This is a genomic window from Streptomyces cyslabdanicus (genome assembly GCF_052663305.1).
In genome coordinates this window covers 1-108,794 of the sequence record NZ_JBQRUW010000036.1, presented here as the reverse complement: position 1 = coordinate 108,794, position 108,794 = coordinate 1, and the positions used below count along the sequence as shown (strand labels likewise).

Below are 108,794 nucleotides of genomic sequence, written 5' to 3'. Positions count from 1 at the left end.
TGACGTTTTCTCAGCGGTGGTCATTTCCAGATTCTGTTGAGGGTGAGGGCGGCGCGGGCGATGTCGCCGATCCGGCTGGGGCTGAGGGTGATGTACTGCAGGGTGCGCCAGCGCTGCTTGAGTTCGGCTGCGGCACGTTCACCGAGAGCTCGGACGCCTCTGATCAGGCTGTTCGTGGTGCGCGTATCGGCGTCCAGGGCCCGTTCGGACCGGCCCTTCGGGCGGCGGACGGGGACGAGGATGCCGATGCCGGCGCCGATGTAGCCCTTGTCGGCCAGGGTGGGCAGGCCGTCGGCCGCCGCCTTGTACAGCGCGGGGAGCGCGTGGATGCGGGCGGCGGTGATATCGGGGGTGGAGCCGGGCTCCACCTCGGAGACCCACAACGGGGCGCCGTCCGGGGCGGACAGGAACTGTACGTTCCCGCCGAATGCCCTGTGCTTCTGGCTGAACCACAGGTCGTTGCCGTTGTCGCGGACGCCGGCGAGGCGGTCCGTTTCGATGAGCGTGCCGTCGAGGATCACGTGGGTCATGCCCTCTTGTTGGCAGCGGTCCAGGACCTCGTGCAGGTCGGGGGCCTGGGCGGCGAGGACGTCGATGCCTTCGTGCAGGTAGCGGTAGCCGGTGGCCTGGGAGATGCCAGCGTCGCGGGCCAGGCAGTGGACGCAGCCGCGTTCGCGGAACCAGCGCAGGACCAGCACGGCCTGGCGGAACGAGCCGAGCGCGCGGCTGCCGCGCGGGGTGCCGATTCGGCGGCGGTGGGCAGCGAGCAGACGCGAGAGGTGGTCCACGACGTGGCGCGGGACATCGAGCGTGGCAACATAGGTGACCAACGTGAAGCCTCTGGTGGTTACGGACATGATCTTGTGGTGAGACCTGTCCTACCAGGGGCTTTACGTCTGTCCACGGCCGGGCCCAGCTCGTCCGGCCTGCTCACGTATCGAGTGGTTCATGACGCTTCGCGTAGATCATTTCGCTGAGAAAACGTCACTGATCGCGACCAACCCGGCTGTCAAATGACAACTGCATGGTCCGGCGTTGTGGCGTGCGCCAGCCTCATGTGGGCAGGGGGCCAGCCAGTTGTCGCTTGGTCGGTCCATCCAGTCCGAAGTCCCATGTCGAGGATTTGGGCACGGTCGTGAGACTGAACGGCTGGACACGAGCATGAGACTCCACAAAAGCCGCAGTTCGGAGTCCCTTCGTAGGACGTGAGCCGCGAGATCCTACATGAATCCAGCCCATCTGTCATCGAATCCAGCCGCCCGCCGCAAAGTTGGGCCCGCAGCTGGCCGAGGCCCGGCGTGACACGGGTGATCTTGGTCCAGAACCCGTCCAGCAGGAGCTTCATCGCTGCGCAGACAGCCCAGCCGCGGTCACAAAAGCCTGGTCGGGAGGGCTCAATGCAGTTCCTGCGCGCGAATGTCCCGTTGGCAGTGGTCACACAGGAGCTGCGCGGCCTCGTGCTCGGGGTAAGGCCAGGGAACACCGCAGCCATTGCAGGTGCCCAGGGTGCCGGCTGGGAAGCGGGCCGCACACTCCAGGCAGTAGTGCAATTCGGCGATCTCAGGGGACACGAAGTCCACCAGATCAGCAAGCGTCCATGCTCCGCAGGCGGGGCACTCGCACTGCTCGGTATCCAAAGCGGACTGAAAATGCTCGGCCAAGGCGCCCGAGGACCAGTCCGTGCTGCAGAAGTGACAACGGCCCCCGCCCGCGGCGAGGATGAGGGCGAGTTGCCCGCAGGAGGGGCAGGAGGTAGTCGAACGCTCCTGGCCCTTCAGTGCGTTACTGCGTAGCCGGTGCATCCGCTTCGCTACGAAGGACCGGATGGTAGTCAGGCCCCCACGGGTTCTGTCCATGTCCTGTGCGATCTCCCGGATTTCCTCGTCGGCAAGGTGCGGGAGAAGTTCCTCGTCGAGGAAGCGGACCAGGAAGTCGAGGACGACGACGGCGCGAGCTTCAACCGCGCGCGCGTTGTGGGTAAGGCCGAAGTGCTGGAGTGCATTGCGGTCATCGGCGAGGGCCTTGAGCGCTTTGACGTCCTGATCGCTGACAGATATTCGAGCGATGTTGCGCAGCCGTTCCACTGCGGCGATGGTGGTGCAGCTTTCGAAGGAATGGTCGGCGAGAGTCTTGGTCGTGGCCTTGCCGGGATCCTTGAACACCAGGCTCCAGTGCTCCCGGAAGAGGCGGGCCTTGAGTAGGACCTCGGCCGCGGCCTGCAGGTGCAGGACGGCGTACTTGATGTCGCGGGGCTCGACCCCGGTCGCCTCGTCCAAGTGGTCAACGACGCTGCGCAGGTAGTCCACACCGTTGGGGATGGGCGGAAAGTCCAGGTCGCCCTGTCCCAGGCTTTGGCGCCGATTGGCCGGCATGGCGTCCTGGAGACGGGGGCGCGCGCCCGAAGTGTCCTTCTCCGACGCTCCTACGCGAACGTCTCCGTTCTGGTGGGAGCTTGAGAGTGCGTCGGCTATCACGTCGTGAGGCTACCGGAGAACCGTAAATGTCCTGTACCCGAGCTGAAGTTCGTGGGGGCGATGCCTCTTGCGAAAGCCGGACTCAAGTCCTGGGCATACAAGGCATACCAAGGCGCCGGCCGCCATGTCCGTGTTCCGTTCCGGAATCGTCGGCTCAAGCAGTGGCAGCGACGACACGGATCCGCAGTGTCGGCGAGCAGGCTATAGCCCCTCTGAAGGGCCAACATCGTGAAGGCTGTCCTCGTCCTTCACCACGCGTCAGCATGAAGTTGGAAACGGCTCGCTGTCCCCGGCCCCGCCCCAACGACAGGGTTTGGTGACAAGCGGGCTGGATTCGTTGGCAACGGACACGAACTGCCCGAACATCACCTCGTGTAGGGTCTCGCGGCTGATGTCGTAATCTCACGAGCCGTGTTGTACCGACTAGCGCGTGGGTGCTGCTGCTCAGCGCCTCGTGTCCTGTCGCACTGAAGCCGGCGGATTCTCACTCGGTCTCAACCGTGTTGTCGGATTCTCACTGCTTCACCCGCCGCGCTGGTGTTCCTGGTGTCCCGTCTGGCTGAGCTTGGAGGAGTCTCACTGATCTGAGCGGGGCGGCTTCGCTGGCTCCTCGGGGAGGAACAACACAACCTCATGCGACTGCCCGAGGTCCTGCGGGCCAACCGCCGGCACCAGCGGATCGTCCGCCGCGGCACCCACCCCTCCACCGCGCTGGCCTACGTTGATGCCCGCGACCGCCTGGTCAAGTGGTTCACCAACGAGATCAGCAGCCCGCCGCTTCGACAGCGTTGGAACCACCGCCTCGACGTGCTGGGCGAGGACCCGTTCGGTGATCCCCACCGCCCCTCCGAGGCCCGGATCGAGCTGGTCACCTATCCCGAAGCCGTCGTTCTCACCGGCCTGCTCGCCTCACCGCACTGGCGAAACCACCCCCAGTGGCCGACCGAGGCGGCGCAACGCTTCGGCATCGCTTCCCGGCAACTTCCACCGGGCCTTGCCCCTGAACAGGACCAACAGGAAGAAGGGCCGCCCCGTGAATGATCTCCAGGAGTTCCTGGCATGATCACGGCGTGACCAGTGAGCTTGTGCAGCCCGGCCCCAGGAAGTGCGTCCTCTTCGATGTCGACGGCACATTGATCGACGCCGTGGACAACCAGCGCCGGGTCTGGGCAACGTGGGCGGGGCGATACGGGCTGGATGCGGCTGAGGTCTATCGGGTGGCCCTGCGGACGCGGCCGATGGAGACCTTCGCGAAGGTGGCTCCGGACCAGGATCCAAGGGAGTGCCTGGCTGCGCTGCACGAACTGGAGGACGAGGATGTCCGGTCCGGCGTCTATGCGGCCTTCGACGGCGCGTCGCAGCTGCTGGGCACCCTGCCGTCGGGGGCGTGGGCGCTCGTGACCTCCAACTACGAGCACCGGGTGCGCGGGCGATTTGCTCGGACGGGCCTGCCGGTCCCGCGTGTCATCGTGGACGCCGCCGCAGTGGAAGAAGGCAAACCCTCGCCCGTGCCCTACCTGTTGGCCGCCGAGCAGCTCGGTGCCCGGCCTGAGGACTGCCTGGTCATTGAGGACGCCCCGTCCGGAGTCGAAGCTGGGCTGCGGGCCGGCATGACGGTGTGGGGAGTCAACACCGCGGCTGCGGTGGCCGGAGTGCACCGTCACTTCGGGAGCCTGCGCGAAGCAATCCCCGACATCCTCGCCTTCGCGTCCGGGACCCGTCCGGACGGATCGATCGCAGTGGGATGATCATGGTGCGACTGGTATCGAAGTCAGCCGCTGAACGCATCATCGACCACCTCGGGGCGAAACTCGCGCTTGAGCGCCGCAAGCGGTTCGGAAGGGGCACCGTGCTGGGCCTGGCCCGGAAACTGCCACCTTCACTGCGAATTCTGGAAGCTGGCGTCTCAGCGTCCTGACGAGGCCCAGCTCAATAAGCACCGCCCTCGCCATGATCGATGAGATGCGTGCTCGACACTGGCCGCACCTCGTCCAGGACGCATTGTCTCGCCCGTCGTAAGTCGCAGCTCAACCTGTCACCCCACAGGTCAACGGCCCCATCTCTGCAAGATCTAATGAGACGGGACACCTGGCCTGTCTCAGCGGGGTCTGATCAATCTCACCAGCGCGTGAGTGGCACCTCCTCTACCGTGTCGCACCATGACCATCCTGATCATCGGCGGCAGTGGATTCCTGGGCACCGAGCTGGTCCGCCAGGCAGCAGTAGCGGGCCATGCGACGGCTGCGACCTTCGCCACCCGGCCGGCAGCACTCCCGGAGGTCTCCTGGCACGCCCTCGACCTACGCGACTTTGACCGCATCGAGGCAGTCATGGCCAAGGTGGAACCTCGCGTGGTCGTCAACGCCACGAGCGGCGGACCCGATTGGACGGTCACGGCCGAGGGACCGGTCCGCCTGGCGATGACCGCGGCGAAGCACGGCAGCCGCTTGGTCCATGTATCCAGCGACGCCGTGTTCTCCGGCGTCCGCGTTCACTACGACGAATCCTGCCTCCCCGACCCGCTCACCCCCCACGGCGCCGCGAAGGCCGCGGCGGAGACCGGCGTCCGCCTCGTGAACCCGGGCGCCGTCGTCGCACGAACCTCCCTGATCATCGGCGACCAGCGATCGGAACACGTACGCGCGGTGCACGACCTCGCGGCCGGCACCCGTACCGGCGTCCTGTTCACCGACGACATCCGCTGCCCCGTACACGTCGCCGACCTGGCCGCCGCCCTCCTGGAACTCGCGTCCAGCGACCGGTCCGGCGTCCACCACCTGGCAGGAACCGACGCCGTGAGCCGCCACGAACTCGGCACCCTCATCGCCCGGCGTGACGGGCTCGACGCCTCCCAGCTCCCTACCGGCCTGCGGGCCGACAGCGCACTTCCCGGAGCACTCGACGTCCGGCTCGACAGCCGTGCCACCCAGGACCGGCTCCGGACCAGGCTCCGCGGCGCCCGCCAGTTCCTCGCCCTGGGGACGTGAGCTCCTCTTCCCAAGCGATGCGATCGCCCACGCTCAGACTCCGGCGAGACTGCGCAGACCTCGATGAGACGGGACAGCTCCGGAGCTCTGGCCCCTCCCCGCCACGTGAGCCCCGGTTCCGCGAGAGCCAACTCGGCTGAGAACATCGTCCGAGCCAGTTCCCACACCACCTGGCAGCCCCGCAGGTCACAGCCCCACCCGCTGCCAACTGCAATGAGACGGGACACCTCGTCTCGTACCTGGTCAGGACCACGCCGCCGGGAAACGTCCGCGTCTCCACCAGGTTCAGGTTCACCCAGCTGTCCAGCGCGGTGAAGAACGGCGTGCCGCCGCCCACCAGGACCGGATAGGCGGCGATCGCGTACTCGTCGATCAGCCCGGCGCGCATGGCCGCCCCGGCGAGCGTTGCGCCGCCGATGTTCATTGGGCCGCCGTCCTCGGCCTTGAGCCGGGTGATCTCGGCGATCGCGTCGCCGGTGACCAGGCGGGTGTTCCAGTCGACCTTGTCGATCGTCGAGGAGAACACCACCTTCGGCGTGTCCCGCCAGTTCCGCGCGAACTCGATCTCCGCCGGGGTGGCGCCCGGCTGCTGGTCGCCGGTCGGCCAGTAGGAACTCATCGTCTCCCACAGCTTGCGCCCATACAGCGACAGGCCACTCGCCCGCTCGTGGTCGAGCCACCACTGGAACAGCTCGTCGCTCGGCGGTCCGCTCCAGCCGATGTCGTCGCCGGCCGCGGCGATGTAGCCGTCCAGGGTCAGGTTCATGCCGTAGACCAGTTTCCGCATGTCTCAGCCCCCCGTCCGTGGGCGTCCGGCGTATAGACCAGCGCGGCACGGGAAACTCATCGGTGCGCGATCTGGGCTCGCCGGTAGCCCTCGTGCTCGGGGCTCAGCGTGGTGTACTCGGCCGACTCGGACAAGCCGCCTGATCTCGACCTCGCCCTCGCCCTCGCCCTCGCCCTCGCCCTCGCGAGGGAATGCCACGGATTTGAGACTGATCATGGGTGACAAGGCCGTGAGACAGCCAAGAACGCCCAGGTCACGCAAGATCGACATGTCACGAGCGGCGAGACTCTACACCTCGGACGAGCGTCTTAACGACGGCCGGATCACCCCCGTCACAGCCCCGCAGACGGCTCGGTACCCAGCGCCGGGAGCGGTCCGGGGCCGTGCCAGAGTGATCCGCATGATCCCCGCACACGTTCCCGACGAGCCGCCGTTGGCCTACGCCGACAGCTTCGACATACCGGTCCTGTTCCGTAGCGGGCCCGCGAAGAAACCCCGGCGGCAGTGGCGGACGGCCAAGCACAAGGCGTGGACCGGATCGGACGGATTCCCGGCCGCCGACGGCTGGTACGCGCCGACCACCACGTGGCGGGAGATCATCAAGGCCGCCACCGAAGTCGGCCGCGACGTCACCCCGCACCTGCAGAACCAACCGCGGTACGCCCACGGGGAACTCGTCGCCCGGGTCTCCCCGCTGTACGCCTACCTCGGCGCGCACCCCGTGACGCCCCGGCATCCCGTGCCGGGGGCCAAAGGCCGGCGCCTGACCTGGAACCCGGTATACGCGCACGGCACCGAGCGCAGCGCCAAGATCGCCGCCGGCTACCGGCTGGGCATGACGATGACCGAGTGGGCCTGCCGCTCACTGCTGGGCCTCGGCCAGACCGAGCACCTCGAACTCGGCGGCCCCATCCCCGCCCTGCTCAAGACGTTCAAGGACCCGAAGAAGAAGCTGCCCGACCTGTGGGGGCGTCACGAGGTGGAGCAGTTGTACTGGCTGATTGAGGCCAAGGGCGGCGACGTGGGGCTCAAGAAACTCCGCGAGGGGTGGGAACAGCTGGCGGCCGGCAGCAAGGCCCTCGGCGCGTACGGGCACCGCACCGTCCTGGTCGGAGCATCCGTACGGCCCGACGACGACCTCTTCCTCACGATCGACCACGACCTGCACCCCGGCCAGCCGCCACTCGCCCCTGCCGGATCCGATGCCGACGACGAAGCAGCGGGCCCGGGAAACCTGGAAGACCGCCTCGGCGACAGCGACGACGCGCTCATCGGCGCTGCCCGCGCCCAGATGCTCGCCTACCTGGCACTGCGCTCGGCTCCCGCCTCGCAGCTGCGCACCGTACCCGTTGCCGCCGACCGCGCCTCCCGCCGCCGGCGCTCCGGGCTGACCACTCCCCTGGAAGACGACAGCCTCACTCTCGCCATGCGAGCCGACGCCCGCGGAGCAGCGACCGGCACAGAACAGCACGCCTTGCGCGCCGGAATCCGTTCCATGGGCCTCGACGACTTCCTGAGCTGCCGCATGCCCGGCACGGAGGTCCACCTCGGCATGTCCCGGAAGCTGTTCGCCGCCTGCGAGCGCCTCCACGAGGAAGACCTCGCCATCGCCCGGCGCACCCCAGGACTGCGCGCCGAGGACCAGCCGCCCGCCGACCTGGAACTCAGCGACGAAGCCCAGGAAGAACAGCGACTCACCCAGCGGCGCATCTTCCGCGAACAACAGGAGGAAGCCCGCCCACGGCTGCGTCCTCTGCTCCGCGACGCCTACGAGCGAGGTGCAGCGACCGACTGGAGCGACCTTCTCCGTCGTGCCCAGGAGCCGGAACTCGACCTGGGGGGCGACGAGAGCCTCCTCGAAGCAGCGACGCCGGAAACCTACGTAGCCGTCAGTCGGTACGACCTGCCCCCCGCACGCGTCTAGCTTTCCCCGCACGACGACCGTAGCGATGGGTTACCTCGTCTAGCAGCTCACCTGCAAGGATGCGGCATAAATCGAACACATGATGCAATAGCTGGTATGCGTTGCTCTGCTATCCCCGAGGACCTGGTCGCCGCGCAGTGCGCCTGGGAACGGACCTATCGGAGCCTTGCCGATCCGGCCAACCGGCAGCGGACGACGGCCCTCCGCCGCCGCCTGCTGCGGCTATCGGTCCAGGTGTGGTGGCATCCCTACTGGCAGCAGGCCGGCACCGGGCAGCAGGCAGCGCTGCGCTCCTCGGCGCGGGAGCTGGAACCAGGGGCCCGCTAGGTCACCAGCCCGCGCGGTGACCGGCGACCGGCCGGATCCCCTCCGGCCGACATATCGCTCACGCTGCCGGACGGACAAACCGTGCGGGTCCGGCTCCACGCACGCCAGAAGGTCGCCGGCCCCCATCCATGGCGTTACCTCGTAGGCGTCCCCTCCTGGATCGCGCGTCCGAACGGGGTCGAGGCGGCTGAGTACACCGTCTGGGTGACCGACCGGCAGCTGACGCCCATCGAAGGAGTGGATCTGTCCGGCGTGCCGACCCGGCGTCTGCCCGGCCCTCCACCACAGCCGGCCCCCGGCTGGGTAGTACGTCCCGCGCCCGAGCGCCGGGGGCGGACGGTCGTGCACGACGCCGCATGCCGCCACGCCTCGGGCGGCGGGACAGAGCTGGGCACGCAGGAAGCCGTGGACGCCCTGATGCGAGACGGCGTTCGAGCTTGCACCGACTGTGACGCGGCGGCGGTACTGGTCCCGGCGCTCGAACTCGGCCAAGGGCACGGATAGCGCAGCGACGGTCGCTACCCTCTGCCTGCTATGGAGATCCCGGAGCCTGCCGGCCCGCCATACCTCGATCCCGACCGAGGGGATCCGCAGCGGCCGGTCTGCGGAATCTGCCCGGCCACCCGTTACCCACGAGAGCAGTTCGTCGTCTACAGCAGGCCCTCCTGGGCGTGCCCCTTCAACCCGGCGGACGGGCACCGCTACACCCTCGACGAGGGAGTTCCCGCCTGCGTGCACCCGGACAAGATCAACCTGGAGCCCGGCAGGATCGCGCCGCCTCCGAAGACACCGCTGGACCAGGAGGAGGCACCGGCTCGCCCTCGGGGGTGGCGGCCTCCCTGGTGCGCTCGCCTCACGCGTCGGCAAGGCCGGTCATGAGGCACCGGTCCGCCAGGACGCGCCAAGATCGGCAAGGTGCCTGCGGAGTGCGCCGCGCTGCTCCTCCAGGTCCTGCGAGGCGGGCGACAGTAGATAGACGTTGTCCCGGTAGGGGCGGAAGCCCAGGCGCTCCCACCCCTGGGCGATCCTGGCGTTCACGCGGTCCCATTCGGCCTTGTCCGTCAGCCGGCGGCTGTTGAGGTCGGTGATGCCGGGCGAGCAGGCGACGGCCCGGCAGCCGGACATGAGCCGGGTGATCGCCTCACACGCGAGTACGGCCGCCAGGCCGTGCCCGCGCCACGGGGGATCCAGCGTCACTCGATCCATGACGAGCAACGCTGAGCCGACGTACTCCAGCCGTTCGCTGACTTCGTCGGTGAAGGAGCCCGTCTCGGGATCGAGGAGGACCTGGGCGGTCTCGTACAGTTCCTCGGACTCCTCCTCCATGGCCCAGAAGGCGTTGCGGCCTCGGTCGAGGTGCACCCGGAAAAACGTCATGGACCCGACGGGGGCGTCCTCGACCGTGCGGAGCTGGGCATCGGGGGCCGCGTACCCGCTGGGGCCGGCTGGCTCGTGCCCCGCGGCGCGGGTGCGTCGGCGGTGTAGGACGGCCACGTTCCAGCGCTCCAGCGTGTCGGCCTGCGGGGTGTCCCAGAGTTCGTCGTCGTAGGAGATGCGCAGGTGCAGCTCGGAGGGATCGCCGGGGAGCGAAGAGGGGTCGATCACTGCGGCAGCGTAACGAGGGCCGCGCGCGTGCGTGGACGACAGAGCCCCCGGATTCCAGGCTGTGGAATCCGGGGGCTCGGAGTCGTGAAGAGAGTGGAGTGCGGGTTACCTAGCTAGCTCTCGGTGGAGTCGTCGGTGGGGCTGTCCGTGCGGTTGCGGCGTGCCAGGAGGAGAGCGCCTCCGCCTGCTGCGATCAGCACGGCGGCGCCGCCGATCAGCCACGGTGTGGCGTCGGCTCCGGTGTGGGCGAGGGAGCCCGTCGGCGCCTTCGGCGTGGAGTCTCCGATCGGGGTCGCAGCCACAGGTGAGGAGTCGGGCTCCGGCGTGTCGCTGTCCGAGGCGAAGGGCGTGGTGCCTCCGGTTCCGCTACTCGGCTTGCCGGGACTTGACGGGGAGTGGGTGGGCTTGTGCGTCGGCTTGGCTGAGGGGTCGGGCTTCGGGTCGGTGGCCGTCTTGGCGTTCGTGACGGTCACCGTCACCGGGGCGCCGGGACCCGCGGTGAACGTCTTCGTCGGCTTGTAGAGGTCGTAGCCGGCGGGGGCCTTGATCTCCTTGACCCAGAACTGCGTACTGCGGCTCGACACGGGCAGTTCACCGAAGGCCGTGCCCTTGGCGCCGGTAGTCAAGGTGAGCAGCTTGGAGGCACCGGTGCCGATGTTCACGGTAGCCCCGGGCAGGAGCTTTCCGGTCTTGTCGTCCTTGGCCTGCAGGAGGACCTTGGCGGCCTTGAACGGGTCGTTGATCGTCAGCCGGGTGGTCGCGCCCGGGGTGACGATGACGTCCTGGTCGGCGACGACCTCGTGGAACGGGCTGCCGGACGCCGTCTGCTTGAGCCGGTAGACGCCCGGTGCGAGGTCGGGAAAGGTCAGCTTCCCCTGGGCGTCGCTCTGACCGCGTCCGGCTTCCTGGCCGGTGGAGTCGAGCAGCAGGAACGCGGCGCCGGGCAGGGAGTCTCCGGTCGTGTCCTTCGTGGTGATCTCGACGCTGCCCGCGTCCGGAGCCGGGGTCTCGGCGGGAGCGGCGGAGGCCGAGGTGGTCGGTTCGGAGGGCTCGGCGCTGGCGACCGGCGCCCAGGTCAGGGTGCCGGCCGCCGCGACGGCGACGGCAGCAGCGGATCGAACGAATCGTGCGTGCACGAGGAAGAGGACTCCTTAGGACAGGGGACGAGGAAGGTCATCGGGTGTGGCCAGAGGCCGGGCGGGAGGTGGCGGGGCGACGGGTGTGTTGCCGTTCAGTTGCTTGCCTGTCGGGGTGGCGAGGTAGAGGGCGCGGCGGGTCTGGGTGGGGACGTCCTGGACGGTGCGCCGCAGTGGTTCGGTGGAGATGAGCGAGGCGGTGAAGGCCGCGACAAGTGTGGTGGGCGTACCGAACGAGAAGCGCGCCGTCCAGTGCGGCTCACTGGGATACCCACCCCAAGCCCGCCAGGCCAGCTCGCTGGAACCGCCGGTGGCGTAGCGGTGGCGTACACCGCCGAGTCCCTCCGGGGTGAGGAAGGTCTGGGTGCCGTCGGTCTTGGCGGCGTGGCTCCAGCCGCGGCTGAGCAGCGGCGCGTACGCCTCGTACGGTGCCGTCGCGTCTTGGAACAGCCGGTCCTGGTCGCTGTGCCTGTCTTCGAGATAGAGGTCGAGCAGCTCGCTGTGGACGTCGTGCAGCATTTCGGCGGGGGTGGTGGCGTCGAAGGTGATCTGCCAGGCCGGCGGGGTGAACGGGGCCCGGTGCGCGTTGATGGTCCACCTGCCCTTGCCAGGCTTGTCGGGCTGGGGGTCGAAGGTGGTCTGCAGGCGTAGGCACGGGCTGAACGCGGCGGCCGTGCCTGCTTCGGTCTGGGCGAACGGCCAGCCCTCCTCGAAGGGGAAGGCCCACACAGCGCGGGGGTCGACGGCTCCGGGGCCTGCGAGGTGACGAGGCAGGACCTGCACTTTCTGGGCCGGGTCGAGGTTCTCAAAGGGGTGGGTGAGCACGGGCAGGGCTCCTGCGGAGAAAGAACGGGCTGCCGGGTTGGAAGGGTGCGGCTCAGCGAGTGCGAGCGCCGCCGCGCGCGGTTGGCGGGGTGGAAGCCGTGTGCGCGCTCCTGCCGGCGGCGCGGTTCGGCGCGGACGCCGCCCATGCCCCCGGGAACCAGACAGCGGTGTATTGCTCGATGGCGTCGCGAAGTCCGGTGAACTCAGCTCTCTCCCAGGGTGGTTGACCGGCGCGGTGGTACTTGTTGAAGGTGCCGTGAGTGGAATTGTTCAGGGGCCTGTTGCTGGCCACGTCGCGGCGGTGGAAGGTGCCGTGGTCCAGGAAGCTGAGGGTGACCGCATCGATCTCGCCGCGGTCCGGGTGGACGACCGCAAGGCGTAGACCGCCATAAGTGTCCGCGTAGATGGTGCGGGTGAAGTCGATTCGGAGCCGAAGGTGCGTGCCTGGAGTCGGCGCGGCGAGGTAGGTGTTGCCAACGACGGTGCTGTCGTGAAAGGGGAGGCGGAGTTCGGCGTAGAACTCAGGGGCTTGCAGGGACAAGGAGGATCTCCGGTCGGGTCAGGAGCGTGCTACCGGCGCGGGCCGGGCAGCGCCGGTCGGCTGGTGGTGCTCCAGCGCGGGACGCTGGCCGCGGGCAGCGCAGCCGGACGGCGGGTGGAGACGGCTCGCTGCACGTCGAGCGGAGTGGGAGCCGGCGGGCCGGGCGGGAGGATCGGGGTGAGCTGGGCCATCCCCTTGATGTAGCTGGAGGTCACGTCGCGCCATCGGGGCAGTGGAGCCGGATCGGCAATGCACTCGGTGACGGCGGTGAGCAGGGCGACGGGGGTGTCCGTGCTGGCCGTGGCGTACCAGACGGGCCGGTCGATGGACTTGCCCGCCCACAGCTGCCAGCGGGCCTCGCGCGTGGTGAGTTCGGCTTCCGGATCGAGGTCGCCGGTGGTGAACTCCATGCCGGCGAGCCTGTCCGGGGCCTGGACCGCGAAGACGCCCCAGCGCGGACGGTCGATCTCCCAGCCCTGCTTCAAAAGCGGGGCGACCGCGAGGAAGGGATCGTGTTCGTCGATGCCGGAGATCGGCCGGGCGAGGTAGGCGTCCGGTCCATGCTCGTACGCCGCGGCGAGGACGGTGGTGAACGCGGTCACGAACTCGGTGGGGACACGGTCGTTGAAACAGACGCCCCACGCGGGCGGTCCGAAGGAGTCCTTGTAGGCGTTGATGCGCCAGAGTCCGTCGTCCTCGCCTTCGGGCAGGTAGCCCAGGCGCACGCGCCGGTCGGGGGCGCTCACGTACGCGTTGGAGTCCTCGTCGTGCCGGAGGTCCCAGCCGAGGTCGAGCAGCGGTGCGAGGGCGGGGTCACCGGTTCCGGTGGTGGAGGCGAGGTGGCGCGGGGAGACGTAGACGTCGCCGTCGATGTCGTGGCGCGGATCGAGCTGCCGGGTCATCGGTCCGACCTCGTGGTGATGGTGATCTCGTCGGCGGCGGTGTCTAGGCGTTCGGTGACCTCGGCGGTGGTGCGGCCGGTGACGATGTAGAACCCGGCCCGGGCGGTGAACAGGTCGCCGTCAGGCGGCAGGACGAGCTGGTCGCCGATCTCGCGGATCCACTGCACCTGGCGCAGCCAGGGGGTGTGGGCGGCGAAGGGCTGGTTGATGTGTCGTGCGGTGAGGGTGCCGGAGGCGGTCGGGTAGAGCATGCGGATGCCCGCGGCTCCGCTGCGGTTCGGGGTGAGGTCCGGTGCCCGGCCGCAGGCGAGGTCGGCGGCGGCCTTGGGCAGGTCGATGCCGGTGGCGAGGCGGACGAGGTGGCCGATCATGTCGCCGCCGATGCGTGCGTTGACCTCGATCAGCCGGGGCCGGCCGCCGACGAGGCGCATCTCGACGTGCTGCACGCCGTCGGTGATGCCCAGGGCCTTGACCGCGGCAGCGGCGGCCGGTGCGACCTGGGCCAGGAGCGGGTCGGTGGCATCGACGGTGTGTCCGGTCTCGTCGAAGTAGGGCGGCGGCCCCAGGTGCTTGCGGGTCACGGCGACCGCGCTGGTCTGGCCGTGGTGGGTGATGCACTCGACGGAGACTTCGGGGCCGTCGAGGTACTCCTCGACCAGGACGCCGGTGTCCTCGCGGCTGCGGCTCGCGCCGGCCGAGGCGTACGCGAACGCGGCGGGTAGTTCTTCGGGGCGGTCGACGCGGATCACGCCGATGCTGCCGGCGAAGGCGGCGGGCTTGATGACCGCCGGCAGGCCAAGAGTCATCATCGCCAAGCCGGCCTCCAGCAGGGTGTGCGCCTTCATCGAGGCGGCCGAGGGCACGCTGTGGCGGGCGAAGAGGGTGCGGGCGGTGGCCTTGTTACGGCAGGCCCGCATTACTTCGACGGAGGGCGAGGACAGGCCGAGCGCGCGGGCAAGGCGGGCGGTGGGGACGAGGTTCCACTCGTCCCAGGTGACCACGCCGGTGAGGTTGTGGCGTGCGGCCAGAGCCCGGCCTGCGGCGAGCAGGGCTGCGGGGTCGCTCAGGTCGACGACGGCGTGGTCGACGATGAACGGCTTCTCCCACGACGGCGCCGCGCCGGTAAGCAGGGCGACGTCGTACGCGGCGGCCACCTGCTCCAGGCAGTAGCCGCGATAGGTCTCGTCGCCGGGGGAAACGACGAGTACGAGGGGGCGAGCGGACAAGAAGGGTTCTCCGTATCGGTGGACGGCGGGACGAAGGAAGAGTGGAGGGGTGTCTCAGGCGGCACGGCGGCGACGCAGCTCGAACGCCGACGCCCAGTGCGGGTGTTCGTTGATCAGGCGGCGGGCGTAGAGGGCGGTGAAGTTGTTGTTCAGCCCGACGACGCCAAACGGAAGTTGGCGGCGCAGGTCCTCGAAGAGGTCCTTCACACCGACGCGCGTGGCGCCGGCGGCCAGGCGGCCGGCGGCCAGGCGGCGGGCGGCGAGGCGTTCCAGAGCGCGGTAGACGTGCGGGTTGCGCGCGTCGAAGGCGTGGAACCGCTCGGTGATGGTGCGACCGCTCGCGCGGGTCGCCCCTGGGAAGGCAAGAGGCATGAGGAAGTTCTCCACGGGCCGGGGCGCGACAGGGTCAGGTGCGCAGGGCGGGATCGGTGCGCAAGCGGGTGAAGGCGTAGAACAGGCCGAGGGCCTGCAGGGCGGCGCAGGCGGTGATGGCCTGGCTTAGTGCGTCGGGTGGGGTGAGCGCGGTGAGTACGCCGGCGACGGGGAAGGGCAGCAGGAGGATGAGGATGGTCGCCGACAGGGTGCTGCCGAACTTCTCCGGTGGGATCAGGCGGGAGCGCAGGGTGCGCAGGACGACCGTCATGCCGCCTTCGGCCGCCATGAGGACCGCGACCAGGACCAGGTAGGACAGGTAGTCGGGGGCTTGGGCGGCGGCGAGACAGGCGAGTGAGGCGAGGGCCGCGCAGGCGGCGCCGACCGGCCACAGGCCCAGGCGGTCGATCGCGAACCGGCAGAACGTGACGCTGAGGAGCGTCGCTGCGGCAGCGGCGGACCAGACCAGGCCGACGGCAGTGGTGGACTGCCCGAAGTGCTTGACGACGATCACCGGGCCGGCCGCTTGGAGGAGACCCGTGGCCAGGTTAGAGAGCGTCAGCCCGGTCACAAGCCAGCCGAGCGCGGGAAGAGAGCGGATGGTGCGCCACCCGCTGAGGAGACTGGCGCCGGGCCGCCCCTTCGGTGTCCGGGCCGGCGCGAGGGGCGAGGGGGGTGTGCGCAGGGCGAGCAGCGCGGCGAAAAGCGAGAGCACGGTGATCACCGTGAGCATGGGCGGCGGTCCGGCGAGCAAAAGCACTCCGGCGAGTGCTGGGCCGGCCAGGGTTGCGGTCTGGTCGATGCCGAGCAGGACGGCCTGGACTCGGTGGGCCCGCCTTCCTGCTCGGCGGCCGGCGGCGGCGCCCGCGGTCTCGGCCGCGATGTAGCTGAACTCGGTGAGCACGCCGGTGGTGGCCGCGAGCGCCATCACGGTCGCGCTCGCCACGGTGCCGGACGGGTGGAGGTGGAGAAGGATCGCGCCGGCGGCGAGGGCCAGCGCGCGTCCCAGGGAGGCGAGGTGGAAGACGGCGGCCGCTCCGCGCCGGTCGACGATTGCACCGGCCCACCCGAACGCGGCCAGCCGCGGGATCCATTCCAGGGCGAACGCCAGCCCCGTCATGGCGGCGGAGTGTGTGGTGGCCAGGACGAGCAGCGGGATGCCGTAGGTGGACATGGCGGACGCGAGGGCGTCCGCCATGCGCGGCAGGTAGACGCTGCGCAGCAGTCCAGTGGTGCGGCACGCCTGCCGGGAAGTATTCGCTGCGTTCACGTGCCCCGCTCGGCATCGGACACGCGGGTGACCTGCGGATTGTCGGCCAGCCACTGGAGCAGGAGGGTATGGGGACGGGCCAGGCCCTTCTCGGCCTCGGCGCTGGGCAGGCCCGCGACGGAGGGCCGCGCGAGGCTGTCGGTGCTCTCGGCCGCGAACGAGGCTGTCAGCAGGTCGAGGACGTGGCGGATGCGGTTGCTGAACTCGCAGACCGGAGCCGGGTATGCGTGGCGTCGGGCCCAGCGCGCGGTCGCATCGTACAGGTCTGCCAACTCCGACCCGCTGTCTGTGAGTTCCAGGCCGGCGCCGGGCACGGTCCGGACAAGACCGTGAGCGCGGGCGGTTTCGGTCGCACTGCGCAGTTGGTGCGAGGAGAGGTCGGGGAGGGTGGCGGCCAGCCGTCGCGGCGGTATCGCCCCGTTGTCGTCGATCTCGGTGACCAGGCGGATCAAAGGGCGCGAGGCCAGCAGCTCGACCGCGTTGCGTACCTCGGCCGTGGTGAAGCGGGTGGTCATCGGCGCGGGCCTCCCGCCGGGACGGCCGCCTTCGGGCGGGCGGTCGTGGCATCGGAGAAGAGATCTCGGTTCTGCCAGGCCGGAGCGGACCCGACCGTCCGAGCGGGTGGGAGCGCTGGGGCCGGCCGGGACGGGCTGCTGACCCACGGCCTCGGCGTGGCCTTCATCTGCGGGTGCCCCCAGACCGGGTGGTGGGCCGCCTGGTCGAGGGGCTGCCCGGCGGACCACGCGGACAGCGCGCCGAGTACGGGACCCAGGCCCTCGCCCGCCGCGGACAGCCGGTAGGGCCGGCCGGTGCCCTCGGTGTCGGCCAAGCCGTCGGCCACGAGCTGGCGCAGCGGCGGGTAGACGTTGGTCCAGTCGCTGCTGGGCATCACGATCCGGGCCAGGGCCCGCCCGCTGACCTCCTTACGGGACTTGAGCACCCACAGAATCGCTGCGGCGTGCCGCCGGGTGAGCAGGGTGAGACTGTCCTCGATCTGCTCGATCGCGGGCAGCGGACGGTCCGCCTTCTCCAGGTGCTCCTCGGCCCAGGTGACGATCACCGGCAGGACCGGCAGCAGGGCAACGCCACGTTCCGTGTGGCCGTAGGTCACGTGCCGTGCGGTGTGTTCAGTGCGCTGGACGAGTCCGGCGTCGCACAGCGCCTTGAGCTTGGGGTGGAGCTGGCCGTTCTGCAGCCAGGACACCTTGGCCGCCAGCTCGCTGTAGCGCAGCGGCGGGCCGGAGAGTGCCAGGAGAATCCTCGCGTTCCAGCGTGGAGTGATCATGGCGAGGGCCTCGGTGACCCGAGCGATGTCGGCATCGGTGTCAGGAGGCAGAGCGGTAATGGCCAAGGGAGAAACTCCTGGGTGAATAAGGGGGGATCGCCTGCGGGTCAGCGGCTGTGCGCCGCGCTCTGCGCTGGGAGGGGCGGAGCCGGTAGCGGCGGGGACGGCTCTGGGGCCGGAACGCGGGCCAGGCTCTGCAGAACAGCGGCGACCGACTTGGCCTGGACCTCGCGGACGGCGACGGCTTCAGCGAGTCGGCGTGCGCCGTCGAAGAGGTGGGAGACCTCGTGCCGGCCGATCTGCCGCTCGGGGTGGACGAGCCGGGCGAGGTGATCGCGGTGGAAGTCGATACTCCGCTCGGCGAGGGCGAGGTCGCCGTGCATGCCGAGCAGGGCGGAGAGCATGCCGGGCGGCTGATCCTGAGCGTGGGCGGTGAGGTCGGCGAGCGGCGCGCCGTACAGGTCCTCGATCCGTCCGGCTATCTCGGTGGACGTGAGGTGGGGCAATCGGGGGCTTTCACGGTCGGTGGGCCCGGGCCGCCCCGGCACGTTGAGGTGCCGGGGCCGCGGACGGGGGCAGGGGTGCGGTGGCCTTGAGCTGCGTCATGCGGACGGACGGGGCCTGCTGGTCGGGCGGGGGCATCGTGCGCAGCAGCTCGCCGAGGGCGGCGCGGTAGCCGTCGCGGGCATCGAGCGCCGCCTCCAGCCACTGCGCGTCGAAGCGGAGCTTGTCCGCCGACAGCTCGCCCATGTCGCGCTCCGGGTCCATGTCGGCGTGCACGCGGTCGCGGACGCGGGCGACCTGCTCCTCGGCCAGGGCGAGGAACGAGCGCAGTTCCAGGGCGCGGGCGAGGGCCGGAGAGGCATCGTGGCCGGCAGCCGCCTCGTACAGCTCGGAGACCGGGCTGCCGAAGACCTGCTGCAGGTCGGCGTCCATGGTGCTGGCCGCATCCCGGCTCATCGGACGCCCCTTGCCGACCGCCACGCCGACGCCGGTGCGGCTGTACCCGCGGGCTCGTGGGGAGCGCTGGTCTGCACCGCAGGCCCGGTTCGGGGCCGAAGGCAGGCGAGGCGCCCTGCGGCGAGGTCCTTCTTCCCCGGAGCGTCCGGGTCGAGGAGCCATCGGACGACCATGGCCCGACCGTCGCGCGCGGTGACGGCCGCATTCACCCGGTGGGCGAGGCCCATCGTCGGGTCGTCGACCTCGCTGCGCTGTGTTTCCAGCGCGGTGAGGAGGTCGTCCTGCGCGCGGTCGAGCACGGTCTGGGCCTCGGCGAGAAGGCCGTGCCACTTGACGACATCGGTGGCGCCAGGATTCGCCAGTGGAGCTGCTGCGACTGCGGCCTTCAACTGGTTGATGTCCATGCCGAAGCGCGCTTCGATCCGTTCGGTGAGCACGCCCACGACATCCTCAGGCTCATCGGATATGCCGTCGGACAAAAGGAAAACTCCCGTTCTGGAAAGGCCGATGCTGGGGGAATGTGAGGGGGCGTCCGTGCACGGCGACTCAGCCGCTTTCGGGCACCTGCTGGGGGCCTGTCAGTCGAGGCACATTCGGACGTCGCGGTAGACGTACGTGCCGGAGACCCAGCCCTTGACGCCGGTCGTCTTGTCGGTGATGTAGAGCCCGTTGCCGCTCTTCTTGGACACGGTGAACTTGTGACTCTTGTAGAGCACGCCGAGCGCGGTGGACGTCGAGCTGGCCTTGGACCGGATGATCACGGCCGTGGCGTGCACTTCGTATGGCAGCGGCGGCAGGGACGAGCAGCTGCTCGCCGGGGCCGCAGAGAGGGCGGCGGGTGCCGCGCTGGCGGTGGTGGCGGAGAGCACCGGCAGGGCGAGCGCTCCGAGCATCGCCGCGGAAATGGCAATTCGGGTGGAGCGCATGCGGAAGGAACCTCCGTAAAGGCATAGGGATTGCGTGGAAGGGCGCCGCGGGAGTTGTTCCGGCGGCTGTATAAGAGTCCGGAGAATCGCCGGTTTGGCTAACCGGCGATCGTCGGCTATGTTTCGCCAGCCGCGGTCGGGCGTGGGGCTCAGCGCAAACGGCCGGGCGGGCGCGGGGCAGGGGCCTTTGGCACACAGGCCACGCGGCTGGCTGCGGCTGGGGGGCGGACCGGCGGGAGAGGACCGGCCTCGCCGGTGAGGCGGTCATCGCACCACTGCAGGGCCTCGCCCACCGTGTCGAAGCCGCCTTCGCGCAGGGTGTGCGTCCAGGCGTCGGTGTCGACCTCCTCGACCACGACACGGAACGGGCTGGGGGCTCGCTCGTCCAGGGCGCGCAGTGCCACGACGGTGACCATGTCGTCCGGGTCGTCGCAGGTGTAGGAGTAGCCCATGGCGTAGTGGTCGCCGTCGCCCGCGAGGCGTCGCTCCAGCGCCCGAGTCGCCTTGTCCGCCGGCGGCGGTGACCCCAGCTCCGGGTTGAGGCCGATGGCGTCGTGCGGGCAGCCGCGGTGGATGAGCCAGGACTGCGCCATAGCGGGCAGCGGCAGCAGTGCCTGCTCGAAGTCGAACGTCTCCTCCTCTCGGTCCCGTTTCAAATGGACGGCGACGTATTGCGGCATGCCCGGGTGCCCGTAGGTAGCGGTGCGGTCGAACAGGACGTAGTAGCTGTGCGTGCCGTCGTGGTGTTCGGCGAGGGGGACGAGCATGTCCTCGTGGGCGGCGACCTTGCGGTAGAAGTCGAGGTACCTCTCTTCGTCGGCGTCGAAGTCGTCCAGCTCGAAGTCGACTTGGGGGATGGACTTCCGGGCTGGCGCCGGTTCGGTGGGAGACAACAAGGGCCTTTCGGTGGAGTTCAGCGTCGCTGCGTCGGGGCGGATGGCGATGTGCCGGGGCGGGCCGGGAGCTTGGGTGCCTGGGTCGTGGGCGTGCGACGGACGGTGAGCAGTGCGGCGCGTCCGGCGTCGGTGAGGGCGACCGGCCGGCCGGCGTGTACGGGGTGGTCGGTGTCCCGGACGACCAGGCCGGCGTCCTCCAGCCACTGCAACTTGGCGTGAGGGATACGGGTGCCGGAGGCGGCTGTGACGGATATCCGGCCCCAGATGTTCGTAGAGCTTGGCGCCGCCAGCGATGGCGAGCAGCGCGGCCTGGTCGTCCGTCGAGAACTGCTGCGCGTCGGGCGCCGAGGCCAACGCGGCGGCCTCGATCGGCTCCAGTGCGGCGCGCACCTTCCTAGCGGCGGCGTCCCGCTCGGCGGCGGCCTCTCCCAGCTGGTCCACGGTGCGGTCGATGCGCGTGAACAAGGCGCCATCGACGTCGAACTCGCCACTGGACAGACGGTTGAGGAGTCTGAGGTAGAAGGTGACGCCGGTCTGGGTCTCGGCCAGCTCGCGATGCCGGTCGACGAGGTGGGTGTGGGGCTCGTCGAGGACGCCGCGGTCGCGGTAGGACCACAGGGTGTCGATGTCGTGACCGGTGACGGCTTCGATGCGGTGGTCGAGCGGGGAGAGCGCACGCCGGGCGGGTGTCGGCGCGGGTTCAGGAGGCATAGGCGACGCTCCGTGCGTTCAGCGGGAGTGATGGTGTGCGGGACGGGGCAGAGCCGGCAGCGCGGTGGGCGGCGGACCGAGCCGGGGCGCGGGAGTGCGGGTGGTCAGCTGCGGGGAACGGGAGCGGGCCGCATGGGTGCGGGCGCTCAGCGGCCGGCGGGTCATCCCCAGGCGGCGACCGACCTCGTCGTAAACGTCGTTGCCCGCACGCGGCCGGACCGCGACGACGTGGATCTCCTTCGGGTGCGTGGACTCCGCAGGCGCCGGGCGGACGCCGTAGACGACGCGCCAGTCCTTACGCGAGTCCACGAACAGCTTCCGGAATCCCTCCAGGTCGCCGTCGAGACGCAGCCCAAAACGCTGCGCGTTCACGACTTCCTGCAGGTAGGCGAGGGTGAGGTCGCGGATATCGCTGGGGGCCTGGAGGAGATCGGTCAGCGCGCGGGGGTCGAAGCTCAATCCGAAGGCGGGCTGTCCCTGTCCCGCGTTCATGACGTCGGCTCGTCCGGCTCCGCGGCTTCCTCCGTGGCCACCGTCTCCGTGCGCACGGACGGCGGCGGGCCGGGCAGAAGACGGTGCGCGGGCCGGTCGGGAGAGGTCATGCAGGCCGAGAACGGGCCGCCCGGTGCGCGGATCGCCGCGACGGCGTGGGTGAGGAAGTCCCGGTGCCACACGAACAGGCCGCTCAATCCGACTTCGGGGTCCTTGTGCTGCTGATAGGCGAGCCACAAGGCATGGAGCCAGGCCACGACGTCGTCGTGTTCCTGCCACTGCAGGCACCAGGGCGCCGCGGTGGTGACCTCTGCCCCGTAGACCGGGAGGAAGAAGTCGTCGACCCAGTCCGACAAGGCGTCGAGTTCGTCTTCCCGTTCCTCCCCGTCGAGTTCCAGGATCGGGCGGGGCTCCGGTGGAGCAGCGGCCGGCGGCCCGCCAAGTCCCGGCATGCCGAACGCGGCGAACGGCGATCCGGCCGGCGACGGGGCGGACGCGAGGTGGTCGAGCTGCTGAGCCTGTTGCGTCGACTGCTCCATGAGCCGCCGCACGCTCGCCTCGATTCCCTCCAGCTGCGGATCCGGAATGCGAACCGGCTCCAACTCTCCATCGTCGGGCGGCTTTGTGGATTCGGGCATGAAAAGTTCGGCCTCCTATGAGACGCGGGATGAGAGAAGCGCGGAAGCGGCGACGTGCGGCCCGGTCAGCGAGTTACACGTCCGCTCCGGCGGTATTCCGCCGACGGATACGTCTGGGAGCCGGTCGCCTTGCCGGCAGGCAAGGACGTGGCTCAGACGGTGAGAACCACGTCGTCGTGCGTGAGGGTTGCGCGGATCGTCTCGGTGAGCCGGTCGGCCGCAATCGATGCGTAGTGCTCGGTCTTCTCCACACCGATGAAATCCCGGCCTTCCAGCAGAGCGGCCACGCCCGTGGAGCCGGAGCCGGCGCAGAAGTCGAGGACCGTGCCGCCCTCGGGGCTGATCTTGACCAGCTCGCGCATCACCTCGACGGGCTTCTGCGTGATGTGCTGGCGCTTCGCCCCCGACGGCTGCGAGGCACTGTAGAGACCGGGCAGGTAGACCGGATTGCGGGAGCCGTCAATCGGCCCCTTGGACGCCCAGACGATGAATTCACAGTTCTGGGTGAACCGGCCCTTCTGGGGCCTGGCCTGTGGCTTGTGCCAGGCCAGCACACCGCGCCACAGCCATCCGGCCGCCTGGATCGCGTCCGTCGTGATGGGAAGCTGGCGCCAGTCGGTGAACAGCAACGCGGTCCCGCCGGTCTTCGTCAGACGGTGCGCTTCGGTCATGATCTGCGTCAGCCAGAACCCGTAGGACCTCTGGTCCATGTTTTCGCCGGTGAAGTCCGGCAGGGCATGCTGGGCGTCGGCGGAGGTGTACTTCTGCTTCGCGGAGCGGCTGGTGCGCTCCTTCGCGGTCCTACCGCCTGAGTTGTACGGCGGGTCGGTGATGACGGAGTCGACGCAGCCGTCCGGAAGGCCGGATAGAACGGCCAGGGCGTCGCCCTGGTGAAGGGAAAAAGGCAAAGAGAAACCCCTATTCGGGTGCGGAATCGCGGAGGGAACTAGCCGCCTCGCGCAGGAGTCCTCGCGAGCCGGAAGTGGGCATGCGGAAGCCCGGGGCCGCAGACTGAGGAGGGCGAGGGAGTCCAAAAACTGTAGAGGTGAATCCGCCGACAGCCAAGAAGTGCCGTGCCGGGGTGCCGGATTCCGGCACCTCACGCCGGCTTTTTGGTCAACCGCCGATCCGCGCCTACTGTTTTTGAACCGCCCGGCGCACACCGCCGCTGGCTACCCCCTGCCACACCTCACGGAGGTATCCCCTGCCCCGGCACACCTAGAGCTCACGGCCCAGCCTGGTGGGGCGAGCGGCAACTCGCCCACACCGGCCCGCTCTTGATCGCCCACCCCGGCCGCCGCGCCCTTCCACCACGCCTCGCGCACGCGGCTCGCCGGACACCGCACCCCGAAGGACACGTTCATGACGTCTCGTTACCCACCCCTGCCCGACATCGCTGGCCGGCGAGCGGTCCGCTCGGGTTGAAGGGGCTCGCCGCCGGCGTCGGCGTCGTCTTCCTCTCCCCGATCCTGATCGCCTGCACCGGCATGATGCTGGCCTCCTCCGCCGACGCCGTGCAGAGCAACGGCTCCTTCAGCAGCTGCCTGACGGACATCGACACGGACAAGGTCGCCGAGCAGGTAACCAAGATCCTCGACGGCGCGTCCGGCAAGAACGTGCACATCAAGGGTCTGGACGTGCCCGCCGAGCAGGTCCCCAACGCGGCGACGATCGTGGCCGCCGGCCTCTCGCTCGACGTCCCCAAGAAGGGGCAGATCATCGCGCTCGCCACGGCGATGCAGGAGAGCCGACTACGCAACCTCGGCTCTGGAGACCGCGACTCGCTCGGCTTGTTCCAGCAGCGTCCGTCCCAGGGATGGGGCAGCGCCCAGCAGATCCAAGACCCTGTCTACGCCTCCGAACAGTTCTACAAGCACTTGCTCAAGGTCGACGGCTGGCAGCAGATGACTGTCACCCAGGCCGCCCAAGCCGTGCAGAAGTCCGGCCTGCCAAACGCGTACGCGCAGTGGGAGAACCTGGCCACCGCGCTGCGGGCCGCCATCGCCAAGACCCTCCCCGGCGGCGGCAAGGATCCGGACCAGGGCAAGCAGCCGTCGACCAGTATGTCCGGCTGCACTCCTGGCGAGGACGGTTCCGGCTTCGGCCGCATCCCCGAGGGAAGCGTCCCCAAGGGCTACGCGATCCCCAAGGACGCCGACCCGAAGGCGCGCATGGCCATCGCATGGGCGATGCAACAGCTCGGCACGCTGTACCAGTGGGGCGGCACCTGCACAAACTCGCACGGCCCCGACCCCATGGGCCGCTGCGACTGCTCCAGCCTGATGCAGCAGGCGTACGCGCATGCCGGCGTCACGCTCACCCGCACCACGTACACGCAGGTCAACGAGGGCAAGGCGGTCTCGCCCACCCAGCTCAAGCCCGGTGACCTGATCTTCAGCCGCGGTACCGCCGCCCGGCCCGAACACGTCGGCATGTACATGGGCGAGGGCCTCGTGATCGAGGCGCCGCGCACATCAAAGCCGGTCCGGATCACTCCGATCAAGGACTGGGCGATTCTCGCCGCCCGCCGCGTCCTCTGACGCCGCCCCGCCCGGCACCGCCCGGGCGCACCGCTGCCGCGGCCATTTCTGCGCCCGAGCGCACCTGTCTCCCCGCTTTCCTCTTCCCGTCGGCCTCGCCTGGCCCACGTATGCAAGGAGCCCCGCCGCCTCTATGTCCGCCCCTCTCGCAGACCGTGTCATCCAGCTCGCCTACGACCCAGGTATCTCGCCCAAGGGCGGCGGGCTACCGGGCCTGAGCGTGCTGAAGAACGTTGTCAACTCGATCAACCTGTTCGGGATCATCGCCGTCGTCGGCGCCCTCGCCGTCTCGCTCGGCGTATGGGCCTGGGGTCACCACACCGGTGGCCACCAGGCCGAGGCCAACGGCAAGAAGGGCGCGGTCGTCGCCGCGGGCGCCGCCCTCGGCCTGGGCGCCGCGAACGGAATCGTGGCCTTCTTCTCCGGCCTGGGGTCGCAGGTCCACTGATGCAGAATCGACTCCCCTTCCTCTCGCTCTCCTCGTATGGCGCGAGCTGGTCGGCCAACCGGCGCATCGCGATCGTCACCTGCGTCGTCGCCGTCCTGCTCGGCATCGCCGGGATCGTGGCCGTGCTGACCGGCGGCGGGAACAGCCACCAGGCCCCTGTCACCGCCGCGCCCACCCGCGCGAACAGCCCGTCCTCAACGGAGGCTGCCCCAAAGCCTTCCTCCGGGTCCGGGTCGGTGCCCAAGCCTCCGCAGATCGCCGAGCCGGTCGCCTACGCCAAGGCGGCGGCCCAGATGCTGTGGTCGTACGACACCCGCGACACCAGCCGCGACCAGCAGCTCGCTGGCATGCGCGCCTGGATAACGAAGGAGACCAAGTACGCCGACTGGGTCTCGGTCTCCGGCCAGGTTCCCGACCCGGTGCTGTGGTCGCGTATGGCCGACCAGGACCAGCACGCCACCGGCACAGTCACCGAAGGCCACTACCCCGGCGCGTTCAAACAGGCCCTCGCCGAGGATCCCACGGCGATCACTGAGGCTTACATCTACGTCGTCACCGTCAACGGCAAGCAGCAGATTGCCTGGAAGGAGGGCGGCGGCGGAGCCGAGGAGCGCGCTGTGACCCTCGCCGTGCAGTGCCGTCCCGACCACGACTGCACCCTGGCCGCCATCGCACCGAGCGTCACGCAGTGACCCGCGCCTGACACAAGAAAGGAGGAGTGGCTCCCCGTGGGTTTCTGTGATTACCCCCTGGCGGACAAGTTGTGCGCCGTCGGTGATGCGGTCGACTTTGTCTCGGACCCCGGCAAGGCCATCGGTGACTGGCTGGCGAAGTCCGCAGGTGAACTGGCAGCCGCAGCAGCCGACCTGGCGGCCAAGGCGGTCGACAGCACCACAAAGGTGGATCTGAACGCCGGATGGTTCCGCGACAACTACGAGATGCTGTTGCCTCTTGGCCTGGTCCTGCTAGTCGCCACGTTCAGCGCACAGCTGGTCCGGGCCGCCATCCGGCGCGACGGACAAGCCCTGACACAAGCATTCACCGGCACCATGAGCGGCGTCCTGTTCGCGTTCTGCGCCATCGCCCTGACCACGGTCGCCGTCGAAGTGGTCGACGCCGTCTCCGACGGCCTGTTCAAGACCGCCCACCTGAACATCGAGTCGGCCGTGCGCCGCATCGTGAAGGTCAACCAGATCGGGGCCCTGTCCACCCTGGGCTGGCTCGTCCCGGTCGTCGCCGGCCTCGGCGCCGCCATCGGGGCCTTCCTCTATTGGTGCGTGATGATGGTCCGCAAGGTCGGCATCCTCGTTCTGGTCACGCTGGCCATCTTCGCCTCAGCCGGCGGCGGCTGGGAGGTCGCCCGGCGCTGGCGCAAGGGCTGGATCGAAGCCACGGCCACCCTTGTGGTCTCCAAGCTGCTGATGACGGTGATCTTCGTGCTCGGCATCGCCGCAATGGGCAGGACCGAGGCCGAGAACGGCATCGCCGCTCTCGCCGACGTCATGTCCGGCATCGTGATCATGGTCCTGGTGCTGCTGTGCCCGTACGCGGTCTTCAAGTTCGTCCACTGGGCCGCCGACGGGACCGACAGCGAGTCCATCCACCGTGCCGGCGGCGCCGGAGCGCAAATCGCCAGGGCGCATGCCGAGAAGGCCGCCCGCAAGGCCGCCGCAGCGGCGGCCACCGCCGGAACCGGTGGCGCGGCAGCCGGAGCAGGCGCCGCACCGCAGGGCCCCGATGCCAGCGGCGGAGGCGGCTTCCCCGGCGACGTCGCCGCCAACCCGACCGGCGGAGGCGGAGAGGGCAAGGAAGGTTCGCAGGGCAGCGGAACGAGTGCCTCGTCCGGCGGCAGTGCCGTCAAGTCCGGTCTAGAGAAGGCTGTTCAGCCCGCGCCGACGAGCATGTCCGACGACACCAGCGGCCAAGTGGGCGGCAGCCCGAGGCCGGGCGGATCCGGCGCCAGCGCCACGTCCGGCCAGGGCAGCGGATGGAAGTCCACACCGCCGACGACGACCCCGCCGCCGCAGGGCCCACCTCCGTCCTCCCGCTCACAGAACGCCACGTCCAGCGGGGCGAGCGGACCACCGCCTCGGACCGGCCTCTGATCTCCTGACCGAATCCCGGGGGCGGGACGTGCGCTGCGCCTCCCGCCCCCGGACCACCCGCGCCTCCAGGACCCTCCCCTTGACTGATCTCTCCGTCGCCCCGGTCACGGTGAAGTTCCCGCACCGGTCCCGCCGCGGCATCCTCCTCGGACTCTCCCTGCCCCAACTCATCCTCGTTTCCTGCACGCTGGCGCTGCTGCTGATGACGGTGATCTCCAGCGGACTACTCGGTGCCGTCGCCCTGGCCCCGCTGTGGGCCACGTCCGGTGCGCTCGTCGCGATCCGCCGGCACGGCCGCTCCCTGATCGACTGGGCACCGATCGTCGCCCGCTACGCGTACCGCCGCCGTACCGGCCAAACCCTCTGGCTCGCCCGGCCCGTCACCCGGCCCCGGCAAGACGGCATCCTCCACCTTCCCGGCACCGCAGCCTCCCTCAAGGTCGTCACCCCCGGCGACTCCGCCAACCAGGCTGCGGCCGTCCACGACCCTCACCACCAGACCCTGACAGCCATCGCTCGCGTCACCAGCCGCGCCTTCGCCCTCCTCGACCCCGCCACCCAGAACCACAACGTCAGCAGCTGGGGACGCGCACTCGCGGGCATCGCCCGCACCGGGCACATCGCCACCGTCCAGGTACTGGAGCGCACCGTCCCCGACAGCGGCGACACCCTCACCCGGCACTGGGCCCAGAACGGGCAGCCCCAGGCGCCGGTGGCCGGACAGATCTACTCCGAGCTGGTCGCCTCGGCAGGCCCCGCCGCTGCCCCGCACGAGACCTACCTCGCCATCTCCCTCGACCTCAAGGCAGCCCGGCGCCTGATCTCGCAGGCCGGCGGAGGGCTGCCCGGTGCGTTCACCGTCATGGAGCAGACCACCGCCTCCATCGCGCAGGCCGCCCGCAACGCAGGTCTCCAGGTCACCGGCTGGCTGAGCGCGCGGGAGATCGCCGCCGTCATCCGCACCGCCTACGACCCCAACGCGCTCGCAGCCCTCCAGCAGTGGTCCGAGACCGGCCGTGCCGAGGCCGATCCCGCAGCTGCCGGGCCCGTCGTCCAGTTCGAGGAGTACGACCGCCTCGCCACCGACAGCGCGCGGCACGCGACGTACTGGGTGGAGAACTGGCCGAGGACCGAGATGGGTGCCGGGTTCCTGCACGGGATCATGTTCACGGCCGGCGTGCGCCGCAGCCTCTCCCTTATATACGTGCCGCAGGGGCTCGAGTCCGCACTGCGGGACGTCCAGCGCAAGAAGGCCGCGATCATCGCCGACGCCAACGAGAGGGCGCGCCGCGGCCAGGTCGATTCCGAAGAGGATTCCGTTGAATACGCCGCCGTCAAGCAGCGTGAGCGTCAGCTCATCGCCGGGCACGCAGACGTGGCCCTGACCGGCCTGGTCACTGTCACCGCCGAGACCGACGCCCTCCTGGACGCCGCCTGCGCACAGATCGAGACCCACGCCGTCACCTCCGGCGTCGACCTGCGTCGACTCAACTACCAGCAGCCGGAAGCCTTCACCCTCACCGCGCTCCCGCTCGCCCGGACCGCGCTGTGAACCAGCCGCGCCCGTGCGCGCCCTGACCCACCGCACTCCGGTTCACCCGCGACGGGACGCCCCTCACTGCCCTGCCTACCGGCAGGAAGGACCGCCACCTTTGACCTCTCCTACGCGCTCCGATGACGCGCACCCCTACCTCCGCGCCGCGAGCGCCGGGATCCGCCACCACGCACGGGCCCTGGCGCCGTCGGACGCGGATCCGCCCAGGCCCGGAGATCGTCTGCACCTTGACGTGCTGCACGCCCACCTCACCGCTCTGCTTCAGCTTCTGGACCGGCTCGCCGACAACACCCGGCCCCCGCACCCGGCCGCCGGACGTCACCTGGCCACCGCCCACACCAGGCTCTGGCAGGCCACCAGCGAAGTCCACGCCGCCTTCCACCTGCTGCCCGGTACGCCCCAGGCCGACGTCGAGACAAGCGTCTGCCATCCAGAAGGGCTCCCCGAGGGCCCGCCCGTTCTGACGATCTGCCAGCGGCACCTCGCTGCCGGGCACGTCATCCGCCGCAAGACCACCCCCACGGACCTTGGCCCGCACACCACGGCCTGCGTGCGATGAGCACCACCCGCAGAATCGAGGGCCCCCGATGAGCCACCGGCCCGCCCGTCGCGCCCGCCGCGCGTCCGCCAGTCCGCTGTTCACCCCGCACGGCACCGACCGCGCCAGCCGCAAGGCCGCCCGCCGCCAGCTCGCCGAGGCCACCGCCAAAGCCCGCGCCGAAGCCAGCGCCCACCAGAGCGACAGCACACCCGCCGAGTACCAGACGCCCGCCCCGCTCCACCCGCCGAGCGGACGCCCCGGGCCCGCCTCCGCTCGCGGGAACCGGCTGAAGCTGCCCGCCCACCGCATGACCACCGCGGTCGCGGCCGGCGCCTATCCCTTCCTCGCCGAAGGCGGACTCGGCGCCGAGGGCATCTACATCGGCCGCGACGTCCACGCCGAAGCCTCCTTCGTCTTCGACCCGTTCGCGCTGTACGGCAAGGTCGAGGGGTTCACCAACCCGAACCTCCTGCTCGCCGGCGTGATCGGCCAAGGCAAAAGCGCCCTCGCCAAGAGCTTCGCCCTGCGCTCGGTGGCCTTCGGATACCGCGTCTACGTGCCCTGCGACCCGAAGGGCGAGTGGACACCGGTGGCGAACGCCCTCGGCGGCCGGTCCGTCGCCCTCGGTCCCGGGCTGCCAGGTCGCCTGAACCCCCTGGACGCGGCCCCGCGCCCGCGAAGCGTGGCGGAGGCCGACTGGGTCGGCGAGATCCGCAAACGACGCCTGCTCCTGCTCGGCTCCCTCGCCCGCACCGTCCTGGGCCGGGACCTGATGCCCATGGAGCACACCGCCCTGGACGTCGCCCTGGACGCCGTCGTGACCCGCGCCGCTGCCACCGGCCGTACCCCGCTCCTCGGCGACGTCGCCACCAGCCTCAACAACCCAAGCGCGCTCGACGAGGCCGCCGGGATGATGTCGGGCCAACTCGGCGACGCCGCCCGCGACCTGGCCCACGCCATGCGGCGCCTGGTCCACGGCGACCTGGCCGGCATGTTCGACGCCCCCTCCACCGTGAGCTTCGACCCGAACGCGCCGATGCTCACCATCGACCTGTCCCGCCTCGGCGGCAGCGGGGACGACACCGCCCTCGTCCTCGCCATGACCTGCGCGAGCGCCTGGATGGAATCCGCCCTCTCCGACCCCGGCGGCGGGCGACGTTGGATCGTCTACGACGAGGCGTGGCGCCTGATGCGGCACGTCGGCCTGCTCCAGCGGATGCAGGCCCAGTGGAAGCTCTCCCGCGGTCTCGGCATCGCCAACCTGATAGTGATCCATCGGCTCAGCGATCTGCTCACCGCCGGCGATGCCGGATCACAGGGCCGCGCCCTGGCCGAAGGACTTCTCGCCGACTGCAGCACCCGGATCATCTACCGCCAGGAGACCGACCAGCTCCACGCTGCGGCCTCCCTGCTCGGCCTGACCTCCGTCGAGATGGACGCCATCGCACACCTCAACCGAGGGCGCGGCCTGTGGAAAGTCGCCGGACGATCTTTCATCGTGCAGCACCTCCTGCACAGCCACGAGCTGGCGCTCTTCGACACCGACGCCCGTATGCACTGAGGACCAAGAGGCCCGTGAAACCCGACTTCCAACGCGACCTGATACCGCGCGACGACGCCCTCCACCTTATCGGCACGCTGAACGCGATGAAGGACAAACTGCACGACGCCGCCCAGCAGTGGGAGCTGCTCGACGAGAACGGACACGTACCGGCCACGCCCTCCTACACCGCGCTGCTCCAGCACGCCACCGACGCACAGGACCTCTCCCGCGACGTCCTCCACCTGACTGCTGACTTCGCCCGGAGCCCACACCACACCACCCGCGCCGGCAGCACCGTTCTGAAGCATCTCGGCACGGCGGCGACCATGTCCAGCCACGCAGCACCGCACTTCACCGAGGCTGCGGAGTGTGCCCTGGCCCTGCCCCGATCTGCCAACCCGACCGACCGGCGCTACCTCGCGAACCGCATGGTCATCGACCACGCCTCAGCCCGCGCCTTCCTGCGGCGCACCTCGGAATCCCTTCGTGACGCGGCCAAGGAACTCGACGACCACCTCGGCTTCCAACGCTTCCTCGTGACGCTCACCCGTCAGAAAGGCCAGCCGGCACCTCCGTCACCCAGGCCGGGCGGTCGCCACCGCTGACCGCGCCTGCCCCGAAGCCCGATCCACCCACATCCCCAAGGAATGCTCTGAACCGCCCCGCTCATTTCAGCGACGCCGACTGGGCCGAATACCAGCAGTGCCAGGCCGAGCACGACGACCTCATGGCGCAAGTCGCCGACCGTGAAGCCCAGCTGGAACACGACCTGATCGCCGCCTACGACGAGTACGAACTCGACTTCAGCCCAGTTCCGAAGCCGGAAGCCAACCTCGCTCGCCGAACGCCTCCGGCACACCGACCGGCGTCCCACAGGAGAAGCCGTGGCCGCTGACGAGGCGAACGCCACGGACGCCCGCGTGGCTCCGATCGCGCCGCTTCCCGACCACCGCGACGTGAACATGCCGTGGTGGCAGGAGCTGTGGCGTCGCCACGCGCACATCACCACGCCGCTGCGAGAGCGCGGGCTGGAGTGCGACATCGAGTTCGGCCTCAGCGCCTACATCGTGCGCGTGGCTCTCCCTGACGACAGTTACCTGATCATCAGTCCGCCGCAGGAGCCGTCCTCCGAGCGCCCGCCGGGAAACCCGGAGGGCTGGATCGCGACCCGTGAGCACCCCGACGACCAGTCGCTGTTCGAGGTCCTCTACGACTCGGCTCCCTCCGACACCCCCGGTGCCGCTCAGCGGCCCGAGGCCCGCCACGGCGGCAGCGCCCAGCCCCTGATCGAGGCGATCGACCATCGCCTCGGCCAGCTCGGACTGCTGCCACATCCCGTCTCGCCCTCCGCAACCCCGCACCCGCTCCCGGCTACGCCGACGCTCCAGGCGCCCGAGGCCCCTGTCGTCTGCGACACCGCAGACCACGCCCCCGTCTACGGCGACGCGCTGCGCGATCTGACCGACCGGCTCAACGGAGCCGAGTCGCACGCGGATGCCGCCGCCCTGCTGCACCAGATCCTGGAACCCACCGACGGCCTGCTGGCGCAGCTGCCAAGGAAGCTGAGGAGGACGACGGCTTCGACCTGTCCTACGACCTCGCCGACGCCGCCGCCGAGATCCGCAGCCTCGGAGAAGTCCTGCACGTGGCCGAGGACCGGATGCGGGCGCTGACCCCGCTCGTGCCCGCGCCGCGGCCCCCGTCCGCTCCGGCCCGACCGCCGTCCCCTCCCCCGCTCGTCCTCCCGCCGGCACAGCCGCGGCACACGCGCTGACGCCGGACCACCACCTCCCTCCAGGAACACATGGCCTCACCCCGCACCGACCTGTCCGCCTTCGCCGTCGGCCTCGCCGCACGCCTGCCCGGCACCTGGACCAGCGAGTACCAGCGCTACGCGCAGTACGCGGACCAGCTCCCCCGCACCGTGAAGCTCTGGGACAACGGCCACGTCGACTACATCGTCAGCCAGTACGTCCTCACCCACGACGCCGTACTCCACGGCCCGGCCGACCAGCAGCTGTACGTGGCCGACCGGCCCCGCTACCCGCACCAATTCGTCGTCGCCCCGCTCACCCCCGCCAGCACGCACATCAAGCCCCACCACTTCGCCGGAGTCGCGGAACCCAACGGCATCACCGTTCCCAAGGACCCCGCACGGGCCGCAGCAGAAGTCACCCGGCGGGTGCTGCCCCGCTACGAACAAGCCCTGCACACCGTGCTCGACAACGCGGTACACCAGCCCGAGCCTCCCCACCGGCCGGCACCGCCACAGGTCGACCAGGTCCTCACCCTGACCCTGTACGGCGACGGAGCCCTCGGCGCGCCATACGAGAGCGTGCCGGTGGAAGCCCGCATGACGCTGTACGCCCATGGCTTCCAGTACCACCCGCATCAAGCAGCGTTCCTCCTGCCCACCGCCTACGGGAACACCCGTCGCGCGCTTGTCGTCCACGGCGTGGTCCAGCAGCTCACGGCCAAGGGCATCGGCGTGAACCTCCGCCACTCGGCGCCCACCATCAACGCCGCCCTTCCGCCGACGTCACCGAAGACCGCACCTTCGACCAGCCGCACCCGCTGATCCCCCCTTCCACGAATCCTTGGAGCCTCCATCCGCATCGCCCGCCCCGCCCTGCCGCTGTTCGTCGGCGCCGCCTGCCTCGCTCTGCCCCTCACCGGCTACGCAAGCGAAGACGGCCCCGTCCAGGCCCGACACACGCCCAGCGCCAGCACCATCCCGAAGCCCGCGCCCGCTCTCAGCGCTGCCCAGGCCCGCGACGTCATCACCCGCTATTCGAAGATCAACAACGAAGCCAACACCGACCGCGACCGGCGCCTGCTCGACACGATCGAGGACGGCCCGCTGTACGCGATGTCCGTCTCGGACTACACCGAGATAGAGGGGCTCCCCGCGGGAGACCGCAAGCCGTACAAGCCGTGGTCCTACGACTCCGCGAACGCCACGCTGTACATCCCGCGCCTGGGAGCCGGGCAGGACCGCTGGTTCGCCGCCGCGCTCTCCGGTCAGAAGGGCAAGGCACCCTCGCGTCTGGGCGTGTTCGCCGAACGCTCCCAGCACAAGAGGTGGGAGATGGTCTCCGTCGTCGACCTCGACAGCCCGAAGCTGCCGGACATCGCCCTCGACCGCGACGGGTACGCGACGGCCGTCGCCGCCGATGGCAACAAGCACCTCGCGGCCGACGCCGACCTGCTGCGCGCCGCGGTCCTCGACAACTTCGCCACCGGAGGCACGAACACCGGGACGAAGGTCTTCGCCCCGACCAAGGCGAGCAAGCGGCAGATCGAGGTCCACGACAAGACCGGCGCCCGCTACGGCACCCAGGGCACCACTGTCTTCGTCGGCGCCGCCAACCGCTACACGGACGCCTACGCCCTCAAGACCACCGACGGCGGCGCGCTGATCCTCTTCTCCCACACGCACACCCAGACCGACGCTGTCGCGCACTCCGGCCTGCAGATCAACCCCGGCAAGGACGACCGGGCCTGGCTCCACGACGTGCCCCGCACCTCCATCACCTACACGTTCGTGTGCAACGACGCCGCCACCGTCCCCGCAAAGGCCGAACCCTCCCGCCTGATCGGCTACACCTGCGCCCGCACCGACGCCTCCGGCCCGCCCGTGCCGTCCTGGTCGGACCGCGCGTAGACGCACCACCCCTGACACGCCGCGCGCCACCTTGATGGCCGCCCAACCTCCCCGATCCCTTGCTCGATCCGGAGAAATCCCTGTCCACACGTTCCTTCATCGCCCGCCCCACCACCGGCACGGGGTACAGCGGCATCCACGTCCAGCTCGACGGCGTACCCAGCCACCACCTCCCCCTGCTCCTGGCCGCCTACCAGTACAAGTTCGGGCGCAACGTCGAGGCCATGTGCCGGCACCTCATCGACGATGTCGCCGTCGGCTGGGACGAACTCGGCACCGATCTCCTCGACGATGCCCCGCCCGCACTCGTGACCGCGCTGAGCGGCGGCGAGCACTGGCCCAGCCGAACCCTCGACCACCTGATCACCCCGGACGGCTCGCCGCCGGTACGCATGTCGGTCACCGACACGACCGCCGACGAGCAGGACATGCAGTGGGGCTACGTTCTGCACAAGGAAGGCGTCGAGGTGATCAGCCTCCTGCACGAGGACATCGGCCCGGTCGTGGACTGGGCCACCGACCCGCGCACCGTTTTCAACGACCACCCGGCGGCCTGGTCCTCCCTCCACACCGCGCCAACCATCCGGGCATCGCGCGGCACGCAGCCCCAGAGCGCTCCTGCCACAGTCCCGGCGAAAGCCGACACCCCACGCCCCGCCGCCCGCCGCTAGTTCCCCTCGTCTTCCCGAAGCCTTTCCTGCTCCCGCACGCCACGCCCCTGATCACCGTCGTCATCGCCAGCCGCCTGCGCGAAGACCGGCTGGACTACCTGACCGCCATGCAGGCCAGCCTCACCCGGCAGTCGGTGCCGTGGGAGGCCGTGATCGCCCTCGACGGTGCTTCGCCCGACCGTCTGCCGGCCCCCTCACCGCGGCCCGGCCCGTGCACCGCAGCCACTGACAGTTCCACCCCGACCACGCGAGGAGAATCCCGCCCCCTTGCAACCCGGCACCCACTTCGCCTTCGGCGACCACGACACGCACGGCTTCGTCGCCTCCTTCACCGCCTCCATGCCAGCGAACCTCGCCCACTGGTACCTGGAGCGCGAGCAGTTCGAGCCCGTCCCCGGAGAACCAGGGCTGTTCCGGCTCATCGAGCCCGAGCGCGACGGCCCTCGCCGCACCCGCCAGGCCGTCCACGATCTTCGGCGCCAGGGCTACACCGTTCAGGCCGACATCCGCCTCGACCCGTCCCTCTCCGCCAGCCCACCACGCCCCGTCCGGCCCAACGGACTCCAGGAGCGCCGCAGCCGTCTCGCCCAGACCGCCGCCAGCCGAACGACGCAGCGCTCCACACCGCCCACCACCTCCCCGCCGTCGGCCCGGCCGATCCCGCCGAAGCCCACCTACGCACCGACCGTCCGCCTGACGGCCGCGGCCGTCAGGCGGTCCCGATGACGTTCCCACGCAGTCAGTCCCCCGACGGCCCTCTGCCGACAGCGCCCGAGCTCTCCAACAGGGCACGCGACTTCCGGCTGCGGATGGCGGTCATCGACCGCGAGACCGAAACCGCGCTCGACCTGACACGCGACCGCTACGGCCGCACCGTCCACGCGGGCGCCGCGGCAGCCGCACGAGCCCACCGCGACACCGCGGCGGTGGAGGCGTACACCACCCACCTCGCCCCACACGCCGAGGCTCCCCTCGATGCCGCCCGCCTCGTGCTCGACGAGCTGCCACCCGCCCGGCACCTGGCCGTACTGGACGGCCTGGCCGCCTCCGCCGCCGAGATCCACCGGACCCTCGACCGGCCGGCCACCCCCGGCTCTCCGGCCGAACGCGCTCAGCACGCGGCCCTGTGGCCGCACCTGGCCGCCTGGGCGGACCACAGCTCCATCGCCAGCAACCTCGCCGACCAGCGCGATGGCCAGCACCACAAGGCCCCGCTGACCGACGAGGAACAACTGATGTGGACCGAGATGGCCCAGGCCGCGCAGCAGCGAGGCGAGCTGGAGCTGACCGAGTCGTGGTACGCCGCCGACGGGCAGCCGATCACCCTCGCCCACCTGATCCAGGACGACGACTCGACGGTGGTCGCGCTACGAGGCGACCCGGACGCACCGGGCTGGCAGGTGATCGGGCACTACGCCCACGAATACGAGGCAGGCAAGGTACTGCCCGCCCCGGTCCCGCCCGGCGTGCTGCGCGCGGACGTCTCCCGGTTCAACCGCCCCGCGCCGGCCCCGGAGGTGTCCCTGCTGGAACTCATCCGCGACATCGTCGAAGGCCAGACCGCAGGAGACGCCGCAGAAGCTCTCCTCGGCGCCGTCCAGCGCGGCCGTGAGGCGGGGCCGATGGTCCGTCTCCAGGAACTCCTCGAAACGAGCGGCCAGTTCGCCAGCGCACTGGAGACCGTGCAGGGCCGTCAGATCGCCGCCCGCCTCTCAGCGCTGGGCCGGCAACTCGAGTTCCTCACCCGCGAAGTCGAAGAAGCGGCCGAGGACCTCGGCGCGACTGTCGCCGTCCTGCCCCCGCACCGCACCCCCGTGCTGCGCGCCCGCCCGCGCCCGGCCGTGGACACCACGCCGCCGCGCGCCAGCACGACCGCCCGCCACCGCTGAGCACCGGGAATGCCCCAGTTGTTCCTCACCTGCCGCCTCTCCGGCGGCAGCCTCCTAAGGCCTGTCCGGTCGATCTTGAAACTCCACGACAGCACGCGCTGGCCCTGCGGCTACGGCAGCCTGGTAGCGCTCATCCACCAGGTGAACGAACGCGCGGTCGCGGCGATCACCAGCCTCCATGGTGCTGCGCCAACCAGGCCCTTCACGTTCCCACTGTTCGCGTGCGATCTCGCCGCGGAAGTGCCCGTCGAGCTTTACGGCGAGTTTTTCGACGGATAGGTGGCCGCTGCGGAAACGCTGCAGCAACTCGCCGAGGGCGAGCGACGTAATCAGATGCTGCTGATGCCGCTTCAAGGTGACCGGCGCAACGGGCGGTGACCATGCCTGAAGTAGATCCGGGTCGCTCAGCGCGAGTGTCGCAAGCTGGAGATGGCTGTCCCTGATGGCCTGCTCGTTGCTGGTGCGAGTCTGACGTACTTGGTAGAGCAGCGAGACGGCGACGCCAGCCAGAGCAATGGCCGAGAGCACGACGGACACGGCCCCGTACGCCTGGCTGATGTCACTGAGCTTGCCCCAGTCGGTGTTCGAGGGAGCCACGGCGGCCAACACGAACGGTGTGGAGGTGATCAGACCCAGCAGTCCGAGTCCGAGCAAGCCGTACGCCAGGGCCATCCGTACTATCCGCGTGCGTTGTGCCCCGTCTCTTCCGGTTGTCACATGCCCCCCTAGAAGCCCGAACGTCGATTCGCTGACCAGGATGAAGCTGGTGCTAACACCCGACAAGGGGGCGCTGAATCCAAACGACCACCGCCCGACGGCTTCTCCACACGCCAGGATGCCCGCCGCGGACGGACAGAGGCCGCCGACCCACGCCCTCATCAGTGACCCGCGCAAGGAGCAGTTACATGATCGACTGGACACTCCCTAGGGGCCTCCACTATGGGCGCCGCGCCTCGACCGAACCCACCACCGGCCAGCTGATCATCGCCGGATGCTCCCGCTGGTAACTCTGCCAGGGCCCTTCGCCGCCATCGTCGTGGTTGCCGTGCCCGGTGTGCTCCTGACCGTCGTGATCGCCTGGGCCGACGTGACCACGGACGCTCTCCCACATGCCGCACGCCGATGGCTCCGCCCCGCCGGGCAGCTGCCGTGCGGCCGATAGCCCCTACTCCGAGGCCGGCACAAGACGCCCTGGTCAGGGCGCAATCCCATCACTTTCCCACCCTTTTTGAGGAGACCCATTTATGGCTGTGCGTACGCAGTGGACCGTGGAGCATGCCTGCTCCCACCATGTGGTTCATGACCTGTCCAATCGCCCTGCCGACAAGCGGGCAGGCTTCGCCCACTGGCTCGCAGCCAAGGACTGCACCGACTGCTGGAAGGAGGCGCGCGACGCCGACTCCACGTCCAAGGAGGAGTGGCTCGCGGCGAAGCGCGCCGAGGAGCAGGAGGCAGCCGTCGTGTGGGCCAAGCAGTTCGACATGCCGCAGCTGGAAGGCCCGGAGAAGGCCCTGGACTGGGGTGAGCGATCCCGCCACCAGCTGATGACGGCCGCGCACACCGCGCTCGTCGTCGAAGGGAGTTGGGATGAGCCGGACTGGGCGGAGCTGGAGGAGAAGGCCCGCACGGTCACACGCGCCGGTTGGTGGATCGACCAGAGGGACGCCGAAGGCGCTGACCTGCTCGAACTCCTCGACGCAGCCACCGAGGCGGACCGCGGTACGGAGAACCCGTTCCGCTGACGGCTGGGGAACATAGCCGGGAAACGCCGGTTAGCCAAACCGGCGTTCCTCTGGACCATTGTTCCTCCCACCCCGCCAGCGATTGCGTGGAAGGAACCCATGTCCCAGCCCCCGCCCACGTCGGCCTTCGCGCCGACGCCCGACCCGCTCACTCCCGACCGGGACATCACCCACGCCCACTTCCAGGCCGGTGACACCGTCGTCGTCCTCAAGGGGGTGGCCGGCGGGGAACTGTGGGGGGACGCGATGCGCGTCGTGGCGCCGTCCTGGCACACCCCGACCGACGAGGACGGCTGGCGGCTGCGGGACGCGACCGGCGGCGCCCAGTCCTACGTCACCGGCCACCCCCGCTACCTCGTGCATCTCTCGCGCCGCTGCCCGGACTGCCTGATCCATCTTCGGGCCATGGAGGATGCCCTCCTTGCGCGGTTCGCCGGCCGCGACGAGCTGATCGACTGCGGCTGGTACACCACCACCGTCCTCAATCAGTTGGTGCACATCGCCGACATCCGGAGCGGCCGGTGATCCCCCGCCTGCACGAGCGGACCCACCGGCCGCACGACCCGCTCGCCGAGGCACTGGGGCGGCCGGTCTCACCGAACGAGGGCCTGACGGAGTACACGGTCGTCGCCCACTGGCCGGGCCTGGATTGCTTCACCCTGGACGACGAGCGGAAGACCTGGACGTCCGTCCAGTGGGCCGAGCACCTCGAAGGCCCCTATCTGGAGCACCCGTTCGCTGCCGGCCCGGACGATGACCGGCGGGCGATCCTCCACCTCGACATCCGGCTCCACCCGAACGACCGGGAGCTCACCGGCCCCGAGTGGGCTGAAACCGCCCACCGGCTCGCCCGGGCCGCCGGTATCGAGATACCCGGCGCCGCGGAGCACGGTTGGCGGTGGATCGCCGTCCGGGCCCAGCCCGGACGCCTGGATCTGATCGCCAACCTGATCCACATTGACGGAACATGGCGCACCCCGCCCGCGGACATCCTGCGACATCTCTCGGACGAGGCGCGTCGCATCGAGCAGGACCTCCACCTGATCGCCGAACGCACCGGAGCCACTCCGCGACCCGCCATCCGCACAATGCCCACAGCAGTGGCCCAGCTCGCGAGCGTCCTCACGCAGCTCGCCGACGAGCAGGCTGGCCCGCTGGCCGCGGTCCGCGGACTTGTCGAGCACACCGCGCACCGGATCGCCTGCCAGCCGGGAGCCGCCGGCACCGATACGGCGCACCGCCTGGATCTGATCGCCCGCCGCCTCCACGCCATCCAGCAGGACCTGGACACCGCCGCAGCCCACCTCGTCCAGCCCTCTGCCGCCGCCGTCCCGGCGGCCGTCCGGCACACCGCCCACCGATCGCCGTAGGAGAAACGTCTCCTTGCCCCGTACCGACCGCTTCCTGGACATCCGCCGCGACCCGCACTCCGGCGAACTCCTCGCCCGCGGCGGCGACTCCGAGGCGCACAGCGTCCTGCAGCGCGCCGGTCTCGTCGCCGTCGTCCGCGTCCACGAGACCTACCACCGCGCCCCCACCGGCCTGGCCGCGGATGACGAGTCCCGTCTCGCCACCGACGCCGTCGCCCGCCTCCGAGCCGCCGGATATAACGTCGACTGCGACGCAGACTTCGACACCGACGCCCGCCCGGCCGGTTACCTGCCGCTCGGCGCTTCTGTCGCCCACCTCGCCGAGCGGGTCCGCGGGGCCACCACCACGGACAAGGCCGCCGACGCGCTCACGGAGCTGACCGCCGCCCACGACGGCATCCTCGCCGCGCTGGACGAAGTCCTCACCGCCACCGTCGGCTTGCATGACGAGCTTGGTGGCCCGTCCGACAAGTACATCGCCCAGCGGCTCCGCCATATCGCTGACGAGCATCTCCGCGTCATCCACGGCGACCTCTCCTACCTCCGCAACAAGCTCGCCGACCGGCACGCCCCGCACCCCGGCCGCAGCACCTGCACCGAGGAAGTCCCGTCAACCGAACAAGAGCGCTCCGCCGTGTGCGCCTGCCCGCCCCCGCCGCGCACGTTCCCGGCCCCACCGCCCCCGATGGCCGCCGGACTGCGCCGCTGACCCCCACTTCCCCCAAGGACACCATGCACGACCACGACACCTCCGAGCGCCTTGCCTCGTACGCCGACGTCCTCGCCGGCGAACTCCCCGGCACCTGGACCAGCTCCCACCTGCAGCCGGACGCCAAAGACGATCTCGCCGAACTCGCCGACCACATCTGGGACCTGGACCTGGTCGCCGCCTCGCTCGCCGAGCACCCGCTGAAGCAGGCCGCCGTCCTGAGCCGCCCGGACGGCGCGCAGCTCGTCCTTCTGGACCGGCACGACGAGCGCGACGGCTTCCTCATCGCCGCCGTCGCCCCGCATGCCCTGCCCGACGAGGCATACCGTGCCCTCCCCGAGCCCAACGGCATCGCCCTGGCCGACGACCCGTTCCTGAGCGCCGAGCAGATCGCCGGCGACCTGCTCGCCCGCTACGACAGCGCGCTCGCCCAGGTCCGTCACAACGCCCTGGGCGGCATCCAGCCCTCTCAGCCGGACCGGGTCGTCCTGACCTGGCAGCCGGACGGCAGCATCGCCACCGCCCCCGCCGACAACCGCGCCGGCGCCGTCCTCGCGGCCCACGGCTTCGTCCAGGACCCGCAGAGCGGCATCTACCGCTTGGAAGGAGACGACACCCGGGCGCAGGCCCGCGCTCTGCGCGAGATCGGCCCGCAACTCGACGCGCTCGGCATCGGCATCGCACTGCAGCATCCCGCAGCCCGGACCGTGCCCACCTCCGCCCCCGCGTCCATGCCGCCGGTACCGGCCGGCCCCCGTACGCCGGCCACCAGGACTCGATGAAGCAGGCGGAGCCCGACTTCTGGGTGCTGGAATACGTCACCATCACCAAGGACCCCCGCACCGGCCTGGTCGTCGCCATCGGCGGCACCGACAAGGCCGCGGACATCCTCCAGCGGACCGGTGGCTTCCTCTGCGCCGCCGGGCCTCGCGGGGACTACCACCGGCTTCCGCACGGCCTCCCCGTCGCGCAGCAGCGTCTCAAGGCGACCACCGCCTCGCACGCCCTGCTGGCCGCCGGCCACAGCGTCCACCTCGACCCCGCCCTGAACATGCTCGTCACACCGGACGGCGAACGCGAGGCGGCCCTGCGCTACCTGGCTGGCCTCGCCGAACGGGTCGCTGCCGCCGAGACCACCAGTGAAGTGGCCGACGTACTGACCGAGGTCGCTGCCCCCGTCCACGGGCTGCTGCCTCTCACCAGGGAAGTGATCGTCCGCGCCTGGATCGCCACCGGTGACCTCCAAGGGGCCGCGCCCGACGAGGAACCCGAGCCGATCGCACGGCTCGGGGACACAGCGAGATCCCTGAGCGAGGCCGCCCGCGCCATCCTCCGCGCACGCAACCACGCCGCACGCCCAACGCAACGGCCGGGCACCACGCCGCCGCCGAGCCGCGCCCAGCCCTCGGTATCCCGCCGCCGTTGAACCCGGAGAAACCCGTAGCAACCCGCACTCCCCCACCGATCAGCAACCGGCTCAATCCCCGACTCGCCACGGCCCTCTTCCGCCACTATCTGCGCGCCTGTATCCCGACCGGCCCTGACCGCGCCTCCCCACTGACCGCCGCCCACCCGGAGGCCGACCTCGCCGAGACGCAGCGCGTCGGCCCCCGTCACCACCACTGACCGTCCACCGACCCGGAGGAGCATGTCCCACCCCGCCCCCTACCTGGTGAGACTCGCCGACGAGATCACCCGCCAGCTCGGCCAGCTCTCCGACCACCTCTCTCAACTTCCCCCGCCGCAGGCCGCTCAGGTCATCGCCCACGTTCTCGATCCGGACAACGGAGTCCTCGGCGGCGTCACCCACCTCGTGGCCACCGGCAGCGTGTTCGCCAAGGAGCAGGCAGAGCGCGGCGCGCTCCCCGCGGCGGTGTGGCTCGCTCTGGGCCGTGCCTCGAACGAACTCGGCGACATCACCCTCGACCTGGACGAGCACAAAGACACCCTGCAGCGCGTCGGCGCCCAGCCCGCCACGGCGGCGGCGAAGCCCCCGGCACCCGCACCGCTCGTCGTCCGGCGCCGCTGGTGAAGAAGAAGCAGGGGCAGGGCTGGGGATCCGGCGAGCAGGCCGAGCAGCACTACCTCGTCCAGCCCCGCGCGCTGGCCGGCGGCGGCGATGTCCGGCACGTCTCGGAGTTCCTGCGCGCCTCCGGCTGGCGGGACAAGTCCAAGACGGGCGGCCCCCTGCGCATGGAGAGCCCGGACCGCACCGTCCGTATCGCCTACGACCCCTACGTCCTTCCCGGCGGATGGACCATCCACGGCAGGGCAGACGGGGCGAACGGCGAGTGGTCCGCCCGCCTGGGCCGGCAGACGCCGGTGGAGATCGTCGCCGGCCTGACCGACGCCCTCACACGCCCCCGCTCCGCCCACGCCCCCAACGTCTGGGCCCCGCTGCAGGAGCAGAACTGGCACACGCGTTTCGAGGGCCAGGACTACGTGGCGACCAGTCCAGACGGCGGCGCGTGGATGCAGTACCGGCAGAGCCCCGACGGGGCGGCGATGTGGTGGACCGGAGCGCAGGACAAGCAGGGCAACGGCTGGACGGCCAACTTCACTCCGAACACCCCGATGCACCTGGTGCAAGCCTTCTCCACCGAACTCGCCAGCCCGGACCCCGTGATGCGACCGCGCGGACGCGTGCCGATGAGCGCGCAGATCCGTACCTGGTCGGTGTCCGTGAAGCCCTCCCAGCTCAGTGCCTGGCAGCAGGCCCGCATCACGGCCGCCCGCGCCGCCGCCTGGGCCCGCAACAGCGCCCGCAGCACCAGGCCGCGCACCAGCGCCCGTCCCTACACCCCGGCCGGCGGCGCACGCACCCGCCGCTGACCGCAACAGCCCCGCCCCGAGGAGCCAGATGCCCGCACTCACCCCGGACACCATCCGTACCCTGACCGAAACGCTCGCGGACCTAACCGACTACCTGCGCGAGAACCCCGACCCCGTACAAGCCCTCGCCCTCGTCGAGCCCCTCCTCGACGAGTACACGGGTCTGCCCGTCCAGTTTGCCGACACGCTGCGCGCCCTCGCCCGCGCCGTACAGGAGAACCCGGACACGCCGCGCACGGCGCAGGGCAACCTGCTGATCACCGAGCTGCGCACGGCCGCGTGGGAACTGGCCGAACAGCACGCCCTCCACTACGTGCTGGACGATCTCCGCGATCTGTACGAAAGTTCGCCGACGAGCGAGCAGGGGTGCTGCTGGTGCCGCTGAGCGAACGGCAGCTCGCCGCTTTCGCCGACAAGCACGCCGTGCAGATCCCGTACGACACCAGCCCCCGCCACCTCGCCGGCCCCGGAGACGCCCGTCACGTCACACACGGTCTGGCCGCCGCCGGATGGAACACGGTCTCCGACCCCCTGAGCGCCGAGATCATCCTGGCAAGCCCTGACCTTCGCCACCGGCTCCAGTTCGACCCGCAGTCCCGCACCTCGGCATGGTGGCGGCTACGGGCAGAGCCCGTCGGCACCGAGCCCGGCTGGCACGCCGAGTTCGGCGAGCACGTCCCCGCCGAAGTCCTCGCCGCCTTCACCGATGCCCTCATCGTCCCGCCGCCACAGCAGCCGGACCCATGGCAGCCGGTGACCTCGGCAGGATGGCACCACGACTCAAGCGGCACGGCACGCTCGCCGGACTCCATGTGTCACGTCCAGCTGCGGCCGTTGAGCGAATTCCACGACCGTTCGTCCTGGCACATCGAGACCCGCGAACCCAGCCACGGAGAGTTTCCCGGCCCTCGCATCTGGGACGCCTACCTCGACGAGAACACCCCCGCTCACCTGGTCAGTGTGTTCCTCACCGCGCTGGCCGACCGCAGGCCGCTCCAACGCGGCATGTTCGAGCGCATCGGCCACTACAGCGCCGTACAGGAGCCCAGCCCCTTGCGCCCACAGCAGGTGGTCGACGCCCACACCGCGCGCATCAGGTCGCTCCGCGCACAGGCGCGCTCCGCCCGCCGCCAGCAGACGAAACCCGCGACGCCCCCGGCCCGCGCCAGCACCGCGCAGCCGGCCGCTCGCCGCTGAACCGACAGGACCCCTCACCATCTCCCCAGACCACCACACACACCGCGACTCCCTGCGCCACCTCGACCACTACGTGCGGGACAGCCAGAAGATCCTCGACGCCTGGGACGCCTACTCCGACGAGCACACCGACCTCGACGGCTGGCCCCATGACGACCACGCCTACGGCATGCGCAAGAGCCAGCGCGACGCCGACACCGCCGAGGCGTTCGAGCTGCTCCGCTACGGCGCCCGTCACCTGCTGGCCACGGCCGAGACACAGCTGACCCGACTGCCGGAGAACACGGTCCAGAGCCGCTGGGTCTACCAGCTGGGCGTCCTGCACACGGCCCTTGACCGGCTCGACGAACTGCACGAGCAGTGGCTGCTCACCCGCGACGCCCTCCCCGCCACCGCCAAGCCCGGTACCGCCGACTTCGACGACGCCCTCGCCGAACATCACGCCGAATCGTGGAGCTACCTCGACGACTGGGCCACGCACGGCAAAGCGCTCCGGGAAATCAACACCGCAGCCCGCAAGGCCCCTTCACCCCTGATCCCCACACTGGCCCTCGCACCCGCCCGGCGAACCGCGGCACGGAAGTGACCATGTCCCCAGCTCCCGAGACCGTCGAGGTCGACTTCATCACACCGCGCCACCTCGCCAGCGGCGGCGACCCCGCCTGGATCACCGTCCCCCTCCACCGCGCCTGCGGATGGAGTTACGGCGATGACCCCCTGATGCCGCGCGTCCTGCTCTCCAGCCCCGACCAGAAGGCCCTCCTACGCCTGGAGCCCGATCCCGACGACCAGTGGTGGACCCTTCACCAGGTCGCCGAGCCGAACCGGCCCGCCTGGTACGCGAGCTTCGGCGCCCGCACCCCGGTCGAGCTGATCGCCGCAGTCACCGACGCCCTCACCGATCCGGCCCCAGCCGCTGACGCGCCGGGCGACCCGTATGGAGCGCTCCGGCAGGCCGGCTGGTCGCCGTACGGCGACAACGGCCTCGCCTCCCCCGACAAGACGGCGTACGTCGAGCGGCTGGGAACACCGGCTGATCCGGGAGCCTGGTTCGTCACCGTCACCCACGCCCTGCACCAGAAGATCTGGCAGGCCCGCTTCGGCGCCCACACCCCGCCACCCCTCGTCGCCGCGTTCACCGCCGCGCTCGCCGACCCGAAGCCGGTGCACCGCACCGACAGCGGGCGCAGTCTGCCGCCCCTCGACCCGGACATCGTCACCCGCAAGACCACCGACGTACTCGCCGTGTACGTCGCCAGCGCGCTGGAAGACCGCGTCCACTCCCTCGCTGCCCGGCACACCACCACGCCGCCGGTCCCGACCCCCTCGCGGCAGGCGCCGCCCAGGCACGGCCGCAGCCGCTGACCCTCCCCTCCCCGCCCGGAAGCACGTAGCCCTTGCCCCCTTCCTCCTCCAGCAGCAACACCGACGGATACGACCTCGTCCTGCGCCTCCTGATCGGCGTGCTCGCCGTCGTCGTCCCCCTGTCCCACCTGGCCTGGCTGTCCGGCAACATCACCGCCTACCTCACCGGCGCCAGCTGGGCCCCCTACCAGCCGACCACCGCCCTGCTCCACCCCAAGCAGGTCTGGCCCGACGCAAGCGAAACGTCCCTGCTGATCGGCGCCCGCATCGTCCCCGTTCTCCTGTTCCTCGCCCTCGGCGCAGGGGCGGGCGTCCTGTGGGCCCGGCACAAGAACCGAAACGGCGGCCGGAAAAAGAAGATCACCGACATGGCCAAGGCCCGGGACATCGAACCGCTGATGGCCAAGGCGATCACCGACAAAGCCCGCTCCCTGCGCCCCAGCCTGAAGGACACCAAGCACATCGACGCGAAGGACACCGGCATCCTTCTCGGCAACCTGCAGGGCAGCCGCCACGAGGTACGGATGGGGTTCGAGGACGTCGCCGTCGCGATCATGGCGCCCCGGTCCGGCAAGACCACCAGCTTGGCGATCCCCTCCATGCTCGGCGCACCCGGCCCGGTCCTGCTGACGTCGAACAAGGCCGCTGGCGACGCCTTCACCACCGCCTACGAGGCAAGGGCCCGGGCGGGGACGGTGTGGACCATGGACCCGCAGCAGATCGCGCACGCCGCCCGCGAGATGTGGTGGAACCCCCTCGCCAGCGCGAAGACCCTGGACGGGGCGAACCGACTCGCCGGGCACTTCCTCGCCGCAAGCGTCGATGCGCCCCAGCAGGGCGACTTCTGGTCGAAGGCCGGCAGCAACATCCTGTCCCAACTGCTGCTGGCCGCAGCGCTCGACGAGCGCCCGATCACCGACATCATGCAGTGGCTCGCCTTCCCCGCCGACCGTACACCGCTCGACATCCTGCGCGACCACAACTTCGCCGCCGTCGCCGCTCAGCTCAAGGGCACGGTGGAGGGGCCACCCGAGACCCGGGACGGCATCTACGAGACCGCTCGGCAGTACGCCTCCGCGCTCCTGAACGCAGAGATCGCCGCATGGGTGACCCCGCAGAAGGACGTCCCCGAATTCCGGCCGGAGCAGTTCGTCACGTCCACCGACACGCTGTTCCTGCTCAGCAAGGACGGCGGCGGCGGAGCCTCGGCGCTGATCGCCGCGTGCGCAGACTCGGTGATGCGGGCCGCGACCGCGCAGGCCGAACGCGCCGGCGGGCGCCTGGATCCGCCCATGCTCGCGATCCTCGACGAGGCCGCCAACGTCTGCAAAATCTCGGACCTCCCGGATCTGTACTCCCACCTCGGCAGCCGCGGGATCATCCCGATCACCATCCTCCAGTCCTACCGCCAGGGCCAGAAGGTGTGGGGAGACGCGGGCATGGACGCCATGTGGAGCGCTTCCACCGTCAAGGTGATCGGCAGCGGCATCGACGACCCCGACTTCGCCGACAAGCTGTCCCGCCTGATCGGCGACCACGACGTGGAGACCACGTCCACGTCGCACTCGGAGTCCGGCAAGAGCACGTCGGTGTCGATGCGGCAGGAGCGGATCCTGCCCGCTGACGCGATCCGCGCCCTGCCCAAGGGAACCGCCCTCTGCTTCGCCACCGGCATGCGCGCTGCCATGCTCGATCTTCGGCCGTGGTACCGGGAGCCCGGCGCGGAGGAACTGTCCGTGGCGTCCGCCCGCGCGTCGCAGGCGATCACCGCCCGCGCCGTGGCGAAGCACGCGCCGACACAGTCCGACTTCGGGGTAGCCACGTGATACTCGACCTCTTCGCGGGGCCGGGCGGCTGGAGCAGGGCACTGCACGTCCTGGGCGTGCGCGACGTCGGGCTGGAATGGGACCCGTGGGCGTGCAAGACCCGCGCTGCGGCGGGGCAGTTGACCATCCGGACCAACGTGGCGCTGTATCCGACCTGGCCGTTCATCGGCCGCACCCGCGGCGTGATCGCCTCGCCGCCGTGTCAGGCGTGGAGCATGGCCGGCAAGCGCCTCGGCCTGGTCGACCAGCCGCTAGTGCACGCGGCAATCGAGGACCTGGCCGCCGGGCGCGACACCCGCGAACGCCTCCTCGCCGGATGCCGTGACGAGCGCTCCCTGCTCGCCGCCGAGCCGATGCGCTACTTGCACGCGCTGAACACGGTCGGCGAGCCCGACTGGGTCGCCATGGAGGAAGTACCGGACGTACTGCCCTTGTGGAAGCAGTACGCGGCCGTCCTGCGCGGGTGGGGGTTCTCCGTCTGGTACGGGATCCTCAACGCCGCCGACTTCGGCGTCCCGCAGACCAGGAAGCGAGCGATCCTCCTGGCCTCCCGCGTCCGTACGGCGCAGCCGCCCACGCCCACACACGCCCAACTCGCCGAGCCGGAATCGCTGTTCGGTCCGGGCCGCGCCCGCTGGGTCAGCATGGCCGAAGCCCTGGGATGGGGCGCGACCGACCGCCCCGTCCCCACCGTCTGCGCGGGCGGCGGACCCGGCGGCGGCCCCGAACCATTCCCTTCTGGCTCCCGCAAGACTCTGTCCGACGCCCGAGAGCGCGGCACCTGGATGCCCCGCCCGGACGGGATGGTCCTGCAGTCCCGCCGCGAAGGCGCGGGATGGGCGGCCCGGCACGGCACCCCCGACAACCGTGCCGCCGACGCTCCGGCGCCCACGTTCACCGCCGAGGCCCACCGCTGGTCCTGGTCCCTACGCAGCAACAACCAGGCCAACGCCACCGTCCGTCCCCTGTCCGAGCCGGCCGGCACGCTGTTCTTCGGACACCGCGCGAACGAGTGCACCTGGGTCGCCGAACCCGCCACACTTACGGCCACGGACACCGATGCGCCAGCCGTTCCCGAGCCAATCCGGATCACCGCCCGCGAGGCCAGCCTCCTGCAGACCTTCCCCGCCGACTACCCCTGGGCCGGCAACAAGGGCCAGCAGTTCTCCCAGATCGGCAACGCCGTTCCCCCGCTGCTCGCCGGCCACCTCCTCGCCCCACACCTCGGCGTCACCCTCGACCCCGACGACTTCACCCTCGCCGCCTGATGCCCCACGCCCCCGAACCCGACGAAGACGACCTCAACGCCATCCCACCGCCCCAGCCCGTGTTCCACGTCGAGCAGGCCCTCCTCGGGGCCCTCCTCCTCGACCCGCACCGCCTGGACGACGTGAGCGGCATCGCCGCCGACTCGTTCTTCACCGCCGCGCACGCCGCCCTGTACGCCGCGATCACCACCCTGCCGCGGCCCGACCCCGCCGAGCACGCGAAGAACACCCAGTGGCTCGACCGCGTCCTCGCCAAGGCCCGGGAGCAGGCGCGCGGACTGACCGCCTCCTACCTGCACACCCTCGTCCAGGTCTGCCCCTGGCCCAGCCACGCCCCCGCCTACGCCCGGATGGTCGAGGCGGAGCACGCCCGTCGCCGCCTGCTGACGGCCGCCGAACGCCTCGTCCACACCGTCCACGACGTTTCCCTCCCGCACCCCGTCCAGACGGTGCTCGCCGAGGCCGATGCGCTCGCCGCGATCGTGGACGACATCGCGAGCCGCTTCCCCCCGCGCTCCGGCGTCCTCCCCCGCACCCCGGCACCGCCCCCCGCCCTCGCCCCCGACCACACCGAGGCGGTCGAGGAGGAGCAACTACTACTCGCCACCGCCACCGCCCGCCCTGACGGCATCGACTCCGTCCGGTGGCTGATCCCCGACGACCTCACCCTGCCGCTGCACGCCGGCCTGTGGCAGTGCCTGACCACCCTCGCCCGCCGCAGCGAGGCCGTCGACCCCGTCACCGTCCTGTGGGAAGCCCAGCAGCGCGGCCTGCTGGACGACGGCAGTGAACCGGGCGAGGTCCTCCGCATGCTGGCCGAACCGGCCGGTTCCGTCGAGCACTGGGGCGAGCGCGCCCTGCAGCGCTCTCTCCTGGCCACGGCCGAGCACACCGGCCGGCGCATCGAGGCGTATGCCGGCGACCCGGCGAACGCTCCGTTCCAGCTCGTCGTCGGCGCCCGCCGATCCCTCGCCGACATCGCCGCCGTCCGCACCCGCTGGCAGCACGCCACCGCATCCCTCTGTTGCCCGTCTCCACGTCGGCGACCGGCGCCCGCCACCCGCGCCGGCCCGCCGACCACCACGGCCGCGCACGTCGCCCGGTCCACACGAGCAACCCGATAACCCCCCGTGTACACGGTGGCCGGACCCGAAGGCCCGGCCACCGGCAGAAGAGACGAGACCCCCACGTGACTCCCGCCATCGACGCCCACGTCCGCCTCGACACCCACCCCACTCACCCGAGCGCCGTAACCGCCGTCCTGACCGGCAGCCAGGCCGGCGTCGCTCTCATGGCTCTGGAGGCTGCCGACTGGAGCGCTGCCGCCACCAACGTCCTGGTCCTGGCCCGCATCGATCACGAGGAGCCCTACTGGGCCGACGACGCCGCCAAGCAGCTGATCGCCGAAGGCATCACCGTCGAGATCACCTCGCGGCTCCAGGAGGCCATGGACGAGGAATGGACTTGGGCGAACTATCCGATGCCGTGGTGCAACCGCAGCGAAATCCGCGAGGTCTCCAAGCAGGCGCAGAAGATCCACGACGACATCCGCAACGGCCAGCTCCTCCTCCACGCCCACGCCTACGACGGCCACACGACCGTCGCCCGCGCAGGCCCTGCTCGCCTTCGAGAAGGTCCACTCGCCCGAGATGCGCCCCGGACCGGCGCCCCTGACCGACACCGAACGCGCCGCCATCGAAGCGCGCTCCGTCTTCGACGTCACCACGGCCAAGTCCGAACCCTCCAGCCCGGAGCCGGAGACCGTCCCCGTCAATTTGGCCGATGCCGGCGACCACGACGCGCTCCTCGACACCTTCCTCGACGCGCACAGCGAGTTCGAGAAGTGGCGGACCTGGTCGGACGAGACAACCCACGCCATCCACGAGTCGCAGACCCTGCGCATCGAGCGCGTCCACGAAACCCCCGCCCACGAGACCGCCTGGACCGTAGCCGCCTACGAGACACCCGTCTCCGACCGCATGTGGGTCCTCACCGCGACCGGCGCCACCCCAGCCCCGGTGCTGCAGGATTTGCTGACCCACCTCGCCGACGGCGACGGCTGGGACACGGTCATCGGCACCCCGGTGGACGAGAAGATGGTCACCTCGGCCACCCAGCCGCTCTCCGACGCCGGATGGAAGCACACCGTGGACGGACGATGGATCCGCTGGACGTCCCCCGACGGGGACGCGGGCGTCCAGTTCGACGCCTTCGCCGCACAGCACCCGAGTCAGAACCTGGCCACTTGGACCGTCTGGGCCGGTCCCGGTCCGGACCGGCCCACCTGGGCCATCACCGCGTCCCCGCACACCCCGAGTTCGCTGCTGACGGGGCTCTCCGAGTTCCTCGCCCATGAGACCGGCACGCGCCAGGCCCAGCTAGGCCGCGAGCACAGGACCCGCCTCGCCGCCAGTGCGCCGGCTGCTCCGGCGGTCACGGCCAGCCGACTCGCCAGCCGTTCACGCTGATCATCGGCCCACACGAGCGGGGCAACATAGTGCGGGATCGCCGGTTGGCCAAACCGGCGATCCCGCACACCATAGATAGTCCACCGCCACCCCCTGTCCGAACGTCGAAAGGCCCCACCCACGACCGCAGACACAACGCGAAGCGCAGCCCGCCAGTAGGCAGGCGGCGGCATCCGATCACGCCGCCGCGTAGCTCACCCGGAACAGATCCTGCGCCCGCTCCACATCCCTCGGCGTACGGAGCTGGACCTCCAGGTCGCCCGTCCCGTGGTGACCGAGACCGGACACGTCCCGAGTGAAGGCCGGAACGAGGTCGACGTCCTTCGGATCGACCTTCAGGTAGACCAGCAGCTTGCTGCGCTGCGGCGGGCACAGGCAGGCGAAGTTCCGCAGCCGCTGGTACGCCCGGTACTGCTTGCGCTCAACGCGGTTCACTCCGTCCCCGAGCCCGAGCAGGACCTGGTCGACCGCGCCCGCCAGCTCAGCCATCGCCGAACCCTGGACGTCCGCCGCTGCCTGGGCAACAGACTGTCGCCGTGCCCGGCGGGCCACCTGCATGCCGCCGCTCACGGAGGCCACGGTCTCAAGGCCGAGCAGGTCGCTGCCGAAGAGCCGGTAGCGGACCAGGTCGATCGAGCGCCGGTGCTCGCGCACGGCGTGCACGTCGTAGCGGGTGAAGTCACCGGCGATGCAGATCAGGCGCGGGCCGCTCCACAGGACCTGGGACGCGGCCGTCACCCCGAGCCGGTCGCGGACCAGGTGCTCGAACTCAGCACGGTGGTCCATCAACCAGGCCAGGTAGAACAGGCCCTGATTGATCACGCCGGCATCCGTGCCCCGCTTGTACTCGACGATGACCGGCGAGCCGTTCTCGTCCAGCCCGAGCGAGTCGATCCGGCCCCCGTGCACCGGTCCGGTGCTGTACTCGCTCGCCAGGAACCGGACGCCCAGCAGCGTCTCCATGTGCGTCTCGACGTGACCCTGCACATCGGCTTCGATCTCAGCAAGACACGGCATGACCTCGGTCATGCCGCTATTCGTCGTGTCCGTGCGGAACAGCTTCAGGCCCGACACCTTCCCCTCCTCGGCTCGGAGATCACCAACGCCGACAAGGTGCGGGACTGTTTCCACGAGAGGCTTCGGAGGTGTGAAGATAATGTGAGACCCTACGTACGGCCTGATCGGGGAGTGCTCGCGTCCCCCGGTCACCGGGAATCCGCGATTCCCCCATGCGTCCCCCGCAACCCGGGGGACAACGCCCGGAAGCTGCGTTTACGCAGGTCAGCCCCCGTAGCTCAGCGGATAGAGCACGTGCCTTCTAAGCGCCTGCTCTATCCGTCACACCACCGCAGCACCGTTCAACTCCTCCAGCGCCAACGAGTGCGCACCACGAGCCGGGCATCAGGGAATCGGACAGCCGCCAGCATCGACTGTGCCTTTCTATATAGCGCCTCATACACGAGATTGACCGCACCCTTCACCCCACTCGAAAATCGCCTTCTGCGCGGACGGAATTTCACCCACAGTCGGCCCGCCGGCGGTTTAGGTCCATTTTCAAGGCGATCGCCAGGTCGTCAGCGAGGCGGTCCACCGCCCGAAGTCGCGTGCACTCCGCTCGCAGCAACCGCAGCATGTGACCGTCCGCCGGAACCCTCAACCATCGCGGTCGCTCCTGCGGCCCGTGGCGCACGAAGCACGCACCGTCATGACCGATCCATCCCTCTGTGTCAGTCCCTCCCCTTAATATTCACAGGGGTTCAGCTGAGGCGGTGTCGCCTGCAAGAGCCCGGCGGGGTAGGCGCACGAGCAGACGGAGAGCGGCATGCGGGAAGGCCGGTGGACAACAGTCACCGAGTCCGAGTACGAGCACGAGCGCCGCGGTCTTGAGGCGATCCGTCGGCGTCTGCCGGACGAGGAGCCTTGGCGTGCCTGGTCGAATTTCACGTTCACTGCGACCAGCGGTCACGTGCGGGAGATCGATCTTCTGGTGACGGCTCCAGCCGGGGTGTTCCTGATCGAGCTGAAGGACTGGCACGGCTCGGTACACGGCGGTGGCAACGACTGGGTGCAGACCACGCCCGGCGGGACCATGCGACGGCACGGCAACCCGCTGCACTTGGCGAACCGTAAGGCCAAGGAGCTGTCGGGGCTGGTCAACGGCGACGCACGGGGCCCCGGGTCCCGGCCGCGAATCTGGGTGGGTGAGGCGGTCTGCTTCACCGACGACAGGCTGCGGGTGACGCTCCCGGCCACCGACATGAACGGCGTGTTCACGGTCAAGCAGCTCGTGGAGATGCTTGCCGAACCCCCGTCCGACGCCCGGCACCGGATCACAGCGGAGACGTCCCGTCACGTCGAGGCCGCCCTGAAGAGACTCGGTATCGCCTCGATCCGCCGCCAGCACGAAGTCGGCGGCTATCTCCTCGACGCCAAGGCGTTCGACTCTGGTCCCACGTGGGCCGACTATCGAGGTCGTCACTCACAGCTGCACGACCTGGCGAGGGTGCGGATCTTCCTCAGCGAACGGGGAGCTTCCGACGACGCCCGCCGCTCCGTGGAGCGGGCCGCCGCACGCGAGGCCATGGTCCTCAGCCGGTTCCGGCACCCCGGCGCGGTGCAGCTGAAGACCTATCTGCCCTCCGGGCATCCGGCCGGTCCGGCGATCCTCTTCGACTACCACCCGGAGACGCTGCGCCTGGACGACTACCTCGTTGAGCACGGACAGCGGCTCAACATCGAGGGACGCCTCGCCCTGGTACGCCAGCTCGCGGAGACGGTGCGCTCCGCGCACTCGCGCCGGGTACACCACCGGACTCTGTCGGCGCACGCCGTGCACGTCGTACCGCGTGACCGCGGGCCGCGCGGGCGGGAGCTCGGCGAGGAGCAGCGTTGGGTCCGCCCCTGGCTGCAGATCGCTGACTGGCAGATCGCCACGGGGCAGAGCGCGAGCAGCGGCCGGCCGCTGACCCTGGCACCCACCCATATGTCGGGTTCGCACGTCTCCGAACAGGCCGATCCGTATCTGGCTCCCGAGCTGCGCCTACCGAAGGCCGATCCGGTGCGTCTGGATGTGTACGGGCTCGGGGGGCTCACGTATCTGCTGATCACCGGGCAGGCGCCTGGCGCGAGCCAGGGCGAGGTCCTGGCGCACCTCGAATCCGGCGGAAGTCTGCGCCCCAGCGCGCTGGTCGACGGACTGCACCCCGACATCGATGACCTGGTCGAGGCGTCCACCGCGTATGAGCCGAGCCGACGACTGTCCACGGTCGACGATTTCCTCGAGATGCTGGAGTGCGTCGAGGAGGCGTTCGCCGACGAAGCCTCGGCGGACGACGAGAAGGCCGTGGGTGCTACCGATAGCGGGGCTGGGGACAGCAGCAGTGGTACAGGGGCTGGTGGAGAACCGGACGAGCCCGAGAAGGACCCGCTGGAGGCGGTGGCCGGCGATGTGCTGGCAGGCCGCTGGGAAGTCCTGCGCCGACTCGGCACGGGATCGACGTCGCGGGCGTTTCTGGTGCGGGACCTGGCGGGCGAGCCGCGCCGCAGCGGCGCCCTGCCGGTGGCCGTACTCAAGGTCGCGCTGAGCGACGCCAAGCATGCGGTTCTGGACCGGGAGGCGGAGGTCCTGGGCCGTATCCACCGGGACTCCAGCATCATCTCGCTGTACGAGCCGGAGCCGCTCACGCTGGCGGGACGCCGCGTCCTGGTACTGGAATACGTGGGCGACAGCCGCGAACACCGCGAGGACACCGCAGGGACGGGCAGCGCGGCGAAGGGACCGCGCCGCCGCGAGGACACCGTCGCCCGCCAGTTGCGGGACAACGGCCGCTTGGGCATGGACCAGCTGGAGGCGTACGGGAAGTACCTGTTCGGCGCGGTGGACCACCTGGAGGCGGAGGGAATCTGGCACCGCGACCTCAAGCCGGACAACATCGCGATCCGTATCCGTGGCAACGGCACCCGGCAGCTGGTCCTGATCGACTTCTCGCTCGCCGGCTACCCGGCCAAGGAGATCGAGGCCGGCACCGAGGGATACCTCGACCCGTTCGTGGGCGTCGTCACGCGCGGTACCTACGACGGGCATGCCGAGCGTTACGCACTCGCGGTCACTCTGCATGAGATGGCGTCGAACGAGCTGCCGCGCTGGGGCGACGGCTCGGTCACCGCCCGGCAGACGGACGCGGAGAAGTGGCCCCACCCGCAGCTTGCCGCCGACGCCTTCGAACCGGCTGTCCGAGACGGTCTGGTGGCGTTCTTCCGCAAGGCGCTGGCCCGGGACGTGAAGGACCGCTTCAGCGACCTGAAGCCCATGGAGCGTGCGTGGCAACGCATCTTCCTGGATGCGCAGCGCACGACGGCGCCGAGCAGTGGTCACACGGAACAGTCCGGGCGCGACGCGGCGGCCGGACGGGACGGGACCGCGGGCGGTCAGCCGCAGGGTCAGGCACAGATCGGGCGGGAGGACGACGACGCCTCCGCCGAGCAGATCCGCGACGAGCAGGCTGAGCGCGCGGACCGCTCCACATCACTGTCAGTGGCTGGTCTGACGCAGTCGGCGCAGTCGCAGCTGTTCGCCATGGGGCTGAACACGGTCGGGGATGTCCTGGACTACTCGGCGCGCAAGTTCCTCACCGCGCCGGGCATGGGCTCGCGTACCCGGGAGGAGATCCAGCGCCGGCAGAAGGAGTGGAACGCCCGGCTGGGCAAGGCCGCCCCCGCGCCGCTGAGTCCGGAGGCCCGCAAGGCGGCCGGCCAGGAGCTTTCGGAACTGGAGCGCGCTCTCGCCGACACCGTCGCGGTCGTCGGCGAGGAGGTGCGCTCTCCGCTCGTGCTCGGCGCACTCAGCCTGGATGCTCTCGCGTCCCGCCTGGTGCCCAAGCCGTCCGGTGGCAGCGCCAAGTCGAACGCCACCGAGCGCGAAGCGATCCGGCTGCTGCTGCGGTTGCCCGACGAGCGGGGTGTGCTGCCGGGCGACCTGGCGTGGGTCCGTCAGCTGGACGTGGCCGACGCGGTCGGGCTGACGCGGGGCCGCATTCCGCAGATCGTGAAGAAGGCCCGCGAGCGCTGGTTCAACGATCCGGCCCTCGGCTTGCTCCGCGACGAACTGGTGGAGCTGCTCGCCGAGCGTGGCCGGGTCGTCCCGGCCGTCGAGATCGCCGACGCGCTTATCGCCCGGCGCGGCACCCAGCTGCCCGAGCGGCGCGAGCGGCGGGCACTGGCCCTGTCGGTCCTGCGCGCGCTGGTCGAGCGGGAAAGTTGGGACAACGAGACACCGCAGCTCTTCCGCTACTTCCACGCCCGCATGCCCAGGGGAGCCGCCCCGGTGCTCGGGCTGCTCGCCCTCGATGTCCGCGAAGGCGTGGACGGCCCGGACACTCCGACGGGGCCGGCCCTGCAGGAGTACGCACTGAACCTGGGCGCGAAGGCCGACAAGCTGGCGGCGCAGGAGTCCCTGCCGACGGCGAGCACAGTGCTCACCGACCTCGACGCGGTGCGTCGCCCACCCGGCACCCTGAACTGGGACGAGCGTCGCACCGCCGAGATCGCGGTTGCCGCCTCCACCCAGGCCGCGCTCACCCCCCGCCTGGAGATCTATCCGCGCGACCTGGGCCTGGTCCGTGGCCTGCGCATCACGCAGGCCGGTGTGGTCGCCGTGCAGCCGGGTGTCGAAGAGGACCGGCAGCCGGGCCTGACCGTGTCCGACCTACACAAGCGGGTCACCACCCGCTTCCCCGAGCTGGGCACCGACCCTCTGGCGCCGCGCGAACTGCCCAGCGGCAGCGCGCTGGTACGAGACCTGAAGCAGGCCGGTTTCGAACTGAAGCTGGCCACCCGTTACGACGGCGTGCTCCGCCTGATCCCCGACCGCCCCACTGATGGCTCCACCGCGGGTCTCACCTCGGCGAGCTGGGGCGCGTCGGCGGCCCGCCGGTCCACCCCGAACCGCTACGACGAGGATGCCGCGGTCGCCGCCGCCGTCAAGGCCGACCAGCGTCTGGTCCACTCGGCCCGGCAGGACGGTTTCCGGATTCTGACCGTGCCGCAGCGCCGGGTCGAGGAGGCGGTACGGCGACTGTCCGAGGCGCCGTACGGGGCCCAGCCGCTCTCACTCACCGGGCTGTTCGTCGCCGAGCTGCGCGGTGTGGTGCGCGAGACGCCGAAACCGACCTGGAAGACGGTCCTGAAGGCGGACGCCGCCGAGACCGGCAGCCGTCCGCACCAGCAGCTGCGGGTGCGCACCGATAAGGCGTGGGGGCGGGTCGAACCGAAGCTGCGGGAGCGGTTGACGGCGGGCGGGTCCGCTGGTTCAGGTTCGGGTCCTCTGCTGCTCACCGACACGGCGGCCCTGGCCCGGTACGACGCGCTCGACCTGCTCGGCCGCCTCGCGGAGACCGCACGGGAGGGTGGCCGTCCGCTGTGGCTGCTCGTCGCCGCGTCCGACCCGGCGCGGGCGCCGCGCCTGGCCGGGCAGAGCGTGCCGTACCAGGCGGGGTTCGACGAGTGGATCGTCGTGCCGGACGCGTGGGTGGGGCGCCGACATTTGGCACCGGAGGCGTGAGCTCGCGGCTCCGGCCGGGCCGTTAGTCCCGGTCCTTGGTCCTGGTTCTCGCCGTTGTTCTCGTCCTTATCCTTGTTTGTTCCGTATCACTTCACTTCGGGAGTCGTTCGTGATCGACCGCAAGAGCCTCCTCGCCGATCTGCAGAAGCAGGTCAAGGCGGCGGAGAGCGATCTTGAGCAGCAGGTCAAGGCCGTCCCCGAGGTTGGGACGAAACTGCGCGGCGAGTACGACACGGCCCGGAAGCTGGGGCGTACGGCGGCCACCTGGAACGCGTGGTTGGGCGAGCGAGTCACGCAGGTGGCGGTGGCCTGGGTGCTCGGCACGGTCTTCGTCCGATTCAGCGAGGACAACGGGCTGATCCCGGAGCCGTACATCACGGCCCCGGATGTAGCGGGCCGGGAGGTCGCGCAGGCGCGGTACGACGAGTATCTGGAGAAGGACGCCGACCCCACGTACCGGGGATGGCTGGAGGCCGCGTTCGAGGAGCTGGGCGCGGGGCAGGCCGGGCGGCTGCTCTTCGATCCGGACCACAATCCGCTGTTCCAGATTCCGCTGTCGCATGACGGTGCCGGGGCGCTGTTGGCGTCTTGGCGGGAGCAGCGGGTTGAGGTGGGGGACGGGGGCTCCGGCGAGGGTGACGGTGGGGATGGCGGCTCCGTGCATGTGCTGGTGCACGACTTCCGTGACCCACTGAGCGAGGACGGTACGGAAGGGTGGGACACCCGCTTCCTGGGCGACCTATACCAGGACCTGAGCGAGGCTGCCCGCAAGACGTACGCGCTGCTCCAAACCCCGGAGTTTGTCGAGGAGTTCATCCTCGACCGGACGATGACACCGGCGGTACGGGAGTTCGGCTTCGCCGAGCTGAAGATGATCGACCCGACGTGCGGGTCCGGGCACTTCGTGCTGGGCGCGTTCCGGAGGCTGGTACGGATGTGGGCCGAGCAGCGGCCGGAGGTCGGCCCGTACGAGCGGGTGCGGGCGGCGCTGGAGTCGGTGCACGGGGTGGACCTCAACCCGTTCGCGGTGGCGGTGGCCCGGTTCCGGCTCCTTGTCGCGGCGATGGCGGCGAGCGGGATCAGGACGTTCGCCGGGGCGCGGGCGTATGACTGGCCGATCCAGTTGGCGGTGGGCGACTCGCTCATCAAGGATCGACAGCTGGAGTTGCAGCTGGGGCTCGGGGAAGATGTTGCCGGAGACCCGCTGGCCGAGTTCTCGTACGCGACGGAGGACGTGCACGAGTACGAGCGGATTCTTGAGCCGGGGCGGTACCACATGGTGGTGGGCAACCCGCCGTACATCACGGTCAAGGACAAGAGCCTCAACAAGTTGTATCGGGATCTGTACGACGCGTGCGCGGGAACCTACGCGCTGTCGGTGCCGTTCGCGCAGCGGTTCTTCGAGCTCGCCAAGCGGGTCGACGAGTATGGCAACGGCGAAGGCTACGGATTGGTCGGCCAGATCACGGCGAACTCGTTCATGAAGCGCGAGTTCGGCACGAAGCTCATCGAGGATTTCTTCGCGCGGAAGGTCGAGCTGACGGAGGTCATCGACACGTCGGGGGCGTACATCCCAGGGCATGGGACACCGACGGTCATCCTGGTGGGTCGCTCCAGGGAGGGCTCGAAGCGTCAGTCCTCGATCCGGACCGTGCGGAGCGTACGGGGGGAGCCATCGGCACCGGACAACCCGGAAGAGGGGCTGGTCTGGCGTGCGATCGAGGAGCAGATCGACCGGCCGGGAAGTGCCGGGCAGTGGGTTTCGGTGGACGACCTGGAGCGAGGTCAGTATTTCGGGAAGCAGCCGTGGATCCTGGCTGACGGCGGCTTGGAACTGAATCAAACAATCGGACGCTTCGCAACTTCTAAGGTCAATGACGTACAACGCGCTATCGGCAGGTATGCACACACCGGAAACGATGACGTCTATTTCACTCCATCGGGAACGTGGGGTCGTTTCGGTGTAGTTGATACACACGCGGTGCCCCTGATCACCGGCGAAGATGTCCGCGACTGGAGCCTCAACCCGACAACAGAGGCACTTTTCCCGTACGGGGACAATCTGCGCGCCGCGCTCACGCACGATACCGAACGCCTCCTCTGGCGACACCGAACCTCTCTACGAGGTCGACAGGAACTCGGGGGAACACCAGAAGAAATCGGCCTTAACTGGTTTGAATGGAGTCGTTGGCATCCTGAGCGCTTCTCGGAACCTCTGGGAGTCTCGTTTCCATTCGTCGCTACGCACAATCACTTCGCCCTCAGTCGTGGCGGGCAGGTGTTCAACCGCCACGCGCCTGTGATCAAGCTGCGGGAGGGGGCGAGGGAGGAGGAGTATGTGCGGCTGCTTGGGCTGCTCAATAGCTCCACGACTGGGTTCTGGCTCAAGATGGTTAGTCACGACAAGGGCAGTCAGGGCGTCAACGAGGGCTACAAATCGCAGGTTTGGGAGCGTTTCTACGAGTTCACCGGAACCAAGCTCCAAGAATTCCCCCTCCCCTCCGAATACCCCACTGCCCTCGCCACATCCCTCGACACCCTCGCCCAACACCTCTCCGCCACCACCCCCACCGCCCTCGCAGCCAAAGCACCCCCCACCGCCCCCGCCCTCCGCGAAGCCGAGGCCGACTACGCCTCCACCCGCGCCCGCATGATCGCCCTCCAGGAAGAGCTGGACTGGCAGGTCTACTCCCTCTACAACTTGCACTCCGAGGACCTCCGCCTCCCCGACCCCAACGCCGTCCCCGAACTCGCCCTCGGCGAGCGGGCCTTCGAAATCGTGCTCGCTCGCCGCGTCGAAGCCGGCGAGGCTAGCGACGAGTGGTTCAAGCGCCACGGATCCACCCCCCTCACCGAGATCCCCGCCCACTGGCCCGACGACTACCGCGCCCTCGTCCAGAAGCGCATCGACACCATCGAGTCCAACCGGGCCATCGGCATGGTCGAGCGCCCCGAGTACAAGCGGCGCTGGGCCACCGAGGGCTGGGACGCCATGCGGCAGAAGGCCCTGCGCTCCTGGCTGCTCGACCGAATCGAGGACCGCTCGTACTGGTTCGATGAGCAGGGCAATCCGACCGTCACCACCCTCCCCCGGCTCACCGAGAGCCTGTCCACCGACAGCGACTTCACCGCCGTGGCCGAGCTGTACGCACCCAGACAGGACCTCACCAAGACCGTGCGCGAGCTGCTCGCCGAGGAGCACGTCCCGTTCGTCTCCGCCCTGCGCTACAAGTCCGCCGGGCTGAAGAAGCGCGCCGACTGGGAGCACGTATGGGACCTTCAGCGGGAGGAGGACGCCGCGCCCGACGAGCCCTCCAAGCGGAAGATCCGCGAGCGCACCCCCGTACCGCCGAAGTACACCTCCGCCGATTTCCTCAAGCCGAGTTTCTGGCGGGCGCGCGGCAAATTGGACGTGCCCAAGGAGCGGTTCGTGTCGTACGGGACGGTCAACGCGCAGTCGCCGGAGCTGTATGGGTGGGCCGGCTGGGACCATCTCGAACAGGCCCTGGCGCTCGCCTCGTACGTTCAGACCGCCGGTCTGAACGAAGACGACCTCCTCCCCTACCTCGCCGGTCTGCTGGAGCTTCAGCCCTGGCTCGACCAGTGGTACGGCGAGTACGACCCGGAGTTCGGCGCCTCCCCCGCCACCGAGATCCTGGCCTTCCGGCAGCAGAAGCAGGGTGAACTCGGGCTGACCGACGACGCCCTGCGCGACTGGCGTCCTGCCGCCGCCACCCGCGGACGCGGCGCCGCGAAGAAGGCCGCGCCGAAGAAGAAGGCCACACAGACCACCATCCCCACCGCCGAGTCCGACTGATCAGGGCGAGGAGCAGAGAGACCCACCATGGCGTTCATGAGCAAGCAAGCCCCCCGCCTCGAAGCCCGTCCGCTGCTAAGCGAGCTGATCGACATCCCGGAGTCGGTGTCCACCTCCGACTTCGTGCTGAAGCTCAGCGAGGCGGTCACCCCCGAGGGCGCGGAGGCGGCGCTGAAGGATTACGTCGTCACCGACCGCCTCGTCGGCAACTTCACCGAGGCCCTCGACCTCATCAAGTCGGCGCTGGACAGCCACTCCTCCAAGGCGGCTTACCTGCACGGTTCGTTCGGTTCCGGTAAGTCGCACTTCATGGCGGTGCTTTACGCCCTGCTCTCCGGCAACCCGGCCGCCCGCGCCCGTACCGAGCTGGACCCCGTCCGTGCCCAGCACTCGTGGCTGGACGCCGACGGCCGGAAGTTTCTGCTCGTGCCGTACCACATGCTGGGCGCCAAGTCCCTTGAGCAGAGGGTGCTTGGACGGTACGTGGAGCACGTACGCAAGCTGGACCAGGACTGCCCACTCCCCCAGGTTTACCTGACCGAGGGGCTCTTCGAGGACTTCGACCAGCTGCGGCGGCGCAACGGGGACGACTGGGTGATCTCACAGCTCGCCGACGCCGGGGACGGTGACGACGAGGACGAGTGGGGCGAGTCGTTCGCGTGGACCACCGAACTCCTCGACACCGCGGTGAGCGCCCCCGAGGAGCACGAGAACAGCAAGCAGCTCGACCTTGACAATCCCTCCACTCCGCGCGAACTGCGGGCTCGGCTCGTACAGGATCTGACGCGGACGCTGTTCCCCTCCTTCGCGCGGTCCGCGTCCGAGGACGCCGACGGGTTCGTTTCCCTGGACAAGGGGCTCGGCATCATCGCCGCGCACGCGAAGTCGATGGGCTACGACGGGCTCGTGCTGTTCATGGACGAGTTGATCCTGTGGCTGGCCTCGCGGATCCACGACCAGAAGTTCGTCTCCCGCGAAGCCGACAAAATCACGAACTTTGTGGAGGGCGGTGACGAGCGGCGTGCCATTCCGATCGTGTCGTTCATTGCGCGCCAGCGTGACCTGCGGGAGCTGGTCGGCGAGGAGATGTCGGGGGCGGCGGAGGCTGCCGTTCAGGACAGTCTGAAGCTCAGTGGCGGACGCTTCGACAAGATCGTCCTGGAGGACCGCAACCTGCCGCAGATCGCCCGTGCCCGCGTGCTGCGGCCCGTCGACGCGGCGGCCGAGGCGAAGATCGAGGCCGCGTTCGCCGACGCCAAGAAGCTCGGGCCGGACGTCTGGGACACCCTCCTCGGGCACGACAAGTCGACGACCGGCGCGGACGAGGACGCGTTCCGCAAGACGTATCCGTTCCCGCCGGCGTTCATGGACACGCTGGTGCACATCTCCTCGGCGCTGCAGCGGTCCCGTACCGGTCTGAAGCTGATGAGCCAGCTACTCGTCGACCACCGGGACGACTGGCGGCTCGGTCAGCTCGTACCGCTCGGTGACCTGTATCCAGCGATCGCGGGCGGCGGCGACAAGGCGTTCAGCGGCGAGACCCATGTGCACTTCGAGGCCGCCGACAAGCTGTACCGGGACAAACTGCGCCCGTACCTGCTGAAGACCAACCAGGTCACCGAGGACCAGGTGGAGACGTACCGACGGGATCCGGCGAGCCTGGGCGATCCTCAACTGACCGCGCACTGCCGGGACTTCACCGGTGACATCCGGCTGCTGCAGACGCTGCTGCTGTCCGCGCTCGCACCGAGCGTACCCGCGCTCGCCGATCTCACCCTGGCCCGACTGAACGCCCTCAACCACGGCTCCATCACCACCCGTATCGCAGGTACCGAGGTCGGCCGCCTTGAGCAGAAGGCCAAGGAATGGGCGGCGACCTTCCCCGAGATAAAGGTCGTCGGCACCGGTCCCGGCGCGGTGGTCCGCCTCGAACTCACCGGCGTCGACCTGGACGCGGTGCTCGCCAACGCCCAGGTGCACAACAACCAGGCCAGTCGGCGGGCCAAGATGCGGGCCCTGCTCAAGGACGCGCTCGGCGTCACTGACGGACCCGGCGGCTTCGACCCGTACGACGTACTCGACCTGGTGTGGAAGGGCACCGAACGGCAGGTCGAGGTGGTGTTCGGCAATGTCGCCGACGCCGACTCCCTGCCCGAGTCGACGCTGCGGCCCAGCCAGGACGACGCTTGGCGGCTCGTCGTCGACCTCCCTTACGACGAGGGCGAGTTCGGGCCGATGGACGACGTGCAGCGGCTGCGTGCGCTGCGCGAGAAGCCAGGGGGCGAGGGCAGCACCCTGGCCTGGCTGCCGACGCATCTGACGGACGCGACGCGCGGCGACTTCGAGCGTCTGGTCGTCATCGACAAGGCCCTCGCCGACGACGCCCGCTTCGACTCCGAGTACGCGCGTAGCCTCGGCGCCGACGACAAGGCACGCGCCAAGTCCATGCTGGCCTCGCAACTCGACATCCTCACCGAGCGGGTCCACCAGGCCCTGCGGCAGGCGTACGGCCTCGCGCAGAAGCAGGAAGGGGTCGTCGACCTCAGCTTCGACACTCATCTGGTCGCCCAGCAGGAGGTGGCCGAGCTGCGGCTGCCGCTCGGTGCGGCCCTGGATGTGGCCGCCCGGGAGCTCGCCGGGAAGCTGCTCAGCCACCAGTACCCGGCGCACCCCGATCTGGACCCTGAGAACACCGGGAAGTCCGTCAAGGCAGCCGAGATCCGAACGGTTTTCGGGTACGTGCGCAAGGCCGCCGAGCACCGTGACGGACAGGTGGAGGTCGAGGCCAAGGACCGCAAGGTCATGGGCAGGATCGCCAGTGGGCTCGGGCTCGGTGTGATGCGGGAGGCGTACTACCGGCAGGCGAGCCTGTGGGCCGACCATTTCACCGCGCAGGCGCGACGGGACTCCGTCGCCGAGCCGACGCTGGTCCGGCTCTCCGACTGGAGTGACCTTCCCCAGCCGCGTGGGCTGCCCGAGCCGCTGCGCAGACTGCTGGCCGCCGCGTACGCAGAGATGACCGACCGGGTGTGGGTGCGCGGCGGGGTGCCAGTGGAGCCCGCGCCCGCGCCGCACGAGCTGAAGCCGGAGTTCGCGCTGCGCGAGCAGCCGCGGCCGGACGACGGCGACTGGGAGCGGGCGCGCGAGCGGTTCGAGACGGTGTTCGGCGGTGTCGCGCCGCAGCAGAACCGCGGCCGGATCGTGAACCAGTTCGCGGGGCAGATCCGGCAGGCCGCGAGCGGCCTCGCGCAGGACGCCGGCCGTCTTGTCACCGAGCTGGAGAAGCACCGCGCCTTCCTGCAGCTGACCGACGACTCGCCGCGGCTCGTCCTGGCCCGGCAAGCCCAGGAGCTGCTGCGGCAGGTCACCGAGACGGGCGTCGAGGCCAAGTCCGTCGTGGAGCGGCTCGCCCGCTTCGGTCTCGGCGACTACACCGCGCAGCGGTACGGGATGTCCCTCAAGAGCGCTGGAAAGGTCGCCGGAGCGCTGCAGAACACCAGTTGGGACCATCTCGGCCTGGCCTCCACCACGGGAGTGGAAGGCGAGGCAGTCCTGACGCGGATGCGGGAGGCCGCTTCCGGTGACCCGGGGGACTATCCCGACCTGCCCGGAGTGCTGAGCGCCTGCGGCAAGGAAGTGGTGGCCCTGCTGAGGTCCCGTCAGGCTCCGCCCCCGCCCGCTCCCCCCGTCTCGACGACGCCAAGCTCCGAGGACGTCGATCTGGGCGGCGGCTCCGCTCATCCACAGGTGCTGCCCGAACCGCCGGCCCAGCCTGGGCCAAGCGCGGGAGCGCGTTCCATCGCCCGGAGTGGCGGCGGACGGACTACCGCGGCCCGCGCCGCAGCGGAACTCCAGGCGGAGATCGCGGCACTCGCGGCCGATCATCCGGACGCTGTCGTGGAGGTCGTCTGGAAGGTCGTGGACTGATGCCCACCACCGCGACCTCCTCCGCCGCCCCCGCGGCCTCTCTGCCAGCGGGTCTGGCCCGGCTGTCGGCGGGGACCGTCCGCCAATACCTGGCCGCCCGCAGCCGGCTAGGCGACGGCGCGGTCCGTGTCCTGCTGTTGCGAGCGGCTCCTGTCTGGGACGCGCCCGCCGTCCAGCGCACGGCGGGCGGTCTGCGGGCCCGTGTGGCCGTCGCACCGTCCGTACTGGCCGTGCACGAGCTGATCCTGGAGCACCTGGAACACCCGGCTGACGGGGCGTCGCCCGACCCGCGGGTCCTGGTCGTGCTCACCGACCGCGAGGACACCGACCTTGATCCCGGCCTGCTGGCCCGGGCCTACGGCGGCCGGATCCGGTCCGTCGACAACTGGGAGGTCGTACGGGAGGCGTTCGACGCCCGCGGGATCGACGGGCGGCTGCGCGCGGAGAGCTGGGCTGCCGAGGCACTAGTGGACGCCGCCTCCACCCGACGCTGGCCCTCGCTCGGCAAGGGGCTGCTCTCCCGTGACGAAGCGCTGACCCGGCTGGCCAGGCGCCGCCTGCGGCTGACCCGTGACGACACGGACGCCCTGGGCGCACCGGCCGCGCTCGACGACAGCGACCGCGTCGACGCCGTCGCGCTGCTGCGCTGGACACTCACCCCCGGCGGCCCCGACCTGCTGCGCGATCTGCGCGGACCGGAACGCGCCGGCCTCGCAGCCTTCCTCGGTGAGCCCGAGCAGGCCGGTTCGACGGGCCGGATCATCACCGCGCTCGTGGAGGCCGAGCACGGGGTGGACGCGGCGGCGTACGCGGTGGTGTGCGCCGCCCTGTGGGAACACGCCACCGCCGATCAGGACACCTACCGGGCACGCGGGCGCGCCGAACGGTGGCTGGGCGAGCAGCCGCCCGCCCAGGGCGACGACCTCGACCGGCTGGTGACGTCCTTCGCGCGCAGCGGCGAGGCGTACGTACACGGTCTGCTGGAACGAGGCGAGCACCGCCTGGCCGACCCGGTGCTGAACCGGGCCGGGCAACTGGTCGTCCAGTTCGGTGCGCAGCGTGCCGCGGCGGCCAGCCCTCTGCTCACGGCCGGCCTCGACACGCGTTTCACTGCGGCAGGGCACGCACTCGCCGAAGGCAGCACAGAGAAGATCACCGGCGCTCTCGCCGAGCTGGCCGAGCACGCGCTCGCCGGTGCCGACACCACCCCTGCCCGTATCGAGCGAGTACGGATGGCGGCCCGGTTGCAGCGCTGGATCGTTTCCCATCCCACGGACGAGATCCCGTCCGTGGCCGAGGGGATCGCGCGGCAGATCCGTGAACTTGGCTGGGTGGACCGGGCGTTGGAGCACCTGGAAGCGGGCGGCGACACGGACCCCGTGCTCGCCGACGCGTACAGTCGGCTCGGCGAACAGGTCCGGTCCGAGCGCCGCGCCCTGGACCGCGCCTTTTCCGAGCGGCTTGCGGTATGGACGGCGGACGGCACCGCCCCCCGCACCATGCTCACCGTGGAGAGCTTCCTGGAGCGCGTGGTCGCCCCCGTAGTCGCCTCGCCAGAGCATCGAGTCCTGCTGCTCCTGGTGGACGGGATGAGCGCGGCGATCGCCGCCGAACTCGGCGAGGAGCTGCGCGCCCACTGGTCGGAGTTCGATCCGCTGCCCGAGCCGGGCGGCACGCCGACCCGTCGGGCGGTGGCCGCGGCGCTGCCCACGCTCACCACCGTTTCGCGTACCTCGCTGTTCGCGGGCGCGCTAATGAAGGGCGACCAGGGCGACGAGAAGCGGCTCTTCCCCCAGCACGCCTGCTGGAAGGGTGCCCCTGCGCAGGTGTTCCACAAAGACGATCTGCGCGGCCCGGACACCGGATCGCCGTTCTCCACTGCCCTGAGTGAGGCCCTGGCCGACGAGCGCACGCATGTCGCGGTGGTCCTGAACACCGTGGACGACCGGCTCGGCAAAGAACAGAAGCTGGGCGACGGCGCCTGGCGGATCAAGGAGATCAGCGGCCTGGAATCACTGCTGCGGGCCGCTCGAGCGGGCGGCATGACCGTCCTGATCACCTCAGACCACGGACACGTGATCGAACGGCGCGGCAACCGGGCCGATGCCCCCGCGGGCACCGTCGCCTCGGCTCGCCACCGCCTGTCCGGTGAACCGCTCGCCCCGTCCGAGGTGGAGCTGTCCGGTCCACGGGTGGTCTGGCCCGAACCCGGTGCGCGTATCGTCGCATTGCGCGACCACGACGCCCGCTACACGGCGATGAAGGCCGGCTACCACGGCGGAGCCACCCTCGCGGAATTCGCCATCCCACTGCTCGCCCTCCTGCCGTTCGGCGCCGAACCGCCAACAGGATGGTTGGAGTTGGGAGAACCGGCCCCCGCATGGTGGAGTACGAAGACCGGTGCCGCACCCTCGGCTGTCGCAAGCGACGCGGGAGCTGTCGAAGTTCCTGGAGCATCGTCGCGCCGCAGACAGACGACCAAGCAGACGAAGAAGGCCGCCGCCACGGCCGAGCCGACCCTGGCTCTCTTCGAAGACCAGCAGGCGACGCCGCCCGCACCCCAGGGCTCGGACTCTGGCGACCCTGCTACCGCCCTGGTGGAACGTCTGATGGCCACCGAGCTGTATGCGGCGCAGCTGGACATGCTGGCCCGTAAGTCCATGGCCAAGGGCGCTCAGCCCGCGTTGGTCGCACTTGTCGAGGCGGGCACCCTGCCGATGACCGCCCTGGCGGAGCGTGCCGGCCAACCGATCGGCCGCGCCCGCGGGTTCGCCACGACACTGGCCCAGCTCCTCAACTACGACGGCGCCCAGATCCTGGAGATCCTGCCCGACAACCGCACGCTGCGTCTGCACCGGGACCAGCTGATCGAACAGTTCGGGCTGTGAGATTCGGGGTGTGTGGCTGCCGGAGGACGCGGTCTCGCGCGCGTGACCGCGCGCCTGAGCAGGGCCATCGCCGCGGCTCGGCTCAGCTCGAACACCGGCCACCGGAGCCGCGGCCGAATGGGACACTGTCCAGGTGAACGCGGATCGATCTTCAGCACCCGGAGCCGGTTCCCAGGTCGGCGCGGTGCGACGCCGGGCCGTGGTGGACGCACTACGGCGCGGCGCCGTCCCCGAGAGCGGCCTGGACCTACTCGCCACCGGCCTCGACCGTTTCGAGCGGGCCATCGACGAGGAACTGGACACGGTTGCCGCCGGCGGCTCGGTCTTCAAGGCAGTGCGCGGCGAGTACGGCTCCGGCAAGACCTTCTTCACCCGCTGGCTCGGCGAACGTGCCAAACGCCGCACCTTCGCCGTGGCCGAGGTGCAGGTGTCCGAAACCGAGACCCCGCTGCACAAGCTGGAGACCGTCTACCGACGCCTCACCGAGCGCCTCACCACGTCGAGTTTTCCGCCTAGCGCGCTGCGCCCGGTCATCGACGCCTGGTTCTACGCCCTGGAGGAGGACGCGCTCGCCGACGGTGTAGCCGAGAGCGAACTTCCCCAGGCCGTGGACCGACTGCTCACCGCCCGCCTGGCCGAAGTCTCCCGGCACGCCCCGGCCTTCGCCACCGCCCTGCGCGGCTACCAGCAGTCCCTGGACGCCGGTGACGAGGCCAGCGCCGCCGCGGTGCTGTCCTGGCTCGGCGGCCAGCCGCACGTCGCCGCGTCCGCCAGGCGCAGCGCCGGCGTCCGAGGCGACCTCGACCACTTCGGCGCCTTCGGCTTCCTGCAGGGCCTGCTCACCGTCCTCAGAGACGCCGGACACGCCGGTCTCGTCCTCGTCCTCGACGAGGTAGAGACCTTGCAGCGAGTCCGCTCCGACGCCCGCGACAAGGCCCTCAACGCGCTGCGGCAGCTCATCGACGAGGTCCACTCCGGCCGCTTCCCCGGCCTGTACCTCATCATCACCGGCACCCCCGCCTTCTACGACGGCCAGCAGGGCGTGCAACGGCTCGCGCCGCTCGCCCAACGCCTGGCCACCGACTTCACCACCGACCCTCGCTTCGACAACCCCCGAGCCGTACAGATCCGGTTGCCGGGATTCACCGAGCAGTCCCTGACCGGCCTTGGCGCCACGATCCGCGACCTGTACGCCGAAGGCTCCCAGGCGCCCGACCGGATCAAGCAGTTCGCCGACGACGCCTACCTCGCCGACCTGGCACGAGCCGTGGGCGGCGCGCTCGGCGGCAAGGTCGGAGTCGCCCCACGCCTGTACCTGAAGAAACTGGTCGGCGATGTCCTGGACCGCATCGACCAGTTCGACGACTTCGATCCGCGAACGCACTACCAGCTGATGGTGGGCAGCGGTGACCTCACCCCCACCGAGCGGAACTTCGCAGCACCGGCACCAGCCGCCTCCGCAGACGATCTCGACCTGGAGATCTGAGGAGCCGGCGCTCCGCTCGGAACCTTGCAAGCGGACTGCCGGACCTCACCTCCGTAGCCCCAAACTCCGAAGACCAGCACAGGAGTCACCAGCGTGCAGGAGCAGCCCCGCGGCACCGATCCACTGGACCGCCTCGACCCGGTGGTCCTGCACCACATCGTCAACACACTTGGCTGGCCCGACCTGCGTCCCTTGCAAAAGGCCGCCGTACGCCCGCTGATGGAAGGCGAGGACGCGATCCTCCTCGCGCCGACCGCGGGCGGAAAGACCGAAGCCGCCACCTTCCCGATGCTCTCCACGATGCGCGAGAAGCACTGGACCGGCACCTCTGTGCTCTACCTCGCCCCCCTCAAGGCCCTCCTGAACAACCTGCTGCACCGCGTAGACAGCTACGCCCAGTGGCTGGGACGCCGAGCCGCCCTGTGGCACGGCGACACCCCCGAATCCGTACGCCGCCGCATCCGCACCGAATCCCCCGACTTCCTGCTCACCACGCCGGAGTCGCTGGAAGCGATCCTGATCAGCGTCAAGACCGACCACACTCACATGCTCGGCAGCGTCCGGACCGTCATCGTCGACGAAGTACACGCCTTCGCCGGGGACGACCGCGGATGGCACCTGCTCGCCGTCCTCGAACGTCTGGAGCGACTCGCCGGCCACCGCATCCAGCGCATCGGCCTCTCAGCCACCGTCGGAAACCCCGATGCCCTCCTCACCTGGCTCCAGGGCGCAACCCCTGCCAAGCGGCAAGGCCGCGTCGTCGCGCCGGGAGTCACGCTGCCCGCCACCCCTGACGCCCCGAGCACCACCAAGCTCTCTCGCCCCGCAGGGGAAGTGGAGCTCGATTACGTGGGCTCGCTCGCCAACGCGGCCAAGGTGATCTCCGCCCTGCACCAAGGCGAGAAACGGCTCGTCTTCTGCGACTCCCGCAAGCAGGTGGAAGAACTGGGCGCGGCCCTACGGGCCCGCGACGTCACCGTCTTCCTCTCCCACGCCTCACTCTCCACCGACGAACGCGCCCGCTCCGAGCAGGCGTTCGCCGAAGCAAGAGACTGCGTCATCGTCTCCACCTCCACCCTGGAACTCGGCATCGACGTCGGCGACCTCGACCGTGTTATCCAGATCGACGCACCAGGGAGCGTGGCGTCCTTCCTCCAGCGCATCGGTCGCACCGGGCGACGCGCAGGAACCTCCCGCAACTGCCTGTTCCTCGCCACCCGCCCCGACACACTGCTTCAAGCAGCCGGCCTACTGTCCCTGTGGGCCCGCGGCTGGGTGGAACCCGTCACCCCGCCGCCCTCACCGCGCCACCTCGTCGCCCAGCAGCTCCTCGCCGTCACCCTGCAAGAACATCGCATCGGTGATCGGCTGTGGCCCGAGCAATGGAACGGCCTCGCTCCCTTCGACCGCTCCGCCGCCCCGCTCCTGTCACACCTGCTTTCCGAGGGCTTCCTCGATAGTGACGGCGGCATGCTCTTCATCGGGCCCGAAGCCGAAAAGCACTTCGGCCGACGCCACTTCATGGAACTGACGGCTTCGTTCACTGCACCCCCCGAATTCACTGTCCTCGCCGGACGCACCGAGATCGGTACTACCGACCCCTCCGTCCTCACCGAGGAACGTCAAGGTCCACGCCGCCTCCTCCTGGCGGGCCGCAGCTGGCAAGTCACCTTCATCGACTGGGCACGGCGACGCGCTTTCGTCGAACCCGTCGAGGACGGCGGCGTCGCCAAATGGCAAGGCAGCGAGGCTCGCGGCCTGTCATACGCCCTGACCCGTGCCATGCGCGACGTCCTGCTCGGCACGGACCCCGACGTCAAACTCACCCGCCGTGCCACGACCACCCTCGCCGAACTCCGCACGGACCGCGCGCCCCACGAAGTCCACCCGGCCGGCACCCTGCTGGTCCGCGACGCCGACGCGACCCGCTGGTGGACCTGGGCCGGCTACCGCGCCAACGCCACCCTCGCGTCGTCCCTGGGCAACCTCGCTGACCCGGTACAACGCCCCACCGACACCCACGTCCGGCTCCGCCAAGATCTTTCCGCCGCGAACTGGAAGGCCGCCCGCGCCGAACTCGCCGATTCCCTCACGCTGCCCACAGTCGACCCTCGCGCCGTACGCGGCCTGAAGTTCTCGGCGGCTCTGCCGCCGAGAATCGCCACATCGACTCTCGCCGAGCGTCTCGCCGACTTCGACAGCGCTCTGGCTGTGGCCCGCGAGCCCGTTCGCATCGAATGGCCTGCCTGACCAGGGCAGTTTGAGTGGGCAGGACCGCACGGGGCGCCCTAGCGTTCACTACGCCACGTTGGCAGCGTCCACCGCGCCCCCAGGTGGCAGCAGCCGGGCTTACACGAAAAACAAGGCTCTGGCTCACATCCGGTGGTAACGCATCGTGCCAATGGTGACTGACGGCAAGGCACGCAGGCCGGAGGGGCATACAGGAGATTGTCAGACTGGCTCCTCGCCCGCGGATGCATCGACAGCGCCCGCCCGCGAGCTGCACATTCAGGGTCCGAACGAACGCGACGCACGGTTACCACCGGATGTGAGCCAGAGCCGAACGATTTACAGTCCCAGGGTCGGCTCTTCGTCGTGAGATTGTGTCGGGCAGTATGGGGCTGACTCCGATCAACCGCTGCCTCGCGAGCTGAAAGCCGTTGACTCGGCCTTGCTGTTCAGGCTGGAGGAGCGTATGACCTCGGCCTGAGCCAGCGGTTGGACCCGGTGTGGGTGCGGGCGAATGCGGCGCCTGTGGCACCCACTACTTGTGGCCGGCCTTATGGCACATCCTGTCCCACCGCCCGGACGTTCCAACTCAGCTGCGGTGCGAGCTGCTGTTCACTCTGCGTGCGGGAGGCCGGGTGATGAGCCTGTTGGACGTGCTTCCGGACGACTTCACCCCGCTGCCGAGAGTGAACTCACGCGAAGAAGGCATGCAGGTCAGCCAGCTCTTCGACCATGCTCCTTCGGTCAGGGAATGGCTACTGCGGGAGAACGAGGGACCGTGCCTGTGACAGGCGTCGCCAGCAGATGAGTGCGCACCCCAGGGCGAGGAACGCTTCGTGGATGTCGTCGCGGATCTCCCAGCGGATCCGTAGTCGGCGGAACCAGTGCAGGTGAGCGAAGGCGCACTCGACAACCCAGCGTTGGGTTACGAGTCCGGAGCCGTGTTCGGTGCCGCGTCGCGCGATCAGTGGCCTCACGCCGAGGGCGCGGACGAGATGGCGGTGCTTTTCGTGGTCGTAGCCGCGGTCACCGAGCACGATGTCGGGGCGGCACCGCGGTCGGCCTCGCTTGCCCCGCACCGGCGGCACTGCCTGGAGCAGTGGAATGAGCTGAGTGACGTCGTTGCGGTTGCCGCCGGTCAGGGTAACGGCGAGTGGGATGCCGGTGGCATCGGTGATCAAGTGGTGCTTGCTGCCCGTCCTGCCCCTGTCGTCAGGACTTCGTCCCGTCTTGGGACCCTCGTCTCACGGCGACCCGCCCCCGGGGCCGCCGGGAGCACCGGGTGCCGTCCCACCGACCGGGGGAGCAGACGTGGGTGGGGGTGGCACAGCACGGCGCGGGCGCGGGACGCGTGGGAGGAGGCGGCGTGCCCGGCCCCGGGGGCGAAGGTGCGACTCCACCGCGGTCATGTAACGCTCGCGGACATCCGCTAGCGCCCGCAGGTCGACGACCGACGTCGGGATCACCATCGCCGCGTCGTCCGCCGCTGGGCGCGAGAGCCATGCATCCTTCATGCTCCGCCCAGCCACCGACCGCGTACGGGTGACGAGTTCGTCATACGCGGCACCCACCTCCGGGGCCTCGAAGCGGACCCACGCCTCGTGCCAGGTCATTCTCGCCTGGATCTCCCGTAGCTGCTCCGACAGACGGACCCGCTCCTCGGCGGCGGCGTCCGCGCGGCGGCGCCGCACGGCATACGCCATCTCCGCATACTGGATGCTCACCTCGTATGCGCTCGCCAACAGTTCCTGCTTCCGCTCCCGCAGCTGGGCCCGGCGGCTGATCCGCGCTTGGACGCCAAGGATGAGGCCGGTCACGAGTGCGGCGAGAACGGCAGCGTAGGGGCCGAATGCCTTGATCGCGTCAGCCAATGATCCGATCCTGTTCGTCGAGGCCCGGCGAACCGTAACCGTGGGGTGCCTCGAAGCCCGGCCAAATGCTGGTGGCGTGATAGGCGGCCTCCCAGCGCAAATGGCGAACGATGATCGCGACGAGGAGCCGCCCGCCGTCACCGGGCGACCAGCGGCGCGAGGGCGCGTCCTTCGGGTACCAGAGACACAAGGAACCGTCGGGGTTTCGGTGGGCGGGGCAGCCGGGACCGCGTGCATGGACGCGGGGGACTGCCGGATCGCCGCGGGCAAAGACGATGCGGAGACTGTGTGAGGGCAGGATCCGCACGTGCGGGTAGACCTGGACGGTGAATCCGGACGCGAAGTCGGCGGGCCTGTCCACCTCGCGCACATCGAGCCCCGTCGAGCGCATCTCGGTAAGCAGCTCGGCGCGGGCCATGGGACGGGCGAACCAAGGACGGCGCGCGGGCAACCGGTTACCGGTCACGGGCCGTGCCCTCCCGCCACGAGCGCGTCTTAGGGAGGAGCAGGCTCGCGCCCGCGAGACCGAGGCTGGCGGTGGTGCTCAGAGAAGTAGAGGCGGTGGAGAAGTCGCGCTTGCGTTCACGCATGGTCTTGGGGAAGAGGTGCTCAAGGACCTCTTCCACCGTTTTGATGTCGTCGGGGTCGGCGTTTGCCTTCCTGAGCATTTCGGCGGCGACCCGCAGCCGCCGCTCGGCGTCCGCGTCGGGGATCAGCGGTTTGAGGTCGGGCGAGACGGAGCGCGGATCCTTGGTCGGCTCGCCGCGCTGGAGGCGCAGGGTGGCCTCATGTAGCACTGTGTGGACCGCGTCGACGAGGCCCATTCCTTGCTCGACGAACTCGTAAGCCCACAGAGAGAGTTGGTGCGAGGAGAAGCCTGGCTTTGTAGCCTGAGCATTCCACGCCTTGAGAATGCGGATAGTGCGGCGCCGAGTACGCCGCAGGGCGTTGGTGCCGGACGTCAGCAGCTCCACGTGGCCCTGGGGGTCGCTGGGACTCCAGGCATTCTTGGAGCCGAGGGCTCGCTCCAGGTCAGGGATCCACAGCCCGCGCCCCTCACGGCGGCGCAGCGCCACGATGAGATCGACCGTGACATCCGTGTCGTTGACCGGAGCGCCGAAGTGAATTTTGAGACCTCGCCGGGACTTGCACACCCGCGCCTTGGGGTAGGACGGGGTGCGCTCCGGGTCGCGGAGCCTCTGACCGATGAACGCGACGAGTTCGTCCGTGACGGCGTGCGGCGCCTCCCATTCGCCGTCTGGACCGAGCGCCGGGTGCCGGGCACGGTCCAGGATGATCCCGCCGTCCCCGTCGCTGACCGCTCCCGCGTGCGGCTGAATGTGGGTGCCAACGGGAATCGAACCCGAGCTGTACGACGTGCGGCCCTCGGGGTGCTGCTCGGCCAACTTACGTGCCAGGGCGAGGCGTTCACGCGTCGCCGTGAGGACATCGGGATCTACGTTAATCAGGGTGAGCAGGCTGTCGAACTGCTTGTGCAGATGTGCCATGACCGTTCCTTGCGGGTGAAGAGGAGTGAGGCGCGTGAACAGACGGCCGGCACGGGTGTGTGCCGTGCCCTAAGTCTGGCGCACACCACTGACAACGCCCCTGCACCGAGCGAGGGTCATAGCCCAGCGCGGCCCGGTCGATGAAACGGTCACCGAGATCACGGACCGGTACCGCCCGACGGCCTCACGACTCCCCGGAGTCACCTGATTCTTCCTGGCCTTGGACCAGGATCCGGCCTCCGACAAAAACCACACCCAGAGCGAGCGCGGAACCGACACCGATCATGGTCTTCTTCAGCAGACCACCCACGTGGCGCTTGTGCTCGGTGTCCTTCTGAGCTGAGACGCAAGTCTTGCCGTTTCCTGTAGGAGTTCGAGGAGGTGCTTCCTCTGCTCCCCGGTCAGGTCGTCCCTGCGGAGTTCCCGCTCGAAGATCTGCCGATTCTCCCGGAGGGCCTGGTAGACCTGATCCAGGCTGTGACTGCCGTCCGCAAGCGTGGCCTCGTGGGCCTTCTCGATCGCGCCGAAGGCGTCCCTGGCAAACTTCCTGAACTCGGGGAACTGTTCGGCGATCTTCATGGCCACTTCGGTGTCCATGTCAGGCATCATGGCAGCGAACCTGACCGCCTTCTCCTTGGAGAGGTGCCTCCATGTGTCGATCCCGAGCGCGTGCATGATCTCGGCCTCGTTCTTGTACTTCATACCGCGGAGCCTCCGTCGCTCTCCTTCACGGCGCATTCTTCCGCGCTGGAGGCTCGGTAGTCGATCCCCTTGAAGTACACCTTGATGTTCAGGTTCTGCAGCTCCCGGGCCGAGTGAAGCAGGGAGATCTGGGAGACGGTGAAGAGAGAGTCGGGAGTGGGATCCGCCAGCCTTGAGGGCGATGACGAAGACGACTCGTGCAGCTCGAACGCCTCTTCGAGGGAAGGACTCGCGCTGCTTCCGTACGGCCGCGACGAAGGCCCGGTTCGTGTTGGCCTCGGCGTACAGACCGTCGGCCGACACCCGACCCAGCGCAAACAGTTGACCGGGGTGTGCACACTCTGGCCGTCCATCACGACTGCGGACATGCCCTCGCCCCGACCTTCAACTCGCGGCCCTGCCGGCGCAGCAGTTCATAATGGTCTGGCCGGGTGCCGTCGTCGCGCCGCAACCCCAAGCAGTAGTACACAGCGACGTGCGACGGCAAGCCGTGCAGTAGATAGTGCCACTAGTAGATGACCCGAGCCGGGTTCAGGATCACGCTGAAGACCTCCCGCATCTCGTGGCGACCTCATAGCCGCTGACCGGGCGATGCCGCCACCGTACGTCCCGGCAAGCGAACCCAACCGACCAACTGACGTGCGCGCTACCTCTCGGGCAGGATCGGGGCCACCCACGCACAGCCTTCAGCCCACTCTGCAACCCAGGTCACGGCACCTCGAAATTCACCTGACGCACCATCAGAACGAGCGTCAAATGAGCGTCAAGACACCTCAGAGAGCGTCATTTGAGCGTCAAAATATCGCCCGTAACGCCCATAGTGCACATCATGCACATCGACTGAAGCCCCAGGTCAGCGACCCTTTTCGGCAGGCTCAAGGATCGCGACGCACTCCACGTGATGCGTCATCGGGAACAAGTCCATGGGGAGCACGGGATCCTGCCCGCCCCTCGGTCCCACGCTTGAACTCCATGACCATCGGCGCCCCGTTATCGTCCAGGCCCAGCGAGTCGATCCAGCCCGCCGTGCACCGGGCCGGTGCCGTACTCGCTTGCCAGGAACCGAACCCCGAGCAGCTCCTGCATGTTGCTCTCGACAAGGCTCTGCACATCGGCCTCGGTATCAGCCAGCCGCAGCACGACCTCCGTCATGCCGCCCTTCGTCATCCGGAACAATTTCAGGCCGGACACCTTCCCTCCTCGATTCGAAGATCGAGAACTTCGGAGAGGGGCGGGATTGTTTCCGTGGCGGCGCCAAGAGGAGTGCGGGTCAGGTGAAGGGTTGAGGGCGGGCCGTCGGGGCCCGCCGGTATCCCGCTGCCGCTTCTGGCGCCAACTTCCAGCCATCACACGACAGCTCGCAACTGCTCGTCCAAGACCATCGCCGCCTTGGTGATGCTCCCGGGCATGAGGTGCCTGTACGTGCGGTAGGTGACCTGGATCGACGTGTGCCCCATCCATTCCGCCACGTCTGTGATGGGGATGCCGTTGCCCAGCGCGTTGGACGCAAAGAAGTGCCTGAAGCTGTACATTCCGACGCCTTCCGCCGGCGGGAGGGCCGTGAACAGCTTCAACACCCGGTATCGCTCGTTCGGTTCGCTGAAGGGCCCCTTCGGCCCCCTCAAGAGGTACCCGTCCTCCGTTGTCCCGTGTTCTTTCGCGAATCGTTCGATGGTGTTTTTGACCGTGCGCGGCAGGGGCACCTCTCGGAACTCACCTTCCTTGCGGTGCTTGAGCTTCGCCAGCTGGTGCGTGCTGGAGTGCACCTGCTCGGTCACCCGGTACACGTCGTCCGCGACGATGTTGTTCACGTTCACCGCACGTGCCTCGCCGTTGCGGAGTCCGCAGCCGACCATCAGGACTATCTCCAGCGCCAGCTTGTAGTCGGCCACCTGGATCGCTCTGGCGATGTACTCGGCGTCAGGGATGGCTACCCGCTGTGGGGCGTACTCGGGTTTCTGCACTCCGCGAAGAGGGTTGTCAGCAGTGGCCCCCTTCTCGAACGCATCCCGGAGGAGAGCCGACAGGGCCCGGTAGACGTTCAACTGGTGTCCACGGCCCACCCCCTCCGCCTCCAAGTGATCGAGGAAGTCCTCCACCACGGTCGGTGTCACCGAATTCAGCTTCCGCGATCCGATCACCGGGTTGATCTGTGCCCTGAAGTGGCTAGCCAGGGTTTTCGCGGTCGAGTATTCGGTTATCTTGCGCTGCCGAGGCAACCACGTCTGGGCGTACTCCTCTATCGTCTGCTGCCCCAGTTCGCGTCGTGCCTCCGCCACCGAGGGAGACGTCTTCTTCCGGTCGGCGTACAGCTCCGTCAGCCTTTCGACTGCCGCGTCCTGGGTCCGATACCCGGTTTCCTCTCGCTGTTTTCCCCGAGCGTCGCGAAACCGGATGGTGTAAGCGTGCGGGCAACGGCTGGGCTTGGAGCAGTCACAGGGCTTGAAGAAGGAGCCCATACCGCGGGCAAGCTGACGGGCCAAGGAACGACACCTTCCGGAGGACGAGTGGACCAGCGAACCTGGTCGTGCTGACGCGCCTCGCGGTCAGCAAGGCGGGGCCTCCCGCTCGCCGCTTGCTGGCTACTTGCTGACCTAGGCTCAGCAATCATGCATATGACCTGCGCTAATGTCCATCCTTCAGATCTTCGGCAACAACATCGAGGACCGCATGGGCCACGTGCGGTACCTGCTGTTCTACCTGGTCTGCGGGTACGCGGCCGCATACGGGTTCGCGCTCATGAACTCCCACTCGGCCACGCCCCTGATCGGCGCCTCGGGAGCCATCGCCGGCGTCCTCGGCGCCTACCTGCTGCTCTACCCGAGGGCACGGGTCTGGATCCTCGTCCCCTTCCTCCTCTTCCTGCCGCTGCGGCTGCCGGCCTGGGTGGTGCTGGGCTCCTGGTTCGTGCTCCAGGCGTTCTACTCCTCCGGCCAGGCCGTCGCCGAGGCGGGCAGCGTGGCGTACCTGGCCCACGTGGTCGGCTTCATCGTGGGCATGCTGCTCGCCTGGCCCCTCAAACCGGGCACGCCCCCACCACCCGAACCGCCCCGCATCCTCTACGGCCGGCAGACACGGCGGGCCTGGTAGGGCCCCCGGCCAGGAGCCAGGTAGCGCAAGGAGAAGTCGCCCCCGACGGTGCAGAGGAGTGACGCGGAAGAGGTACCGCCACAGGCGACTCTCCTCGACCAGCGGCCCGGGCGGCCACGGCGTCGGGACTCCTCACGATTGGTCGGCACGGCACCTTGCCGCGCAAGGTGGGAGGACCACATCGTGAAGGCCGACGCCGAAATCCTCGGCACGTGCGCCGGTCCCAACGCCAGCGGGCTTCTTGTTCCCTTCACGCTGCGTGACGGGGACCGGGCAGGCCGGCGGCCGAACCCGCTCCGTCGCCCGCGCGGGCTACTGCCCCGTGAGGCTGCGATCGCAGTTGTGCTCGGCCCGCCATGAACCGTCGTGAAGCAGTTCGGCGTACGCCCACGAAGTCTGAACAGCCATGCACTCGTCCGCCGTTCGCCAGCAAGGGGCCGTCCGAGTGAAAACCTCCGGCCGAGGTGAGCATGTCGAAAGTGTCCGTTAGATTCCTTGATGGCTCGACGATGATTCAGGCGACGGCGCCAGGCGCCATCGGTCACGCGCTCGGGAATGCGTGACCGCATTCGGAAGAGATGACCTTCGGCGCCACGAGGACAGCCGCTGACCTCGCCGGCGGCCTTTGACGAACGCGGCGACCAGTCCCTGCCTCCATCTCCCACGCCACATGGCACAGCCCTCACAGCACAGTCCCCACGAGCCAAGCGTCGGTGGCAGTTTGCAACGCGCGCTATCGGCCGGCGACGTGACCACAAGGAGTGAACGTGGGTATGAAATCCAGCTTGGCCCGCGCGTTCGTGGCGGCGGCTGTCTACGCGTCAATCGCCGCTTGCACGACGCCCGGGACGCAGGAATCTGTGAGGTCGAACGCCAGCCCCTCAGCGCAGGGCACGCCGATCCAAGCTCCGGCGCTGCCCGGAGCGCAACAGATCTCGGGGAACGACCGGGTATACACAGCCGACCAGTCCTCCAACACGGTGAGTGTCATCAATCCGGCGACGAACACCGTGCTGGGCACCATCGCTCTGGGCAAGCCGCGGTTGGAACCCGGCGCGGACGTGCTGGGGGCCATGTACGACGGGGAGATCGACGTGCACGGCCTGGGCTTCTCCCGGGACGGAAAGTGGCTCGACGTGATCGACGTGACCACCAACGCCGTCCATGTCATTGACACCGCAACCAACCAGGTAGTGCGCACCATGTACGTCGGCCGGGCGCCGCACGAAGGATTCTTCTCTCCGGACGGCACGCGACTGTGGGTGGCAGTACGCGGCCAGGACTACATCTCGGTGCTCGACTGGCGGGCCGGCAAGGAGGTCGACCGGATCCGCACCGAGGACGGGCCGTCGAAGGTGGTCTTCAGCCCCGACGGCAAACTCGCCTACGTCAACCACCTGCGCGCCTCGAGGGTGGACATGATCGATGTGGCCTCCCGCCGGATCATCAAACGCCTGCCGATCCCCGAACAGGCGGGTGGGTCCTCCGACATGGCCATCTCTCCCGACGGCCGGGACATCTGGCTCGGCATGCCCACCAACGGCCGGACCACCGCTGTGGTCAACGCACGCACCTTCCGTGTGGAGGCGGTGCTGAACACCGGACCGCGCACCAACCACCCCAACTTCGTCACGGTCGACGGCGTCGACTACGCCTACCAGACCGTGGGCGGACTGAACGAGACCTTGGTGTACCGCCGATCGAAAACCGGCGCGCCGCCCACGCTGGTGAGGACCATCCACAACAACGGCCACGGTCCCCACGGCATCTGGCCCAGCCCCGACAACACCAGGATCTACGTCGCCCTGCAGAACTCCGACGCGGTCGACGTCATCGACACGCACACGAACTCGGTGATCAAGACCCTCCCCATCGGCCAGTCGCCCATGGCGCTGGTGTACGTGGCGCGCGGCACTCCGGCCACCAGCACCAACAACCTGGGCCGGCAAGGCCTGGGCATGCGCATGCAAAACCTCTCCCTGAGCGTCACCGGTAGCTCCGGCCAGGGCACGGCCTTGATCCGGGCACTCCCAGGGATCAACGAAGTCACCATCGGAGCCACCGGGTTGCCACCCAACCAGCAGTTCACCGCCTACGCCAGCGACGGCACCCGCACGACAGCGCTGATGTCCATGGTGAGCAACCAGTTCGGCAACATCGACGAAGGCCTGTCCTATGCGTACTTCTTCGCCAACCACTACACCTCCGTCATCCTCAAGCCCGGAACTCCACCCGGCGAGCACGAGCCAGGCCCGGCGATGCCCCAGGCATGACAGCGCAACGATGACCTCTGGCCGTTACGGCTGGTCGTAGGCCATCCACCTGCGCGCTTGCGCTTTCCCCGCTGCGGGATGTGCTGACTTTGCGTGATGCCGGGCTGTCCTCGAATTCGATAGGGCTGAGGTAGTCGATCCGTTTCTGGATGCGGCGGGAACTGTAGAAGCCGTCGAAATCGGCGTGGGCTTCAATGACCCAGGCCGCCGCGTGTTGGCTTCAATGACTCAGGCCGCGTGTGGTTATATCGCGACAGCGAAGGTGATGACGAGGGCAACTGGCCGACACACCCACCGTCATCGGCTATCTGACGGCACGTGCGCAAGGCCGTATCGGCGCTGCCCACTCCGCATCGCGAGCAGACCCTATGACGGAGACGTAGTAGCTGATCAAGCGACGGTCCTCCGCGACGGCGCGGTCAGTCCCGATCATTCGAGTCAGACCTTCGATGCCGGGTGCTGGCTGACATCTACTCCACAGTTGGGAATACATTTCATGACAGATAGCAATGAAAATGCGCGTACGGAACGACCACACGGGAACTTGAGCAGGCGACGCCTTCTTCAAGGGACAGCGGGAACCTTCGGGGCCGCTCTGGCATCCGCCGGCATTTATGAAATGATCGACAGCATTGCAAAACCACCGGACCGGGCCGCTGCCGGCACCGTCAGCCCGCCCATTCAGGAACAATATATCCTGCAGAACGAGCAGGTGGTCATGGTCAATGGCTCGGGCGTGAAGAGCAGCAACGGCACGATTGCTGTCCGGGTGCCGGCCCTGCACGATCACGTCATTACCGCAAGGCTGAATGTGCCGGCGCACGCTAAGGCGTTGCAGGAGGCGCAGCACCACCTCGAGTCCGCCCTCCTGGGTCTGGAACGCCAACTTCCGCCCACTCCCACAGGAGTGGCCACCACGGTAGCCTGGGGACTTCCCTACTTCCACCACTATGTCCCAACCCTGGGCAAGGCATCTGGCTTCTTCAAGGCGGGAACACCTTACCCAGCGTATCTGCCGGTCGATTTGATGACTTCCAAGACGGAGGGCCATACCGTATATGCGCTGCAGGAGGCCAGGACGTTTCCCAGCGACCAGTCCCCACCTGGCTTCGGGCCGGTCCGCTTGGAACAGAATGACGTGGCCGTGCTGCTCCGCAGTGACTCGCTCGCCAATATCAAGGAAGCCCAAAACGCCCTCTTCGGGCCTGGGAGCAACCAGGCGGGCAGCCTGTTCAAGGTGACGAGTATCCGCCAGGGCTTCTCCGGAGGCGGTTTCTACGGGCAACAGGGCCTGCCGAGCAAACTGGCGCTGGCAGCTAATATCCCCGGCGCACAGTCGATTCCTCGACAGGCACAGGGCTTCCTCGGCTTCGCCACCACCCTGGATTCGAATATGGGACCCGGCAACATCGCCAATCTGGAGACCCTGCCCGGCCTCACCGATCAGTGGCCCAACGGCTACTTCAAGCAGGGGACCACCATGCATCTCTCGCACCTGTTTCAAGATCTGGTGACCTGGTACGAACAGAACTTCCCTCACTACGCGGATCGCGTCCAGGCCATGCTCCAGCCCGGCCTCTCGCCCGCGCCCGCACCGGGCACGCTTGCCCTCCAACCGCCAGGTCAAAGTGAGGCCGAAGTAGCGCAAGGGGTCGAGCGGTACGACGCCTACGGCCACACTGGGAGCATGTCGCAGGTGGACAGCACCACATCAGCGACGACCAGCAATTACGGGAAGGTCTACCCCGCAGGGACGACCATCCCCGTGCGCGGCGATTTCGACACACTGGACAATCCGTTCCACTACACATCCGATCCGACGGCCGACCACTACAGCAAGAAGGAAGCGGCCGGGTTGCACTTCATCTCGTTCCAGCCGACGATCGCACTCTTTAATCTCGTTCGGCTCTCGATGGACGGCCACTATCCCGATATGACACTCCCTATCGCACCGCGCAGCCCCCACGCCGGCATCAACTCGGTCCTGCACACGACCCACCGGCAGAACTATCTGGTTCCACCACGTCGCCATCGCTCCTTCCCGCTCGCCGAGTTCCTCGTCTGACGCGCGCCGGCGCGCCGCGCCCTCAGGGCTGTTGCACGGTTGTATTCCAGCAGCAGATCGTGATCTTGACTGTTGTCCCCGGCGACACCGGTCGGCCGGCTCTCCGACGGTTCGGGAAACCCGCCCGAGGGATGGGGCGCACCCAAACAAGTTCAGTGGTGTCAGCCGTGTGACGCTGTGAACCGGGTCTTCAGAGCCCCAGCAGGCGTTCGGCGTTGAGGTGGGCGATCTTCTCCTTGTCGCCGAGGTTGATCGGCATCTGGTCCAGGAATTGGCGAGCGGCCTTCATGTTGGCGTACGGCCAGTCTGTGGTGAAGAGAATCCGGTCGATCCCGAGCAGGCCCACCATGGCGCGATAGGCGTTGTAGGAAAGACTCCAACTGCCGTCCACCTGACCGGATTCCTGGTTCGCGAAGTCGCCGGCGAGGATGCCGCCGTAGAAATTCTCGCGAAAGTATTCCTTGACGGTGCGCCTGAGGCCGCCATTCACATCCCCCACAAACGAGTAGTCGGTCCGCCATGCCATCCAGCTCAGCGCTTCGAAGTGGTGTCCCGCGATGATCTGAAGAGTGGGGAACCTGTCGAAAACCCCGCCCAGGATCAAACGGATGCAGTGGATCCCGGCGTCGATGTGCCAGCCGAGCCCTGCAGCGGACATATTGGTCGAAACATACGGATCAAATCCGCTGTAATAGGCGTCGATCACCGGCTGCGGCGGCAACGTGGGGTGCAGGTAGATTGGCACGTTGAGGGACTCGGCGCATTCGAACACCGGCCAGAAGAACTTGTCGTCAAGGAAACGCCCGTTGACATGGCCGTTGATCAGGGCTCCCACGAAACGATGGTCGCGGACGGTGCGTTCGAGCTCGCTTGCGGCAGCCGCCGGGTCGCGCATCGGCAAGGTGGCGAAGCCGAGGAACCGCTCCGGATACTTCGCGATCGCGTCAGCGACGGCGTCGTTCGCCTGCCTGGTCAGGTCGACCGCGATCGACGGTTCGAGAATCTCGGGACCGGGGCAAGTGTGCGAGAGGATCTGTACGTCGATCCCCGCCTCGTCCATAGCGGCGATCCGCCCCTCCCCCACATCATAGATGCCTGCCGGCCAGCCTCCTTGCGCGTCCGTCTCGAACCTCCCAGCCTCCTTCCACACGTTGTAGACCAGCTCGCCCGGGCTGTTTTTGTTCGCCTCGTAAATAGCCGGAAGCTTGTAGTGCTCTTCGAAACCGATAACCTTCACGACATCTCCATTGATCAGTGAGCTTTTCCGATCGTGAACCGGAACGGGTAACGGTGGGGCCGTGATACAGAGAGCGGTCGCCGACGGCCGCTGCCGGTCAGCGCTCAAGGATTTCGAAGAGGCGGGGGCCGGTCGCGGTCATGCCCTTTCTGACGCAGTCCGTGAAGTCCTCCAGCGACTCGGCCCGATGTACCTCCAGGCCGTAGCCGCGTGCGATGTCCAGCACGCCGAGACCGGAGATGTCGAGGTAGTCGCCTTCCGGGGCGTGCAGGATCTGGGAGAACTCCTGCAGTGCGCCGTACTTGGTGTTCGTGCAGACCACGAACGTAACGGGCACCTGGTGGCGCGCCGCGGTCCACAGGCCGGACGGGGTGTACTGCATGGCGCCGTCGCCAATGAGGGCGACCACGGGGCGCTCGGGACAGCCGAGGCGCAGTCCGACGGCGGCCGGCAGACCCCAGCCCAGGCCGCCGGCGGCGGAGTAGAACAGCGACTCTAGAAGGCGTCACTGATGGTGACCACGACATCCTTCCTCACACAGGGTGCACGGACACAGCTCCGCCACTATGGCAGCAAATCGCCAAATAAGCTCACGTTATGGACGCGTGGAAGGACGTGTGTCATCCCGACCGTGGACGCATCAGCGGACCTGGTCCTGTTGACGCGCCCCGCGGTCGGCAAGGCGGGGTCTCCCGCCCGACGCTTGCTGGCCACTTGCTGACCAGGACTCGGCGATCACGCCTGTGACCTGCACTGATGCCCACCCTTCAGATCTTCGGCAACAGCATCGAGGATGAACTCTCACTCGGCCACGCCCCTGATCGGCGCCCATCGCCGGCGTCCTCGGCGCCTACCTGCTGCCCTACCCGAGGGCACGGGTCTGGGTCCTCGCCCCCTTCCTCCTCTTGGCAGCGGCGGGTCGCGGACCTGTTCGGCCGACGCCGGATGTTCCCGGGCGGCCTCGTCGCGCTGCGCCGTCCTCGGCGGCCTGCTTCTCGGGCCGGGACTCCCCGATGGCCGTCGGGGCGACGATCACCGGCATCACCATGGGCACGCCAATCACGAGTGCCATCGCCACCGGCGCCCTGGCCGGCACGGGCGCCTCGGCCATCCTCGGCGGTCTGAAGACCGCGCTCTCGGTGAACGTCGCCATCGTGCTCGTCGGGACCCTCACCAGGGCCCTGTTCCTGCGCGGGCGCTAGGTCGAGGGCCCGGTAGCGGTGGGCGGCACGGGCCGTCGCGGACCTTCGGACCACATCAGACAATGTTCACCCAAAAGGTGCGGATCGGGGCGTTTAGAACGTATTCTTACGGTCACGCAAACGGAAGGGCATGGAGGACCGGCACAGCGAAAGGGCAGACTCATGACGGAGTTCCATCCCGCCACCACGACCGACTCCGGCGCGCCGGTGGAGAGTGATGAGCACTCTCTCACCCTGGGCCCGGGCGGGCCGGTCCTGCTGCAGGACGCCTACCTGATCGAGCAGATGGCCCAGTTCAACCGGGAGCGGATCCCCGAGCGCCAGCCGCACGCCAAGGGGAGCGGCGCCTTCGGCCACTTCGAGGTGATCGAGGACGTCAGCGCCTACACCATGGCAGCCGTGTTCGAGCCGGGCACCCGCACCGACCTGGTCATCCGCTTCTCGACGGTCGCCGGCGAGCGCGGCAGCCCCGACACCTGGCGTGACCCCCGCGGCTTCGCGGTGAAGTTCTACACCACCGTGGGCAACTACGACATGGTCGGCAACAACACGCCGGTGTTCTTCGTGAAGGACCCGATGAAGTTCCAGCACTTCATCCGCTCCCAGAAGCGTCGCGCGGACAACAACCTGCGCGACCACGACATGCAGTGGGACTTCTGGACGCTCTCGCCGGAGTCCGCGCACCAGGTCACCTGGCTGATGGGAGACCGCGGCATCCCCCGCACCTGGCGCCACATGAACGGCTACACCTCCCACACCTACATGTGGATCAACGCCAAGGGCGAGCGGTTCTGGGTGAAGTACCACTTCAAGACCGACCAGGGGATCGAGTTCTTCACCCAGCACGACGCCGACCAGATGGCCGCCGTCGACACCGACTACCACATGCGCGACCTCTTCGAGCACATCCGTGACGGCGACTTCCCCAGCTGGACGCTGTACGTGCAGGTCATGCCGTACGCGGAGGCCGCGCACTACCGCTTCAACCCGTTCGACCTCACCAAGGTGTGGCCCCATGGCGACTACCCGCTCATCCCGGTCGGCCGGATGACCCTGGACCGCAATCCGACCGACAACCACGCGGAGATCGAGCAGGCGGCGTTCCAGCCCAACAACTTCATCCCCGGGATCGGCCCGAGTCCGGACCGCATGCTGCTGGCCCGGCTGTTCTCCTACGCGGACGCCCACCGGCACCGCATCGGCGCCAACTACCAGCAGCTTCCCGTCAACGCGCCCATCGTCGACGTCCACAGCTACTCGAAGGACGGGGCGATGGCGTACCGGAAGACGACCGATCCGGTGTACGCCCCGAACTCCAAGGGCGGCCCCGTCGCCGACCCCGCACGCTTCGGCCCGCCGCCCAGCTGGGCGGCCGACGGCGAGATCGTCCGTGCCGCCTACGTCTCCCACCCCGAGGACGACGACTGGGGGCAGCCGGGCACACTGGTCCGGCAGGTCATGGACGACGCCGCCCGGGACCGTCTGGTCGACAACGTCGTCGGACACCTCCTCGACGGGGTCACCGAACCGGTCCTGGAACGGGCCTTCACGTACTGGTCGAACATCGACGAGACGGTCGGCAAGCGCATCGCCGACGGCGTGCGGTCCAAGGCCGGCTAGGCGTACTGAATCGCGCGCCGTGCCGGGGTCCGGCGTGGTGCCTTGCTGCCGTGCTACCCGCTGCCGTGCGGGCCGGGCCTGCCGCCAGGTCGCGGGACGTCACGGCAGCGTGGCCGTGCTGGAGGCCGGAGCCAGGTCGTCCCCGTCGTCCGTCAGCGTGGAGACCGCGGCGAAGACGTAGAGACACCCCGCCGTCGCCACCGCGAGACCGGCCAGCAGCGGGGTCCAGGCCCTGAGCCTGGCGGCGGCGGTCCGGCCGCGGAACTGCCTCTCCATGACGGTGAAACCGCGGATGGTGGCCACACCGACACCCGTGAGGGTCAGCGCCATCCCGACGCCGAACGTGAGCACGATGGCCAGCGCGCCGAGCGCCCGGCCCGTCAGCAGACCGCTGACGAAGATCAGGAACGCCGACGGCGAGGGCAGCAGTCCGCCCGAGAGCGCCAGTGCCGCAAGGCCCTGGCGGGACCATGGGTTGGTCAGCTGCTCCACGTGGTGGTGGGCGTGGGCGGCGGTGGCGTCCCGCGAGTCCGTCTCGTGGTCGTGGTGTTCGTGGGAGTGCCCGTGGTCCTGGTGCTCGTGGGACTGCCCGTGCCCGTGACGGTGAAGATGCCCAGGGGCGTGGCTGTGCCCGTGCGCCTGGCCGTGCCCGTGCCCGTGGGAATGCCCACGGCCGCGGAGCTGCCGGTGGATCAGGCCCACCCCCACGATCGCGACGACCACTCCCGCGGCGGCCTGCATCCACGCGGTGGCGGTCTTGGTGCTGACCGCCGTGCTGCTGATGCCCACCCACAGCAGCGCGAGCACCAGCACCGAGAAGGTGTGCATCGTGGCAACGATCACGCCGAGGCGTACCGCGTCCTTGTAACGGCCCCGCGTTCCCACCAGGTACGCGGCGGTGATGCTCTTGCCATGGCCGGGGGCAACGGCGTGAGCGGCGCCGACGCCGAGCGCGACGACCAGGGCGACCCAGAAGAGCGCGTGCCCGTCGAAAAGGGCTATCAGGTGGTTGTCGAGACGTCCGATGCCTGTCATGCGTTGCTCCTGGTGCCTGTACCTGTGCCTGTAGCGGGGCCGGCGCTCGTCAGGGCCTGCGCACCTGGGCCGTCCGGGGTTGCCGGGGACGCGGCGGGCCGGCCGGGTCCCGAGGTGGTGGTACCGGCACGGGCAGCCGTGCGACGGCGCGACCGGTGGAGAACCCACCCGCCGATGGCCAGGGCGGCGGCGAGAGTGCCGGCGGAGAAGACCGCGACCGTCCTGCGGACGCTCCCCCCCGAGGCCGTGAACCGTACGTGCGCGGTCGGCTGGGCAGAGGTGAACAGCGTCTGCCCCGACTGGGCCGGCCCCTGAGAGGTGAGCATGGTCCGGTATGCCGGGTGAAGGTCCGTGAGGGCGCTGATCGTGACGTCCACCTCGACCACGGGGTCCGGACAGGCGAAGGCGAGCTGGGCCCCTTGGGCGGGGAAGTCCTTCATCGCCCCGACCACGGTCGCCCGGCAGGGCCGGCCGTCCTGACCCACCGCGATGTGCTTGAGCAGGTAGGCCCGAACGGCCGGCGACTCCCGCAGTCGCTGCTCGAACGACAGCGCCGGGGAGCCGCCCCCACCCTGGGCGTCGAAAACCCCGAGAGACTGGCCGAGCGTCACCCAGTCCAGCTTGTCGGTGTTCCAGGCGAGCAGAAGACGGGAGCCCTGGACGCTGACCCTGGCGGTGGACGGTGGACCGAACGGGTGCGCGGCCGCGGAAGGAGCCGGCCCCGCGAAGACGGCGAGGACCGCCAACGCCGCCCCCGCCAGAACGGTGCCCGACGACAGCCGGACCGAAGCCCTCGAACGGGCGGGAAGCTGCAGGGACACGGTGCGGTTCTTTCGTGCGGTCGGTGACGTTCGGCGTTCGATGACGCGACGTTCACACGGCACTCTGTCCAACCGACCGGACACGTGACCGACCATCATGTGGAGACCAGATGAACGTGCGGCCCCCGAAACACGTACGGGCCAGGGTCGTTTCACCCCATCGCGGCTTGCGCGGACCCGTAGATCGGGAGGATCTGGTCCAGGCTCGTGATGGTGAAGATCTGCCGGATGTCGGGGTTGACGATGACCAGCCTCAGGACGCCGGCGCGCGCACGGATCCGCTTGTGGATGCCGACGAGGAGCCCGAGGCCGGTGGAGTCCATGAAGGTCGCCCCGGTCAGGTCGACGATGAGACGGTGCCGGCCCGCCTGGATCCTTTTGCCCAGGTCCTCGCGGATGCGGGGCACGGTGTACACATCGACCTCTCCCCGGATCTCGACGACGGTCCACTCGTTCTCGTCGCGGTGACGAATAAGGAATTCGGGATGCATGCCTCACCCAACGGCACAACCTTGGGGAGAGGTTGCGGGCCGTGCCTGGCGCACGCGCGTTCTGCATATGCGCGAACGACTGACCACAACCGCGAGCCGACCGCCGTCGCCGCCGCACTCGGCCACCTCACCGCCCGCCTCGCCCTCGCCCAGACCTGCGACCGATCCCAACTCGACCCGGCGTGACCGGATTTGATCCATTAGCCAACAAGCGGTGCGCGCGTCCCGGTGGGGCCGGTGTCGGGGGACCGGATGAGGCGGGCGGGGTTCCGGTTGCGACTCGACCTGGGAGGGTGATCGTTGGGCCGGACGGTGCCACAGGCCTCGACTCCGGCCCCGGAAGAGCCTTCCCGTTCGGATCCACCGTGACGTGTACCTGCGAGTTTCCGCCACTCCCCGCAAATTGGTCACAAAAATCACACAAAGACGTCACCATGTGACAGACGGATGCCTCGGCGACCGGTCTTCGAGGGGACGACCGGCGCCGAGCGAGGGGGTGCGTCCGCTCCGTGGGAACTGTACTCACCCCTGCCCGGGGGGAGGACTTCGACCGCATGAAGAGGACCATGCGCACGACCGCGCTCACCGTGAGCGCGCTCGTGGCCGCGCTCGGCATGCCCGCGGGGGCCGCGCACGCCGACGGCACCGCGCCACGCGTCGACCTGCGGACGCTGATCGTGAGCGACGGCGGCCCGGCCACCGACGCGATCGCGGCCGAGCTGGACACCGCGGGGACGCCGTACACCAAGATCGACCTGAACCAGTCCGGCAGACCCGTGATCGACGCCGGTTTCCTCGCGGACACGGTGGACGGACGGCCGCGGGCCAGGTTCCAGGCCGTCGTGCTGCCCAACGACAACCCGTTCCCGGCGGACTCGCCCGAGATGGCGGCGCTCGCGGACTACGAGCGCACGTACGACATTCCGCAGGTCGACGCCTACACCTACGCCCGCCCGGAGGCGGGGTTGCAGTACCCGGACTACTCCGGCGACGTCGACGGCGTGCGGGCCGAGGTGACGGCCGCCGGCAAGGCGGGCCCCTTCGGCTACCTGAAGGGCACCGTGCCCTTCGAGGACATCTCGCCCACGGTGTCCGAGAGTTACGCCTACCTCGCGCGTCCTGCCGACGGGGCGGACTTCACGCCCTACCTCGAGGCTCCGGTCCCGGGGCAGTCGGCGCGCGGCTCGCTGGTCGGCGAGTACCGGCACGACGGGCGGCGCGAACTGGTCGTCACCTTCGTCTACAACCAGTACCAGCAGCAGTTCCAGCTGCTGGCCCGCGGCATCGTCGAGTGGATGACCGGCGGGGTGCACCTGGGCGCCTCCCGCAACTACTTCGCCGTCCACGTCGACGACGTCTTCGCCGCCGACGACCGTTGGGACACCGAACTCAACTGCACTCCCGGCGACGTCGACTGCCCGGACGGCGCGGGCACGCCCGACCCGATCCGGATGACCGCCGCGGACGTCGACCACGCCGTCGCCTGGCAGCGCGACCACGACTTCACCCTCGACCTCGTCTACAACGGCGTCGGCAGCGTCGACCAGCGCGCCGAGCACAACGGGGCCGACGCGCTGGCCGACCGGCTGATCGCCGAGCGCGGCGAGTTCCGCTGGGTCAACCACACCTACACGCACGCCTTCCTCGGCTGCGAGCAGGACGTCACCGTGGTGCCCTGGCGGTGCGCGTCCAACGCGGACGGCAGCACCAAGTGGGTCAGCCGCAAGGACATCTCCGACGAGATCGCCAACAACCGGCAGTGGGGTCAGAGTGTCGGACTGCCCCTCCAGAACGACGAGTTGGTTACCGGTGAGCACTCCGCGGTCTGAAGGTGCTGCCGCAGCAGCCCGACGACAACCCCAACCTGGCGCCGGCGCTCACCGACAACGGCGTCTCCTGGCTCGCCTCGGACAACTCCCGCGACCCGGTGCTGCGCAAGGTCGGCAGCGCCACCACCGTCTCCCGCTACCCGATGAACATCTTCTACAACGCCGGACGGGCGGCCGAACAGGTCGACGAGTACAACTGGATCTACACCAGCCGCGCCCAGGGCGGCAGCGGCATCTGCGAGGACAACCCGGCCACGACCACCTGTCTGCCGGCCCCGCTGGACCCCGCCACCGGCTACACCGACCACATCGTGTCGCTGGAGACCCGCATCGCCCTCGGGCACGTGCTCGCGGGCGATCCCAAGCCGCACTTCATCCACCAGTCCAACCTCGCCGAGGACCGCCTCGCCTACCCGGTCCTGGCCGGCGTGCTCGACGGCTACCGCGCGCTGTTCGCGGACGACACCCCCGTGGTGAACCTGCGGATGAAGGACATCGGCGTCGAGATGCAGCGCCGCGCGGACTGGCGGACGACTCTGGGCAACGGGCAGGTGACGGCGTACCGCGTCGGCGGCACGGTCACGGTCTCGGCCCCCGCCGGGGTGACGGTCACCGCCACGATGCCGGCCGGCACCACCCTGTCCGGCCACGCCTTCGGCTCGGCGTACGCGGGGGCGCTGTCCGGCTGGACGGCCTCCACGGGGCAGCCGCTCACGCTCGGGCTGCCGTCGTCCGCCGCCGCACCGCACACCGCCGCGAAGGCGGCCCAGCACGGCCCGGTCACCGTTCCCACACCCCGCACCCGCGTCCCCGCGGGTGTGAGCGAGCCGCCCGCGCAGAACACGGCGGGCTGAAGCGCGCCACCCACGGGTCCCGGCCGCCACCCGGCGGCCGGGACCGGCACGACCACTCACACCTCGGCCGTGGAGCACTGCGATGCACATTCAGCACGGCGCGCGCCCCGCTGTCCCGACGCGCGTCACCCTGCGCACCGAAGGAACCTATCCCCACAGTCACGGCGGCGTCAGCGTCTGGTGCGACCAGCTCGTCCACGGCATGCCCGACCTGGAGTTCGACGTGCTCGCCGTCACCGGCACCGGCCGCGAGCCGCTGGTGTGGGACCTGCCCGCACATGTGTCGCGCCTGGTCACCGTCCCGCTGTGGGCCGACCCTCCCGCGGGCCGCCCACCGCGAGGACGCGCGCGCAACCGGCTCACCGGCGCCTACGAGCGGTTCCTGACCGCGCTGCTCGACCCGTGCGCGGAGGACGGGTTCGCGCCCGCGCTGCGCACGATGGCGCGGGCCGCCGCCGACGGCGGCCTGAGCGCCTTCCTCCGCGGCGACCGGGCCCTCTCCGTCCTGACCGCGGTCTGGAACCGGCCGGGACTGCTGGTGCGCGAGGCCCGGCCGACCCTGCACGACGCGCTCACCGCGGTCGGGCTGCTCGAACACGCGCTGCGCCCGCTGGCCGCGCCGCCGCCCACGAGCGGGGTGGCGCACGCGGTCAGCGGCGGAGTCGCCGTCCTGCCGGGTCTGACCGCCCTCGAAGAGCACGGGGTGCCGCTGCTGCTGACCGAGCACGGGGTGTATCTGCGCGAGCGCTATCTCGGTCACCGCACCGCCCCCTACCGCTGGCCGGTGAAGGCGCTCGTCCTGGGCTTCTTCAGACTGCTGACCCAGGAGAGCTACCGCAGGGCCACCCTGATCACCCCGGGCAACCGCTACAACCGGCTGTGGGAGGAGGAGGGCGGCGCCGCACCGGAGTCGATCCGCACCGTCTACAACGGCGTGGACCCGGCCGCGTTCCCGCCGGCCGGACCGGAGCCGCAGGTGCCCACCCTCAGCTGGGCGGGCCGGGTGGACCCGATCAAGGACCTGGAGACCCTCATCCGCGCCTTCGCCCTGGTCCGGGCCGAACTGCCCGAGGCCCGGCTGCGGTTGTTCGGCGGCACGCCGCGCGGCGGAGAGGCGTACCGGGCCCGCTGCGAGGCCCTGGCAGCCGAGCTCGGACAGGCGGACGCGGTCAGGTTCGAGGGACGGGTGAAGGACATCAAGGACGCCTACGCCGCCGGCAACGTGGTGATGCTCTCCAGCATCAGCGAGGGGCTCCCGTTCACCCTGATCGAGGCCATGTCGTGCGGGCGGGCGACCGTCTCCACGGACGTCGGCGGGGTACGGGAGGCCGTCGGCGACACCGGTCTCGTGGTGCCGCCGCGCGACCCGGCCGCCATGGCCGCCGCCGCGCTGCGCCTGCTGGACGACCCCGGGCGCCGCAGGGCGATGGGGGAGGCGGCCCGGCTGCGCGTGATCGAGCAGTTCACCCTGCGCCGGACCATCGAGACGTTCCGCGCCATCTACCTGGACCTGGCGGAGGGCGGACCGCGCACCCACCTGGCGGCGGACGCCGCCGCCCCGGGGGCCCCGGCCGCTCCCGCCGCCCCGGCCGGCCCCGTCAGCCCGGCCGGCCCCGTCACCGGGAGCGTGGCGATATGAGCGGACCGATGGCACTCGAACCGGACGCGTCCGGGCCGGACACGCTCGCCCTGCGGCTCGCCCGGAAGGCGCCGCGCCCGCACCGGACGGACGACAGCACCCTCGCCCTGCGGCTGCCGGGGCACGGCCCGGACGACGACCAGGTCGACCGGCTCGCCGCCGTGCTGGCCGACCGCGTCGGTCCCGCGGTGCACCCCTACGAGGTGGCCGCGCTGCTGGAGGCCGAGGGCCTGTCCACCGACGTCGTCCGGCGCCGGTACGGACATCCGAACCTGTTCTCCCTGGCCACGGCGCTCTACGAGAGGGTGCCGCGGAGCTTTCCCGAGCCCGCCCGGGCCGCGGACCCATGGCGTCCGGACCATGTGCGCTGTCTGCTGCGCGGCGTCCTGTTCGCCCTGCCGGGGCTGGCCTATCTGCTCGCCGCCCCGCTCTGGCACGCCGAGGAGCACGCCCCCGCCCTGGTCGTGGCGCTGATCGTGTCCTGGTCCTGGGGCCAGGCGGTGGGGCATCGCGCCCAGCTGCGGAAGGCCGCGGCGCCGCGGGAGGCCGGGCGCACCCTGCTCGTGGGGGCGCCGCTGGGCGCGGTGACGGCCACGGCCGCCGCGGTGCCGTTCTCCGGCACGGGGCAGGTGCTCTGGGTGGTGGCCGCGCAGTCCGCGTACCTCGCCGCGGCGGGCGTCCTGCTGGTGCTCGCCCGGGAGCGGTGGCTCCTGGCCGCGCTCACCCCGCTGGTCGCCGGCGCGGCGGTGCTGCCCTGGTGGGAGCCGGGACCGCTGCTCCGCGCCGGTCTGCCACTGCTCGCGCTGCTGACCACGCTCACCGCCACCGCACGGGCCGTGCGGGTCCTGCTCGCCGCCCCGGCCGCCGCCCACGGCCCACGCCCGGCGCTCACCGCCTCACTCCCCTACGCCCTGTTCGGCCTGGCGGCGGCGGTGCTGGTGCTGCTGGAGGGCCGCCGGCACCCGTACGCGGTGATCGTGCTGACCGTGAGCATGGGGCCGGCCGAGTGGCTGCTGTACCGCTACCGCGGCTGGTCGCTGGCGGCCCTGCGGCGTACGGCCACACCCGCCGCCTTCCTGCTGCGTTCGGTGGGGGTCCTCGGCCTCTGCCTGTCCGCCTACCTCCTGCCGCTGCTGCCCGCGGCCCTGCTCACCGGGGCCGACCCGACCGAACTGCTGCTGCTCGCCGCCACGTTGTGGACGGCCCTGCTGCTCCAGGCGTTCGGCGTGGCCTGGCCGCCCGCGGTCGTCTGCCTGCTCGCCGCGGGCTGCGCGGGCGCGGTCACCCTGCTGCGGCTGCCACCCGGGCCCGCGGTGCTCGCGCCGTGCTGCGCGGCGGCGGCGCTGTGCCTGTCGGGGTACGTGCTGTGGCGGCTCGGCCGGCCCGCCCCGCACCTGTGACCGTCCCGGACCGCGGAACGCTCCGGCCGCCGCAGCTCCCCGTGCCACCGCCCCCACCGCGACTGCCGCAGCACCGCGGCTGGCTGCGGTGATCCACCGAACGCCCTGAAGGGACACGAGAGTTGACATCCGCACCGCTCGCCGCCGTCACCGGAGCCGAGGGCTTCATCGGCTCGCACCTCACCGAAGCGCTCGTCGCCTCCGGCCACCGGGTCAGGGCGATGGCCCAGTACAACTCCTTCTCCTCCTACGGGTGGCTGGAGACCCTGCCCTCCGACGTCCTGGACCAGGTGGAGGTCGTGCTCGGCGACGTGCGCGACCCCGGCTCGGTCCGCGGCCTGCTCGAAGGGGCCGACTGCGCCTACCACTTGGCGGCCCTCATCGCGATCCCGTACTCCTACCAGGCCCCGCACAGCTATGTGGACACCAACGTCACCGGCACGCTCAACGTGCTGGAGGCGGTGCGCGCCCTGGGGACACCCCGGCTGGTGCACACCTCCACCAGCGAGACGTACGGCACCGCGCGTACGGTGCCGATCACCGAGGACCACCCGATCAACACGCAGTCGCCGTACGCCGCTTCGAAGGCGGGCGGGGACCGGCTCGCCGACAGCTACCACGCCAGCTTCGGCACGCCGGTGGTGACGCTGCGGCCGTTCAACACCTTCGGACCGCGGCAGTCGATGCGCGCGGTGATCCCCACCGTCATCGGCCAGGTGGCGGCCGGACAGCGCACCATCACCCTGGGCGACCTGCGTCCCACCCGCGACTTCACCTACGTCGCGGACACCGCGCGGGCGTTCCTCGCGGTGGGCACGGCCGAGGCCGGACGGGTCGTCGGGCGCACCTTCAACGCCGGGACCGGCGGGGAGATCTCGGTCGGCGACCTGGTCGCGCTGATCGGCAAGGTCATGGACACCGCCGTCGACGTGCGCGAGGACACCGAGCGCCTGCGGCCCGCGGCCTCCGAGGTGATGCGGCTGGTCGCGGACGCGACGCGGCTCGCCGAGGCGACCGGCTGGCGGCCCGCGCACACCCTGGAGCAAGGGCTCGCCCACACCGTGGAGTTCTTCCGCGACCCGGCCAACCTGGCCCGCTACAAGACCGGCATCTACAACATCTGACCCTCGTACGGCCCGTCCACGAAGGAGAGGCCCCATGCACGCAGTCATCCTGGCAGGAGGCAAGGGCGTCCGGCTGCGGCCCTACACCACGGCGCTGCCCAAGCCGCTCGTGCCCATCGGCGACCAGCACGCCATCCTCGAGATCGTGCTGCGCCAGCTCTCGGCGGCCGGATTCACCACGTGCACCATCGCCATCGGCCACCTGGGCGAGATCATCCGCGCCTACGTCGGCGACGGCTCGCAGTGGGGGATGAAGGTCGACTACTCCACCGAGGACAGCCCGCTGGGGACCATGGGTCCCCTGCTGACGATGCTCGACCGGCTGCCGGACACCTTCCTGGTGATGAACGGCGACGTCCTGACCGACCTCGACTACGCGGACGTACTGCGCAGGCACCGGGCCTCGGGCGCGCCGCTGACCATCGCCACGTACGCCCGCAAGGTGCACATCGACTTCGGGGTGCTGACCACCGACGCCAGCAGGGTCGTCGCCTTCACCGAGAAGCCGAGCCTGGACTACCGGGTCTCGATGGGGGTCTACGGACTGTCCCGTGCGACGCTCGACAGCTACACGCCCGGCCTGCCGCTGGGCTTCGACGAACTGGTCCTGGACCTGCTCGCGGACCAGCGTCCGCCGCACGCCTACGAGTTCGACGGATACTGGCTGGACATCGGCCGGCCCGACGACTACGACCAGGCCAACGCCGAGTTCACCACCCGCAAGTCCCTGCTGCTCAAAGGAGCCTGAACCACGCATGCGCATCCTCGCCCTGGGCTCCACCGGCTATCTGGGACAGCACGTGACGGCCCGTCTGCGTGCCCTGCCGGGCGTGCGGGTGCTCACCGCGGGCCGCTCCCCGGACGCCGACGTCGGGGTCGACCTCGCCGGCGACCCGCCGGAGCGCCTGGCCGAACTCCTGGTGCGGGCGGCACCGAACGCCGTGGTCAACTGCGCGGGTGTGACCGGCGGGGACGGGGTCGCGCTCGCGGAGGTCAACGCCCGCGGCCCGGCCGTCCTGTGCGCGGCGCTGCGCGAGGCGGCCCCCGCCGCCCGCCTGGTGCACCTCGGCTCGGCCGCGGAGTACGGCCCCGGGCGGCCCGGCACGAAGGCGACCGAGTCGGCCGGCACCTGCCCGCTCGGCCCGTACGGCGCCACCAAGCTCGCGGGCACGGTCGCCGTGACCGCTTCCGGTCTGGACGCGGTGGTGCTGCGCGTCGGCAACCCGGTGGGCCCGGGGGCACCGGTCACCGGACTGCCCGGCCGGATCACCGCGCTGCTGCGCGAGGCCGGCCCGGATCCGGAGGCGGTGCTGCGGCTCGGCGACCTGTCCGCCCACCGGGACTTCGTGGACGTGCGCGACGTCGCCCGGGCGGTGGCGCTGGCGGTCACGGCCGGCGGTCCGCTGCCACCGGTGCTCAACATCGGCGGCGGCGAGGCCGTCCGGGTACGCCGTCTGGTGCGCGAGCTGGCCGCTCTGGCCGGCTTCCGGGGCCGTGTCGAGGAGGACGGGGGCGGCTCCGCCCGATCGGCGCGGGTGTCCTGGCAGTGCTCCGACATCGGCGCCGCCGCCGAGGCCCTCGGCTGGCGGCCGTCGTACACCCTCGGCGAGTCGCTGGCCGCGCTGTGGACCGCCGCCGAGCCGGGAGCGCACGCCCCGGGAGTCGAGGTCGTCCGGTGAGTCTGCTGATTCCGCTGTACGTCCACCCGGCCGAGGACCCGGGCGCCTGGCACCGTCTGATCAGGGGGGCGGCGCGCACGTACGCGGTCGTGCTGAATCCGGCCAGCGGGCCGGGCGCGGGTCCGGACCCGGCGTTCACGGCGGTGGCCGAGGCGCTGCGGGCGGCCGGTGCCCGGCTGCTCGGCTACGTGGACACCGACTACGGAACGCGTGCCGCGGCCGAGGTCGCCGACGAGGTGCGCCGGCACCGCGAGTGGTACGCGGCCGACGGCTGCTTCCTGGACCGCGTGACGGCGGCGCCGGACGGGCTGCCGGCCTGCCGGAAGCTGGTCCGGTCGGCCCGCCGGCTCGGCGCCGGGACCGTCGTGCTGAACCCGGGCGTCCATCCGGCGCCGGGCTATGCCCGGATCGCCGATCTGACGGTCACCTTCGAGGGCCACTGGTCGACGTACGTGTCGGCCTTCAGCCGTCCCGCCTGGACGGCACGGCAGCCCGCCGAGCGGTTCTGCCACCTCGTCTACGGGGTGCCCGAGGCGCTCGTGCCGCTCGCGGTGCAGACCGCGTGCACGCGCGGGGCGGCGGTCTGCGGGCCGGTGACGGGAGAACAGCCAAACCCGTGGGCCGGGTTGACGCCGGCGCTGACCGGGACGGTGCGATGAGGATCAGGACACTGACCTGCGCGGCGGCACTGGCCGCGCTGGCGGCCTCCCTGCTGACCGGGTGCTCCGGCGCCGGCGGGGAGGAGGGCGGGGCCGCACGGCCCGGCTCGAGGACGGCACCGGGCGGCCCCGGCCACCCGACGGACCCGGAGGCGACGCCTTCTCCGACGACGTCCGGCGCTTCCTCCCGCGCCCCTCGTGAGGCGCTGTGGCGGCCGCGGCCCGGCCTGGCCTGGCAGTGGCAGCTCGACGCCAGAGCCGACCCCTCGGTCGACGTGCCCGTCTACGACATCGACGGCTTCGAGAACACCACGGCGGACGTGGCCCGCCTGCACCGGGCCGGCCGCAAGGTGATCTGCTACATCAACGTCGGCGCCTGGGAGGACTTCCGTCCCGACAAGGACGCTTTCCCGCGCTCGCTGCTCGGCGAGGCCAACGGGTGGCAGGGCGAGCGCTGGCTCGACATCCGCCGCGTCTCCGTCCTGCGCCCGATCATGGAGCGGCGGTTCGACATGTGCCGGGACAAGGGCTTCGACGCGGTGGAGCCGGACCTGGTGGAGGGCTACTCCCACCACACCGGCTTCCCGCTCACCGCACGCGACCAGCTCCGCTACAACCGCATGATCGCTGAGATCGCCCACGAGCGCGGCCTGTCGGTGGGTCTCAAGAACGACCTGCCGCAGATCCCGCAGCTCGTGGGCGACTTCGACTTCGCCGTCAACGAGGAGTGCGCGCAGTACCGGGAGTGCGAGCGGCTGAGCCCGTTCGTGGCGGCCGGCAAGGCCGTCTTCCACGTGGAGTACGCGGTGCCGGCGGACCGCTTCTGTCCGCAGTCGCGCAGGCTGGGACTGTCGTCGATGCGGAAGAAGCCGGAGCTGGGGGTGTGGCGCGAGCCCTGCTGAGCCGGCTCGGACGCGGGCCCGCTCCCGGTCAGACCGGTTCGGGGGTCTTGGTCTCCTCGCTGAAGTCGATCTCCGGCGGCGGGGTCCGGAACAGGCGGGTGAGGTAGGCGAGGTAGAGCACGCCCAGGGCGAGCCAGATCAGGCCCAGGGTGATGGCCTTGCCGTCGAGGCGGGTCAGCAGATAGACGTCGACCGCCGCGCCGATCAGCGGGAAGGCGACGTGGGTGAGCGGGTTGAGCCTGCGCCCCGCGCGGCGCTCGCGCGCGAACATGGCGATCACGCTGAGGTTGACCGAGGTGAACGCGGTGAACGCGCCGAAGTTGATGAACGAGGTGGAGGTCGCCACGTTGAGCCGCAGCGCGACGAGCCCGATCGCCCCCGTCAGCACGATGTTGACGGCGGGGGTGCGGAACCGGGCGTGGACGAACCCGAAGAAGCGGCGCGGCAGCACTCCGTCCCGGCCCATCGCGAACAGCAGGCGGGAGGCGCTGGCCTGGGCGGCGATGCCCGAGGAGAACTGGGCGACCACCAGGCCGGCCAGGAAGATCGAGGAGAACAGGCTCCCGGCGATCGTCTTGGCGATCTCGAAGGCGGCCGAGTCCGGGTCGGCGAAGGTGCTCCCGGGGTGGACGAGCTGGGTCGTGTAGGCGAGGAGGACGAAGATGCCGCCGCCGATCAGGGCGATGAGGATGATCGCGCGGGGGATGGTGCGCCGCGGCTCGACGGTCTCCTCGGTCAGGGTGGTGACGGCGTCGAAGCCGAGGAAGGAGTAGGCGGCGATGGCCGCTCCGGCCGAGACGCCGACCAGGGTGCTGTTGTCGTTGAGGAACGGCGTGGCGCTGAACAGCGCTCCGGTGCCCGAGTGGCGGAAGACGTGGAGCAGCGAGAAGAGCGCGAAGAAGCCGATGACGAGCACCTGGAAGGTCATGAGCAGGTCGTTGGTCTTCTCCGCGGTGCGGATGCCGCGCACGTTCAAGGCGGTCGTGAGCGCGATGAAACCGACGATCCAGACCCAGGAGGGCACGCCGGGGAACTGGGCGTGCAGATAGGCGCCCCCGATCAGCCAGATGACCATGGGCAGGAAGAAGTAGTCGAGGAGCGTCGCCCAGCCGACGAGGAAGCCCGCCCTGGAGTCGATGGCCCGCCGCACGTAGGTGTAGGCCGAGCCCGCCACCGGATGGGCCGCGGCCATCTTGCCGTAGCTGTGCGCGGTGAAGATCATCGCGACCATGGCCAGCAGATAGGCGGTCGGCACGGTGCCGTTGGTCGTCTGCGCGATGACTCCGTACGTGCCCAGCACGATCAGGGGGGTCATGTAGGCGAGGCCGAAGGCGACCACTGATCTGAGGGTCAGGGTCCGGTTCAGCGTCGGGGTGGGGTGTTCCATGGCGGGGCTCCAGGGGGCGCGAAGGGGCCGGGCGGGCTTGCGGGGATGTGTCGGCGGGCGCGGGGGACAAAGCCGGGCGCGGGGGACGAGGCGGCGGGCAAGCGGGGCGGTCAGCCGTCGGCGCGGCGGTCCGGGTTCCAGCGGCGGGGGTCGATCCGGCCCTGGTACAGCGGCAGCTCGATCGGGGCGTCGCCGTCCTGGAACTGGTCCCACACGCGGTTGAGGCCCGCCGTGCCGTGGGTCCGGACCCGGGTGACGTCATCGAGGTCGAGCACATCGGTGAGGACGGTGGGCAGGGCGTCGGGGGCCTCGACCCGCACCCGGCCCTCCGGGTCCACCACGAGGCTGCGGCCGGTGCCGACCGGGCCCGCGGTGTTGACACTGATCACGTAGACCTGGTTCACCAGGGCGTTGGCCCGGGCCAGGACCAGTTCCTGGGCGCGGTCGGCGGTCGTCGTCATCACCGGATTGACGATCACCTCGGCGCCCATCCAGGCCAGATGCCGGGAGACCTCGGGGAACCACGCGTCGTAGCAGATCGCGAACCCGATCCGGCCCGCGTCGGCCAGGTCGGCCACGACGAAGCGGTCGCCGGGGTCGTAGGGCTCGTAGGGGCGCCAGGGGAAGATCTTGCGGTACGAGGCCGCGAGCCGGCCCTCGGGCGAGAAGGCCAGCGCGGTGTTGAACAGCTCGCCGCCCGGGCCGCGCTCGCACACGCTGCCGGGCAGCAGCCAGACGCCCAGGTCGCCCGCGAGTTCGGCGAGCATCCTGGACCGTGGGCCGTCCAGCGGCTCCGCGGCCTCCCGCAGCTGGGCCTCCCGCTCCTCCCGGGAGCCCTCCACGCCGCACAGGTGCAACTCGGGGTGGACCACCAGCCGGGTCCCGGGGAATCGCGCGAGGAGGTCCTCGACCTCGTCGGCGAAGCCGGCCAGCGGCGCGCGGGAGGAGCGCGGAGGGGCCTGTGCGAGGGCGATGGGCAGGGGCCGGGACACGGGAGTCACCACTTTCGGACAGCAGACGGCCTGATGGCCAAAAAAATAGAGCACGATGAGCACTTAAACAAGAGTGTTCAAGATGAGCACTTTTTGAGTACGGTGTCGCCATGCCCGGCTCCCCTGTGAACTCCCGTCCGGCGCGCGAGAAGCAGGCCACGCACGGTCTGAACGCGCCGCCGCTCACCGCCATCCGGCGGCTTTCCGCCCTGGACGCCGTACGGGCCCGTATCGCGCTCGCCGTCGATCTCGGGCTGCTGGCGCCCGGTGAGCGGCTGCCCGGCAGCGACCGGATCGCCGAGGCCCTCGGCGTCTCCGAGATCACGGTCCGCCGGGCCCTGGTGGCCCTGTGCAAGGAGGGCGTGCTGGAGCGCAGACGCGGACGCACCGGAGGAACGCTGGTGGCCGAGCGGCCCGCGCACTCCACGGTCGGGGCCGTCGAGACGTACCGGGCGGCATCCGCCGACGTGCACCAGCTGATCGACCACCGGCTCGTCCTGGAGTGCGGGGTCGCCCACCTGGCCGCGGTCCGCGGTCTCGACACCGAGTCCGCGGAGGAACTGGACCGGCTGGTCGAGGAGATGGACCGGGCCCCGAGCTGGGCGGAGTTCCACGGCTGCGACGAGCGGTTCCACAGGGCGGTGGCCGCCGCGACCGGACTCGACTCCGTCGCCGAGCCCTACGGCGCCGTGCTCCGGGAGCTGTACCGCTACTACCTGCCCTACCCGCTGGACTTCCTGCGCCACTCCAACGACGAGCACCGCGCCCTGGTGAAGGCGATCGAGCGCGGGGACGCGGCGGAGGCGGCCGAGGTGGCACGCCGGCATGTCGAGGACCTCCACAGGAGCATGTTCATGGACCTCCTCGACCGGCGCTGACCCGCGCCCCCGGCGGCGATCACACTCAAGAGCACGACCGCGGAGCCGGCCACGGCCGCAGGCGGTGAAGGAGGATGCGATGTCCGCCGCGCACAAGGAGCGGGCCCGGGCGGCCGAGCAGGCCGACCGGCTGGCGGCGCAGGGGGTGAGCGGGGTCGTCCTCACCATGGTGGACACCGCGGGCATCACCCGCGTCAAGACGGTGCCGGTCTCGGCGCTGCCCGACGCCGTGCGGTGGGGTGTCGCCATGCCGCCGGTCTTCGACCTGTTCCTGGCCGACGACTCCGTCACCACCGGCGGGCACTCCGGCACCCCCGAGGGCGACCTGCGGCTCCTGCCCGACCTCGACCGGCTGACCCCGCTGGCCGCGCAGCCCGGCTGGGCCTGGGCGCCGGCCGACCGCCACGACCAGCGGGGCGCCCCGTACCCCGGCTGCCAACGGCTGTTCGCGCGGCGGATGACCGAGCGGGCCGCCGCACGCGGGCTCGCCCTGCGCATGGGCTTCGAGACCGAGTGGGTGGTCGGCCGGGACCCGGACACGTCCCCGTCGCCGACCTCGTCCTCGTCGCCGTCCCGCCCGGCTTCGGGCCCCGCGTACGGCATGGCACGCTTCGTCGAACTGTCCGACTACCTGCGCGACCTGCTGGACGCCCTGGTCGCGCAGGGTGTCGCCGTGCAGCAGCTGCACCCGGAGTACGCGCCCGGCCAGTTCGAGGTGTCCGTGGCACCGGAGGACCCGGTGGGAGCGGCCGATCTGGCGGTGCTCGTGCGGGAGACGGTCAGGGCGGTCTCCGCGCGGCACGGGCTGACGGCCTCGTTCGCCCCGGTCGTCGAGGCGGGAGCGGTCGGCAACGGGCGCCACCTGCACCTCAGTCTCTGGCAGGACGGCCGGAACCTGTGCCGGGACGGGGACGGCCCGCAGGGGATGACGGCGGTCTTCGAGGCATTCCTCGCGGGCGTCCTGCGGGAGCTGCCCGCGCTGCTCGCCCTGGGTGCGCCCGCCGCGGCCAGCTATCTGAGGCTGGAACCCTCGCGCTGGGCCGGCGCCTTCCAGTGCTGGGGCCCGGAGAACCGTGAGGCCGCGATCCGCTTCGTCGCCGGGGCACCGGACGCCGACTGGGCGGCGAACGCCGAGATCAAGAGTTTCGACGCGGCGGCCAACCCCTATCTGACGGTGGGCGCCGTCATCGCCGCCGGCCTCGCCGGAATCGACGCCGCCGCGAGCCTGCCGCCGCCCGTGGTGGGCGACCCCGCCCAGGTGGGAGGGGTGACACGGCTGCCCGCCTCGCTCACCGAGGCGCTGGCGCACTTCGAGCGCTCGGCGGTGCTGCGCGAGGCGCTCGGAGAGTCGCTGTTCGGCGCGGTCGTCGCGGTACGCCGTGCGGAGGCCGCCCGGTTCGAAGGGGCGACGCCGCAGAGCATCGTGACGGCCACCCGACTGCTGTACTGACGGCGGACGGCGCGCCACCGAAGGAGCCGTCGACCCGGCCCTCCTCCCCCGGTGCGCCGACACCGGGGGAAGGAGTGGCGGTCAGCGGGCGGTCTGCGTGTGGACGTACTCGACGAGGTGGGTGAGCGCGTCGGGGTCGGTCGAGGGCATGACACCGTGGCCGAGGTTGAAGATGTGGCCCTCCAGGCCGGCGGCCGCGTCCAGCACCTCCCGGGCCTTGGCCTCCATGGCCTGCCGGGGGGCGAACACCACGGTCGGGTCGAGGTTGCCCTGGAGCGCCTTGCCGGGGCCGACGCGGCGCACGGCCTCGTCGAGCGGGACCCGCCAGTCGACGCCGACGACGTCCGCGCCCGCCTCCCCCATCAGACCGAGCAGCTCGCCGGTGCCGACGCCGAAGTGGATGCGCGGGACGCCGTACCCGGCGACGGCCTCGAAGACCTTGGCGGAGGCCGGCAGCACCGAGCGGCGGTAGTCGACGGGCGAGAGGGCGCCGGCCCAGGAGTCGAAGAGCTGCACGGCGCTCGCGCCGGCCTCGATCTGCACCTTCAGGAAGGCGGTCGTGATGGCGGCGAGGCGGTCGAGCAGGTCGGCCCACAGCTCGGGGTCGCCGTACATCATCGCCTTGGCGTTCTCGTACGTCCGGGAGGGACCGCCCTCCACGAGGTAGCTCGCGAGGGTGAAGGGAGCGCCGGCGAAGCCGATGAGCGGGGTGGCCCCGAGTTCGCGGGTGAGCAGACCGATCGCCTCGGTGACGTAGGAGACGTCCTCGGGGGTCAGGTCGCGCAGCCGGGCCAGGTCCGCGCGGGTGCGGACCGGCTTCTCGACGACCGGTCCGATGCCCGGCTTGATGTCCAGGTCGATGCCGATGGCCTTGAGGGGCACGACGATGTCGCTGAAGTAGATCGCCGCGTCCACGTGGTGCCGGCGGACCGGCTGGAGGGTGATCTCGGCGACCAGCTCCGGACGCATGCAGGACTCGAGCATCGGGATGCCCTCGCGCACCTTGCGGTACTCCGGCAGGGAGCGCCCTGCCTGCCGCATGAACCACACCGGGGTGTGCGGCACGGGTTCACGCCTGCACGCCTTCAGGAAGGCGGAGTCGTAGGTGGCTGTCTGCGGCTGCCGGCTTGCGGGCGTCTGGTTGGCACTCACGCCCGCAAGTCTCGCATGCCCCCGATGACGCGAAGGCCCCGGTGTGCGGCCCCGGACGGCACCGCCGCCGACGGCGGGGTGTCTTGCCTGCACGAAGGCCCGGTTCCCCTTAATCTTCCCGGCATGGCTGCGGCTCAGGGACGACTGTCGGACGGCACGGGCGGAATGGATGATCCGAAGGATCCGGGAAACGGGGACGGTGATGGGGGCAGGACGGCTCAGGCTCCGTTGCCGTTCCGGGCGGCGGTCGACGCGCTGAGGGCCGCGCGGCTGCGGCCGCAGCTGGAGATCGAGCAGGTCCCGCCGCCGCAGCGGCTCGCCCCGTACACGTACGCGCTGGAGGCCGCGGTCGTCGACGGGGAGCAGGACCTGGCCGACGGCCGGCTGGTGCTGCTGCACGACCCGGCCGGGCACGACGCCTGGCGGGGCACGTTCCGGCTGGTGACGCTGGTGCGCGCGGAGCTGGAGGCGGAGATGGCGGCGGACCCGCTGCTGCCGGACGTGTGCTGGTCGTGGCTGACGGGGGCGCTCCAGGCGCGCGGGCTGGTGTACGGCGAGCCGAGCGGGACCGTCACGCGTGCGAGCTCCCACTACTTCGGCGGGCTGTCGGCGCGCCCGTCCGCCTCGCAGATCGAGATCCGCGCCTCCTGGACGCCCCGGGAGGGGCTGGGCGGAGTGCCGGACACCGCGTCGCACCTGGCGTCCTGGTGCGATCTGCTCGCGCAGGTCGCCGGGCTGCCGCCGGCCGGTCCGGGCGACGCGTCGGTGGTCACGCTGCCGCAGCGGCGCGGCCCGCAGCCGCGCTGACGGCGGACCGGCACACACGCGCGTACACCCGTCCGGGCGCCTTACCGGCTTCTTGCCGTTTCTTTGTCGATACGGCCACTTTCCGGCAGGTATCGCTCTCGAACGACCCCGAGAACGACCCAAGCGAACCGATTCGACCTTCGGATTATCGGCAATATGTTCGAATTAAACGCTCGACCACTCACCAGATCGTGATCATTCTCTAAAGGACACCGGGTTTGCTGCCGAAGACGACTGTGACCTTGCAAGCACGGTTCTTCCCGGCTTCATCCCCACAAGCCGGCCCCGTCCCCCCACCCCCAGGAGGCCTGGTGTCCGTTCTCCTCGAGCAGCCCGCAAGCCTGGTCGCCTACCGCCCGAACAAGCCGACCGCCATGGTCGTCGTGGCGGACCCGCGCGTCCGTTCCACCGTCACCCGTCACCTGTGGGCGCTCGGAGTCCGTGACGTCATCGAGGCGTCGTCCGTCGCGGAGGCCCGCCCCCGTATCGGCAATCCACGCGACATCTGCGTGGCCGACGTCCACCTGCCCGACGGCTCCGGGCTCACCCTGCTGTCCGAGACCCGCGCCGCCGGATGGCCCAACGGCCTCGCCCTGTCCGCCGCCGACGACATCGGCGCCGTCCGCAACGCTCTGGCCGGCGGTGTCAAGGGCTATGTCGTCACCGGCACCCGCACCAACGTCGGGCTCCCCACCCGGCCGGGCGCCGCCCCCATCGGCGCCGCGGCCGCCCGACTGCACCGCCGCCCCCCGGGTGCCCCGAGCCACCCGGGTGGTTTCCGCGAGCTGTCCGGCCGCGAGGTCGAGGTGCTGCGGCTGGTCGCGGAGGGCCAGTCCAACAAGGCGATCGGCGTCTCGATGGGCCTGTCCGCGCTGACCGTCAAGAGCCACCTCGCCCGCATCGCCCGCAAGCTCGGCACCGGCGACCGGGCCGGCATGGTCGCCGTGGCCCTGCGGACCGGCATCATCCACTGACTCCCCGACCGTCCGGACCGTCCTGGCTGCCCCGACCAGCCCCTTTCCCGATCCGCCCGCCCCTGTCCCCGATCCCCCGCTCCCCCGGTCGCGCTCCGCGCGTGCCCCCTGCCGGTCGTGCACCGGACACATCACCCGCCTGACCGGTTTACGACCCCCCGGCGCCCGCCGACGGAACGTTCCGTCGGCGGGGGGCCACCACCCCACACACAGCTTTGTCAGGTGGCTAA

92 protein-coding genes and 8 pseudogenes are annotated in these 108,794 nt (G+C 70.0%); 61 read left to right on the top strand and 39 right to left on the bottom strand.

Translation table 11 applies throughout. From position 1 onward, the window contains the following. Positions 1–20: 20 nt before the first annotated feature. Positions 21–830, bottom strand: coding sequence for a transposase family protein (locus ACTYVM_RS21365; protein WP_445524258.1), 810 nt, complete (start codon positions 828–830; stop codon positions 21–23). 564 nt (positions 831–1,394) lie between these two features. Beyond that, positions 1,395–2,474 (bottom strand): hypothetical protein, encoded by a 1,080-nt coding sequence (locus ACTYVM_RS21360; RefSeq protein WP_445527455.1) that lies wholly within the window; start codon positions 2,472–2,474, stop codon positions 1,395–1,397. Between the two features lie 633 nt (positions 2,475–3,107). On the opposite strand from ACTYVM_RS21360, the gene ACTYVM_RS21355 reads away from it, so the two are divergent. The 4 genes and pseudogenes from ACTYVM_RS21355 to ACTYVM_RS21340 all read left to right on the top strand — a co-directional run bounded on the left by ACTYVM_RS21355 (position 3,108) and on the right by ACTYVM_RS21340 (position 5,461). Further along, entirely contained in the window at positions 3,108–3,515 is a 408-nt protein-coding gene (locus ACTYVM_RS21355) for a hypothetical protein (RefSeq protein ID WP_445527454.1), read from the top strand. 29 nt (positions 3,516–3,544) lie between these two features. Further along, complete coding sequence (locus ACTYVM_RS21350; protein WP_445527453.1) at positions 3,545–4,222, top strand: HAD family hydrolase; 678 nt, start codon at positions 3,545–3,547, stop codon at positions 4,220–4,222. Positions 4,223–4,236: 14 nt separating this feature from the next. Next, positions 4,237–4,356, top strand: a pseudogene (locus ACTYVM_RS21345) (IS5/IS1182 family transposase); the annotation flags it as partial. A 277-nt stretch (positions 4,357–4,633) separates the two neighbouring features. After that, entirely contained in the window at positions 4,634–5,461 is an 828-nt protein-coding gene (locus tag ACTYVM_RS21340; protein WP_445527452.1) for an SDR family oxidoreductase, read from the top strand. Between the two features lie 226 nt (positions 5,462–5,687). Here the strand turns inward: ACTYVM_RS21340 and ACTYVM_RS21335 are convergent. Continuing rightward, positions 5,688–6,248, bottom strand: a pseudogene (locus ACTYVM_RS21335) (dihydrofolate reductase family protein); the annotation flags it as partial. Between the two features lie 400 nt (positions 6,249–6,648). Between ACTYVM_RS21335 and ACTYVM_RS21330 the strand changes: the two are divergent. The 3 genes from ACTYVM_RS21330 (at position 6,649) to ACTYVM_RS21320 (ending at position 9,003) form a co-directional block, all read left to right on the top strand. Further along, on the top strand, positions 6,649–8,172 hold the full coding sequence (locus ACTYVM_RS21330; RefSeq protein WP_445527451.1) for a gamma-glutamyltransferase: 1,524 nt from the start codon (positions 6,649–6,651) through the stop codon (positions 8,170–8,172). A 96-nt stretch (positions 8,173–8,268) separates the two neighbouring features. Continuing rightward, on the top strand, positions 8,269–8,499 hold the full coding sequence (locus ACTYVM_RS21325; RefSeq protein ID WP_445527450.1) for a DUF8825 domain-containing protein: 231 nt from the start codon (positions 8,269–8,271) through the stop codon (positions 8,497–8,499). 81 nt (positions 8,500–8,580) lie between these two features. Continuing rightward, positions 8,581–9,003: a DUF6233 domain-containing protein gene (locus tag ACTYVM_RS21320; RefSeq protein WP_445527449.1), complete on the top strand. Its 423-nt coding sequence runs from the start codon at positions 8,581–8,583 to the stop codon at positions 9,001–9,003. Between the two features lie 369 nt (positions 9,004–9,372). Here ACTYVM_RS21320 and ACTYVM_RS21315 read toward each other — a convergent pair whose 3' ends face one another. From ACTYVM_RS21315 to ACTYVM_RS21225, 19 genes and pseudogenes are all read right to left on the bottom strand, one after another. Further along, positions 9,373–10,104, bottom strand: coding sequence for a hypothetical protein (locus ACTYVM_RS21315; protein WP_445527448.1), 732 nt, complete (start codon positions 10,102–10,104; stop codon positions 9,373–9,375). A gap of 113 nt (positions 10,105–10,217) precedes the next feature. Beyond that, positions 10,218–11,240, bottom strand: a complete 1,023-nt coding sequence (locus tag ACTYVM_RS21310; protein ID WP_445527447.1) for an MSCRAMM family protein — start codon at positions 11,238–11,240, stop codon at positions 10,218–10,220. A gap of 15 nt (positions 11,241–11,255) precedes the next feature. Beyond that, positions 11,256–12,065: an SPDY domain-containing protein gene (locus tag ACTYVM_RS21305; protein WP_445527446.1), complete on the bottom strand. Its 810-nt coding sequence runs from the start codon at positions 12,063–12,065 to the stop codon at positions 11,256–11,258. 52 nt (positions 12,066–12,117) lie between these two features. Further along, on the bottom strand, positions 12,118–12,606 hold the full coding sequence (locus ACTYVM_RS21300) for a hypothetical protein (RefSeq protein WP_445527445.1): 489 nt from the start codon (positions 12,604–12,606) through the stop codon (positions 12,118–12,120). 29 nt (positions 12,607–12,635) lie between these two features. Then, a complete protein-coding gene (locus ACTYVM_RS21295; protein ID WP_445527444.1) occupies positions 12,636–13,508 on the bottom strand; it encodes an SPDY domain-containing protein in 873 nt (290 codons plus the stop codon). Next, positions 13,505–14,734 (bottom strand): ATP-grasp domain-containing protein, encoded by a 1,230-nt coding sequence (locus ACTYVM_RS21290; protein ID WP_445527443.1) that lies wholly within the window; start codon positions 14,732–14,734, stop codon positions 13,505–13,507. The genes ACTYVM_RS21295 and ACTYVM_RS21290 overlap by 4 nt, the downstream gene beginning before the upstream one ends. A gap of 54 nt (positions 14,735–14,788) precedes the next feature. Continuing rightward, the gene (locus ACTYVM_RS21285) at positions 14,789–15,106 is read right to left on the bottom strand and encodes a hypothetical protein (protein ID WP_445527442.1); all 318 of its coding nucleotides are present in this window, start codon (positions 15,104–15,106) and stop codon (positions 14,789–14,791) included. Between the two features lie 34 nt (positions 15,107–15,140). Then, positions 15,141–16,376 (bottom strand): MFS transporter, encoded by a 1,236-nt coding sequence (locus tag ACTYVM_RS21280; protein WP_445527441.1) that lies wholly within the window; start codon positions 16,374–16,376, stop codon positions 15,141–15,143. Continuing rightward, the gene (locus ACTYVM_RS21275) at positions 16,373–16,891 is read right to left on the bottom strand and encodes a regulator (protein ID WP_445527440.1); all 519 of its coding nucleotides are present in this window, start codon (positions 16,889–16,891) and stop codon (positions 16,373–16,375) included. Before ACTYVM_RS21275 ends, ACTYVM_RS21280 begins: the two co-directional genes overlap by 4 nt. Then, on the bottom strand, positions 16,888–17,727 hold the full coding sequence (locus ACTYVM_RS21270; RefSeq protein WP_445527439.1) for a winged helix-turn-helix transcriptional regulator: 840 nt from the start codon (positions 17,725–17,727) through the stop codon (positions 16,888–16,890). The genes ACTYVM_RS21275 and ACTYVM_RS21270 overlap by 4 nt, the downstream gene beginning before the upstream one ends. A 41-nt stretch (positions 17,728–17,768) precedes the next feature. Further along, entirely contained in the window at positions 17,769–18,167 is a 399-nt protein-coding gene (locus tag ACTYVM_RS21265) for a hypothetical protein (protein ID WP_445527438.1), read from the bottom strand. 10 nt (positions 18,168–18,177) lie between these two features. Next, the gene (locus tag ACTYVM_RS21260; protein WP_445527437.1) at positions 18,178–18,621 is read right to left on the bottom strand and encodes a hypothetical protein; all 444 of its coding nucleotides are present in this window, start codon (positions 18,619–18,621) and stop codon (positions 18,178–18,180) included. Next, positions 18,618–19,100 carry a hypothetical protein gene (locus ACTYVM_RS21255; protein WP_445527436.1) on the bottom strand — a complete coding sequence of 161 codons (483 nt, stop codon included), beginning with the start codon at positions 19,098–19,100 and terminating at the stop codon, positions 18,618–18,620. Before ACTYVM_RS21255 ends, ACTYVM_RS21260 begins: the two co-directional genes overlap by 4 nt. Before the next feature lie 99 nt (positions 19,101–19,199). Continuing rightward, the gene (locus ACTYVM_RS21250) at positions 19,200–19,547 is read right to left on the bottom strand and encodes an SH3 domain-containing protein (RefSeq protein WP_445527435.1); all 348 of its coding nucleotides are present in this window, start codon (positions 19,545–19,547) and stop codon (positions 19,200–19,202) included. 149 nt (positions 19,548–19,696) lie between these two features. Then, the gene (locus tag ACTYVM_RS21245; RefSeq protein WP_445527434.1) at positions 19,697–20,443 is read right to left on the bottom strand and encodes a hypothetical protein; all 747 of its coding nucleotides are present in this window, start codon (positions 20,441–20,443) and stop codon (positions 19,697–19,699) included. A 17-nt stretch (positions 20,444–20,460) separates the two neighbouring features. Then, positions 20,461–21,154 (bottom strand): annotated as a pseudogene (locus ACTYVM_RS21240) (hypothetical protein). A gap of 18 nt (positions 21,155–21,172) precedes the next feature. Next, positions 21,173–21,646: a hypothetical protein gene (locus ACTYVM_RS21235; protein ID WP_445527433.1), complete on the bottom strand. Its 474-nt coding sequence runs from the start codon at positions 21,644–21,646 to the stop codon at positions 21,173–21,175. Continuing rightward, positions 21,643–22,185, bottom strand: a complete 543-nt coding sequence (locus ACTYVM_RS21230) for a DUF4913 domain-containing protein (RefSeq protein ID WP_445527458.1) — start codon at positions 22,183–22,185, stop codon at positions 21,643–21,645. Before ACTYVM_RS21230 ends, ACTYVM_RS21235 begins: the two co-directional genes overlap by 4 nt. A gap of 251 nt (positions 22,186–22,436) precedes the next feature. Then, positions 22,437–23,192, bottom strand: coding sequence for a DNA-methyltransferase (locus ACTYVM_RS21225; protein ID WP_445527432.1), 756 nt, complete (start codon positions 23,190–23,192; stop codon positions 22,437–22,439). Between the two features lie 513 nt (positions 23,193–23,705). Here ACTYVM_RS21225 and ACTYVM_RS21220 point away from each other — a divergent pair. The 14 genes and pseudogenes from ACTYVM_RS21220 to ACTYVM_RS21155 all read left to right on the top strand — a co-directional run bounded on the left by ACTYVM_RS21220 (position 23,706) and on the right by ACTYVM_RS21155 (position 37,240). After that, the gene (locus ACTYVM_RS21220) at positions 23,706–24,824 is read left to right on the top strand and encodes a C40 family peptidase (protein ID WP_445527431.1); all 1,119 of its coding nucleotides are present in this window, start codon (positions 23,706–23,708) and stop codon (positions 24,822–24,824) included. A 133-nt stretch (positions 24,825–24,957) separates the two neighbouring features. Beyond that, complete coding sequence (locus ACTYVM_RS21215; RefSeq protein ID WP_445527430.1) at positions 24,958–25,272, top strand: DUF6112 family protein; 315 nt, start codon at positions 24,958–24,960, stop codon at positions 25,270–25,272. After that, positions 25,272–25,964 carry a flagellar basal body-associated FliL family protein gene (locus ACTYVM_RS21210; RefSeq protein ID WP_445527429.1) on the top strand — a complete coding sequence of 231 codons (693 nt, stop codon included), beginning with the start codon at positions 25,272–25,274 and terminating at the stop codon, positions 25,962–25,964. Before ACTYVM_RS21215 ends, ACTYVM_RS21210 begins: the two co-directional genes overlap by 1 nt. Positions 25,965–26,000: 36 nt before the next feature. Then, a complete protein-coding gene (locus ACTYVM_RS21205) occupies positions 26,001–27,377 on the top strand; it encodes an SCO6881 family protein (RefSeq protein WP_445527428.1) in 1,377 nt (458 codons plus the stop codon). A 79-nt stretch (positions 27,378–27,456) separates the two neighbouring features. After that, complete coding sequence (locus ACTYVM_RS21200; RefSeq protein WP_445527427.1) at positions 27,457–28,929, top strand: SCO6880 family protein; 1,473 nt, start codon at positions 27,457–27,459, stop codon at positions 28,927–28,929. Between the two features lie 100 nt (positions 28,930–29,029). Beyond that, positions 29,030–29,491 (top strand): DUF6238 family protein, encoded by a 462-nt coding sequence (locus ACTYVM_RS21195; protein WP_445527426.1) that lies wholly within the window; start codon positions 29,030–29,032, stop codon positions 29,489–29,491. Positions 29,492–29,519: 28 nt separating this feature from the next. After that, complete coding sequence (locus ACTYVM_RS21190; RefSeq protein ID WP_445527425.1) at positions 29,520–31,034, top strand: VirB4 family type IV secretion system protein; 1,515 nt, start codon at positions 29,520–29,522, stop codon at positions 31,032–31,034. A 14-nt stretch (positions 31,035–31,048) separates the two neighbouring features. Continuing rightward, positions 31,049–31,621 (top strand): hypothetical protein, encoded by a 573-nt coding sequence (locus ACTYVM_RS21185; RefSeq protein WP_445527424.1) that lies wholly within the window; start codon positions 31,049–31,051, stop codon positions 31,619–31,621. A gap of 279 nt (positions 31,622–31,900) precedes the next feature. Continuing rightward, positions 31,901–32,790, top strand: a pseudogene (locus ACTYVM_RS21180) (hypothetical protein). A 30-nt stretch (positions 32,791–32,820) separates the two neighbouring features. Next, positions 32,821–33,594: a hypothetical protein gene (locus ACTYVM_RS21175; RefSeq protein WP_445527423.1), complete on the top strand. Its 774-nt coding sequence runs from the start codon at positions 32,821–32,823 to the stop codon at positions 33,592–33,594. A 15-nt stretch (positions 33,595–33,609) separates the two neighbouring features. Then, positions 33,610–34,680, top strand: a complete 1,071-nt coding sequence (locus ACTYVM_RS21170; protein ID WP_510187049.1) for a DUF8094 domain-containing protein — start codon at positions 33,610–33,612, stop codon at positions 34,678–34,680. 98 nt (positions 34,681–34,778) lie between these two features. After that, complete coding sequence (locus ACTYVM_RS21165) at positions 34,779–35,351, top strand: hypothetical protein (RefSeq protein WP_445527457.1); 573 nt, start codon at positions 34,779–34,781, stop codon at positions 35,349–35,351. Between the two features lie 267 nt (positions 35,352–35,618). Beyond that, positions 35,619–36,077 carry a hypothetical protein gene (locus tag ACTYVM_RS21160; RefSeq protein WP_445527421.1) on the top strand — a complete coding sequence of 153 codons (459 nt, stop codon included), beginning with the start codon at positions 35,619–35,621 and terminating at the stop codon, positions 36,075–36,077. Then, positions 36,074–37,240, top strand: coding sequence for a hypothetical protein (locus tag ACTYVM_RS21155; protein WP_445527420.1), 1,167 nt, complete (start codon positions 36,074–36,076; stop codon positions 37,238–37,240). Before ACTYVM_RS21160 ends, ACTYVM_RS21155 begins: the two co-directional genes overlap by 4 nt. A 54-nt stretch (positions 37,241–37,294) precedes the next feature. On the opposite strand, the gene ACTYVM_RS21150 is transcribed toward ACTYVM_RS21155, so the two are convergent. Then, positions 37,295–37,912: a DUF6082 family protein gene (locus tag ACTYVM_RS21150; RefSeq protein ID WP_445527419.1), complete on the bottom strand. Its 618-nt coding sequence runs from the start codon at positions 37,910–37,912 to the stop codon at positions 37,295–37,297. A 572-nt stretch (positions 37,913–38,484) separates the two neighbouring features. Between ACTYVM_RS21150 and ACTYVM_RS21145 the strand changes: the two genes are divergently transcribed. The 17 genes from ACTYVM_RS21145 to ACTYVM_RS21065 all read left to right on the top strand — a co-directional run bounded on the left by ACTYVM_RS21145 (position 38,485) and on the right by ACTYVM_RS21065 (position 52,017). Further along, entirely contained in the window at positions 38,485–38,982 is a 498-nt protein-coding gene (locus ACTYVM_RS21145) for a hypothetical protein (RefSeq protein ID WP_445527418.1), read from the top strand. Positions 38,983–39,081: 99 nt separating this feature from the next. Further along, on the top strand, positions 39,082–39,507 hold the full coding sequence (locus ACTYVM_RS21140) for a hypothetical protein (protein WP_445527417.1): 426 nt from the start codon (positions 39,082–39,084) through the stop codon (positions 39,505–39,507). Next, a complete protein-coding gene (locus ACTYVM_RS21135) occupies positions 39,504–40,352 on the top strand; it encodes a relaxase/mobilization nuclease (protein WP_445527416.1) in 849 nt (282 codons plus the stop codon). The genes ACTYVM_RS21140 and ACTYVM_RS21135 overlap by 4 nt, the downstream gene beginning before the upstream one ends. Positions 40,353–40,365: 13 nt before the next feature. Then, positions 40,366–41,061, top strand: a complete 696-nt coding sequence (locus ACTYVM_RS21130; RefSeq protein ID WP_445527415.1) for a hypothetical protein — start codon at positions 40,366–40,368, stop codon at positions 41,059–41,061. Positions 41,062–41,084: 23 nt separating this feature from the next. Beyond that, a complete protein-coding gene (locus ACTYVM_RS21125) occupies positions 41,085–41,843 on the top strand; it encodes a hypothetical protein (protein ID WP_445527414.1) in 759 nt (252 codons plus the stop codon). Beyond that, positions 41,840–42,487, top strand: coding sequence for a hypothetical protein (locus ACTYVM_RS21120; protein ID WP_445527413.1), 648 nt, complete (start codon positions 41,840–41,842; stop codon positions 42,485–42,487). The genes ACTYVM_RS21125 and ACTYVM_RS21120 overlap by 4 nt, the downstream gene beginning before the upstream one ends. Continuing rightward, positions 42,484–42,687: a hypothetical protein gene (locus tag ACTYVM_RS21115; protein ID WP_445527412.1), complete on the top strand. Its 204-nt coding sequence runs from the start codon at positions 42,484–42,486 to the stop codon at positions 42,685–42,687. Before ACTYVM_RS21120 ends, ACTYVM_RS21115 begins: the two co-directional genes overlap by 4 nt. A 22-nt stretch (positions 42,688–42,709) precedes the next feature. Next, positions 42,710–43,093, top strand: a complete 384-nt coding sequence (locus ACTYVM_RS21110) for a hypothetical protein (RefSeq protein WP_445527411.1) — start codon at positions 42,710–42,712, stop codon at positions 43,091–43,093. Beyond that, positions 43,090–43,893, top strand: a complete 804-nt coding sequence (locus ACTYVM_RS21105; protein WP_445527410.1) for an SPDY domain-containing protein — start codon at positions 43,090–43,092, stop codon at positions 43,891–43,893. The genes ACTYVM_RS21110 and ACTYVM_RS21105 overlap by 4 nt, the downstream gene beginning before the upstream one ends. Positions 43,894–43,921: 28 nt before the next feature. After that, on the top strand, positions 43,922–44,278 hold the full coding sequence (locus tag ACTYVM_RS21100; protein ID WP_445527409.1) for a hypothetical protein: 357 nt from the start codon (positions 43,922–43,924) through the stop codon (positions 44,276–44,278). Then, positions 44,269–45,090 (top strand): SPDY domain-containing protein, encoded by an 822-nt coding sequence (locus ACTYVM_RS21095; RefSeq protein WP_445527408.1) that lies wholly within the window; start codon positions 44,269–44,271, stop codon positions 45,088–45,090. The genes ACTYVM_RS21100 and ACTYVM_RS21095 overlap by 10 nt, the downstream gene beginning before the upstream one ends. Positions 45,091–45,163: 73 nt before the next feature. Further along, positions 45,164–45,676 carry a hypothetical protein gene (locus tag ACTYVM_RS21090; protein WP_445527407.1) on the top strand — a complete coding sequence of 171 codons (513 nt, stop codon included), beginning with the start codon at positions 45,164–45,166 and terminating at the stop codon, positions 45,674–45,676. A gap of 2 nt (positions 45,677–45,678) precedes the next feature. Further along, complete coding sequence (locus ACTYVM_RS21085) at positions 45,679–46,455, top strand: SPDY domain-containing protein (RefSeq protein WP_445527406.1); 777 nt, start codon at positions 45,679–45,681, stop codon at positions 46,453–46,455. Between the two features lie 32 nt (positions 46,456–46,487). Continuing rightward, the gene (locus ACTYVM_RS21080; protein WP_445527405.1) at positions 46,488–48,281 is read left to right on the top strand and encodes a type IV secretory system conjugative DNA transfer family protein; all 1,794 of its coding nucleotides are present in this window, start codon (positions 46,488–46,490) and stop codon (positions 48,279–48,281) included. Next, the gene (locus tag ACTYVM_RS21075; protein ID WP_445527404.1) at positions 48,278–49,549 is read left to right on the top strand and encodes a DNA cytosine methyltransferase; all 1,272 of its coding nucleotides are present in this window, start codon (positions 48,278–48,280) and stop codon (positions 49,547–49,549) included. Before ACTYVM_RS21080 ends, ACTYVM_RS21075 begins: the two co-directional genes overlap by 4 nt. Then, entirely contained in the window at positions 49,549–50,673 is a 1,125-nt protein-coding gene (locus tag ACTYVM_RS21070) for a DnaB-like helicase N-terminal domain-containing protein (RefSeq protein ID WP_445527403.1), read from the top strand. The genes ACTYVM_RS21075 and ACTYVM_RS21070 overlap by 1 nt, the downstream gene beginning before the upstream one ends. Positions 50,674–51,198: 525 nt before the next feature. After that, complete coding sequence (locus ACTYVM_RS21065; RefSeq protein ID WP_445527402.1) at positions 51,199–52,017, top strand: SPDY domain-containing protein; 819 nt, start codon at positions 51,199–51,201, stop codon at positions 52,015–52,017. Positions 52,018–52,194: 177 nt separating this feature from the next. Here the strand turns inward: ACTYVM_RS21065 and ACTYVM_RS21060 are convergent, their stop codons facing one another. Next, on the bottom strand, positions 52,195–53,091 hold the full coding sequence (locus ACTYVM_RS21060) for a DUF5655 domain-containing protein (RefSeq protein WP_445527401.1): 897 nt from the start codon (positions 53,089–53,091) through the stop codon (positions 52,195–52,197). 748 nt (positions 53,092–53,839) lie between these two features. Between ACTYVM_RS21060 and pglW the strand changes: the two genes are divergently transcribed. The 6 genes from pglW (at position 53,840) to ACTYVM_RS21030 (ending at position 72,944) form a co-directional block, all read left to right on the top strand. After that, positions 53,840–58,576, top strand: coding sequence for a BREX system serine/threonine kinase PglW (gene pglW / locus ACTYVM_RS21055; protein ID WP_445527400.1), 4,737 nt, complete (start codon positions 53,840–53,842; stop codon positions 58,574–58,576). 109 nt (positions 58,577–58,685) lie between these two features. Next, on the top strand, positions 58,686–62,393 hold the full coding sequence (pglX, locus tag ACTYVM_RS21050; protein ID WP_445527399.1) for a BREX-2 system adenine-specific DNA-methyltransferase PglX: 3,708 nt from the start codon (positions 58,686–58,688) through the stop codon (positions 62,391–62,393). Positions 62,394–62,420: 27 nt separating this feature from the next. Beyond that, positions 62,421–66,320, top strand: a complete 3,900-nt coding sequence (gene pglY / locus ACTYVM_RS21045; RefSeq protein WP_445527398.1) for a BREX-2 system ATPase PglY — start codon at positions 62,421–62,423, stop codon at positions 66,318–66,320. After that, a complete protein-coding gene (gene pglZ / locus ACTYVM_RS21040; protein WP_445527397.1) occupies positions 66,320–69,208 on the top strand; it encodes a BREX-2 system phosphatase PglZ in 2,889 nt (962 codons plus the stop codon). Before pglY ends, pglZ begins: the two co-directional genes overlap by 1 nt. Before the next feature lie 133 nt (positions 69,209–69,341). Next, the gene (gene brxD / locus ACTYVM_RS21035) at positions 69,342–70,694 is read left to right on the top strand and encodes a BREX system ATP-binding protein BrxD (protein ID WP_445527396.1); all 1,353 of its coding nucleotides are present in this window, start codon (positions 69,342–69,344) and stop codon (positions 70,692–70,694) included. 93 nt (positions 70,695–70,787) lie between these two features. Continuing rightward, on the top strand, positions 70,788–72,944 hold the full coding sequence (locus ACTYVM_RS21030) for a DEAD/DEAH box helicase (RefSeq protein WP_445527395.1): 2,157 nt from the start codon (positions 70,788–70,790) through the stop codon (positions 72,942–72,944). A gap of 734 nt (positions 72,945–73,678) precedes the next feature. Here the strand turns inward: ACTYVM_RS21030 and ACTYVM_RS21025 are convergent. The 7 genes and pseudogenes from ACTYVM_RS21025 to ACTYVM_RS20995 form a co-directional block, all read right to left on the bottom strand. Continuing rightward, a pseudogene (locus ACTYVM_RS21025) lies at positions 73,679–74,161 on the bottom strand (IS5 family transposase); the annotation flags it as partial. Positions 74,162–74,167: 6 nt separating this feature from the next. Continuing rightward, on the bottom strand, positions 74,168–74,794 hold the full coding sequence (locus ACTYVM_RS21020) for a hypothetical protein (protein WP_445527394.1): 627 nt from the start codon (positions 74,792–74,794) through the stop codon (positions 74,168–74,170). Beyond that, entirely contained in the window at positions 74,787–75,212 is a 426-nt protein-coding gene (locus tag ACTYVM_RS21015) for a hypothetical protein (RefSeq protein WP_445527393.1), read from the bottom strand. The genes ACTYVM_RS21020 and ACTYVM_RS21015 overlap by 8 nt, the downstream gene beginning before the upstream one ends. A 37-nt stretch (positions 75,213–75,249) precedes the next feature. Further along, a complete protein-coding gene (locus ACTYVM_RS21010; protein ID WP_445527392.1) occupies positions 75,250–76,302 on the bottom strand; it encodes a hypothetical protein in 1,053 nt (350 codons plus the stop codon). A 294-nt stretch (positions 76,303–76,596) separates the two neighbouring features. Beyond that, positions 76,597–77,004, bottom strand: a complete 408-nt coding sequence (locus tag ACTYVM_RS21005) for a hypothetical protein (protein WP_445527391.1) — start codon at positions 77,002–77,004, stop codon at positions 76,597–76,599. A 950-nt stretch (positions 77,005–77,954) separates the two neighbouring features. After that, a pseudogene (locus tag ACTYVM_RS21000) lies at positions 77,955–78,195 on the bottom strand (DUF5655 domain-containing protein); the annotation flags it as partial. Between the two features lie 155 nt (positions 78,196–78,350). Further along, positions 78,351–79,487, bottom strand: a complete 1,137-nt coding sequence (locus ACTYVM_RS20995) for a tyrosine-type recombinase/integrase (protein ID WP_445527390.1) — start codon at positions 79,485–79,487, stop codon at positions 78,351–78,353. 145 nt (positions 79,488–79,632) lie between these two features. On the opposite strand from ACTYVM_RS20995, the pseudogene ACTYVM_RS20990 reads away from it, so the two are divergent. The 3 genes and pseudogenes from ACTYVM_RS20990 to ACTYVM_RS20980 all read left to right on the top strand — a co-directional run. Continuing rightward, positions 79,633–80,094, top strand: a pseudogene (locus ACTYVM_RS20990) (rhomboid family intramembrane serine protease); the annotation flags it as partial. 785 nt (positions 80,095–80,879) lie between these two features. Continuing rightward, positions 80,880–82,367 carry a beta-propeller fold lactonase family protein gene (locus ACTYVM_RS20985; RefSeq protein ID WP_445527389.1) on the top strand — a complete coding sequence of 496 codons (1,488 nt, stop codon included), beginning with the start codon at positions 80,880–80,882 and terminating at the stop codon, positions 82,365–82,367. A gap of 619 nt (positions 82,368–82,986) precedes the next feature. Next, a complete protein-coding gene (locus ACTYVM_RS20980; protein WP_445527388.1) occupies positions 82,987–84,432 on the top strand; it encodes a DUF7405 family protein in 1,446 nt (481 codons plus the stop codon). A 190-nt stretch (positions 84,433–84,622) separates the two neighbouring features. Here the strand turns inward: ACTYVM_RS20980 and ACTYVM_RS20975 are convergent, their stop codons facing one another. Further along, the gene (locus tag ACTYVM_RS20975) at positions 84,623–85,669 is read right to left on the bottom strand and encodes an amidohydrolase family protein (RefSeq protein WP_445527387.1); all 1,047 of its coding nucleotides are present in this window, start codon (positions 85,667–85,669) and stop codon (positions 84,623–84,625) included. A 97-nt stretch (positions 85,670–85,766) separates the two neighbouring features. Further along, positions 85,767–86,159, bottom strand: coding sequence for a thiamine pyrophosphate-dependent enzyme (locus ACTYVM_RS20970; RefSeq protein WP_445527456.1), 393 nt, complete (start codon positions 86,157–86,159; stop codon positions 85,767–85,769). A 523-nt stretch (positions 86,160–86,682) separates the two neighbouring features. On the opposite strand from ACTYVM_RS20970, the gene ACTYVM_RS20965 reads away from it, so the two are divergent. Further along, on the top strand, positions 86,683–86,871 hold the full coding sequence (locus ACTYVM_RS20965; RefSeq protein ID WP_445527386.1) for a hypothetical protein: 189 nt from the start codon (positions 86,683–86,685) through the stop codon (positions 86,869–86,871). Positions 86,872–87,033: 162 nt separating this feature from the next. After that, the gene (locus tag ACTYVM_RS20960; protein WP_445527385.1) at positions 87,034–88,491 is read left to right on the top strand and encodes a catalase; all 1,458 of its coding nucleotides are present in this window, start codon (positions 87,034–87,036) and stop codon (positions 88,489–88,491) included. A 99-nt stretch (positions 88,492–88,590) separates the two neighbouring features. On the opposite strand, the gene ACTYVM_RS20955 is transcribed toward ACTYVM_RS20960, so the two are convergent. The 3 genes from ACTYVM_RS20955 to ACTYVM_RS20945 form a co-directional block, all read right to left on the bottom strand. Then, on the bottom strand, positions 88,591–89,526 hold the full coding sequence (locus ACTYVM_RS20955) for a nickel/cobalt transporter (RefSeq protein ID WP_445527384.1): 936 nt from the start codon (positions 89,524–89,526) through the stop codon (positions 88,591–88,593). Further along, positions 89,523–90,347: a hypothetical protein gene (locus tag ACTYVM_RS20950; protein WP_445527383.1), complete on the bottom strand. Its 825-nt coding sequence runs from the start codon at positions 90,345–90,347 to the stop codon at positions 89,523–89,525. Before ACTYVM_RS20950 ends, ACTYVM_RS20955 begins: the two co-directional genes overlap by 4 nt. Positions 90,348–90,499: 152 nt before the next feature. Continuing rightward, positions 90,500–90,838 (bottom strand): STAS domain-containing protein, encoded by a 339-nt coding sequence (locus ACTYVM_RS20945; RefSeq protein WP_445527382.1) that lies wholly within the window; start codon positions 90,836–90,838, stop codon positions 90,500–90,502. A 554-nt stretch (positions 90,839–91,392) separates the two neighbouring features. Here ACTYVM_RS20945 and ACTYVM_RS20940 point away from each other — a divergent pair. The 8 genes and pseudogenes from ACTYVM_RS20940 to ACTYVM_RS20905 all read left to right on the top strand — a co-directional run bounded on the left by ACTYVM_RS20940 (position 91,393) and on the right by ACTYVM_RS20905 (position 100,924). Beyond that, a pseudogene (locus tag ACTYVM_RS20940) lies at positions 91,393–93,521 on the top strand (hypothetical protein). Positions 93,522–93,603: 82 nt separating this feature from the next. After that, on the top strand, positions 93,604–95,160 hold the full coding sequence (gene pelF / locus ACTYVM_RS20935) for a GT4 family glycosyltransferase PelF (protein ID WP_445527381.1): 1,557 nt from the start codon (positions 93,604–93,606) through the stop codon (positions 95,158–95,160). Then, the gene (locus ACTYVM_RS20930) at positions 95,157–96,560 is read left to right on the top strand and encodes a hypothetical protein (RefSeq protein WP_445527380.1); all 1,404 of its coding nucleotides are present in this window, start codon (positions 95,157–95,159) and stop codon (positions 96,558–96,560) included. Before pelF ends, ACTYVM_RS20930 begins: the two co-directional genes overlap by 4 nt. Positions 96,561–96,682: 122 nt before the next feature. Beyond that, complete coding sequence (locus ACTYVM_RS20925; protein ID WP_445527379.1) at positions 96,683–97,684, top strand: GDP-mannose 4,6-dehydratase; 1,002 nt, start codon at positions 96,683–96,685, stop codon at positions 97,682–97,684. 34 nt (positions 97,685–97,718) lie between these two features. Further along, positions 97,719–98,432 carry a nucleotidyltransferase family protein gene (locus tag ACTYVM_RS20920; RefSeq protein WP_400027061.1) on the top strand — a complete coding sequence of 238 codons (714 nt, stop codon included), beginning with the start codon at positions 97,719–97,721 and terminating at the stop codon, positions 98,430–98,432. Positions 98,433–98,439: 7 nt separating this feature from the next. After that, positions 98,440–99,363 (top strand): NAD-dependent epimerase/dehydratase family protein, encoded by a 924-nt coding sequence (locus tag ACTYVM_RS20915; RefSeq protein WP_445527378.1) that lies wholly within the window; start codon positions 98,440–98,442, stop codon positions 99,361–99,363. Further along, positions 99,360–100,022, top strand: coding sequence for a spherulation-specific family 4 protein (locus ACTYVM_RS20910; protein ID WP_445527377.1), 663 nt, complete (start codon positions 99,360–99,362; stop codon positions 100,020–100,022). Before ACTYVM_RS20915 ends, ACTYVM_RS20910 begins: the two co-directional genes overlap by 4 nt. Further along, entirely contained in the window at positions 100,019–100,924 is a 906-nt protein-coding gene (locus ACTYVM_RS20905; protein WP_445527376.1) for an endo alpha-1,4 polygalactosaminidase, read from the top strand. Before ACTYVM_RS20910 ends, ACTYVM_RS20905 begins: the two co-directional genes overlap by 4 nt. A gap of 28 nt (positions 100,925–100,952) precedes the next feature. Here ACTYVM_RS20905 and ACTYVM_RS20900 read toward each other — a convergent pair whose 3' ends face one another. Both ACTYVM_RS20900 and ACTYVM_RS20895 read right to left on the bottom strand, forming a co-directional pair. Then, complete coding sequence (locus tag ACTYVM_RS20900; protein ID WP_445527375.1) at positions 100,953–102,311, bottom strand: APC family permease; 1,359 nt, start codon at positions 102,309–102,311, stop codon at positions 100,953–100,955. Positions 102,312–102,421: 110 nt separating this feature from the next. Beyond that, positions 102,422–103,303, bottom strand: coding sequence for a carbon-nitrogen hydrolase family protein (locus tag ACTYVM_RS20895; protein ID WP_400027053.1), 882 nt, complete (start codon positions 103,301–103,303; stop codon positions 102,422–102,424). Between the two features lie 110 nt (positions 103,304–103,413). On the opposite strand from ACTYVM_RS20895, the gene ACTYVM_RS20890 reads away from it, so the two are divergent. Together ACTYVM_RS20890 and ACTYVM_RS20885 are read left to right on the top strand one after the other, a co-directional pair. Next, entirely contained in the window at positions 103,414–104,181 is a 768-nt protein-coding gene (locus tag ACTYVM_RS20890) for a FadR/GntR family transcriptional regulator (RefSeq protein WP_445527374.1), read from the top strand. A gap of 79 nt (positions 104,182–104,260) precedes the next feature. Further along, positions 104,261–105,631, top strand: coding sequence for a type I glutamate--ammonia ligase (locus tag ACTYVM_RS20885; RefSeq protein WP_445527373.1), 1,371 nt, complete (start codon positions 104,261–104,263; stop codon positions 105,629–105,631). Positions 105,632–105,712: 81 nt separating this feature from the next. On the opposite strand, the gene hemE is transcribed toward ACTYVM_RS20885, so the two are convergent. After that, positions 105,713–106,783, bottom strand: coding sequence for a uroporphyrinogen decarboxylase (gene hemE / locus ACTYVM_RS20880; RefSeq protein WP_445527372.1), 1,071 nt, complete (start codon positions 106,781–106,783; stop codon positions 105,713–105,715). Positions 106,784–106,906: 123 nt separating this feature from the next. On the opposite strand from hemE, the gene ACTYVM_RS20875 reads away from it, so the two are divergent. Both ACTYVM_RS20875 and ACTYVM_RS20870 read left to right on the top strand, forming a co-directional pair. Further along, entirely contained in the window at positions 106,907–107,590 is a 684-nt protein-coding gene (locus tag ACTYVM_RS20875) for a DUF3000 domain-containing protein (protein WP_445527371.1), read from the top strand. 311 nt (positions 107,591–107,901) lie between these two features. Further along, positions 107,902–108,564 carry a response regulator transcription factor gene (locus ACTYVM_RS20870; RefSeq protein WP_100572546.1) on the top strand — a complete coding sequence of 221 codons (663 nt, stop codon included), beginning with the start codon at positions 107,902–107,904 and terminating at the stop codon, positions 108,562–108,564. Positions 108,565–108,794: the final 230 nt, after the last annotated feature.

Excerpts from the sequence above, each read along its gene's own strand:
- ACTYVM_RS21355 (WP_445527454.1), top strand. The coding sequence starts at position 3,108 with ATGCGACTGCCCGAGGTCCTGCGGGCCAACCGCCGGCACCAGCGGATC.
- ACTYVM_RS21340 (WP_445527452.1), top strand. The coding sequence starts at position 4,634 with ATGACCATCCTGATCATCGGCGGCAGTGGATTCCTGGGCACCGAGCTG.
- ACTYVM_RS21330 (WP_445527451.1), top strand. The coding sequence starts at position 6,649 with ATGATCCCCGCACACGTTCCCGACGAGCCGCCGTTGGCCTACGCCGAC.
- ACTYVM_RS21325 (WP_445527450.1), top strand. The coding sequence starts at position 8,269 with ATGCGTTGCTCTGCTATCCCCGAGGACCTGGTCGCCGCGCAGTGCGCC.
- ACTYVM_RS21295 (WP_445527444.1), bottom strand. The coding sequence starts at position 13,508 with ATGACCCGGCAGCTCGATCCGCGCCACGACATCGACGGCGACGTCTAC.
- ACTYVM_RS21285 (WP_445527442.1), bottom strand. The coding sequence starts at position 15,106 with ATGCCTCTTGCCTTCCCAGGGGCGACCCGCGCGAGCGGTCGCACCATC.
- ACTYVM_RS21275 (WP_445527440.1), bottom strand. The coding sequence starts at position 16,891 with ATGACCACCCGCTTCACCACGGCCGAGGTACGCAACGCGGTCGAGCTG.
- ACTYVM_RS21260 (WP_445527437.1), bottom strand. The coding sequence starts at position 18,621 with ATGAGCCGGGATGCGGCCAGCACCATGGACGCCGACCTGCAGCAGGTC.
- ACTYVM_RS21250 (WP_445527435.1), bottom strand. The coding sequence starts at position 19,547 with ATGCGCTCCACCCGAATTGCCATTTCCGCGGCGATGCTCGGAGCGCTC.
- ACTYVM_RS21235 (WP_445527433.1), bottom strand. The coding sequence starts at position 21,646 with ATGAACGCGGGACAGGGACAGCCCGCCTTCGGATTGAGCTTCGACCCC.
- ACTYVM_RS21230 (WP_445527458.1), bottom strand. The coding sequence starts at position 22,185 with ATGGAGCAGTCGACGCAACAGGCTCAGCAGCTCGACCACCTCGCGTCC.
- ACTYVM_RS21215 (WP_445527430.1), top strand. The coding sequence starts at position 24,958 with ATGTCCGCCCCTCTCGCAGACCGTGTCATCCAGCTCGCCTACGACCCA.
- ACTYVM_RS21210 (WP_445527429.1), top strand. The coding sequence starts at position 25,272 with ATGCAGAATCGACTCCCCTTCCTCTCGCTCTCCTCGTATGGCGCGAGC.
- ACTYVM_RS21190 (WP_445527425.1), top strand. The coding sequence starts at position 29,520 with ATGAGCCACCGGCCCGCCCGTCGCGCCCGCCGCGCGTCCGCCAGTCCG.
- ACTYVM_RS21175 (WP_445527423.1), top strand. The coding sequence starts at position 32,821 with ATGGCCTCACCCCGCACCGACCTGTCCGCCTTCGCCGTCGGCCTCGCC.
- ACTYVM_RS21155 (WP_445527420.1), top strand. The coding sequence starts at position 36,074 with ATGACGTTCCCACGCAGTCAGTCCCCCGACGGCCCTCTGCCGACAGCG.
- ACTYVM_RS21150 (WP_445527419.1), bottom strand. The coding sequence starts at position 37,912 with ATGGCCCTGGCGTACGGCTTGCTCGGACTCGGACTGCTGGGTCTGATC.
- ACTYVM_RS21145 (WP_445527418.1), top strand. The coding sequence starts at position 38,485 with ATGGCTGTGCGTACGCAGTGGACCGTGGAGCATGCCTGCTCCCACCAT.
- ACTYVM_RS21140 (WP_445527417.1), top strand. The coding sequence starts at position 39,082 with ATGTCCCAGCCCCCGCCCACGTCGGCCTTCGCGCCGACGCCCGACCCG.
- ACTYVM_RS21125 (WP_445527414.1), top strand. The coding sequence starts at position 41,085 with ATGCACGACCACGACACCTCCGAGCGCCTTGCCTCGTACGCCGACGTC.
- ACTYVM_RS21120 (WP_445527413.1), top strand. The coding sequence starts at position 41,840 with ATGAAGCAGGCGGAGCCCGACTTCTGGGTGCTGGAATACGTCACCATC.
- ACTYVM_RS21110 (WP_445527411.1), top strand. The coding sequence starts at position 42,710 with ATGTCCCACCCCGCCCCCTACCTGGTGAGACTCGCCGACGAGATCACC.
- ACTYVM_RS21100 (WP_445527409.1), top strand. The coding sequence starts at position 43,922 with ATGCCCGCACTCACCCCGGACACCATCCGTACCCTGACCGAAACGCTC.
- ACTYVM_RS21085 (WP_445527406.1), top strand. The coding sequence starts at position 45,679 with ATGTCCCCAGCTCCCGAGACCGTCGAGGTCGACTTCATCACACCGCGC.
- ACTYVM_RS21070 (WP_445527403.1), top strand. The coding sequence starts at position 49,549 with ATGCCCCACGCCCCCGAACCCGACGAAGACGACCTCAACGCCATCCCA.
- ACTYVM_RS21065 (WP_445527402.1), top strand. The coding sequence starts at position 51,199 with ATGCGCCCCGGACCGGCGCCCCTGACCGACACCGAACGCGCCGCCATC.
- pglW (WP_445527400.1), top strand. The coding sequence starts at position 53,840 with ATGCGGGAAGGCCGGTGGACAACAGTCACCGAGTCCGAGTACGAGCAC.
- pglY (WP_445527398.1), top strand. The coding sequence starts at position 62,421 with ATGGCGTTCATGAGCAAGCAAGCCCCCCGCCTCGAAGCCCGTCCGCTG.
- pglZ (WP_445527397.1), top strand. The coding sequence starts at position 66,320 with ATGCCCACCACCGCGACCTCCTCCGCCGCCCCCGCGGCCTCTCTGCCA.
- ACTYVM_RS21015 (WP_445527393.1), bottom strand. The coding sequence starts at position 75,212 with ATGGCCCGCGCCGAGCTGCTTACCGAGATGCGCTCGACGGGGCTCGAT.
- ACTYVM_RS21010 (WP_445527392.1), bottom strand. The coding sequence starts at position 76,302 with ATGGCACATCTGCACAAGCAGTTCGACAGCCTGCTCACCCTGATTAAC.
- ACTYVM_RS21005 (WP_445527391.1), bottom strand. The coding sequence starts at position 77,004 with ATGAAGTACAAGAACGAGGCCGAGATCATGCACGCGCTCGGGATCGAC.
- ACTYVM_RS20980 (WP_445527388.1), top strand. The coding sequence starts at position 82,987 with ATGATCGACAGCATTGCAAAACCACCGGACCGGGCCGCTGCCGGCACC.
- ACTYVM_RS20965 (WP_445527386.1), top strand. The coding sequence starts at position 86,683 with ATGGCCGTCGGGGCGACGATCACCGGCATCACCATGGGCACGCCAATC.
- ACTYVM_RS20960 (WP_445527385.1), top strand. The coding sequence starts at position 87,034 with ATGACGGAGTTCCATCCCGCCACCACGACCGACTCCGGCGCGCCGGTG.
- ACTYVM_RS20955 (WP_445527384.1), bottom strand. The coding sequence starts at position 89,526 with ATGACAGGCATCGGACGTCTCGACAACCACCTGATAGCCCTTTTCGAC.
- ACTYVM_RS20945 (WP_445527382.1), bottom strand. The coding sequence starts at position 90,838 with ATGCATCCCGAATTCCTTATTCGTCACCGCGACGAGAACGAGTGGACC.
- pelF (WP_445527381.1), top strand. The coding sequence starts at position 93,604 with ATGCACATTCAGCACGGCGCGCGCCCCGCTGTCCCGACGCGCGTCACC.
- ACTYVM_RS20930 (WP_445527380.1), top strand. The coding sequence starts at position 95,157 with ATGAGCGGACCGATGGCACTCGAACCGGACGCGTCCGGGCCGGACACG.
- ACTYVM_RS20920 (WP_400027061.1), top strand. The coding sequence starts at position 97,719 with ATGCACGCAGTCATCCTGGCAGGAGGCAAGGGCGTCCGGCTGCGGCCC.
- ACTYVM_RS20915 (WP_445527378.1), top strand. The coding sequence starts at position 98,440 with ATGCGCATCCTCGCCCTGGGCTCCACCGGCTATCTGGGACAGCACGTG.
- ACTYVM_RS20905 (WP_445527376.1), top strand. The coding sequence starts at position 100,019 with ATGAGGATCAGGACACTGACCTGCGCGGCGGCACTGGCCGCGCTGGCG.
- ACTYVM_RS20900 (WP_445527375.1), bottom strand. The coding sequence starts at position 102,311 with ATGGAACACCCCACCCCGACGCTGAACCGGACCCTGACCCTCAGATCA.
- ACTYVM_RS20890 (WP_445527374.1), top strand. The coding sequence starts at position 103,414 with ATGCCCGGCTCCCCTGTGAACTCCCGTCCGGCGCGCGAGAAGCAGGCC.
- ACTYVM_RS20885 (WP_445527373.1), top strand. The coding sequence starts at position 104,261 with ATGTCCGCCGCGCACAAGGAGCGGGCCCGGGCGGCCGAGCAGGCCGAC.
- ACTYVM_RS20875 (WP_445527371.1), top strand. The coding sequence starts at position 106,907 with ATGGCTGCGGCTCAGGGACGACTGTCGGACGGCACGGGCGGAATGGAT.